A 115,343-nucleotide genomic window follows, 5' to 3' on the forward strand; every position below is an offset into this window, starting at 1 on the left:
CTTCGTCTTTTAGCCGTTAGTGCTTAGTTAGTTTAAGTTATCGGCGCTAGTCGCCGGTAATACCCTGTTATTGTATCGCAGCACCATACTACCTAAGCGTATTGCATTTAATAGATCCTGCCGAACCATATTACCGCGCCATTCACAGGCTCTTGGTTGTGTACTGCTTATGGACATTACATATTCGCTGGCGTCGTTATGATTGTTAGTACACAGTGCCCAGCTTGACCATAGAGCCTCACGTAGTGCAGTAATTTCTAGCGTACGCCACGGTTTTTCAAGCAGCTGCGCTAAAGGAAGATGCAAGCTAAGTAAAGATTGTTCAGCAGAGATCTCTTTTAATCTAGGTTTGAGTTGCTGTAGTAAACTAGTTTGTAAGGTACTAACTGATGCTTCGTCACCGCTTGCGGCTAACCATAACACGTCGTCATAAATACAGCTTGCGAGCAGTGTATTACTTGGTTGTTGGTGTAAAAAGTTTTGCCATAAATGCTGTAGCTGCTGTTCGCCATGCTGGCGCTTTAACTCTGGGCTATTGGTTAAGGCGTAAGCTAGTATGCTGACATCACTTGTTACTGAATGAAGCTGTATACGCTGACAAAAATTTGTCCAATTAGGTGTAGACAGTGTTAGCGTTTTTTTTGCTAATACCTTACGTCGCCATACCCAAATAAAAACCACTGCTAATATTAAGACTAATAATGCTATAGCAACGATATATAGCTTAATTCTTTGTTTTTGTTCAACATTTATTTGTTGTGTTTGCTTTAATTCGGCTTGTAGTGTTTTACTTGCCGTTACTTGGTATAGCCCCTGATTAATTAAGTCTAACTGCAGTTTGCTTTGTTCAGAAAGTTGTTCAAAACGTAGTGCGCTGGCTTGTATGCTATGGTTGTAAGCGTTAGCCCACTGGCGATCATGTGCTGCCATTTTGGCTGAAACATCATGGAAACGGTACCTTAAATAAGAAGCAGCTTGCGGCATTTGTGGGGCAAGCTCTTGCAGGTGGTGATTAGCTTGCTGGTATTGCTGCTGTTTTAGTAATAGCTCTATTAATGCTAGTAAGGTTTCGTGCGAGTACGATGATATTTGTTGTTGGCTAAACAACTGTAATGCATGATTAAAGTGCGTTAATGCTAAGTCTGCATTATTTTGCAATGCCGCTAACCGGCCTAAAGATAATGTAACAACGCCAATGCGCAGTACGTCGTCCATCTTACGTGCATGCTCTAGAGCTTCATTTAAATAATTCATCGCTTGGTCTGCGGTAGTTATGTCCTCTAAATAGGTATCAGCAATATAAATTAAGCTGTAAGTGTAGTTGGCAGTGCGCTTGAGTTGTTTGTACAAGGCGCTAGCTTGCTGTAAATGGTCGAGTGCTTGTGTGTGATATTGAATTTTTCGATAGGCCATGCCAAGCCGAAGATGAATAGACGCAAGTGCGTCGGTATCTTGCAAGCGGGTTGCTAATTCTAACGCTTCGTTTAAGTGCTGGTATGCTTGGCTATAGGCGTTGTTTTGCAGCATTAACCTGCCCAGCGTAATATGCGCCTTAAGCTCAGCATCAGGTTGCAATTGTTTTAATGCTAGCTCTAGGCTGCGTTGGGCGTAAGGGATTGCCAGTGGAATATTGCCTAATTGGTTATAGGCTTGGGCAAAGCTTTGCAACACATCACTGTATAACGCCATGCTGTCGTTATCGTCAGTATGTTGTAATAACTGTTCAGCGCTTTCTAATTGGGTAATGGCAATAGTAGTATCGCGGTATAAAATGCCATAAACCTGCGCTTTTAATAAGTAACCGTAGGCTTTAAGGTAGGCAGACTGTGCAGATTCTATTGCGCGATTTACCGCGTCCATCGCTGAGTCTTTATTAAGCAGTCGCATTTGAGTTTCGGTTAACACTAGCCAGTCTTCAGTGCTTCTGCTGGCTACTGGCATTGCTAATAGCTGCTCACTCACTTGCTCAGAATTGGTTTTTGCTTCGGCTAAACGAACTAATAGCGGTTCTGCAGCGTATGTTGCAGGCAATAGTATTAATAAAAACGATAAGATAATTAATCGCATAGTCAGCACTGTAATTTTTTCAGCAGTTTAGCCTGAATTGATGATAGCAACCATAGCTAGCGGCGCACTTCACTTATTAAAGTTAACTATGCTTTAGCAGGTTTAATTATGAAACGGCTTAGCGGTAACTAATATCTTTATACATTGGCGCCAACAGTGCCAATAATTGATTCTGGGCACTGATGCTAATGTTCTGGCGCTGCATTACCTTAGTTAAATTTTCAACTAACGCATCGTAGTTAGCTAGCGTAATATTAAAGCCTTTATGACTATCTTGCATGGTGCCGCCGCTATAAATACAAGGGCCACCAGTTAGCTGGCACAATTGCTCGGCTAATAAACGTCTAAAACGTTCAATGTCAGTGTCCGCAAAATGGTGCACGATACGTTCGTCATTAGCAATTTCGTTTAATAATGCGTCGGTTATTAAACTAATTCCGGCGTCACCGCCTAACTGCTGGTATAGGCTTGGTCTTGTATGTTGGCTGCATGCGCTGAGAAATAATAGCGTTGTAATTAGTATCCATTTCATTTACCACGCTCCTTCAATAGACAAATAATAACCTTGCTGATTGTTAAAACCGGCGATACTGCCAAGGTCTACGTAGCCTGCGGTTACAGAAACATGTTTATTAATAAACCAAGCAATAAACACATCGCGCCAATGTTGTTCATCGGCAAAGCTTAATTTGTTAGGCTTTTGTTTAAATTCTACGCCTATGGCAACATTATAATTTAACAGTAGAGCAGCTGAACCTTCGAGCATTAGTTGGTAGTTGTTATTGGTTTCGCTACCAAACCCCAGTAAACCCGTTTGATTTGCTTTAGTCGCCCGCGCTGTTGCATTAAGCAGTAAATTACGACCGGCAATCTGGTTAAAGAGTAGCTTGGTTGCAGATAAGTAGAAATCGACGCCGCTATCATCACGTGCGCCAACTGCTTTTGGCAGCGCGAAGTCACGATGCTTTTTGTACTGAATTCCCAGGCTTATTTGTGGCAGGGCGGTATACAATAGTTCGCCCGCAATGTGGTATTTTACGCCAAAGATATCTTGGCCCAGTTCACCACCTAAGCTATCAAGCTTTAAGGTTTGCCTGGCGATGGACCATTCCCAATTGTTATCATACGTAAGGCTAGCGCCAAAGGTGTTAAGCGTAAAATCATCAACACCAACCACACTAATAAACGACGTCACTGCCCATTCGTCACTACTGGCATAACCGTTAATAACAGCCCAAGGTACAATACCGCCGCCAGCGCTACCCTCAATTGAGCTAGTGCCGCCGGTAGCAATAATTTTACTATTAGCCATGCTTTTCGGGCTAAACACTAAGATAACTGCCGCCAGTAATATCATTATTTTCATTTAGAGCCTTCTGTCTCGGTGTTGCGCTGTTGTTGCGTGAATTGCATTAACCATGCTGAAAACTGCTCGGCAACCAACGGTTTAGCAAAGTAGTATCCTTGAACTTTGTCACAACCACACTGGATTAGATGTTCTAACCCCGCTTTATTTTCTAAGCCCTCGGCCGTTACTGTAAAGCCTAAGCTATGCGCTAGTTTGGTGGTTGCCGCCACAATAAGCGCGTCGTTTGTGTTGTGTTCAATGTCTTTAATAAAGGCGCGATCAATTTTAACTTCGTGTACGGGCAGTTGTTTTAAATAAGCTAGAGATGACTGGCCGGTGCCAAAGTCATCGATTGACAGTGTAATACCAAGCCCCCGTAAGCGCTGTAATTGTTGTATAACTGTGCTGGCATCTGCCATGACCGCGCTTTCGGTTACTTCTAGCGCTAGTGCTGCTGCGGGTAAGTTATGTGTCGTTAGCAGGGCGTAAATGTCATCAGCTAACTTTGGGTTTAGTAAATCGGATACCGATAGGTTTACAGCCAATTGCACCGGCATAGCATGCTGCCACCAGTAAGCGGCTTGTTTTATTACTTCAGCTAGCATCCAATTACTAATCAGGCCAATATTACCTGAATGCTCAGCTAGCTTAATAAACTGATCCGGTGGGATGAAACCAAATTCGGGGTGTTGCCAACGAATTAGGGCTTCGGCGCTACTGCATGTTTGCTGTGGAATATCGACTTTAGGTTGATACACAGCAAAAAACTGGCCGTTTTTTAATGCATTAGGTAAATCACGAATTAGCGTTAGTTCGCGCTGATGGCTTTCGTCTTGGCCTGGTGTATAAAACGCAATATGGTTTGCTGCGCCTCGTGCATTGCCCAGGGCAATGTCGACACGGCGTAATACGTCATTTATACCCGTCTCGCTGACACTAAAATGATAAATGCCGACTGTTAGCTTTAAGTTAATGGTTGAACGTTGCAGCATATAACCATCCAGTAATGGCTTGAGCAAAAGCTGTACTTGTTCAATTGATACATGACTATCGTAGAGCAGTAAAAACTCATCACCACCTAGTCGTGCTAATAGTTTTGGTGTTGGTGCAATTTGCTTTAAGCGTTCAGCAAGTTGCTGCAAAAGTAAGTCGCCGTTACTAAAGCCTAATATATCGTTAATATGTTTAAACCGCTGAATATTAAGCTGTAACAGGCAGCTGTTTGGCTTGGTTAACCAAGGTTGCAGCAAGCGCTCGGTTGCTAAACGGTTATAGCAGCCGGTTAAGCTGTCATGCTCCGTACTAAAAATAAGCTGCTGTTCTCGTTGGCGAATATCTTGCTGCATAGTGACCAGTGTACGGCTAAGCAAACCTACTTCGTCGTTGCCTTCTGCAGGTGGTGTAGCGTCAAAGCCTTGGCCGATCCGCTTAGCAAAAAGGCTTAGCGCATTTAGTGGCCCGGTAATACTTCGAGCAAAAATAATGGCAACCAGCAAAGCCAACGCAAGCGATGCACTAAAAATAAGTAACAGCTGTTGGCGAAACTGTTGATAGCTATCTAACCAACGCGCATTAGGTAAGTGCTGCACTGCCCATAGTTGCTGCTGTGCATCAAGCGCCGTTGCCAAAGAGGTGTAGTCTTGTTCGGTGTTATTTTGTGCCGTACCAGCTTGTGCAATAAGCACTGGCATAACGCGAGGCAAGCGTTGCTGGTTATCCAGATCTAGAGTTGAGGTAAATAACGTGAAATTATTATTCTTGGCGGCAATAAAGCTAATATCTAAACCAGTAATACCGGATATTTGTTCTGCCAGTGTACTGTCTAAAGGAAACCCCATGCCCACCCAAGCAATAAGATTGGGTGCTTTAACTGGCGCGAGTACTAATTGATATGCTTGACCTGCTAAATGAATAATATCGGTAACAGGTATGCTATTTTCAGTTTGGGTTTGGCTAAATAAAGGCGTTATATCTACTGCCGTAATGCTTGGCTCTGAACTAACCAGTAAATCGCCGCTGGTATCAATTAATAGCATTAGGCTGGCATTAACGCGGCTGCCATGGTTAGCCAGTGCTGATGCTATGGTTTCTTGCTCTTTTGTTGCCACTGCGCGACGAAAACCAAAATCGGTAGCAAGGATCTGCACACTGTTGCTCAATTGGCTGGCGCGGTTATTTAGTGCTTGTTTTAGTACTTTACTTGCAACGTTAAGTATTTGGCGAGCTTGAGTTTCGCTATCACGCTTTATCGTATTTAGCGTTGCTAAGCCGGTTGCTGTAGCTAGTAAGCTAAGTAACAGCAACATCACTAAGATAAATTTGGTGCGCAAAGATCTAAATATCATTAGCTTAGCGCTACTAATGGCCAAAGCCGCGTTTGGGCGCGGTTGGTAAGGCTTTTTGTTCTACCGGCAGTGTCAGCTGCTGTTCGGTGTTCGTTGTCAGTGTGATGCTGGTAATCTGTTGTGGTTGCTTTTGCCAAGGATGCCACAGTTTAAGTTGATAATTACCTGCTGGTAGATCAGAAAAAGCAGCGGTTCCTGCTCCATCAGTTACCGCAAGCAAAGGGCTTGCGCCAATATAAATATACGCTTGCATATAGTCATGAATATTACAGCCTAATACCACGATACCTTGTCGATCAAAGATGACAGGTTGTTCAGGCGTATCTGCATATAATTGTATTTCAAAGGTTTTGGCGTCTGAAAATGAATAAATATGATGCCGAGTTTTGTCTTTATTTGGAAATTCAATGGCGCTATTTATTGGTGCAGCAGTAACAAAGGGTACAAACATTAAACCTTGTTGCGCAATGCTGATCTGAGGTTGGTTCAGCTGCGGTATCGGCTGCTCTGCTATCAGCTCAATAACCGCATTAGCTAACGGGCTTGCAGCCTGATCTTGCACCTTAATTTGCAGCGTATTGGCAGCGGCATTGCAGCAGAAGAGTGTGGTGGCAAGAATTAGAGTTTTATATAAGTCCGAATTCATAATAATGCCGACAGCATAAAAATTTCCTTAACTTTAGTGATAGCGCAGAATAAGCTCAGATCCACTTTATGTTATATCGTACTAAGCATTAAAACCCTACAACCTTATCGGTTTTATTGCTGTTGTTACATATTTACTAACAAATTGCTATTGGTCGCAGTGTGTTCGGTAGTGGTAAGCTTACATTATTAGTACATAAATACAGGTTAGCCATGGTTAACCTGCTAATAGGGTTTTTTATGCAACTTATTGTTACGGCTATTAGTAAAGCGTACGCCTCGGTGCAGGCGGTAAAGCAAGTAAGTTTTCAGATTGACAGTGGCGAAATATTCGCACTGCTTGGGCCAAATGGCGCTGGAAAATCCTCTATTATTCGTATGTTAGTGGGCATGACTAAGCCTGATAGCGGCAGCATTATGATTAGTTATCAAGATCAGCAGTTTGATCATGTACCGCGCCGGTTATTAGGATACTTGCCTGAAGACCGCGGTTTATATCCAGATAAAAGTATTGAAAAAAATCTGCTGTATTTAGCGCAATTACACGGCTTAAGTAAAAGCGTTGCGTTACAAGAAATGGACTATTGGCTTGGCGAGTTTGAACTTCTTGAGCGGCGCCACGATGAGCTTAAGCAGCTATCAAAAGGTAATCAACAAAAGGTACAGTTAATAGCGGCAGTGTTGCACAAGCCGGCGCTGGTAATTCTTGATGAACCATTTTCAGGCTTAGACCCGATTAATCAAGAAAAGGTAGTGTTGTTTCTGCAGCAATTAAAACAACGCGGTATGACAGTGATCCTTAGTGCGCATCAAATGGCGATGGTAGAAAAGCTAGCCGATCACATGCTGTTAATGGCGCAAGGTCAGGTGGTTTTAGCCGGTACCTTGCAACAAATACAGCAACAGGGGCAAGGGCCGCGCGAGATGAAAGTAGGTTTTAATAGTGCTGTAAGTTTAGAGCAGTTACAGCAGCTGCCGGCATTGTTATTAGCACAACCGTTGCAGGCTAATCACTATATGCTTACCTTGGTTAACGATGTTGGTGTATCCGAATGCTTAAAGCAATTGTTAGCCTTGGCTGAGTTAACTCAGGTAGAAATGCAAACCGCGGACTTACACCAGCTCTATTTGGCGGCAATGACAAAACATAATTTGCAGGTGACAGTATGATTTCGCGTCAAAGTTTAATTGTTGCCCGCTGGGAGTTTTTGCGGTTTTTCAAGTGGAAGCAGCAGTTGGTATCTTATTTAATGATGTTAGCCGTGGTCGCAGCCATTTCATTGTGGGGCTTTTTTAATGATGAAACTAAAAAGCAATATAATATTGCGGTACCGGCTAACTTTAGCATTGAAAATACTAAACTATTTCAGTTTCAGCGGCCCAGTATCGACTTAAATACACAGCTTGAGCAAATGAAAAGTGATCAGTCTTGGCAGGCCGTTGTTACCGAACAAGAGGGTGAGATTAGCTTATATACGCTTACCGGTAAAAAATGGTTACAACAGTTAGAGAAGGTGTTGCAGCAACATTACCGACAGCAAGCTGCGCTGAATATAGGGTTGTCAGCAGAGCAATTAGCAACACTAGAGCAGCCCAAAGTTATAGCTATGCGTTATTTAGACCAAGCTTATAAGGGTAAAGATACACCGGAAAAAATGATTGCCATGGGCACGTTAATCTTGCTGCTGGTGGGGTTAAGTACCGCGTTTGGTCAGGTGCTAATGAGTATTACTGGCGAAAAGCAACAACGGGTTACCGAACAATTATATGCCATAGTTACACCGCAACAATGGATGGATGGTAAGGTATTAGGCCATAGCTTTAGTGCAATGAAAGCTATGCTAACGTCGGCATTGGTTATGCTAATAGGTTTGGCGGTAGTCAGTTTGTTTTCGTCAAAACCGGTAGATTTAAGCTGGCTAAATGTTGGTGTAATACTCTGGTTGATACCGTTTGCGCTGGCGGGAGTGTTGCTTTGTGCTAGCTTTATGGGCGCTATTGCCGCGTCTATTGATGACCCCAATAATAGCGGGAAAAGTGCAGTAATGTTGCTTACTTGGTTGCCAATGGTATTTACCTTTATGGTAATAGATAGCCCGTCAGGCCTTGGCATGACACTGCTTAGTTTTATACCTTTTACCTCGTTTGCAGCCATGCCAGTGAAAATGGCCATGATGACCGTGCCTTGGTGGCAGCCAGTGTTATCATTAGCGCTGCTGGTCGCAACTGTTTACTGGATGCGTCGTGTTGCCGGGCGGGTGTTTTTGCGTGGCATGCAAATGTACGGTAAAGAGCCATCTTGGGCTGATATAGTGCGCTGGGCGCTGAGCAATAAAACCGAGTAGACTGTCGCGTTTATGGCGAGCGTCTATTGAACTTATAGTCGTTCGCCCAAACTAACGCGGTAGAGCTTGGTGAATTGAGGTAAATATGTTTTCTTCGTTTAAACAACAAAGCGGCCAATGGCAGCAAATGTTTGCCCGTCGCCAAAGTGCAGGGCCGCTGCAGCGGTTGCTAGCTTGGTTTATTTTAGGTGTTATGTTACTCGCTGGCGCAGCTATTTTAATCTTTATGCTGTTATTAAGCTGGATTTTAATTCCTATTTTTCTGTTTCGTCAGCGGGCCAAGATTAATGCTTGGCAAAAACAGCAACAGGCCGCAGCTGAGCAAGCGTCAGCGCAGCAGGGCCATACTGTGATTGAAGGCGAAGTGATTAACAAGCGTGAAGATTAAATTAGGCTACTGGCTGTTGTCACAAACAGCCAGTTTGGCTTGAATGTAATCGCTATGGCGAATAAACAATAAATCGGCAATTTTACGTAACATCGCTTCTTCATTTGGGTCTAGAACCTTATCAGCGTAAGCCTGCTGCCATAGGTTATCTAACAAAGCTAAGCGCGAGTCATAACTTAATTGTTTTAATTGGCTAGTAAACTGATGCAGTGAAATTGCGTCTTTAGCTTGTTGCTTGGCTAAAGTAACTGCGGCGTTAGCATCGGTATCTGACAGAGCAAATTCTTGCTTAACATAATGCTGCGCTAAGGCAAGTTCGGTTTCGTCGCTATTAAAGTCGGCGTAGGCAACCATCAACATTAATGAAACACAGGCTAATTGCGCATCAGTTAAACCATAAGTTAGGTTGCCGCTACTGGTCGTTAGGTTGTCGTTAACTTTATCAAATAGCGTTTTAAACAGTTGAAACATCGTTAGTCCTAATTTGTAATAAATGCGCGAATTAGAGCCAAAAATTAGGCTAAAGTTCGAGTGTTAGGTCAATCTGCGCGCGCTTCATTATACACAACTTGAAAAGCCGTAAACTACCCCGCATTAAGCTTACAGCATATTGCAGTATTAATTTGAGGTGTTCTGTGGCTGTATTTATTACCCTGTTGTTAGGTGCAGCAATAGTCGCGTCAATATTATTGATACCAAGCTGGCGCCATTATCAGCGTAGCCAGCTAATGGCAAAACCTTTTCCTGCGCCGTGGCGCGAGATATTAAAACGTCACTTCCCCTATTTTCGGGCATTACCGGCAGATTTACAGTTGCAGTTAAAAAAGCATATTCAGGTGTTTGTGGCAGAAAAACAGTTTATTGGTTGTGAAGGCTTAACAGTTACTGACGACATGAAAGTGGTTATTGCCGCACAGGCTTGCTTGCTATTGCTTAATCGCCCTGATTATTACTATCCCAAGTTACGGCAAATTTTAATTTATCCTGCGGCGTTTATCGTTAACGCTAAGCAAGCGGATCATGCCGGCGTAATGCATGAGCAGCGTCGGGTATTATCGGGCGAATCCTGGGGCTTAGGTAAAGTAATTTTAAGTTGGGCTGCAACATTAGATGGCGCGGCTAACCCTACCGATGGTCGTAATGTGGTTATTCATGAGTTTGCGCATCAGTTAGATCAAGAAAAAGGTGTCGCCAATGGCGCACCGCTATTGCAGCGTAGCGGCGATTATCAGCAATGGTCAGGTGTCATGGCAACAGAGTTTAGCCAGTTACAGCAACAAGCCCAAACAGGGCAGCAAAGCTTATTTGATCACTATGGTGCAACTAACCCCGCGGAGTTTTTTGCGGTAATAAGCGAAGTGTTTTTTGAACAACCGCAGCAACTATCTGCGCTTCACCCACAGCTATATCAGCTATTAAGCCAATTTTATCGGCTTAATCCATTAAGTTGGTGTTAAAAGCCATCCCGAAAAAACACGTATTTAATGATCTGAGCACCCACCAAAATAACCATTAACGGAATAATATAACGGCTTAGCTTGGCATTTTTTTCTTCGTCGCGGCTGCCGTATTTTTCTGTCAAAGTAACCACAATAAATAACGCGGCAAAGAGTAATGCTAAAATAATAATTAAGGTGGTCATGATTTGCTCCAAAGTAAACTATGGCAAAGCTTAACTGGTTTAAACTCGAGTTTCAAAAAAACATATAGGCCATCTGTGCGGCGATCTAGGCGGCATGTTATGCTGTGCGTAATACATTAATGTTAAGGAAATGAGTGATGTTACTGGCAGTGGTGGCGTTAATTGCAGGGCTAGTTTTGTTAGTGTGGAGTGCTGATCGGTTTGTTGGTGGCGCTGCTGCAACCGCGCGTTATGCCGGTATGCCGCCATTATTAATTGGTATGTTAATTGTTGGCTTTGGCACCTCGGCACCCGAAATGGTGGTATCGGCTATGGCCTCCGCTGACGGGAACCCAGCCTTAGCGCTAGGTAACGCGTATGGTTCTAACATTACTAATATTGCGCTTATTTTGGGCTTAGTTGCACTGCTGAGTCCTATTGCGGTGAACTCACAGGTATTGCGCAAAGAATTGCCGATACTGATGCTGGTAACATTATTTGCCGGTTGGCAACTGTTCGACCATCAGCTTAGTCGTCTTGATGCTTGGTGTTTATTAGCGGTGTTTTTTGCGTTAGTTAGCTGGTCGATATGGCAGGGTATGCGAAACCCTCAAGATACCATGGCTATCGATATGCAAGGTGAGCTTGCGCAGAGCAGCAGTATGACGTTAAAACAAGCCATTATGTGGTTAGTTGTTGGCTTGGTACTGTTAATTGCTGCGTCACGCTTGTTGGTTTACGGCGCCGTATTTATTGCGCAAAGCCTAGGCGTTAGTGATTTAATTATTGGTTTAACCGTGGTCGCAGTAGGTACGTCGTTACCTGAATTAGCGTCGTCACTTATTGCGATTAAAAAGGGCGAGCACGATATTGCGCTGGGCAATATTATTGGCTCTAACTTATTTAATACCCTAGCCGTGGTGGGCATAGCTGCAGCAATTAATCCGATGGCAGTAGATGCCGTAGTATTAACCCGTGACTGGACTTTAATGGCCGTGCTAACCGCAGCCGTATTTGTGATGGGTTACGGTTATAAGAAGCAGGGCCGAATAAACCGGCTTGAGGGCGCAATTTTATTAACGATATTTGTTGGTTACACCGGTTATTTAATCAGCACAATTATTGTCTAGCACTGTCAAAATGGCGGTGTAACCACCTAAATAGCGCTATTATTTAGCGCTATTTAGGGCATGAATGGCAAAACTGCCTAGCCAATGGCCACCTTCGTAGCTGTCGCCAATTAGGTTTGGATAAGAGTACGCGACATGTTTATCGGCTAGTTTCCGTAAATGCGCATATTGTGGGTATTGTTTTGCTAAGGCGTATAAATTCCAAGCACGGCTAAAATTCAACCCATCTAGATGTACTAACTTGCCATCGGTTCTGTCACTTACTTCACCTACTGCCAGTTGATAATCTTTGTCAGCCAGCTGCGGCATAAAATTATTTAGCCAAGTTAAAAACTGCGCTGCTGGCAGTACGCGCTGCATTAAGCCCATTTCCTCTAAACAAGGTGAGATAAAATCGTAGCCACTTGGCTCCCAACTTATTGGGCAGTTTTTATCCTGCATAAAGTAGTGTTTAGCGCGCTCGGCGATAAGTTGTTGTAGTTGGATGTGTTTATTAATAACAGCATAGTCGTAAGCGAAACTTAAACCAAAAGCGGTATTTGGGTGCTCACCTACGCGAACTGGGTATAAAAGCCGCGGCAAAAAAGCTTGGTAGCGAGTGACAATAAGATCGGCCAGCGGTTGTAAGTTTTCCGCTAATTCAACGGCCAGAGGGTCTTGCCATGTCCGCAGTTCCGCCGATAGCTTTAATAACCACGCCCAACCATAAGTGCGCTCGAACGAGGCATTAATATCTTTACCGAAAAACTCAACTTCTTGCGCTACTTTTTCAACAGTTAAATTGCGTTTTAGCACGGCTTTTACTTGTTCTGCTTCTGCTAATTCTGGAAATTGCCGCAGTAAGCTAACCATAGACCAGTAACCATGAGCTGCGCTGTGCCAGTCAAAACAGCCATAAAATATCGGGTGTAGCACTGACGGTTCTTTTAAGTCGGCCGCACTAGATAATACCTGCCCTGTTTTATACGGGTAGGGCGTTTCTACACAGTGTAGTGGCAGTGCTATAAGTTTATTAGCTTCGGCTAAGGTTAGGTGGTGGCTAGTATTAGGTTCGACAGCGCTGGCTTGGCTACACCAGTTAACGCCAACAAATATAACACTGTAAATTAGGGTACGAATTTTCATAACATTACCTTATTGGGCTAAAAGTCGATTAAGTTTATACCTAATGCCTAAGCAAATAATTATTTAAGCCTAAATTTTCCCTGCTGAGCCGATCTGGGTTGCACCCTAACCTTTAACGTGGATAATTTAGCCAGCATTACAAATACAACTAAAATCTTGAGAGCATTATGAAAGCAATTTATTTATTAAGCGCTGTCGCCTTAGGCGCAAGCTTATGCGTTTCTGCTGATGAAGGGCAGTGGCAGCCACATCAATTAGCTGAGTTACAAGCAGAGTTAACCGCTAAGGGCATTGCCATTCCGGGTAAGCAGCTGGCAGATTTAAGCCAATATCCAATGAGCGCTATTGTTAGTATGGGCTATTGCTCGGCTTCTTTTGTCTCACCTAACGGCTTAGTGGTAACTAACCATCACTGCGCTTACAACGCTATTCAAAATAACTCGAGTAAAGAAAACAACCTAATTGAAAAAGGCTTTTTAGCCAAAACAATGGCTGAAGAGTTATCAGCTGGCCCACAAGAGCGTTTATATATTACTGAAGCGGTAACTGATGTTACCGCACAGGTTTCGGGTAGCTTGGCGGCAGGTTTGTCGGGGGAGGCGCGTTATAACGCCATTGAAGCAAACCGTAAAGCACTGATAAAAAGCTGTGAAGCCGATCCTAACTATCGCTGCTCGGTAGTAAGCTTTCATCATGGTTTAGAATATTTTCAAATTAAACAGTTAATGTTACAAGATGTGCGCTTAGTGTATGCACCGTCTGATGCGGTCGGTGGCTTTGGTGGTGATATCGATAACTTTGAATATCCGCGCCATAGCGGTGATTACACCTTTATTCGCGCCTATGTTGGTAAAGACGGTAAACCAGCGCCTTATTCGGTTGATAACGTACCCTATCAAAGTAAGCATTTCTTAAAAGTAAGTGCCAGTGGCGTGCGCCAAGGCGATGGTATTTTATTAGCGGGTTACCCGGGTAGCACCAGTCGCTATCGCTTAGCCGACGAAATAGCCTTTGCTGCAAACTGGCAATACCCAGCGCAGGTGAAAACCTATCAGCAAATTATTGATACCATTGACCGTTTAAGTGCGTCAGATGCCGATATTCAAGTGAAATATGCGTCCACGGTTAAAAGCTTAAACAACCGCATGAAGAAACTGCGTGGTTTACTTGATGGTTTTAAAGTTACCGATATTCATGCCATTAAACAGCAGCAAGAGCAGGCGTTAACGGGGTGGATTAATGCCGATAAAGCCCGTAGTCAATATCAGCAAAGCATTACTGCGTTACAGCAGGTTATTGATGCTGACCAAGCTTTTACTCAACAAACCTATTATTTTGAAACCGCTAAGCGCAGCGATCTACTGCAAACTGCCATACTGTTATATCGTCTGGCCCAAGAAAGCCAAAAACCTGATGCCGAACGTGAAATGGGCTTTCAGCAGCGCGATTTAAGCATGATTGAAGGGCGTTTAGCGCGGATGGAAAAAAGCTTTCACCCGACGATGGATTTAGCCATTTGGTCAGAGCAATTAGCTGAGTATTTAGCGCAGCCTGATAGCGTGCGTGTAACCGAGCTAGATACGGTATTAGGCCTAAATGCAGGTATGAGCCAAGCAGAAGTCAGTGCCAAGTTAATAACTTTATATAGCCAAAGTAAATTAGGTAGTATCGCAGGCCGCACCAGCTGGCTAGGTAAAGCGCCAGCTGACTTTGTGCAAAGCGATGACCCTTTTATTCGTATTGCAGTGGCTATTTATGACAAAAATAAAGCTTTGCAACAGCAAGAAAAAGAATTAAATGGTCAGCTATCGGCAGTTCGTCCAGCGTATATGCAAGCGCTTATTGCTTACAATAAAACTCAAGGTAAGCCAGTCTATCCTGATGCTAACAGCACCTTGCGCATTTCTTATGGCTCGGTAGATGGTTACCCAGCACAAGATGGCGTATATAAAACACCGTTTACCTCGGTACAGGGGCTAATTGCTAAACGCAAAATGGAAGCACCATTTATCGTGCCAGAAAACCTGGTTACAGCTTATCAAGCAGGTAACACCGAAGGGTATTTTTATGCTGACTTAGCTGCTAAGCAATCTCAGCCTTGGCTGTGCCGTATATTTAGTTGCCCACAGCCTGAGATAAAAGCTTTTAACTCGGTGCCCGTTAACTTTTTAACCAGTGCCGATACTACCGGCGGTAACTCAGGTTCAGCGGTAATGAACGGCAAAGGTGAACTAGTAGGCTTAAACTTTGATTCGACGTATGAGTCGATCACTAAAGACTGGTATTTCAACCCAGAAATTACCCGTGCCATTCATGTCGATATTCGCTATGTATTGTGGCTAATGCAATATGTTGATGGCGCCCAAAATCTGCTAGATGAAATGCAAATAGTGAGATAAATTGAGGCGGGTTATCCCGCCTTTTCTTTTATGAGAAACCTATGGTTAATTTGGCGTTGTTAGGGGCTTTCATTCCTACCTTTTTGTTTGTTTCAATCACCCCTGGCATGTGTATGACATTAGCCATGACGTTAGGCATGAGCCAAGGCGTGCGGCGCACATTCTGGATGATGTGGGGCGAAATGCTGGGTGTGGCATTGGTGGCAATTTTGGCCGTGTGTGGTGTTGCTGCCATGATGCTGCAATTTCCAGAAGTGTTTCAGGGTTTTAAAGTAGTGGGTGCGGCTTATCTTAGCTACATTGGCGTACAAATGTGGCGAGCAAAAGGCAAGCTTGCTTTGCCTAAGGCTGATCAGACGGCGCAATTAATGCCGCGGCGTACGTTATTTAATCAAGGTTTTATTACTGCTGTATCTAACCCAAAAGGGTGGGCTTTTCATATGGCATTGTTACCGCCGTTTATTGATAGCCAGCTTACCTTTTGGCCGCAATTATTGGTACTGGTGGCCATTATTCTACTGCTTGAGTTTTTATCCATGCTGGCTTACGCCAGTGGTGGTAAAGCGTTGGGCGCATTTTTCCAGCAACAAAACAAAGTACAGTGGTTAAACCGTATTGCTGCTAGTTTAATGTTTGCCGTCGCGCTGTGGATGTTATTAGGCTAGTTTTGCTCTGCCTACCTTGTCTTATTTAAACCCTTAGCTTATTTGTTAGTGCTAATAGCGCTGTTATATCCTGCTATACTTTAATTTAGAATCTGCTAATATAATGCTTGTATATTGCCTTTTACTAATATTCAGCTAACTTAACCGAGGTTAATTATGTCGCAATCAACAGCAACAACTAATATTGAAACATTAGTATTTCGCTTTGCCGGTACTTTTATCCTGCTAAGCGTATTATTAGCGCACTTTCATTCGGCCAATTGGCTATGGTTTACCGCTTTTGTTGGAGCAAATTTATTACAGGCGTCGTTTACTGGTTTTTGTCCGTTAGTCATTATGTTGCGTAAGTTAGGTGTTAAATCAGGTTGTGCATTCCCGCTTAAAACGGTAGAGAAATAAGACAAGGCTAATCATGAATAAACTGATTATTGCAGCAATTATCACCCTGCCACTAGTGCTTAGTGGTTGCGGTGAGGCACCGGCACCACGACAAAAGACAGCAGCTGCGGGTATTGAGAATTTGCAGCGAGTAAATGCGGAGCACGCACAAATTAATGACGAAATTGAATTGGACGGCATTATTGAGGCGGTTAATCGTGCCGTAGTATCAGCCCAAACCAGCGGTCGAGTGCTGGCATTGCCGTTTGATGTTGGTGACGTTGTGCTTGAAGGCGAAGTTATTGCCGGTATTACCGATACTGAACAGCAGGCTGCTTTAAGTAATGCCAAAGCCCAACTTGCTGAAGCGCAAGCGCGCTTTATGGAAGCTGATCAGCAGCTAAAGCGTATTAAAGATGTGTTTGAGCGCGGAGTGGTATCAAAAGCCGAGTTTGATCAGGCTAAAGCCGCGCAAAAAACTGCGGCGGCCAGAGTTGAGTCGGGTAAGGCAGCGATTAACAATGCCGAGCAAGGCTTGGTTTATACGCAAATTCGCGCGCCTTATAGCGGCATTTTAGTGCAGCGTCTAGTTGATGTTGGCGCTACGGTGGCACCGGGCACACCATTGCTTGAAGGGGTGTCGCTTAAAGATTTACGGGTGGAAGTAGATATTCCCGAGCACTACATAGTCGCGCTACGTCAGCATAATAAAGCGCGTATTATTCTGAATAACGGCGCCTCTATTACTGCGAAAAGCTTGCGGATCCCGCCATCAGCAAATGCCGCAACTCACAGTTTTCGCACCTTGCTTGAACTACCTGAAGCTGAGCATGAACAACCTGAAGCTGAGCATGAACAACCATTATTTCCGGGCACTCTAGTCAAGGTGGCATTTGCCATTGGCAACAGCGAGCAAATTCTATTACCGAATAGCGCTATCGCAAAGCGGGCTGAAATTAGTGCAGTGTACGTGTTTAACGGTGCGCAACAGCTTGAGTTTCGCTATGTACGAACAGGTAAAATCTTAGCAGACGACAAGGTTGTTATTTTGTCGGGCTTACAGCATGGCGAGCAAGTTGCTTTAGACACCGTTGCCGCGGCCAGCGTATATAAAACGCAACGTTTTGCTGCGCAAGATAAATAGGGGAAATTATGTCGACTAAACCCCTTGGTATTGCTGGGCGCATAGCTAACGTTTTTTTGCTGTCTGAAATTACCCCACTGTTAGCCTTAGTGGGCTTATTACTAGGACTATTTGCCTTAGCAATAACACCGCGCGAAGAAGAGCCACAAATTAACGTCACTTTTGCCAACGTTATTATTGCCTTTCCCGGCGCTAGCACCAAAGAGGTTGAGTCTCTGGTAACCGTGCCGGCAGAAAAAATAGTGTCTGAAATTGCCGGTGTGCAACATGTTTATTCTATGTCGTCACCCGGCATGGTGGTGCTTACCGTACGTTTTGAAGTGGGTGAGCCACGCACCGATGCCATTGTGCGTTTGTATAATGCGTTTTACTCTAATAAAAATGCTTTGCCCTATAACCTTGGCGTATCGCAACCGTTAATTCAGCCGAAGGGTATTGATGATGTGCCCATTGTTACTGCCACCTTGTGGAGCCATAACCCTGAGATCGGCAGTGCCGAATTACTTAATATTGCCCATGGTATGGAAGCGGAGTTGCAGCGAGTGCCTGGCACCCGAGAAATTAAAACTATTGGTGGCGCGCCTGCTGTTGCCCTAGTGCATTTTGAGCCTGCGCGTTTGGCATCGTATCAGTTATCACTTACCGACATACGCAACGCGTTATTCGCGGCGAATACGTCTGCCGCTGCCGGTAATCTTGTTAGTCAAAACACCGACATTCAGCTACAAGTAGGCACGTTTTTAACGTCAATAGAGGATATTGGTCAGTTAGTAGTGGGGGTATTTAATAACGCGCCAATATTTTTGCGTGATGTCGCTAGCGTATCCTTGGGTGCAGACACACCTAGTAGCTATGTGGCCTTTGGTGTTGGCGCTGCCAGTAATATTGATGCCGCAGGTAATTATTCCGCTGTTACCATAACGGTAGCAAAAAAGCCGGGTGAAAATGCAGTCGAAGTTGCTAATGGTGTACTGACACGCTTTGAGCAAATGCAGGGCATTTATTTACCAGATAGTGTTGAGGTTACTTTTACCCGCAACTACGGCGTTACTGCAGAAGAAAAAGCCCAAGCGCTAATTAAAAAACTGATTTTTGCTACCTTATCGGTCATTGTCTTAATATTTTTTGTACTGGGCCGGCGTGAAGCGGTTGTAGTGGGTGTGGCGGTAATTGTTACGCTGGCTATTACCTTATTCGCTTCTTGGGCGTGGGGCTTTACGCTAAATCGTGTGTCACTGTTTGCACTGATCTTCTCCATTGGTATTTTGGTCGATGACGCCATCGTGGTAGTAGAAAATATTCATCGCCATATGACGCTTGGCGGTATGTCGTTAAAACAGTCTATTCCACTAGCAGTAGATGAAGTGGGCGGGCCAACTATTTTGGCTACCTTTACCGTTATTGCTGCATTGTTACCAATGGCTTTTGTTACCGGTTTAATGGGCCCGTATATGCGGCCTATTCCAATTAATGCGTCTATAGGCATGCTAATAAGCCTAGCAGTGGCCTTTATTCTTACACCTTGGTTATTTTTAAAGTTATTTAACAAAGACGCTATAACGGCACACGCACCAGAGCAACAAGCTAGCCGATTACATAATTTCTTTGCACAATTACTTACGCCCTTTCTTAATGCACGAAGTGGCCGCGGTAAGCGGGTAATGCTGTTGGCTGGTATTGTGTTATTAATCGCTGTTTCTATGGCGTTAGTAGCTAGTCAGCATGTGGTGATGAAAATGCTGCCGTTTGATAATAAAAGTGAATTTGAGCTAGTAGTCGATATGCCAGAAGGCACTAGCCTAGAACAAACTTATGCCACCTTGCAGGCATTAGCTAACGATTTACAAGCCTTGCCTGAACTGGATAACTATCAGCTGTATGCAGGCACCGCGGCGCCTATTAGCTTTAATGGCTTGGTACGGCAATATTATTTGCGTAATCAGCCATTTATGGGTGAAATTCAGGTAAATCTTAGCCATAAAGATAAGCGTACTCGTAAAAGCCACGCTATTGCTTTAGAGGCACGGCAGCTTATCGCACAAACTGCCCAGCAATATAATGCTAATGTGAAAATTGTTGAATTACCGCCGGGCCCTCCTGTGCTGGCGCCATTAGTCGCAGAAATATATGGCTTAGATTATCAGCGCCAACTAGAGGTTGCGGCTAATGTAAAAGCCGTATTTATGGCCACAGAAAACGTGGTTGATGTTGACGATACGGTAGAAGCATCGCAGCAAAAGTGGATATTAGTGGTCGACCGCGCCAAAGCAGCAAAGCTAGGTGTTAATCAAGCGACTATTGTTGCCGATATTAATGCCGCGGTTGCTGGTGAAGATGCGTCGTTTTTACACGATGATTATACGGCAGTGGCTATTCCTATCCGCTTAACTTTGCCTAGTGGCGCGAAAAGTGATTTGCTAACAATACAAAATTTACGTGTACGCTCTATGTCGGGTGAATTAATAGCGTTATCTGAATTAACCCAACTGGTTAAGCAGCAGCGCGAGCAAACTATTCACCGTAAAAACTTATTACCGGTTGTGTATGTTACTGGCGATGCCGCGGGTGACACCGACAGTCCGCTATATGGTTTAGCCGCCATGTCGGCAATGCTTGAACGTACACCAGTATCCGCAGAAGACAAAATAATTGAGCAATACTTTACCAGTCAGCCAGAAAGCCCTTATCAGTGGAGCATAAAATGGGATGGCGAGTGGCAGGTTACTTATGAAACCTTCCGCGATATGGGCATCGCTTATTCTATCGGGCTAATTATGATTTACCTGCTAGTAGTCGCGCAGTTTAAATCGTATTCAATACCGCTAATTATCATGGCACCCATTCCTTTAACCATTATTGGTATTATGCCCGGCCATGCGTTATTGGGGCAGCAGTTCACTGCACCGTCGATGATCGGCATGATCGCCCTCGCGGGTATCATAGTTAGAAACTCTATCTTGCTGGTCGACTTTATTCAGCAACAGGTTGCGGCAGGTAAAAACTTACAGCAAGCTACGATAGAAGCCGCAGCAGTGCGCTCAGTGCCCATTGCGTTAACCGCAGTAGCAGCCATGATGGGCGGCTTCTTTATTCTTGACGACCCGATATTTGGTGGCTTAGCAGTTTCGCTTATTTTTGGTTTGCTCATATCAACATTGCTAACACTGCTAGTAATACCCGTGGTGTACTACGCGTACCACTACAAAACCGAAGCTAGTTAAGCAAACCTAGCCAATAAAAAAGCCCTTGTACATTGCTGTCAGGGGCTTTTTCGTTTAGCTAATTAAGCTTACTTTTTAAAGCGACGTAACATCAACAAGCCTAAGCCTAATAAGGCAATGCTAGCTGGTGCTGGCACTTTAGCTGGCTCATCAGCCACTGGCTGTGATGCTGCTGTGCCGTATACGCTTAAGTTAGCGCTGTATAAGTTGAAGTTATTTGCACCGAAAGCTTCTTCAGAAAACCAAAGACTGAATTTTTTGCTATCGACAATATCGTTAAATAACGATGATAACGTGTTCGCATCAAACACAAACGTTTGCTGAGTGATACCGCTTGCGCGAGTCAGTTTTGTTTGCTCGGCCAAGGTAGCACGTTGGCCATTGCTTGCAGGCAATATGCGCCAATCTTCGTTAAAACAAAAAATAAAACAATAGCGGTTATTAGTGCCAGAGAAAGTTAAATCAAGCTCAAAATGGCTAATCGTAGCAAAATCTAATGCTGAAAAGTCAAACACGTCAGCAAAACGTTGACAGCCACTTGAGGTGTCTTTAATCGTTATGCTATTGGCATTTTTGGTATCACAAGATTTTGTGCCCATTGAACTTGGGATATAGCTTGTGGTGCCATAGTTATGTTCAATATTACCAATTAGACCAGCAAAGCTGCTGCTGCTAAACAGTAAGACTGCAGAAAATAACAATTTATTCATGTAAAACTCCATATTTTTTAACGTAACGTATTGTTTATAAATGACTAATTTTAGTTATGCATTAATCGAGCCAATTTTACAGTCTCTGCTGTAGCCTTAGTGGCGTCTAGGGCGTTAAAAAAATGGATATTGAACGGCAATGAAATTTGCAATGAGACGTAAAAAAAACTGACAGCTGAGACGAAAGGCACTTTGTTTAGCTGCTTAGCTGAATACAGAAAATTACAATTTATGTAATTATGTTGTAAATGTAGAGTCGGTAAATATGCTAGAATGCTGTGCTATTCATTGCACATCAACGCAACAAAATACCGAGTTAACTGCAGCATTATGCCTAATATCTATATTGTTTACCGCGCCATGTTCTCTACCGATGGCATTATGCATACCATAGGTGGTATCGAAAATTACATTTTAAGCCTTTGTGATGTTTTTACACAGCAAGGTTGGCAATGTCATATCGTACAACCAGCCAAGCAGGGGTTCTCGTTACAGCAACAAAATTATACTATTCATGGCGTCAATACTGGCCTGTATCGCGGTAACTTTAAAAAGTATGCACTAGCCAATTGGGTGCGTAAACAGGCAGATAAACAGAATGATATTGTAATTTTTGCTACGGACTCTTATGCGGTAACCATGCAAGGGTTTAAAACCCTTGCCATTCAACACGGGATCTCGTGGGATAAGCCAAGAGCAAGCAAACAGTCAATAATACAGTTTTTTTCATCGCTGCTAAATCAGTATAAATATTTGTCTTATATTAAACCTAAGTGCAGCTTAGTTTGTGTAGACCATAATTTTGTTAATTGGTATCGCACTTGGTTTAATATCGATAAACAGCATATAAAGGTTATTTATAATTTTTATAATGAAAAGATTGGCGAAAAAGAGTTTGCTGAAAAGTGGTCGTCTGAAAATTCAAAACTAAATATTATTATAGCCCGCCGCTTTGTCGATTATCGCGGCATTAAACTTATCGCCCCCATTATTAAACAACTTTTGCCACAATATAATGTGCAAGTAAGCTTTGCTGGTGATGGCCCGCTAAAACCTTATTTAGAAGCGTTATTTGCTAATGAAGCAAAAGTAACGTTGATGCAATATGGGCCAAACGAAAGCTTTAACGTGCATAAAAACCAGCATATTGCGATTATTCCTACCTTAGGCTCAGAAGGCACATCTTTGTCTATGATTGAAGCTATGGCCGCTGGCTGCATGGTTATTAGTAGTGACGTTGGTGGCTTATCTAATATTATTATTAACGGTTTTAACGGTCGGCTTGTTATACCTAATACACTAGAATTTACTCAAGCGTTAACCGCCAGCTTAAGTAATTATCAGCAAAGTAAAACTATGGCGTTGAATGGTCTGAAATCGATTGAACACGCATGCTCAAAGGCAACCTGGGCCAAAGATTGGCTAGATACTGTTAATACATTACGCTTGGCCTAGGAAATTGTCTGTAGTGATTGTTTTTCAGACAGCTTGAGCACTTTGCTAGTAACTACGCCAGATACCATTGCACCTGATACATTCAATGCCGTGCGAGCCATATCAATTAACGGCTCTATAGAAATGAGTAAAGCGACTATTTCTATAGGCAACCCCATAGTAGGTAATACCACTAACGCGGCAAAAGTTGCACCACCGCCGACTCCAGCAATACCAAAAGAGCTAATAACAACAATACCCACTAATGACGCGATAAATTCGAATGTCATAGGATCAATACCGACGCTTGGTGCTACCATCATCGCCAGCATGGCAGGGTAAATACCGGCACAACCATTTTGGCCAATTGTCGCACCAAAAGAGGCAGATAAATTAGCAATAGCGGGTGGCACGTTAAGCTGGTTAACTTGAACATCAATATTCATTGGTATTGAGGCGGCTGAGCTGCGTGAGCTAAAAGCGAAGGTTAATACTGGCCAAATCTTTATAAAATATTGCTTAGGGCTAACGCCAACTAAACCGATTAAGAAACCGTGTATAACAAACATTATTAAAATGGCGATATAAGAAGCAATAATAAACGCCAACAAGTTAAGAATATCGTTACTACTTGAGTTGGCAACAACACTCGCCATAAGCCCAGCAACACCATAGGGCGTTAAGGCAATAACCATCTTAACTAAACTCATAACAATGGCTTGCAAGGCGTTAACACCGCTGCGAATAGGAACAGCAAGTTCATTTCGCTCTAGCATTACCTTACGGGCAGCAATACCTACTAATACGCCAAAAATAACCACCGCTATAATTGAGCTAGAGCGCAGGTTGCTTAAATCGGCAAACGGGTTTTGTGGAATAAAATTTAACAGCATTTGCGGTACTGTTAAATCGGCTATATTCGCTGCTTTGCTTTGCAAAGCTGTCATTTGCGTCGCCTCACGGCTACCTGCTACTAAGCCTTCGATACTAAGATCAAAGCCATAGGTAACCGCAATACCCACCAGCGCAGCAATGGCAGTCGTAAATAATAAGATAGAGATGCTAATAAAAGAAATTTTACCTAACGAGCCTTGGTTTTCAAGCTTAACTACCGCAGCAATCATAAAGATCAGCACTAAAGGCATAATGAGCATTTTTAATAGCCCAACATAACCTTGGCCCACTATGGCAACCCAACCTAATACATCTTTTATAACCTGCGGCTGCTCGGCAAATAGAAACTGCAAAACTAAACCAAATACACTACCCAGAATTAAGCCTAATAAAACGCTGCGTGATAAATTTTTATTTTTTTGCGAGAAAAGATAGATCGCGAACAATAAGCCAACAAAAATCGCTAACATAAAATATGCAGCAACTGACGCTGTAACTGGCATAGTATCCTCATCAAAATAACTAGGGAGCAGGATACTCTAGCGCTTAGCGAAAATTTAAGACAATACGCTTTAGCTATGACTTAGATGAAATAGTTATGCTAAAACAAAGTGTAGGTAGGCTTAGCTGCTTTATCTAATAATAGCGAGGTTAATCGTTTTAAACCCTTGCCTTTATTGGTTAGCTTCCAAGCGAGATATAGATCTTCCGTTGGTCTTGGCTCAGTGAGTTCTATTATCACCAGCTCGCCTGAGCTTAGCTGATTTTGAATTAAATACTTTGGTAGATAGCCAATACCAATACCGGCGCTAATAGCGGCAACTTTCTGGCTGACAGAGCTAACAAAAAAATGCTGGCTGCCTTCGATAATATTAGCCGACCAGAGAATTTCATTTTTAGCAGAGTCATGCACTATGATGCTTCTATAGCAGCTTAACTCGCTTGGTTGCATAGTTTTGTTGATGCTAGTCAGCGGGTGCGATTTATGAGCAACTAAAACATTAGCAAGCTCGGTTAATTTAACGGCCCTTATGCCTTTTTGGTTAGGCACAGGCCCTGGGGCGCCGATAACTAAATCTACCTTATCTTCTATTAACACCTCCCAAGTTCCACTAATTACTTGTTCTTGAATATCTATCTCTACGTTTTGATGCTCAGTTAAAAACTGGTTTATCTGTTGCAACACCGACTGTATATCAATTATGGCATCGCAGGCAATGCGAATTCGTGGCTCCCAACCATTAGCAATGGTTTGGGTTTGTTCAGACAGGGCGTTAATGGCATACAGAATTTCTCGGCCTTCGGCCAATAAATGTTTGCCAGCAGGGGTGAGCACGGCACGGCGACCTTGGCGTTGAAATAAGGTGACTTGCAGCTGCTCTTCTAACTTTTGCACCACATAAGATAGCGCTGACGGCACTTTGTTTAATTGCTCTGCGGCTGCAGCATAACTACCACGATACTCAATAGCGTCTAAAATCACTAAGGCTTCTATACTAATAAGGTTTTGAGTCATTACTGGTCACCTAAAACAACTGTTCAAATTATTTGAGCAAATTACGCAAATTTTAGGGGTTATTAAATAGCTAAGTAATGCTTACAATGGCTACATACTTAATTAATCACAAACTAAGGTGAACAAAATGACTATGAAGAACATTATCAATACAATCACAAAAACTGAACAATCTGTAGTGGCCTTACCATTACCATGATTGTTGCTATCTTTACGGTGCATATTAATAATGGCTTATTTATGAGCAACAACGGTTATGAGTTTGGTTTATCACTATTAGCTATTACTGTTGCTTTATTAGTGCAAGGTGGTGGTAAATTCTCTGTAGATAACCAAATTCAGCATGCTTTAAATACAAGTAAATAATTCACGTCTAACTTATTAAAGGGCCATCAATGAATGGCCATTTTTCTATGCTAAGGAGGTTGTAATGGGCTTAATAGTAAACGGTAAATGGGTTAACGAATGGTATGACACCAAAAAGAGCGACGGTAAGTTTGTACGCCAAGCTAGTGTATTTAAAAATCAAATTTCAGCAGAAGCTAATAGCAAGTTTACGCCAGAAGCGGGGCGTTACCATCTGTATATATCTTTAGCTTGTCCTTGGGCGCATCGTACTATGATATTTCGCAAGCTAAAGCAACTTGAAGACGTCATTTCTTATAGTGTAGTAAAGCCAGAGATGTTAGATAAGGGCTGGGAATTTGGCGCTGATGGCGATCCTCTCTATCATTTAGATTATGCTTATCAATTGTATTTAAAAGCCGACCCTAGCTACGAGGGGCGAGTGACAGTGCCTATTTTGTGGGATAAAAAAACACAAACTATCGTGAATAACGAATCTGTTGATATTATTCGCATGTTTAATAGCGCCTTTAATGAATTAACCGGCAATAACGACGATTATTATCCAGCTGCACTGCAAGCTGAAATTGACCAGGTGAATGCACGTATTTACGATACGGTAAATAATGGCGTATATAAAGCCGGTTTCGCCACCTTACAAAGTGCCTATAATGAAGCCTACCTAGCCTTGTTCGATAGCTTAGATTGGTTAGAGCAGCGCTTATCTAAGCAACGTTATTTAGTTGGTGAGCAAATTACAGAAGCCGATTGGCGCTTATTTACCACTCTTATTCGCTTCGATGCTGTTTATCATGGTCATTTTAAATGTAATAGACAAAAACTTAGCGAGTTTCATAACTTAAGCAACTATGTAAACGAGCTATACCAAGTGCCTGGCATTAAAGAAACCGTGGATTTGGAATACAGCAAAATTCATTACTACGCCAGCCATACCAGCATTAACCCAACCCAAATAGTGCCACTAGGCGCCGCTCAACACTTCGACGCCCCACACGATCGTGATCGGCAATATAATTAAAAGAGTTTTGTAACCAAAGCCCCTTAATGGGGCTTTTAATCGGTACCACAGAATAATAATAGCTATATAACTGCTAAAGATTGTTCTAGGTTACTTTATGTTCAAATGAGTATTACTGTGGCAAAGGATAGGTTGTAAATACAGATTTACGATCCTCTACTGATCCTCAGTGAAGAAATTCTAAGTCTGTTAGTAAGGATTAACTGATAAAGGCTTTAAAAATGGTGGCCCCAGCTGGACTCGAACCAGCGACCGATCGATTATGAGTCGAGCGCTCTAACCAACTGAGCTATGGGGCCATGTGCAACTTTTATATTGAGAGCTCAATAAGTAGCGGCAGGCAGTATAAAAACTTTTGGCTGCTTTGTCATCCAGCTTGTGACATTAAGTGTGGCAACTGCTGTTTTTTTAAGCTTATAGCGTTAAAAGTAACAAAGGCGCTAAAATAGCGCCTTTGTATTAGGAGTACATCGGCCTTATTTACTCGTCAAGAAAGCTCTTTAATACTTCTGAACGTGATGGATGACGTAGCTTACGCAGTGCTTTTGCTTCAATTTGACGAATACGCTCACGAGTTACGTCAAATTGTTTACCTACTTCTTCTAACGTGTGGTCGGTATTCATATCGATACCAAAACGCATACGAAGAACTTTTGCTTCACGCGCGGTTAAACCGGCTAACACTTCATTGGTAGCGTTTTTCAGGCTTTCTATGGTCGCAGAATCGAGCGGTGATTCACCGGTCGCATCTTCGATAAAGTCACCTAAGTGCGAATCTTCATCGTCGCCAATAGGCGTTTCCATTGAAATAGGTTCTTTAGCAATTTTTAACACTTTGCGAATTTTGTCTTCTGGCATTAGCATGCGTTCTGACAATTCTTCTGGTGTTGGTTCGCGCCCCATCTCTTGCAGCATTTGCCGTGAAATACGGTTTAGCTTGTTGATGGTTTCAATCATGTGTACTGGAATACGGATAGTACGGGCTTGGTCAGCGATTGAGCGTGTAATAGCTTGACGGATCCACCAAGTAGCGTAAGTTGAAAACTTATAACCACGACGATATTCAAACTTATCTACTGCTTTCATCAAGCCGATATTACCTTCCTGAATTAAATCAAGGAACTGTAAACCGCGGTTGGTGTATTTTTTCGCGATAGAGATAACCAGACGTAAGTTAGCTTCAACCATTTCTTTTTTCGCACGGCGGGCTTTTGCTTCACCGATTGACATGCGACGGTTGATATCTTTAATTTTAAAGATACTTAGGCCGGTTTCTTCTTCTACCTTTTTCAGTTTTTCGATACTGCGCACTAGCTCTTCTTGCATATCCTGCAATTTAGCTGAGTAAGGTTTGTTTGCTGCAATTTCTACATTAACCCATGCAGTTGATGTTTCAAAACCGGTAAAGGTTTTCACAAAGTGCTTTTTCGGCATTTTTGCGTAATCAACACAATGTTTCATGATGATGCGCTCTTGAATGCGCACGCGATCCATCATTTCACGCATGTTTTTAACTAAGCGATCGAATTGCTTTGGCACTAAACGGAAACAACGGAACACTTCACTTAGCTTTTCAATTTCAGCTTTGGTGGTGGCATGTTCACGGCCATTTTTGACAATAGAATTACGGGTAACATCGTACTGAGTACGTAGCTCACCGAATTTTTCACGTGCCATTTCTGGATCTGGGCCGGTGTCGCCGTCATCCGCATCACTGTCTGCGTCGTCGTCGTCTTCTGAGTCGTTATCGTCCATTTTGTCTTCAGGCACTTCAGAACCGATATTACTACCAATTACAGGCGCTTCTTCAACTTCGTTCGGATCGATAAATGCGGTAACAATGTCGCTTAAACGAATTTCTTCAGCTTCATACTTGTCCCACTGCTCTAGCAGGTAAGTAATGGCTTCTGGATATTCAGCTACCGAGCTTTGAACGGTATTAATACCTTCTTCGATACGTTTGGCGATAACAATTTCGCCCTCACGAGTTAGTAGCTCTACTGTGCCCATTTCGCGCATGTACATACGCACAGGGTCAGTAGTACGGCCTAGTTCTTTATCTACGCTAACTAATGCCTGAGCTGCTTCTTCAACGGCATCTTCATCCGTGGTAGCATCAGCCATGATTAGATCATCGGCATCCGGGGCACTTTCAAATACCTGGATCCCCATGTCATTGATCATGCGGACAATGTCTTCTATCTGATCAGAATCGATAATATCTTGCGGTAGGTGGTCATTCACCTCGGCGAAGGTTAGATAACCTTGCTCTTTACCTTTGATGATCAAGAGTTTTAACTGCGACTGAGGATTTTGCTCCATAGAGACTGATCTTCCACCAATGTTGATTAATGTAAAATTGCGAACTAGTGATTATAACAAAGCGCGGCTTTTCTAGCCAGCCGCATTAGTTCGCAAGCCTCGGTTTTTTGCTTTTCAGGGCCTGTAATAACAATTTGTATTCATGCCATTCGGCTTTACTTAACTGTTGTAGCTTATCTTTTCGTTCAAGCGCCTCTAAGCGTTGCTGTAAATACTGATCTTCAATTGAGTGAAAAGTATCAACAAACTCTTGGCATAGTTGCTCTGGGTCAATTTGGTGATCCCAAGCAGCGAGTGTCATTAAGATGCTGTGCTCTGGTAAATCACGCCATTGCTCCAATAGCTGTGCAGTAGTTAAACTAGGTTCTTGTTGCAGTCGTTGCTGCAGCGTTAATAGTAGGCCGATACCGGGAATATTTGCATCAGCAAGTTCTGGGGCATTAGGCATTACTTTCACTATATTGGGGTTCTGCAGCAATAAACCAATAGCGCGACGCATTGGTGTTATTTTCATTGCGCTTGACTTAACGCGATTACTGGCTCGACTAACCGTGGCTTTAGTGCGTTCACGCGGCTTACCAAGCAAGTTTGCTAGTTTGTCGGTTAAACTTTCACGGTAAAACTCACTAGGAATTTGTTTAATAAGCTCGCTAGCCTTTACCGATAATGCAGATTTCCCGCCATCAGTGCTGGGATCAAACTCTTGAATTAAATGCTCAAAAAAATACTGATTTAATGGTGTTGCAGCACTGATTCGTTGTAAAAATGCGGCTTTACCTTCTTTTTGCACTAAAGAGTCGGGATCTTCACCATCGGGTAAAAATACAAAGTTTAACTCAACGCCATCTTTTAATTGGGGCAGGGCGCTTTGTAGTGCACGCCAAGCGGCATCGCGGCCTGCTCGGTCACCGTCGTAACAGCACACCACTTTAGGGGTAAAGCGAAATAGTGCGTGCATATGGTCAGAGGTGGTGGCAGTGCCTAGGCAAGCTACGGCAAAACGAATATCTTGCTCGGCTAAGGCAACAACGTCCATATAGCCTTCAACCACTAAAACCTGCTCTAAATGGCCAGGCTGTTGGCGAGCTTCATATAAGCCATATAACTCTCTGCCTTTTTGAAACAGGCGACTTTCTGGTGAATTTAAGTACTTTGGTGTGCCATCGCCTAATACTCGACCGCCAAATGCGATAACCCGGCCGCGTTTATCGCGGATAGGGAACATTAAGCGTTCGCGGAAAAAATCGTATTCACGGCCATTATCATTACGGTTTATTAAGCGCAGCTCTACGAGCTGATCACGTAATTGCCGATTATTGGTTGGGCTTAAGCGTTTTAGTAAGTTATCCCAGCCATCGGGCGCATAACCAATACCAAAGTCGTTTAGCGTTTTTGCACTTAATCCACGCTGGCTAACGTATTGTTGCACTGAACCGGCGTTAGGGTGCTGTTGCAACTGCTGTTGATAAAACTCACTAGCTTGCTGCATTAAGTTGTAATCGTCAGCCTGCACTGCTGGTCTCGCGCGGCCAACGCCTTGCTCACGAGGTACTTCTACATGATGCTGTTGTGCAAGTTCTTCAATAGCTTCAACAAATTCAAGCTGCTCAAATTCCATCATAAAACTGATGGCATTGCCGTGCGCACCACAGCCAAAACAATGATAAAACTGCTTATCTGGGCTTACGGTAAAAGATGGCGATTTTTCACTGTGGAAAGGGCAGCAGGCAGCGTAATTTCTACCTGCCTTTTTTAGCGGTACACGTTGGTCGATAAGCTCAACGATGTCGGTGCGAGCCAACAAGTCGTCGATAAACTGTCTTGGAATTTGTCCTGACACCTTTTTCCTTTTGGCTTTTTGCAGAAAAAGACAAACCGTGCCTTGCGAGCACGGTATGCAGATGTCGACTTGCGATGTTGTATTGGTGGCTTAAAACGGACGTTAAACTATGTCAGTAACCGGCACCAATATCGCGAAGCGGGTACTCTTAGTACAGCTTGATACGACGTGCGTTTTCGCGAGACAGCTTCTTAGCATGACGCTTAACAGCTGCTGCTTTCTTACGCTTACGGATCCAAGTTGGTTTTTCGTAGAATTCTTTAGCGCGTACGTCAGCTAAAATACCAGCTTTTTCGCATGAGCGCTTGAAACGACGTAATGCTACGTCAAACGGTTCGTTTTCTTTTACTTTAACAACAGGCATTAAATTCTCACCTCAGGGCCAAATTGGTTATCTGTGAACCAATACGATTAAAAATGGTGCGGCATTTTACGCAAAAAGCTAAGACGATGTAAAGCTATTCCGCGATCTAAATCCGATCCTCTAGCTCTGACAGTGCTGAGCCGTTACAATAGCCGCCATTTTAGCTGAATTGAGACGCGGATGCGAGTTTTAGGTATCGAAACTTCTTGTGATGAAACCGGTATTGCTATTTATGATAGCGAGCAGGGTTTGTTAAGCCATGTGCTATATAGTCAAATTCCAATCCATGCTGATTACGGCGGCGTAGTGCCAGAATTGGCGTCGCGCGATCATATTCGCAAAACTATTCCACTGATCAAGCAAGCCTTAGCTGATGCTGGTATTACTGCTGCTGAAATTGATGGCGTAGCCTATACCGCAGGCCCCGGGTTAGCGGGAGCCTTGTTAGTTGGTGCATCGATTGGTCGCTCACTGGCAATGGCATGGCAAAAGCCGGCGTTGGCCGTGCACCATATGGAAGGCCATTTATTGGCACCAATGCTGGAAGAGCATTCGCCAGAGTTTCCGTTTTTAGCTTTATTAGTATCGGGCGGGCATACGCAGTTGGTAGCGGTAGAAGGTATTGGCCAGTATCAACTGTTGGGCGAGTCGATAGACGATGCTGCTGGCGAAGCCTTCGATAAAACAGCTAAATTAATGGGCTTAGACTACCCTGGTGGGCCGTTACTGGCCAAACTTGCACTGCAAGGTAATGCGAAAAAATATAAATTTCCGCGGCCAATGACCGATCGGCCCGGTTTAGATTTTAGTTTTAGTGGTTTAAAAACCTCTGCAGCAAATGTTATTGCTAAAGAAGGCAATAGCCCACAGGTGCAAGCTGATATTGCCGCGTCATTTCAGCAAGCGGTGGTTGATACGCTAGTAATTAAAAGCGAGCGCGCTTTGCTACAAACCGGTTATAAGCGTTTAGTTATTGCTGGTGGTGTTAGTGCCAATACGTCGTTACGTGAGCAACTTGCCGTATTATTAAAACGTTATGGCGGTGAGGTGTTTTATCCACGTAAAGAGTTTTGTACTGACAATGGCGCAATGATTGCGCTAGCCGGTTATTTTCGTTTAGCAGCGGGGCAACAACAAGACTTAACTATTGGCGTAACACCACGTTGGCCAATGCAAGATTTGCCGGCAGTTTAAAATTTACTATGTGTTTGAGTTAAAGGTTAAAGGTTGAAGGTTGGAATCCCGATTTGGGCGTCACAGAGTGTTTGAACGGACGCGTTAGCGGTAGTGAGTTGCTGTGGCGAGCCAAAGCGGGAGTTGCAACCGAAAACGCAGTAACCACACTCTAGTCATGATTGAACTAGTCTTCATTCTCGAATGCGTTTGGTTTTATCCCAAATTTTACTTTCTTTGCCCTGCCACAATCGTAAGATGTTTTCACGATGACGCACAATAATCAGGATGCTTAGCATCAGTACCGGCAACGTATAGAGCGGCTTAATAAACCAAGTAAATAACGGCGCTAGGCTAACGGTTAAAATAGCCGCTAGTGAAGAGTAGCCAGTAAAAATGACTATTATTAACCAGCTTACAATTAATAAACCGGCTAAATCTAGGCCAATGGGCATCATGGCGCCAAATGCGGTAGCAACCGCTTTGCCGCCTTTAAAGCCAAAAAATAATGGAAAAATATGACCAACACAGGCTGAAATTGCAATTAGGCCAAGGAAGAGCGGTTCTATTTTTAAAAAATAGGAACCCCAGACCGGAATAGTGCCCTTAAGAATGTCGAATAGCAGTACTAATACTGCGGGGAATTTTCCACCGAGACGTAAAACGTTGGTGGCACCTGGGTTGCCAGAGCCGTGTGAACGGGGATCAGGTAAGCGAAACAGCTTGCTGACCAGCACTGCTGATGAAATGGAGCCTAAAAGATAGGCTGCTAGCATCATAATTCCAATCAGCGGGGTCATTAAGGCGGTTCCTCAGCACCAGTTTTTACGGTAATATTACTGCCTAATTTAGGGGAAGCAGATTATAGGCTTTTTGCCGTTTTACCTATCCGACCAGCCTACCTGAAACCAGAAATAACGCAATGCGGATGTAACTGAATGGACATAGTTTTTATAAAACAGCTACAAGTAGACACTGTAATAGGGGTTTACGACTGGGAAAAGACCATTCAGCAACCTTTGTTTCTGGATCTGTCATTAACAAATGATCAGCGTAGCGCTGCAGCAGCCGATGATATTAAATTAACGCTTGATTATGCGGTAATAGCAGAAAAAGTGACCCAGCTTATTACTGCGCAACCGATAGAGCTAATAGAAACGGTAGCCGAGCGCGTAGCACAAATGCTGCTTGCTGAATTTGCCACTAATAAAGTTGAAGTTACGGTAACTAAACCCGGGGCCGTACCTAAAGCGCAGACGGTGGGCGTGCACATTGTGCGGAGCCGAAATTAATGGCGCGTATTTATATTAGCATTGGCACTAATACTAACCGCAGCTACCATATTCAGGCTGCAGTCAGTGCATTAGGCCAACATTTCGGCCAGTTAACGTTGTCATCGGTATATGAAAGCGAAGCGGTTGGCTTTAAAGGCAAAGCGTTTTATAACATGGTGGTAGCAGCCGATACGAGCTTATCTGTTGCGCAATGCGTGGCGTTATTTAAGCAAATAGAAGACGCTTATGGCCGCGATCGCAGTGCGGCAAAGTTTAGCGGTCGTACTCTAGATCTAGATTTGCTAACCTATGACGATGCTGTGTGTCAGCAACCTGTAGAATTACCCCGAGCTGAAATTACTGAAAATGCCTTTGTATTATGGCCTTTATCTGAGATTGCGCCCGAGGTTATACACCCAATAACAGGGCAAAGTTATGCTAGCCTATGGCTGCAGTATACAAAACAACAAAAATTATGGCCGGTGCCATTTCAATGGAGTTGATGGCTTTTGTTAAGCTGCTAAAACACAAGCTGGTTTAACTTAAGATGTTTTTTAATTTTAATTTTAATTAAATAAGTTGCTATGGATATAATTTTATTATTAAAGGCCCTACTGCTAGGCATTGTAGAAGGCATTACAGAGTTTTTACCCATTTCAAGTACTGGCCATTTAATTGTTAGTGCTGATCTGCTTAATTTTCACAGTACGGAAAAGGTTTTTGAAATAGCGATTCAATTAGGCGCTGTCTTAGCGGTGGTTTACGAATATCGCCAGCGTTTTAGTCATATCCTAACGCATGTCGGTAGGGATGCTAAGGTAAACCGTTTTGTCGTAAATATAGCAATTGCCTTTATACCAGCGGCAGTCGTTGGGCTATTGTTTTCCTCTAAAATTAAAGAGTTTTTGTTTAACCCTATCACCGTAGCCACCGCTTTGGTTGTTGGCGGATTAATTATGTTTTGGGCGGAGCATAGACAAAAAACAGTACAACCAAGAGTGTTAAATGTTGATGATATGACAGCAAAAGATGCATTAGTGGTGGGCTGTGCGCAAATATTAGCGCTAATTCCTGGCACATCGCGTTCAGGCAGCACGATTATTGGCGGTATGTTTAGTGGTTTAGAACGTAAAGTAGCAACTGAATTCTCGTTCTTTTTAGCCGTGCCTATTATGTTTGCCGCAACCGGCTATCAAATACTGAAATATCGTGATCTTTTTAGTGTTGATGATATAGCAACTATTGCCGTTGGTTTTATCGCCGCTTTTATAAGTGGTTTATTTGCGGTGCGTGCGTTATTAAAATTTTTAGCGAATCATAACTACGTACCGTTTGCCTGGTACCGCGTGATTTTTGGCGGCATTATTTTACTGACATGGGCAACCGGCATGGTTGAGTGGACTGTGCCTTAACATTGTCGTTTAATATTTATAATTACTACAGTAAGCAGCCGGTTATGGCTGCTTATTTTTTAGCTAACTTTTATCTATAGCCGCGCTCTGATGTTGCTTAGCCTTTTGAATTGCTTCTAATCTAGCTTGTTGTATCGCCTGCTTAATAGCTTCACCTTTTAGCCCTTGGCTAACAAAATCTTTCGCATTCACCTGCAATGCGGCCTTAGCCAAGGTCTGTAAATAACTCGCTTGTGTATATTCATCTTGTTCAAAGCCGGTACGACCGCGTAAATCGGCAGTGCAGCATAGCAATATTGCCTCTAGGCGCTCGGGCTTGCGCCACAGGTCTATGGCATTAAATAGTTTTAAGATGGTGCTACTTTTCAGTTCATAGGCACGATGCACCAACTGATGGTATTCACACACTAACAGTGCTAAATCGCGACAATCGTTAGGCACACGCATGCGCAAACATAACTGATTAATTAACGCTAAGCCGCTATGTTCGTGGCCGTGGTGCGCTGGCCAAAGTTCCGGCTTGGTAATGCCTTTACCTAAATCATGTACTAAGGCGGCAAAGCGCACGTCTAATCGCGATGACAACTTGGTTGCTTGCTCTAGTACCAGCAGCGTGTGCACGCCGGTATCTATTTCGGGATGCCATTTTTCTGGCTGCGGCACACCCCATAACGCGTTTAACTCCGGCATTAGCGCCTCTAACGCACCGGTAGTGCGCAATAACTGAATAAATGCTTGTGGTGTGCGCTCAGTTATGGCTTTGGCTGTTTCTTGCCATACCCGTTCGGGTGTTAAACTTTGCAATTCGCCACTGAGGCTTAGCTTACGCATTAAAGCCTGAGTTTCGGGTGCAACCGTAAAACCTAAATGGGCGTAGCGGGCATAAAAACGTGCTACGCGTAATACGCGTAATGGATCTTCAGCAAAGGCATCAGAAACATGGCGTAGCACCTTATGTTTAATGTCGTTAATGCCACCAAAAGGGTCAGTTAAACTGCCATCATCAGCCTGTGCTATGGCGTTAATTGTTAAATCACGACGCAATAAGTCTTGCTCTAGAGTGACATCAGGGGCGGCATAAACACTAAAACCGGTATAGCCGGTACCGCTTTTACGCTCGGTACGCGCCAGTGCATGTTCTTCTTTGGTCTTTGGATGTAAAAAAACGGGAAAATCTCTACCTACTTGCTGGTAACCTAGATCGAGCATTTGCTGTGGCGTAGCACCAACAACTACCCAATCACGCTCATGAAATGGGTAATTTAAAAGACTATCGCGAACTGCGCCACCTACTAGATATCGTTGCACCGGCTTTCCTGTTAGCTGTTTTTTTGCCATTATACCCGTCGTCTTTGTAAATGCACGGCCGCAACCAATTGCAGCGTCATAACCAGCAGGAAGCAGAATGTATAGCGGATTTTTCGGCCTAACCAGTGCACCTTTTTCAATTGCGCCCAATCCGGAATTTATGTATTTAAGCCCACGGCATGCCGAGGCATTAGCACACTTACGCTTTGGTTTAGGTGATGCTGGCGGTTTTGTACTGTTAACCGGCGAAGTAGGTACGGGTAAAACCACGGTGTCGCGCTGTCTATTACAAGAGCTTGATGCTAACGTCGAAGTGGCTTTTATTTTAAACCCGACTTTGTCAGAGCTAGAATTACTGGCTGCTATTTGTGACGAATTAAAGATCCGTTATAAAAAAGCCGATGCGAGCTTAAAGTTGCTCGGTGATAAAATTAAAGCCAGATTGTTAAAAAATCACGCTAGTGGCAAGCAAACGCTATTAATTATTGATGAAGCACAGCATTTGCAACCAGCGGTACTTGAACAACTGCGGTTACTAACTAATTTAGAAACCAATACTCGTAAGTTATTACAGGTTATTTTAATTGGCCAACCAGAATTGCAGCAGCTATTAAAACGCAACGACTTACGCCAGTTAGCGCAGCGCATTACCGCAAGGTATCATTTATTGCCGTTAGATTTAGCTGAGGTAAAACAATATCTGCAGTATCGTTTACAGGTAGCAGGTTGTAGCCGCCCGGTATTTAGCGATAGCGCAATAAAACGTTTATATCAGTTGAGCGGCGGCATACCGAGGTTGCTAAACCTAATGGCAGATCGCGCATTGTTGGCGGCTTATAGTCAGCAGCAAGCGATGGTAAATGAAAAGTTAGTTAAGCAAGCCGCAGCTGAAATTTTACCACTTTCTGTACAGGTAAATAGTCCTAGGTTACCGCGTTGGCTGTGGCCTGTGTTGGGGCTTTGCGCTATAGTGCTAGGCTTTAGTTTAGCGATATTATTAATGCCTTGGCTGCAAAATCGCTAGCTCAAAGGTTCTTTTTACCTTAACAGTTTCGTCGTGCGTTTTTTATTGAGCATCTTTTTTTCGAGCATTTTGTATAGAGAGTATCATGTCAATTTTAATGGCTGCACTAAAGCAACAAAATAAAACACCGATGCAAGCAGCTGATGGCACTACATATTGGCGTGGCGTTGCTGTAGTACTCGCATTGCTATTGGCTTTATTAATAGGTGCTGCAGCAGCTTACGTATTTATGCAAACAACGCAGTTTGAGCGGTCTGGAGCAACAATAGAGCCGGTTACACCCGCAGCGCCTGAAACCATAATGGCGGCATTAAATATTGAGCAAAAACCCGTAGATCCAGTATCACCAAACAATATTGATGTGGCACTGAATAAGTTGATATCACCCGCACCAGAGCCGATAACTGAACCATTTACTTCATCGCCGCCAGTAAAAACTGTTACTGCCGGTAGCTTAGCGGCAGAACCGCAAGCAGAGATACAGGTTGCGGAAAAACCGACAGCAGAACCAGAAACAGCGGTATCGTCTGAGTTGCGAGATAAGTTTGCGTCGGCATTAAAAGCGACAGAACGAGGTAATAACAATACAACAGAGCGCAATAGTATTAGTGCCCCAGCAACGGATATTAATAGCCTTGATACGCAGTTGCAGCGGCAAATTCCAGAGTTACGCTTTGAAGCCCACGTGTACGCAACCGCTGCTAATCAACGCTGGGTAAAGGTAAATGGTAAAACCTTACAAGAAGGGCAGTGGGTTACTGCTGATATTCGTATTAAAGAAATTACCCCGCAGTACGTGTTAATGACATTAGGTAATCAGCTATTTAGTATGGCAGCTTTGTCTGCTTGGCCTAATTAAGTTAAGGTTGCCCGTTATGCAGGCATAATAAACTGATTAAAAAACTTTTTAATATCAATGCCGTAATCTTCGGCATTTACGGCTGATTTAATCGCGTCATCACATTTAGCATCAGCAAGGTTTACAGTAATAGCGGGTAAATAATGACGTTGTTTCGCGTTATAAAACACTTTAACTATTGGGCAGGTTAAGCGCGTGGGATTATTTTCTAGCACCATCGCTAATTTTTCGCTTTCCATTAATACTAAGGTGCCTGGCGGGTACATACCAATAGCAGTAATAAATTGTTTTACCAATTCAAGATCAAAGTGTGCGGGGCTGTCAGCGCGTAAAATCTTTAGTGCTTTTATGCAAGTTTGGCCACTTTTATACACTCTTTGCGCGGTAATAGCGTCATAAGTATCAACAATGGCGATCATACGAGCGTGCATCGAAATTTGCGCTTGCGTTAGTCCAGCAGGGTAACCTCTACCGTCTAAGCGCTCATGGTGGTTTGCCGCTACATCTAAGCTAATTGCTGAAATGCCCTCAGTTTGCATTAGAATATCGCGACTATATTCAACGTGCTTACGCATAATCACAAATTCGTCGTCAGTTAGTCGGCCCGGCTTATTTAATATTTCGTTTGGTACCTGAATTTTGCCAATATCGTGTAGCAGCGCGCCGGTAGCTAATTCCACAATAATGTTTTCATCTAACTTCAAATATTTGGCAAATATACTCATTAGAATAGACACGTTTACCGAGTGTTCTAATAAGTACGCGTCTTTGTCACGCATACGGCTAATGCACAGTAGTGCATCTTGATTACGAAATACCGAATCAATAAAGCCTTCAGCACAACGTTTAAAATCGGCCACGCTAATGGCTTTGCCGTTAGTGATATCGGCAAAAGCACGTTTTTGTAGCGATTTTGCTTGTGAATAAAGAGACTGCGCCTGTTTAATTTCCTGCGCTACGCTATGTTTCTTAAGGCTTTGCCTAGGTGAAAGTTTCACAGAGTCAGGTGTGGCTGATGCCATATTAAATGCGCTGTCATCAGGGGCAGCTAATTCAGTTACTTGTTGCTTGCTAGAGTCGATAGTTAACTGCACTACGTTTTTGCTACGCAGTAGTTCAATTTGTGCTGTGCTAGAGATTAAGCCCTGAACCCGAAGCGATTTTGCATCAGAGGTTTTTGCACTAACCACATACATGCCACAAATTAGTTGTTCTATGGAAATTGTTTTCAAATACGGCTCATTTAATGAAGGCAATTTTAGCAATATTAGTTGTCGCACATAACTTAAACAAGTCTATCTATTCGTGTTTATGCTGGCTAAATATAGTTGCGTACATCGAGCCCATATTTTTTTAAATCGATACAGCTGTCAATCTGTTCTTCTTGTTGGCGTGATAAGTCGAGTATTTTAGGCGGCAAATGGTGCTGATGTACGCTGTGATAAAACACCTTCACTTTAGGCAGAAGCGGTTTTTTCGCGTTATTTTCTAGCACTAACGCTAGCTTACCACTTGTTAATTTTACTACCGAGCCTGGTGGGTAAATGCCAATACATTTAATAAATAATTGCAGTAGTTCGGGATCAAGTTTGTGTGGTGTGCGCTCTAGTAATAAACGCGATGCTGCTAGTGGGCCAATTTTGCTAGTTAAAGGCGAGGTGAGTTTTTCATAACTATTCACTATAGCTAACATGCGGCTGCCTTTAGCTATTTGTGGCGCACTAATTTTTGGTGAGCCACTACCATCAAGATGGGCACAGTGCTGACTGATCCATAGTGAGATTTCGCCAGCCAGATCGTTCGTTTTTTGTAGTGTATTTAAGCTGGCTGGAATAGCGACATAATCTTCAGCGCTTAAATTATCGGTATTTATTGCTTTGCCTATATCGTGCAATAATGCGGCCGTAATCAGCGCCTGTATTTTATGGGTTGGCTTATTAAGATATCGAGCAAAGGCTGCCATATAGACGGCACAGCTAATGCTATGCTGCAGTAAGTTATCGCTTTGCTCTGCAATACGGTTTAAACATAACAATACGTCTTGGTTGCGACTAATAGAATCGGCTAACCCTGCGCTAACTTCGTGCACTAAAGTAAGGTCAATATTGCTGTCGTGGCGCACGGCGTCGAGTAACTGACGTTGTACTTTTTGCGTTTGCAACAATGCGCGTTCAGCTTTTGGCCATTCGTTACTAAAGGCTACTTTTATCGTCGGTATTGCTGGGTCTTCAGGCGCATCAATTGTGGTTAGCGGAGTCTCTATTTGTGCTATTGGTAGTTTTTTATCTGGGTCGATCAGGAGTATTTGCACGCCTTTATTACGCAGCATAGCTATAGCATCGCTGGTGCGAACCCAGCCGGCATGTTTGACGATAACTTCACCAGTTTGCTTCAACACTTGGACGACATAACTTCCAGGTTGCAAATCAGTAATACTAACTTCCTGATACGCCATTTTGCGCCTTACTTTCTCCATATATAACCAAGCAACATAACATAACAGATTTTGCTTAACTATAAGTTAACAATGAGTTGATTTGTGACAACTTTGCGATAGAGAGAAGTATATACCAAAAAAAGCCCGCTATTGCGGGCTTGAGTATTGAAGCCTAGTTGTAAAGTGTTAGCTTAATTGTCAGCCATCGTCATTAGCGACGCATTGCCGCCCGCGGCAGTAGTATTAATAGTAACGGTCTTTTCCGTAACTAACCGCTGTAATAAGCGCGGGCCAGCTGGCGAGGTAATCAGCGGCAGTATTGCGCCTTCGCGTGCAGCCAGTAACTCGGCGCATAACGGTTTTACTGCACTGCTTACTTCGACCATTGCGCCCGCTAAATCTTGATGGGCCAACAGCGTTGTTAAACAGTCTAAACGCACTACGGCTAGCAAATTTTGTGGCATACCGGCAAGTTGCAAAGCTTTAATACAGGCTTCTGCTTCTACTATATCGGTTTCTTCTACTGCAGTTATTACCGCATTACCTGCCGCTAATGCGGTAATAATGGCCACTAACCAGTATTGGAACGAACTAGACTCATCACGTACCAGCGCCAAAATACCGCGCGGATCGAGTACTAAAGTATTACTCTCACCGGTAGGGCCTGGCAACGTGGTTGGTTTTTGCAGCTCTCGCTCTACCCGTTGTAATTTTTGTTGCGCTAGTGTTAGCACTTGCTCTAAGTCAGGCTCTTGCTTATTAACTACCGTGCTTGATGCAAGCGACGCAAGAAATTGCCGTAGTACTGATATACGCTGGCTTATGCTCTGTTGCGCCCACTGCTGTTGCGCTAGCAAAGCGGTTGGCATGGCATAAGCAACCGCATTGCTGGTTGTCTCGCTTAGTAAACTATTGCGCTTTTGTTCACTAAGTTCAGCGCAGCTAACGTCCAGATTATCTTTTACTAAACGGGTTAAATATAACGGGCCGCCGGCTTTAGGGCCAGTACCCGATAACCCACGACCACCAAATGGCTGCACACCAACCACGGCACCAATCATATTGCGGTTTACATAAATATTGCCGGCTTTAATTTCGCGAGCAATACGGTTAGTAAACTGCTCAATACGGCTATGCACACCCATAGTTAAGCCATAACCGGTGGCGTTAATTTGGTTAATAATGTTATCTAGCTCATCAGCTTTAAAGCGAATAATGTGTACTACTGGGCCAAATACTTCGCGCTCTAATACCGTCAGATCACTAATTTCATATAACCGTGGCGCAAAAAAGTAATGCTTGTCGCCAGCAGGTATTTTGCATTCGTAATGTAACGTGGCTTTATCACTTAAATACTGTACGTGGCTGGTTAAGCGCTCATGCGCTTTGGCGTCAATAACTGGGCCTAGATCGGTGCTTAACCACGTTGGGTCGCCAACATGCAGTTCTGCCATGGCGCCTTTTAACATAGTGATAATTTTGTCGGCAACGTCTTCTTGTAAAAACAACACACGCAGTGCAGAGCAGCGCTGACCAGCGCTTTGAAAACCGGATGAAATAACATCGTCGACCACTTGTTCAGGTAGAGCTGTCGAGTCAACAATCATACAGTTTTGACCACCAGTTTCAGCAATAAGCGGCACTGGTTCACCGCCGCGCTCAGCAAGTTTACGGGCAATCCAACAACCGGTTTCGGTAGAGCCGGTAAACATAACGCCTTGAATACGGCTGTCGGGTACTATGTGCTCGCCCACTTTGCTACCTGGGGCAATAACTAACTGCACGACGTTTTCTGGCATGCCACATTCGCGCATAATTTCTAGCGTACGCACTGCAATTAAGCTGGTTTGTTCAGCTGGTTTTGCTACTACGGTATTACCTACTACTATGGCGGCCGCAACTTGGCCTAAGAATATCGCCAGTGGGAAGTTCCATGGGCTAATACATAAAAATACGCCCCGCGCTTGCTGTGGTTGCGCATACAGTGCTTCAGCACGGGCGGCATAGTAACGACAAAAGTCTATTGCTTCACGTACTTCGGCTACGCTATCACCTAAGGTTTTACCGGCTTCTTTTACACACAGTGCAAGTAGTTCGTTACGGTGTGTTTCTAAGGCATCACCAACACGACGTAGCAGTGCAGCGCGTTCGGCAACGTCAGTAACTGACCAACTGGTAAAGGCCGTTTCTGCTTGGCTTAATATCAGTTGCATCTGTGCTTTATCAGCAAACTTTAGGTGGCCGACAACTTCATCTAAATTAGCTGGGTTGGTTACTGCTTTGCTATCAGCCGGCGCTTGCGCTTGTTGCACTAGCTGAAACCAGCTATCCATCGCCGCTTTTACGGGCTCGATTAAATCGATATCGGTTAAATCGAGGCCATTAGAGTTTTTCCGCTCGGTGCCATATAAGTTAGCCGGCAGTGGAATATGTTGATTGCGCTTTTTGCTCCAACCACGAACCATTTCAACCGGATCGGTCAGTAATGATTCTACTGGTATAGTTTCATCAACAATATTATTTACAAATGAACTATTAGCGCCATTTTCTAATAAACGACGGACTAAATACGCTAATAAATCCGAATGTTCGCCTACTGGCGCATAGATCCGACATGGAATTTTGTCTTTAATAACAATTTCATCGTATAAGGCATCGCCCATACCGTGCAGGCGCTGAAATTCAAAGCCGGTGTAGTCGTTGGTCATTTCCATAATCGTAGCGACGGTGTACGCATTGTGCGTCGCAAACTGGGGATAAATGCTGTCGCGGTAACTCAGCATTTTTTTCGCACAAGCTTGATATGACACATCGGTAGAAGGCTTGCGACTAAACACGGGAAAGTCAGTGAAGCCTTCAACTTGGCTAAGCTTAATTTCGGTATCCCAATAGGCGCCTTTTACTAAACGTACCATCATTTTACGGCCAACTTTAACCGTTAAATCGCGAAGCCATTCAATAACATGCAGGCCGCGCTTTTGGTAGGCTTGCACCGCTAAACCAAAGCCTTCCCAGCCATCTAGTTCAGGATCGCTAAATACAGCAGCAATAATATCAAGCGAAATATCCAAGCGGTCCGCTTCTTCGGCATCAATAGTAAAACCAATGTCGTGAACCTTTGCCGCTAATGCCAGTTGTTTAACTCGAGGCACTAATTCTGTTATCACCCGATCGCGATGGCTAAATTCATAGCGCGGATGAATAGCCGATAATTTCACCGAAATACCCGGGCTATTATAAGGGCCTCGGCCTTTAGCTGCCTTGCCGATGGTGTCAATTGCGCGCATATAGCTATCAAAATAGCGATCGGCATCAGCCATGGTGCGGGCACCTTCGCCCAGCATATCGTAAGAGTATCTAAAGCCTTTACTTTCCATCTCATTAGCACGGTCAAGCGCTGCGCCAATGGTCGTACCCATTACAAATTGCGCGCCCATAATTTGCATGGCATAACGCACGGCTTGGCGAATTACAGGTTCACCTAAACGACCACAGGTGCGTTTTAATAAACCGAATTGGTGTTTTTTCTGATCATCAGAATAGTTAACTAACTTGCCGGTAAGTAATAAGCCCCAGGCTGACGCGTTAACAAAAAGAGAGCTGCTATTACCAAGGTGTGAGCTCCAATCGCCTTGCGATAATTTATCGCGGATCAGGCGGTCGGCCGTCGTTTTATCTGGTACACGCAATAAAGCCTCAGCTAGGCACATCAGCACCAAGCCTTCTTCAGTAGATAAAGAGAATTCATTCAGCAGTGCATCAACACCACCTTTACCCACCTGCGCTTGGCGAATGGTCAGCACTAACTGGCGCGCACGCTCCCAAGCTCGGCTGCGGGCGTTGACACCGATATCAGCCAGTGGTAATAGGTATTCCAATACCTGATCTTCATCAGCACGATAGAAATCACGAATAGTTTGACGCAGCGGTTGGGTGGCAACCAGGGAACCGTTATACAACATGGCAGTTAGCTTCCTGACAAAGATAAGAATGCGGCATTTTAGTGAAAACTCCGCAGCATAGGGTGGTTATTTTTGTCATTTAACCCTATATAATTCTGACAAAACCATAAGAAACCGGAAAAATTACTGTTATGAATATTCCTGTGAAAAATAAAACGCTGGACCGAATTGATCTCAGTATTCTGGATACCTTGCAGCGCGATGGCCGTATAGCGAATGTCGATTTAGCTAAAAAGGTTAATTTAAGTGCAAGCCCCTGTATTGACAGAGTAAAACGCTTAGAAAAAGAAGGCTATATCGACGGTTTTGGTGCCCGTTTAAATGCCGCCAAACTGGGTTATGGCACTGCGGCCTTTATTCAGGTTACCTTAGACAGAACTACCAGCGAAGTATTTGATAAGTTTCGTGATGCGGTAGTAAATATTCCACAGGTAGCAGAATGTCATATGGTGGCCGGTGGTTTTGACTACTTGCTAAAATTAAGGCTGCCTAATATGGATGCTTATCGCAGTATTTTAGCGGTGATTGTTGATTTGCCAGGGGTAGCGCAAACACACACTTATGTGGTGATTGAGCAAGTGAAAAACGATCGAGGTTTACCACTTAAAGCAACAGATAGCCCGCAGGTAGCGGGCTAATCTATATTACATCCAACGCTCGCTATCACGGTTTTTCGGTAACAATAGTGGTAAAATAAGGCCAAAAATAAGGCCAGCTAACAAGATAAGTGAGCCAAGTACCATCGGTTTTTCCCAAATAGAACCTTGGGTATTTTCCAATTGCACTTTTAGCTGTTCATAAGCACGGTTAGCCTGCTCAAGTTGCTCTTGCGCAGTTTGACGCTCGGCAACTGCTTTATTTAATTGGCTATTTAACTCATCACGCTGTTGTTCCAATGCCAATGTTGCTTCATTATGATTGGCATATTTGGCTTTTAACTGTTCAAGCTGTGATGCCAAACCTGGTGTGTAGGTAACATGCTCTTTCGGCAGCCAGCCGGTTTTATCATCCACCTGAATTTGTACATAACCGGTATCGGCATCTTGCGCCAAGTAAGTCACACTTTGCCCGGCATTAACGGTACCAACAATACGGAATTGATTGCTTGGGCCTGAATGCAAATAAACAAACAGCGAATCGCTAATGTAGGCCGGTTTGCTTTGTGCTTGAGCGTCATTGATAAAGGAAAAAGTTAAACAGCATGCTGAAAACAATACGAGCATGGAGCTTTTAATTAATTTGAACATAGTGATCCTAAGCTTATTTTTCTAAAAACCGCCTTGCAGCCAACACCTTGGATGATAGGGAGTTGCATAGCAATTGACAAGGTTTAAAACGGTTAACACTGTTGCACACCCACTTTAATAAACAGAGTAGCAGATGAGTAATGAACTTGAACTGAAGTTTTTAATGTCACCATCACACTTAGCGCAGCTAGTGACGACATTACCACAGTTGGCGCAAATACAAAGCAGTGATACTACAACACTGCTTAATGCCTACTTTGATACCGCAGAGCATTGGTTTCGCGGCCATGATATGGGGCTGCGTAGCCGACTAAAGCGCGGCAGTTACGAGCAAACAATTAAACTATCCGGTGCGCAACATGGTGCAATGCAAATGCGCCCAGAATATAACGTAGCCTGCAGTACAGTGTTACCGCAATTGTTAAATTTTCCAGCGCATATTTGGCCGCAAAAAACCGATATTAGTGTATTACAAGCTCAGCTTATCGAGTTATTTCGCACCGATTTTAACCGACAAAGCTGGCTGCTTAAATGTACTGATGGCACCGTTATTGAATTGGCCTATGACCAAGGCCAGGTTATTGCTAACCAGCAACAACAAGCTATTGCAGAGCTGGAGTTAGAGCTAATAAGTGGTAATGCCGAGCAGCTGTTTATACTCGCTCGCCAGTTGCTACAGCTAATACCGCTGCGTACCGGCTGGCAAAGTAAAGCCGCGCGCGGTTATAGGTTAGCGGCAACACAAGATGTAGCGCTGCCGTTAGTGGGAGAAAATACATTGCTAGCACAAATATCTACTTTGCAGCAGGCAGAAGCTTGTTACATGCAGCAAGGCGGCAGAGTTGCGCTAACTATGTCGGCAAATGCACTATTTGCGTTGGCAAACTTAATGCAAAATATTCCGGTATTGCAGTCTTTTAGCGTATCAGCCATTCGGCTTGCACAGGCGTTGCCTAACAACGCTGAACTATTTGCTGGGCAAGAATATAATTTACTCTTGCTTACGCTTTCTGAATACTTATTTAAAAATGCCTAAGCGGGAGTTGCCGATGAGCAAAACTGATAATAAATGCACATCAAGTAATGCACTAGCCAACTATCTTACTCAGCAGCTAAGCAGCTTTGAGCTAACCTTATTGTCAGTTGCGCAGCAACAACAGCTGGCTAGCTTAATCAGCGCTAGTAGTTTTATCGGTCGCACTTTGCAGCAACAACCGCATTTATTGCCTGAGTTTTATGATCCGCATACTTTAATAACCGCGCTGCAATATAATACCGACTTACACGATAACCTTAATACGCAAGATGAAGCTGGCGTGTTTGCGCTGTTACGCCGTTTTCGCAATGCTCAACTATGCCGTATCTTTGCGGCTGATATTTTGCAGTTGCAAACCATTACCGATAGCCTGCAACGGGTTTCGCAACTGGCTGATCTGACCATTAACGCGGCGTATAATTGGGTATATCAGCAGCTTATAGAGCAGTGGGGCACGCCAGTAGACGACCAAGGCAATGCAATGCCATTACTTATTTTGGGAATGGGTAAGCTAGGCGGTGGCGAACTAAACTTTTCATCTGATATCGATCTTATTTTTACCTATCCAGCTAATGGCGATACACAAGGTGGGCGGCGTAGCATTGAACATCAGCAGTTTTTTACCAAACTAGGGCAAAAACTTATTGCTGCGCTGCATCAGGTAACCGCGGACGGTTTTGTTTATCGAGTAGATATGCGCTTGCGTCCGTTTGGCGACAGCGGCCCGTTGGTACTGAGCTTTGCCGCAATGGAAGATTACTATCAAGAACAAGGCCGTGAGTGGGAACGTTACGCGATGCTAAAAGCCCGCATACTTAACCCTGATGGGGTGCACAGTACTGAGTTAACCCAGCTGCTTAAACCCTTTATTTACCGGCGCTATATCGACTTTTCAGCAATTGAATCATTGCGCCGCATGAAGCAGCAAATAGAGCAAGAGAACCGCCGTTTAAACCGTAGAGATAATATTAAATTAGGTGAGGGTGGTATTCGTGAAGTTGAATTTATCGTGCAAACTTTACAACTTATTCGCGGCGGGCGTATTCCAGCAATGCAGCAGCCGTCGTTGCTTAAAGCGTTACAGGTGCTTGCAGCAGAAGATATATTAAGCGCCGAACATGCCGGCCAATTACGCGAAGACTACCTATTTTTACGCCAAGTTGAACAAGCGCTGCAGGGTATAGATGATCAGCAAACCCAAACCTTACCTCAGAACGCGCTGTTACAACAGCAATTATTAGTGGCACTAAAGTTTGAACATTGGTCGCAACTACAGCAGCAAGTAGACGCTGTTATGGCTAGTGTACATCAGCAGTTTAAATTAGTTATTGATACCGGCGACGAAGCCGAACCGCAAGAACTAACCTTAGGCAAACTGATATGGGATAGCGAACAACCGGCACAAGAGTTAGCTAGCCAGATAGATTGGCTAGGCCCAGAGCAAGCAATAGAGCTTATTGAACAATTACAACAATTTAAGCACGACTGTCAAAAGCGCAGTGTTGGCCCGCGCGGCCGAGACTTGTTAGCCAAGCTTATGCCGCTATTGCTATATATGTTACAACAGCAGCACGCGCAACCTAGTGTGCTGGCGCGGGTATTAGGCGTGTTTCGACAAGTAGTTACCCGTACCGCTTATTTAGAATTACTGTTTGAAAATAGCCCAGCACTGCAACAATTAGTGCTGTTGTGTAATCAAAGTGGTTGGCTAGCTGAACAGCTAGCGCGTTACCCAATGTTGTTAGACGAGCTAATCGATCCCGCACAGTTATATCAAGTGGCCACTGCTGCCGATTTTCGTGATCGGTTGCGCCAGTATTTACTGCGAGTGCCCTCAGATGACTTAGAGTTACTGATGGAAACGCTGCGTCAGTACAAACAAGCACAACAACTACGGATTGCGGCAGCGGATATCAGTGGCGCTTTACCATTAATGAAAGTAAGTGATCACCTTACCTGGTTGGCTGAAGTTATTATGGAACAAGTAGTAGAACTAGCTTGGCAGCAAATGGTGACGCGCTACGGCATGCCGGCTAATGCAAGTATAGAGGACAAAGGGCTGGCGGTGTTGGCTTACGGCAAACTAGGCGGGCTTGAACTGGGTTATGGTTCAGATCTCGATTTAGTTTTTGTGCATAATTGCGCGAGTGAACAACCTACTAACGGCGGCCGAGCTATTGATTCCAAACAGTTTTATTTAAAGTTGGTGCAGCGAGTGGTACATCTATGCACGACTCGTACGAACAGTGGGGTGTTATACGATATAGATACACGACTTCGGCCATCGGGTAACTCTGGCTTATTAGCTGTGCATATCGACACTTACGGTCAGTATTTACAACAAGAAGCTTGGACGTGGGAGCATCAAGCTTTAGTGCGCGCTAGAGCCATTTACGGTAGTAGAGAATTGCAGTATCGCTTTGGCCAAATTCGTCAGCAAATTTTAAGCTTACCGCGAGATTTATCTAAATTGCGCCAAGACGTGATCGATATGCGTGATAAGTTGCGTCAGCATCATGGCGCTAATTTAGACGACCCCAAACACAGTGTTGGTGGCATTATTGATTTAGAATTTATCAGCCAGTACTTAGTGCTGGGGTATGGCGCAAGCTATAGTAATCTTTATCAGTATAGCGACAATATCCGCATTTTAGACGCCGCTGCTGTGGAGGGGTTATTAAACCTAACACAGGTTGAACAGTTACAGCAGGCTTATCAATTACTGCGCGGTGCTGGGCATCGGCAAACGCTGGCGCCGGTTACCTTGCCATCATTAGATAGCTTGTTAGACGCAAGGCAGCAGGTAGAGCAAGTATGGCAGCAGTTATTTAATCCCGCATAGGTGGTGTGTTGGCTGGCATACAATATTGTTGTAAGTGTGCATTAATTTTGTCGGTAATTACTGCTGCACGTTCACGCGGGCAATAAAATGCTAGCACTGGAGACTGAAAGTCGGGTGCTATAGCAACAGCAATTTCGTGGATAGTTTCTATTAACGTGGTTTCAGTTTGAAAATATTGTTTTACCACGTAGTCTCTTGGCAAGGTCCAAAACAGTGCAATGCCTTCTGCCTGAGCAAATTCAGTAAGCTTATTTTTTACCGTTTCACCATCGCGAAAACGACGATCAACTACGGTACCTCGCCAATTCACATCGCCAGGCACCACGACTCTACTGCGTTGTTGCAATAGCTGCGTCAGTTTGTCGCTGGTATCGGGCAGGGCTATTTTAAACTTGGACAGCTCTTTTACACCAACGCTAATAGAGCTGCGAACTTTACTATAAAAATCACTAAAACCTTCAGCAGCAACGTTGGCTGAATTTTTACGGATTAAAAAGTCGGGCTTAGTGAAAATACCATAAGCCAGTGCAGCCAGTATAACGAATAAGGTTAGGTTGCGGATCCAGAACCACATAGTTACTTTCCTTTATATAAAGATGGCGCACTAACATCGGGACGAGTTTTAAACCGACGATGTAACCACATGTATTGTTCTGGGTAACGCAACACAGCTTGTTCTACCCATTGGTTTACTCTGGTCACGTCGGCTTTATCATCGCCAGTAGGAAACGGACTTAGTGGTTCAAGTATATCTATCTGGTAGCCTTTATTTCCTGCTAAACGACCCGTAATCACCGGAATAACCACACAATTAGCCGCGTTAGCAAATAATAGAGTACCCGTGGTAGTAGCGGTATCTTTTACAGCAAAAAAGGGCACAAATTCTGCGCGATTACGACCATAATCTTGATCTGGCAAGTAAAAGCAGACTTCTTGCTGGTTTAATGCGGTAATTAAGCCTTTAACATCACGCTTGCCAACCATATATTTATTAGCTTTGTTACGGCCATGGTATTGCAGGTAATCCATTAACGCATTGTTATGGGGCCGATAAAAGCCGACGCTAGGGTGAGTTAAACCAAACACGCGACACGCCGCTTCTAAATGTAAAAAATGTGCAGCGAGTAATAATACGCCTTTGCCTTGTGCTGTTGCAGCTTGAATATGCTCGTAGCCGTTAACTATGCCTAAATTTTTAAAGCGCCAATTTGGCCACCACCAACCAATTACCGTATCAAATAACGCACGGCCGGTTTCTTCGAAGTTACGTTTTACTAGTGCCTGTTGCTCTGCTTTAGGCATATCCGGAAAGCACAATTCAATATTGCGCAGCGCAACTTTACGCCGCGAGGTTAGTGTTTTAAATAGTAAACGGCCAAAACCCGTGCCTAAGGCCATTAATGCTGAATACGGTAGCCAGCTAACTAACCCAAGTAGTGCGACACCTAACCATAACAACCAATACTTGGGCAGCAAAAAACGCCAACTAAACTGCGGAGCTTTAACCACGCGATATCCTCAGCAAAAAAATATGTACTATTGTAACGAAAAATACCGGCGGGAACAGTGAAAAGAGTTAACAGGTTCACCGCTGGCGCGGTGAACCTAAACTTAGGTTAACTGGTAAGTGCCTGATTAATGCTTTGTAAGTCTTGCTCAGACAAGTTACCTGCAGCTTGCTTTAATGCCAGTATGGCAATAACGTAATTGTAACGAGCGCCTGATAAATTACGGCGTGCTTCAAACAAGTTACGCGTACTTAGCAATACGTCTACTATGGTACGTGTACCCACTTCAAAACCTGCTTCCGTAGCATTTAACGCGCTTTCTGCAGAAATAACCGCTTGCTCTAATGCGCGAATAGTCGCGATGTTCGCGTTAATGTCATTAAATGAGCTACGTACTTGGCGTACTGCGGTACGGTAACTCATCTCTAAATCTTGGCTAGCGGCAACATAATTAGCACGGGCGACTTCAGTTTGCGCCGTTGTTGCACCACCACTATATATAGGTACGCGTAAGTTAATACCTACCGATTTACTATCAAGCCTAGGCAAGTTAGAGGTGCTAGTAACACCAGCAATAGTATTTTTAGATTCATTATCATTAGTACCTAGTGCGCCGTTAAGGCTTAGTGTTGGGTAATGGCCAGCACTGGCAATATCTATAGCATTGTCGGCAATTTCTAATGCTAGTTTATTCGCTTTAAGGCTTAAGTTCTTTTCTTCGGCTAGTTTCACCCATTCATCAGCAGAGGCAGGAGAGGGTGCTTGAGTAGAAAATTTGTCGGTATTTAGTGTTGCAAGCTCGGCGTGGTATTGGCCAGTAATTTCGCGCAATGCTTCACGCGCCGTTTCTAGTGCGTTTTGTGAGGTGATTTCACGCGCGACGGCGCTATCAAACTGGGCTTGAGCTTCATGCACGTCAGTAATCGCCGTTAAGCCTACAGCAAAGCGCTGCTTAGTTTGTTCTAGCTGGCGCTCAATTGAGCGCTTTTCTGCTTCAGCAAAACCTAGGTCATCACCGGCTTTCAGTACGTTAAAATAGGCTTGTGCTACCCGAACTATTAACGCTTGTGAGGTGGCGTCTAAGTTAGTTTGACTTTGTAATGCGCGTTTCTCAGCGGTATCTAGGTTTTTCCAGTTATTCCAGTCAAACAATGATTGCTGCAGTGCTATTTCTGCTCCCCAGCCTTTAGACTCGCTATCGACAATAGCTAGATTATCATTGATAAAGGTAGTGTTATCCGCCCAGCGACGGTTGTAACTGCCAGTTAAATTTACTTGCGGCAGTAAGCTGGCTTTACTAATATCAATTGCTTCACGCGATGCATTACGAGTAGCAACCGCTTTTAGTAGTTGAGGATCTTTTTGCACTGCCAACTGATAAATATCTTGTAAATCTGCGGCAAAAGCTTGCTGGCTGAACAAGCCAAACGAAGAAATTAATAGGGTGCTTAATAAGGTTTTTTTCATTTCTACCAATCCTGGCCATATAAAAGGAAACTGCACAAATAATACTCTGTTACAGTAAACTACGTAATCTTTAAACCGTAAAGTTATGCGCAATAGTGTAACAGAATGTGAGTGCCGTTATGTCTAAATTCAACTTTGCCCAGTATCCCTCATTTGGCCAGCAAGATCTGGAAATTATCGACAAAAGCACTGTTTTTCAGGGTTTCTTTCGCTTAGAGCGCTATACCTTGCGACATAAATTATTTAATGGCGGCTGGAGCACGCCAATGCAGCGTGAGGTGTTTGAGCGAGGCCATGCGGTGGTGGTGCTGCCATATAATCCACAAACTGATGAATTAGTGTTAATTGAGCAGTTTCGCATTGGCGCCGCAGCCACTAGCGCCAGCCCATGGTTGTTAGAAGCGATTGCCGGTATGGTTGAAGCGGGTGAAAGTGCCGAGCAGGTGGCGGCACGCGAGGCAGAAGAGGAAGCCGGGCTAACAATTACTGAGCTATGGCCTATGCTTAGCTACCTATCCAGCCCCGGTGGCACTACCGAGCGTATTCAACTGTATTTAGGCCGTTTAACACAACCGGTACAGCAAGGAATTTTTGGTTTGGCTGAAGAGCATGAAGATATTAAAGTGCATTTGGTGTCACTTGCCGATGCCATACAACTATTGGCAGAGCAAAAAATAGATAATGCAGCGACAGTTATTGCCTTACAATGGTTAGCGTTAAATGTAGCTAAAGTAAAACGTAGTTGGGGAGCAGGAAGTGTGGTTTAAGCGCCAGAAGTATGTACCAAAATTACCCGATTTTTTGGCACTGTGCGAACGTAATTATGCTCAGCTAAACCGCTATTTGGCAAATGATGCTGAAGATGGCCAGTCAACGCTTATTCAGGTGTCTGAGCAGCATCAATACCGTATTAGCGTTACTGACGTAGCGCGCTTTACTACCACATTGCAAATTGAACTAGTCGATAATCAGCAGCAGTTTTTTCGCCCGCATTTTGTCGTGCGCTTGTATCATGATGCCAAGTTAGCTGAAGTGTTAGCGTGTCAGCAGATTAGTCAGTTTAAAGCCCGTTATGACTATCCTAATGTTGATATGCTATTACCCGATGAAAAACGACAAATAAACTTGTTGCTGCGCGACTGGCTAAAGCTTTGTGCGCAGCAGGGTTATATTAATCGCGAGTTGGCGTTCGGTTAATGCAGTATGTTTTCGCAACTAAAGCCCAGTATCGACTAGCGCAAATTACTGATTGCCATTTAATGGCCACGGCGCAGGATTTTTATAAACAGGTGCAGCCGGCGCAACATCTTGCCGCTATTGTAGCACAGCTTATGATTGAACAGCCCGATGCCGTATTGCTAACCGGTGATGTTACTCAAGACCATAGCCGTGCGTCGTATCAGTTACTAAGCGACATCATGGCGCCGCTGAACTGCCCAGTATTTTGCCTGCCAGGTAATCATGACGATATTGCCGAGCTAGAGTGGTTATGCCAGCACGCGCCATTTCGGCCTGAACGCAGTGTGCAACTGGCTGGTTGGCAATTATTGCTGCTTAATACCAAAGGCGACACCCCAGCCGGTGTGTTTGGCGTGACACAGCAGCACTGGTTAGCTAGTCAATGTCAGCGCAGTGCGGCTAACGCGCTGTGGTTATTTTGTCATCATCACCCAATACCGCTTAACCAATTTATAGATAAACACGGCCAACAACAGCAAGCCGAGCTTTGGCAGTTAATCAACGCCGAACCGCGTATTCGCGGTATTGCACATGGTCATGCCCATTATGCGCATCAGCAATACGTGCAAGGGGTAAATGTGGTAGGCTGTCCGGCCAGTTCGGTGCAGTTTTTACCTACTTCTGATTGGCAAACCGTTGATAACGGGCCGCAGTGGTGTGACTGGACATTTAACGCTGATGCCAGCGTAAACTGGCAATTTCGCCGCTTAGCTTTAACTGAAAAGATCGATTAATGAATAACAAAGTAGTGTATTTACATGGTTTTGGTAGCTCTTCTGGTTCAGATAAAGCCAGATTAACCGCTGAGTATTTTGCTAAACATTATCCACACATTGAATTTACTGCCTTAGATTACCCTTATGATCCGGCTGCAGCCTTGGCATTAATTCAGCAGAATATAGGTAATCGACGTGACGTAGCCTTAATTGGCAGTTCGTTAGGCGGCTTTTTAGCAACCTGTATTGCCGAGCAAATACAGTGTCGTGCTTGTTTAATTAACCCTGCCGTTATGCCGCATCAGGTGCTAAGTCAGCATCTTGGCCGCTATTATCATCCGGTGTTACAGCAGCATTTTGATGTTACGGCTGAACATATGCAGGTGTTACAACAAATAATGCCATTACAGCTGCACCAGCCAGAGAATTATTTGGTGCTGTTGCAAAGCGGTGATGAAGTGTTAAATTACCGACTTGCGCTAGATTACTATAAAGGCGCACAGATAAAACTGACTGAAGGGGGCGATCACAGCTATGTCGGCTATGCCGCAGAGCTAGACGCTATTGCCCACTTTTGCCAACTTGCGTAAAACGCGCTTAATCCTATCCGCCAGTGACCGAGACTATGACATCACAACAGTATAATGCCGATTCGATTGAAGTGCTGACCGGGCTTGAACCCGTGCAGCGACGCCCCGGAATGTATACCGATACCACAAGGCCTAACCATATGGGTCAAGAGGTTATTGATAACAGCGTGGATGAAGCCTTAGCCGGCCATGCTGATACGGTACAGGTTATTTTGCATGACGATCAGTCGCTCGAAGTTATTGATAACGGCCGTGGTATGCCGGTAGATATTCACCCAGAAGAGGGTGTAAGTGGCGTTGAGCTTATTTTTTGTCGCTTGCATGCTGGTGGTAAGTTTTCCAACAAAAGCTATCAGTTCTCTGGTGGTTTGCATGGTGTGGGCATATCGGTCGTTAACGCCTTGTCTAATCGAGTAGACGTTACCATACGTCGCGATGGCAATATTTACGAAATGGCGTTTGAACACGGACAAAAAGTGTCTGAGTTAAGTATTACCGGCGCTGTAGGTAAACGTAACACCGGCACCCGCGTGCGGTTTTGGCCTACCGCGTCTTATTTTGACTCACCAAAATTTTCTGTCAGCCGCTTATTGCATGTATTAAAAGCCAAAGCCGTATTATGCCCAGGTTTAACGGTTAGCTTTGATGACAAAATAAACCAACAGCAATACCAATGGTGCTATCAGGCAGGTATTAAAGATTATTTGGCCGAGTCGGTAAAAGACTATATTTGCTTACCTGAACAGCCGTTTGTTGGCAGCTATAGCGCGGTTACTGAAACAGTAGAATGGGCGCTGTTATGGCTACCTGAAGGCGGCGAGTTAGTAACGGAAAGCTATGTTAACCTGATACCCACCGCGCAAGGTGGTACGCATGTTAATGGTTTACGCCAAGGCTTGTTAGATGCACTACGCGAATTTTGTGAATTTAGAAATTTACTACCACGCGGCATTAAATTGTCGGCGGAAGACATTTGGGATCGCTGCGCGTATATCCTGTCGTTAAAAATGCAAGACCCGCAGTTTGCTGGGCAAACTAAAGAGCGTTTGTCGTCACGTCAGTCTGCAGCCTTTGTTTCCGGCACAGTAAAAGATGCCTTTAGCTTGTGGTTAAACGAACATACCGATATTGCCGAAACGCTGGCTGATTTTTGTATTAATAATGCAACTAAACGGCTTAAAGCAGCGAAAAAAGTTATTCGCAAAAAAATCACCTCGGGCCCAGCGTTACCCGGCAAATTAGCCGACTGTTCAATGCAAGATCTTAATCAAACAGAACTGTTTTTAGTCGAAGGTGACTCGGCAGGTGGCAGTGCTAAACAAGCACGTGACCGGCAATTTCAAGCGGTTATGCCGCTGCGCGGAAAAATACTCAATACCTGGGAGGTAGATTCAGGGCAAATTCTGGCCTCACAAGAAGTGCACGATATTTCTGTCGCCATTGGTATTGACCCAGATAGCGCCGATTTAACCACGCTGCGTTACGGTAAAGTCTGTATTTTAGCCGATGCCGACTCTGACGGTTTGCATATAGCTACCTTATTATGCGCGCTGTTTATGCGCCATTTTCGCAGCCTAGTTGAAGCCGGGCACGTTTATGTCGCCATGCCGCCATTGTACCGGATTGATATTGGTAAAGAGGTGTATTACGCACTGGATGAAAGCGAGAAAAACGGCATTATCGACCGAATTGAAGCCGAGAAAAAACGCGGTAAAGTAAACGTACAGCGCTTTAAAGGCTTGGGTGAAATGAACCCATTACAACTACGTGAAACTACGATGGATCCTAATACCCGACGTTTAGTGCAGCTAACTATAGATGATGTGGCGCAAACGATGGAAATTATGGACATGCTGCTAGCGAAAAAACGCGCTACTGATCGGCGCGAATGGCTAGAACAAAAAGGCGATAAAGCCGCAATTACGGTGTAATAATAGTGAATTTAGGGTGCTAATGCCGTGATTAAGTATTTTTCTGTGCTAGTGCTCAGCTATGCTCTGTGGTTAAGCCCCGCAGCGGCGAACTCGTCTGAATTACCTGCTTGGTTAGCGCAGGTAGCGGCGCAAAAGCGTCAGCAGCCTGAAGCTATGCTGGCGCTATTGCAACAGCATCAGGCCGATATTGCTAACTTGCCACTACAACAGCAAGCAAATTGGTATTATCAACAAGCCGAGTTATTTAATGTGTTAGCGCGGCATCAAGATCAGCAGCAAGCGGCGGAACAAGGGCTAAAGATACTTGGTGATCAGCAATCCGTGCTTAAAGTGCAGCTGTGGTATCAGCTTGGTTTCGCTTTTGAAATGCAAACTAATTATCAAGCTGCGCAGCAGTATTATCAGCAAGGTATTAGCCTAGCCACCTTATTAGATGACGAAGTTCAAGTGTTGTATGGGCAAGTGAATTTAGCGGCCACGTTTAATAATCAAAACCAAGAGCAACGCGCGCTAGCGCTGTTACAAGCCACTTATCAGCAAGCGCAGCGGTTAAATGATGTTCCGTTATTGGCTGAAGTGAATGCTGAGCTTGGGCTGCTGTATGCGTCACTCGCTTACGATAACGAAGCGATAGACTTACTAAATAAAGGCCTAGAGCTATTTGAACAGCTAGGCTGGCATGCCAAACAAATAACTGTACTATTTAATTTGGCCCGTACTTATGGTTATCAGGGCCAGCATCAACAAGCGCTAAACACATATAATAAAATGCTCCAAAAATGTTTGCAGATAAACGATAGCGTAAATTTATACCATGCGTACTTAGGCCTAGCTATTACCAGTAGCAATATGGGTAGCAGCGAGGCGGCGTTAGCTTATGTTGATAAAGCTGAGCAGTATTTAGCCTTACAGCAATCAACCGCCCATGTTTTTACACATCATTATGAGAAAGCGTTAATTTTAAACACATTAAAGCAAACCTCGTTGGCATTGCAGCAAGTTATGCTGGCAGAGCAAAATATGACCGCAGAGGGTGTGGCTGAAGATAGCCCAGCACGGCTTAACGTGTGGTATCTAAAAGCGGAGCTACTGGCACAACAAGGCGAATATCAACAGGCCTATCAGCAGCTAATACCCTATATCAGCGTAGTTAAAAGCGTACAAAACCATGAAAGTGACTTAGCATTACAGCAGCTTAAAACCGAGTTTGATATTGAACATCAGCTCGAAAAAAAACGCTTGCTACAACAAGAAAATGAACAACAAGCCAAACAATTAACACAAGTAGAGCGCAGTAGTCAGTTGCAACTAATCTGGTTAGCCATTTTAAGTTGTAGCTGCGTAATATTAATGCTGTTATTACTGTGGCAAATACGCATTAGCAAAACAAAAAATACGGCCATTAGCGACAATGCACCCGGACAGACAGGATAAGTTATGACAGAAACCGTAATCTCATATGATGGCGTAGAGCAGTTACCGCTGCGTCGTTTTACTGAAGAAGCTTACTTAAACTATTCCATGTACGTCATTATGGACCGTGCCTTGCCGCATATTGGTGATGGTTTAAAACCGGTGCAACGGCGCATTATTTATGCGATGTCTGAATTGGGCTTATCGCATCTGGCTAAATTTAAAAAATCTGCCCGTACTGTCGGTGACGTGCTCGGTAAGTTTCACCCGCATGGTGACTTCGCCTGTTACGAAGCTATGGTATTAATGGCGCAGCCGTTTTCTTATCGTTATCCGCTGGTTGACGGGCAAGGTAACTGGGGTGCGCCGGATGATCCAAAATCGTTTGCCGCTATGCGTTATACCGAGGCTAAATTATCGCGTTTTGCCGAGGTGCTATTATCTGAACTTGGCGCAGGCACTACCGATTGGCTACCTAATTTTGACGGTACCTTAGAAGAGCCCAAAGTACTGCCGGCGCGGTTACCGCATATTATGCTTAACGGCATTACTGGTATTGCTGTGGGTATGGCGACGGATATTCCGCCACATAACGCCCGCGAAGTTGCCTATGCCTGTGCGGCACTACTTGATAACCCGCAAAGCAGCGTTAGCGATTTAATGCAGTTTGTAAAAGGGCCGGATTACCCCACCGATGCCGAAATTATTAGCCCAGCACACGAGCTAGCGGCTATTTATGAAACTGGCCGTGGTAGCGTAAAAATGCGCGCTCTTTATCAGCAAGAAGACGGCGACATTGTTATTACCGCGCTACCGCATCAAACGTCTGGGGCAAAAATATTAGAACAAATTGCTGGCCAAATGCAGGCAAAAAAACTGCCAATGGTTAGCGATTTACGCGACGAGTCTGATCACGAAAACCCCACACGTATTGTTATAGTGCCGCGTTCAAACCGCATTGATATTGAGCAATTAATGCAGCACTTATTTGCCACTACTGACTTAGAACGCAGCTATCGGGTTAATATTAATATTCTCGGTTTAGACAATCGACCACGGGTTAAAAACCTATTAGAAATACTTAGCGAATGGTTAGTGTTTCGTCGCGACATAGTGCGTCGTCGTTTGCAGTTTCGTTTAGATAAAGTATTAGACCGTTTGCATGTGTTAGAAGGTTTATTAATTGCCTTTTTAAATATTGACGACGTGATCCGTATTATTCGCACCTTTGATGAACCCAAAGCCGAGTTAATTGCTTTTTTTGGTGTTACCGAGCGCCAAGCCGAATCTATTTTAGAGCTAAAGCTACGCCATTTAGCTAAGCTAGAAGAAATGAAAATTCGTGGCGAGCAAGATGCGCTAGCCAAAGAGCGAGACAAGCTTCAAGGCATTTTAGGCTCAGAGAAAAAGCTAACCAAACTTATTCGTGACGAGCTAATGGCCGACGCAGAAAAATACGGCGATGAGCGCAGAAGCCCAATTGTGGTGCGTGGTGAAGCCAAAGCCTTAAGTGAAAAAGAGCTATTACCTAGCGAGCCGGTAACAATAGTGTTATCCGAAAAAGGCTGGGTGCGCTGTGCCAAAGGCCATGATGTGGATGGTAACGCACTAAGTTATAAAGCCGGTGATGCCTATAAAGCCATGGCTAGTGGCCGTTCTAACCAACTTGCGGTATTTATTGACTCGTCAGGTCGCAGTTTTGCTACCGAAGCACACGAGTTACCCTCAGCGCGTGGCCAAGGCGAGCCGCTAAGTGGTCGTTTTGCTGTAGTTGCTGGCGAGAGTTTTGAGCACGTATTATTAGGCGATGAAAAACAGGCGCTATTGCTCGCCAGCGATGCAGGCTATGGCTTTGTCGCTGAATACAGCGATTTATTAAGCCGCAATAAAGCTGGTAAAGCACTATTAAGCTTACCGGTAGGCGCTAAAGTGCTGGCGCCGATGGTGGTTAAACAGCCTGATACTGACTTAGTTTTATGTATTTCTAACGAAGGCCGCATGCTGGTGTTTCCGGTGGCCGATTTACCTAAGTTAAGCAAAGGTAAGGGTAACAAGCTGATGTCGATACCCTCAGCGCGTGCCGCTAGCCGAGAGGAATTTGTTACGCAGTTAGCTATAGTGCCAGTAACAGGCAGCGTAACGTTGGTGGCGGGTAAACGTAAACTAGGGCTAAAAGCTGACGATTTGGCGCATTATCATGGCGAACGTGGCCGCCGAGGTAATAAACTACCGCGTGGTTTACAACGCATAGATGATGTTATTGTTAATCAGCAAGCTGAAACGAACAACGATCAACCTAGCGACACAGAATAAACTCAGTATAATAATGCACAGGTTTAAAGTAGCGCAAATGCGCTACCGCATTACTTACACCAACATGTGGTAAACCCATCCGTGGGGACTGGTTTTCGCCCATCTGGGGCTACAACGGTTGGCTTAAAGTAACGTAGTTTCTCTTAAGCCATTATTAATACTTTTTTTTAAAAAAAACCTCAGTGTCTTAGCGAGTAAAGCGGTAAATTGGAGAGTTTGGTGATAGCGGTCGTACGATTAATTTTATTAGTATTGTTTTTTATTTTTAGCACCATTGCTGGGTTATTAATTTGTTTGGTTCGGCCATTTCACCCTAATAACGTCGCCATATTTTCTAAGTGGTACGGTAAGGTATCGTGGATTTTTGGCCTTGAAATAGAAGTGCGCCGTCATAACGGCGAGTTTATTGGTCAGCCTTGTGTGTTTATTGCTAATCACCAAAATAATCTCGACCTATTTACCATTAGCGGCGCTGTTGAACCACGCACGGTAACTATTGGTAAAAAAAGCCTAAAATTTATTCCGTTTTTTGGTCAGCTATATTGGCTAAGTGGTAATATTTTGATTGACCGGCAAAATAAAAACCGTGCGCTAGGCACTATGCTAGGCGCGGCCGAGCGCATTGGCCGCGATAATATTTCAGTGTGGATGTTCCCTGAAGGCACCCGCAGTTATGGCCGTGGCTTATTACCCTTTAAAATGGGTGCCTTTCATATTGCGCTAGAAGCCAACGTGCCAGTAGTGCCAGTATGTATGAGCAGCACCCACGGTAAAATTAAATTAAACCGCTGGAATAATGGTAAAGTTATTGTGCAAATACTGCCACCACAAACCTTCTTGCGCGAACAGCAAAATATTCGTGAGTTTGCGCAAAATATTCACCAGCAAATGCAAAGCCAAATTCAACAGCTTGATGCCGAGCTTGGCAACGATTACACTGCCGATAATATTAAAGCTAAAGAGTAATTTTATGGAAAACTGGCAAGAATTTACTAACGATACTATTGCTGCTTTATTGGAAGATGGTAGCGATCCAGATGCGCTGTATACCATAGAGCACCATTTTTATGATAAAGATTTTGCTAAGCTGGAAAAGCTGGCGGTCGAATTATTTAAACTCGGTTATGAAGTTACTGACGCTGAAGAAGTTGAATTTGAAGATGGTGATAGTGCTTGGGTATTTGATGCTATACGTGAGCAACCGTTAGACGCGGCTAGCATAATTGCCGATGCCATCAAGCTAGAAGCTTTAGCGCATAAAAATAAAGTAGAGTACGACGGCTGGGGCACCTATTTTGAGGGTGATGAAGACGACGAAGAATATGAAGATGATGACGAAGACGGCGACGAAGCCTAGTTATTATTTCACTGTATTTCTAAATTAAAAAAACCGCTAATTTAGCGGTTTTTTCTGTTATGCAGCCTAATTTTAGTTATCGTCAGACTTTTTCATCAACTTATCTTTTAGTCGGTCTTTAACCTGATCTTTGGCGTCAGCTAGCTTGGCGCTGAGCATTTCTTCAATGCGGCTGCTTACCTCACTTAAATCGCTATCTTGCTGTGTTAGCAATGCAGCCCAATCTTGCTGGCCGGCTAAGCCAGTTTGTAATTGGCTATTTAACTTAGTTTGCAGCTCGCTTTGATAGGCGGCAATTTTTTGTTTGGCTTCACCCAATAAGGCGTCACCTAACAGCTGATCTAACGACGAGCGAATGCTTATCTCTGGCTGGCTAATCAGCCCAGTGGTGGCAATATTAAGTGGAATTTGTTGCTGCTGATTTAGCAAGCCTGTTAGCTGTTGCAGGTACTTATTACCGCTGCTGCTAAAGTCGGCTGCTTTTAAAATTACGCTAGCTTGTTGGGCAATTTGGTTGTTGGTTAGGTTTAATTTACCGCTTGAGTTAATTAAACCGGTAGCTAAATCTAATGCGTTGTCACCCTTGCCTAAGTGCATCGGTTGTAAATTTAAACCATCTAGTTGCCAGTTAACGTTAGTAACCATTTTTTGCAAAATGGCAAAGTCGCCATCTAATTTAAACGCGGCTAGCTGCGGTAGTTGTTTTACGTCAAGTGAAAACTTAGTTGCGGCATTAATTAGTGCATGCTGCGCGGTAATATCTTGTAGCGCAATAGTGGCTTGGCCACCGCCAATTAGCCAATTAACCTTCGCGCTTTTGATCCAAAAGTCGGGATAGGGCGCGTGGGGTAACGGTAATATCCGGTTAGGTAATACCGGCTCTGGTTCAGTCGCCTCGCCAGAGGGCAAATTAAGCTGCTCTGGTATATAAGGTTTAACCAGTAGGTATAAACTTTCTAATTGCGCAATACGTTCGCCCCAAACATCACCTAACAAAATTTGGCTAATACCAGCAAGGCCACCCTCTTTTATGTTGGCTAATTGCTGTACTTTAGCGTAGTCAGCTTTGCTGGCTGCTTTTAATTCGTCAACCGCTTGGCTTAGGGCTGTTTTACTCTGTTCAAGTTGCTGTTTGGCACTGGCTAGTTTGTCTTGCTCTGCTTTTAACTGATCTTTTAACTGTTGTAATTGCCCAGCTTTAGTTGCTAAATCGGCAGCGTTACTAATTTTGCTTTCAGTTAAGGCTTTTATCTCGGTTTGATACTGCGCTAAATGCTCTTTAGTTGGCAGGTTATCTTTTAGCGCTTTTAACTGCTGTTGCTCCGCTGTGGCCAGTTGTTTTAACGCTTCGGCTTTGGCTGGCGTTTGCAAGTTGGCACGGGCAATGAGTTCATTAGCATCGGGTAAGTCTACTTGTAGTAGCTTGGCAATATCGACCTTTTCGCCATCTTCACCCGGTATGCGGTATACCTTACCAAAGTTTTTTCGCTCAGCGCCGTATTCTAGGCCGTCAACGCTAAGATCGTTCACCACATAATAACCAAGTAGCGCTGGCCATACTTCTAGCGCTGCGTGGGCATGGCCAAAGCTTAAACTGTTATGGCTGGGGTTGGCGGCATCGGTAATTTGTAAATGGTTTATTCTAATGGCTAACGGCGCTAGCTCTAGCGCTACCTTATCAATATTGACTTCGGCACCTACGGCTTTTTCTAAGCTGTAAATCATACCAAGACGAATGGCGGGGCCAGCAAAAACATACACTAATGCTAGTAACGCGGCGATAAAAACAATAAACACTAACCAGCCGGATTTACGGATCATGCGGCGCTCCTTAATTCAGTTTTTCGTACAGTGCAAATAGCTTACTGGCTTTAAGCATCTGGGTAAGTTTCCATTTCTCAACGCTGGTCATAATATGGCTACGATATTGTTGTACCAGTGTTTTACCTAGCCACGCCACAGGCAGCAATAACACGACACCAAGCACAAAGGCACCTAAGGTTAGTGTGTGGTGTAAGTGCAGTAATTGCAGGCTTTCAGTATTGGCCAGGAAGTTGAGTAGCCCATCATTTTGCGCGTATTGCCAAGTAAGGCGCTCTAACGGCGAGGCAAATAACAACATTAAGCCGCTGCTTAAACCCCAGGTAACAATAAATGTAGTTAAGTTAATCGTTAGTAGACAAACCACTAATATTATAATTAAGGTAAGTAGGCCAAACGGCAAAATACCGGCAAATAGCCCTAATGCGATGGCAAAACCAATTTGCCACGGTGAGGCTTGTGAGTTGAGCACTTTTAAAACTTTAGCGAGTAAGGTCAGCATAAACACTCCGCTGTAGCTGCTACATAATAATGCTATATAAGGTAACAGCTTAGCGTAGTTTTGTCAGAAACAAAAAAGGCGCATAGCGCGCCTTTTTATGATGGTATAGTTTTAGGCTAATGCCAAGAAGCCGAAGAAGGCAATTACCGCTGCGGCAAACGCATAAGGAAACTGCGTTAACGCATGGCTCATTAAATTACATCCTGAACCCTGGGCCGCTAATACGGTAGAGTCACTGTAAAAACAGGCCTGACTACCGAATGAACTAGCAGACAGTAGTGCGCCTATTACCAGCGGTATATTCGCTTCTACAGCAAAGGCTAACGGCATAACAATGGGGATAGATACAGCAAAAATACCCCAAGATGAACCGGTAGCAAAAGCTAGTATCGCCATTGACAAAAACACCAAGGCTGGCAGTAATTGCGCGCTCATATAAGGTGCTAGGTTATCAATAATAAACTGCGGTAAGCCAAGTTGATCGCAAACGTCTTTAAAGATAAACGCAGCAATAACGGTACAAATGGCCGGTAGCATGGTTTTAAAGCCGTGGATCATCACATCCATCATTTCAGAAATGGTCATTAACCGCTGTACCATATACAACGGCAAGGTTAGCAATAACGTAACCAGTAAACCTTTCCACACGTCGATGTCGAACCACACGGTAAAACCCACTAGCATGATCATCGGTAATAAGAAGTTATACAGCTTGCCGCCTTTACGATCGGCTTGCTCAAACTCTTGATCAAAGGATTGCACAGCAAAATCGTCGGCAGAATGCGTATCTTGTGCTGCAGTGGACGAATTAGGCGCATCTTGTGGTGCTAGCGTGGCATTTTGTGCGGCTAATTCAGCTTTTTTCATCGGGCCGACTAAAGGCACTACACCTAGGATAACCAAAATAACCATGATCATGGCTAACCAGGCATACAGCATATAAGGTATAGCCGATATATAGGTGGCAATGCCGGTAGTGTCACCCACGGGTGCTACGCCGTTTGACACCAGCAAGCCACCAAAAAATACCGCCCAAGTAGAAATAGGAATAAGCACACAAATAGGGGCAGCGGTAGAGTCAACTACATAGGCCAGCATTTCGCGCGATACTTTGTACTTATCGGTAATACGCTTCATGGTTTCGCCCACGGTTAGCGCATTTAGGTAGTCGTCGACAAAAATAACCACACCAAGAAAACAGGTCATCATTAATGATGATTTACGGCCGGTTGCTACACGCTGAGCTACACGGCCAAAGGCAAAAGCACCACCGGTATGCACAAGTAGGGCAATAACAGCACCGAAGCCACCACAAACTAAAATTAACCAGCCGATGGTTTCGTCTTGCATTACGCGCAACGAGGTTTCAGCAAAGTTATCTAACGCGCCGCTAGGTGAAAGTAATAATAGGCCAGCAATAGCGCCTGCTACTAACGCCAATATTGGCCGTTTCAACCAAATAGCGATCGCCAGTACAACAACTGGCGGAATTAAACTGATGGCACTGGGTACAATAGCGGCCGCTTCGGCCGCAGTCACAACAGGATCGACGAGGCTCTCAACCAAGGTATCTGCTGACATCATTTTTTATTCTCATTAAGTTTCCGGAATGCCGGATAGAGGTTAGATGAAACTGCCTAAATGTGCAGTGCAAGCGTATTGTTAGCCTAGTGCTGAAATACCGCGCAATAATAGCAAAGTTTTTGTTTTCTACAACTTAGATTTGGTCTGAAGAGGTATTGCTATTGCAGTTAAAACTAACAGCGGTAATTATTAAGAAGCGGGTAGGCTTGCTACCCGCTTCTTTTAGAGGTTTAACTTAGTTATAGCGCGGCTATTTCAGCCTGTTGCGCCTGAAGTTTTGCCACCGCTTGCTCTAATTCGGCCTGCTTAGCACGCTCTTTTTCTAGCACGGCTTCTGGGGCTTTAGCAACAAAGCCTTCGTTACCTAGCTTGCCAGCAACACGAGCTAACTCCTGCTGAGTTTTCTCTAACTGTTTTGCAATACGGCTAAGTTCGGCATCTTTATCAATTAAACCGGCCATCGGGATCAGTAAATCCATGCTACCAATTAATTGTGTTGCACTGGTTGGCGCCTGTTCTGATGTCGTTAATATCGTAATGCTCTCTAGCTTGGCTAGGTTCATTAAAAAGCTTTCGTTTTCGGCTAAGCGGCGCTGCTCTTCGCTATTTAAATTGCGAAGCAAGATACTTAGCGGCTTGCTTGGTGGGATGTTCATTTCGCCACGCACGTTACGAATAGCGGTGATTACCGCTTTTAGCCATTCTAGATCGGCAGTCGCGGTAGCGTTAACCAGCGAGCTGTCAGCCTCTGGGTAACTTTGCAGCATAATGCTATCGGCGTCGATATTGGCAAGTGGTTTAACCGACTGCCAAATACTTTCGGTAATAAAGGGTATTATTGGGTGCATTAAGCGCAATAAGCTTTCCAATACCGTAACCAGCGTATGGCGCGTAGCGCGTTGCTGGGCTTCGTTGCCTTTAAATAATACCGGTTTTGTTAGTTCTAAATACCAGTCACAGAATTGGTTCCAGGTAAACTCGTACAAAGCGGTTGCAGCCAAATCAAAGCGGTAGCTGTCAATATATTGCCTTACTTGCGTCACCGTGCCTTGGTACTGGGCTAGTATCCATTTGTCGGCAAGGGATAACTGCATGGCACCACCGGCAAAACCACAATCTTGCTGTTCGGTATTCATTAATACATAGCGACTGGCATTCCATAATTTATTGCAGAAATTACGGTAACCATCTAAGCGTTTCATATCCCAGTTAATGTCGCGACCGGTAGAGGCTAATGCGGCTAAAGTAAAACGCAAAGCGTCAGTGCCACAGGCGGTAATACCGTCTGGAAATTGCTTTTCTGTTGCCTTAGCAATTTTTTCCGCTAAGTGTGGCTGCATCATATTGCTGGTACGTTTTTCCAGTAGGTCTGGCAGCGTAATACCGTCAATCATGTCTAATGGATCAACCACGTTACCCTTAGATTTTGACATTTTATCGCCATTTTCATCGCGAATAAGGCCAGTGACATACACGGTTTTAAACGGAACTTGCGGTTTACCGTTTTCGTCTTTAACAAAGTGCATGGTCATCATAATCATCCGGGCTACCCAGAAGAAAATAATGTCAAAACCGGTTACTAGTACGTTAGTCGGGTGGAAAGTGCGCAGAGCATCGGTGTTTTCTGGCCAGCCTAAGGTAGAAAAGGTCCATAGCGCCGAGCTAAACCAAGTGTCTAGTACGTCGTTGTCTTGCCGTAAGTTAACGCTATCAGCCAGTTGATGCTTGGCACGAACTTCGGCTTCGCTGCGACCAACGTAGACTTTACCTGTTTCGTCATACCAAGCGGGAATGCGATGGCCCCACCACAGCTGGCGAGAAATACACCAATCTTGAATATCGCGCATCCAACTGTAATACATGTTTTCGTATTGCTTGGGTACAAATTCAATTTGACCAGTTTCAACCGCTTCAGTGGCAGTTTTAGCCAATGGTGCAACTCGTACATACCATTGGTCGGTTAATAGCGGTTCAATCACCACTCCGCTTCTGTCGCCATACGGCAGCGTATTGTTATGATCCTCTACTTTTTCTAACAAACCGGCTGCGTCAAATGCCGCAACAATGGCTTTACGCGCAGCGTAACGGTCTAAGCCTTGGTATTCGGCAGGGATAGCTGCTGTTAATGCTGGATTAGCTTCACCATTAGGGTGAAAACACTCGCCTTCGCTGCGAATAGTGGCGTCGGGCGTTAAAATGTTAATCATTGGCAGTTGGTTACGTTTACCGACTTCATAATCGTTAAAATCATGAGCTGGGGTAATTTTTACGCAGCCAGTGCCTTTTTCCATATCGGCGTGTTCGTCAGCCACAATAGGAATACGGCGATTTACTAACGGTAGCAGTATTTCTTTGCCAATTAAGGCTTTATAGCGCTCGTCTTCTGAATTTACCGCTACGCCGGTGTCACCAAGCATGGTTTCTGGGCGCGTGGTGGCGACCACTAAATAATCTTTGCCATCTGCGGTTGTTGCGCCATCTGCCAATGGGTAGCGTAAGTGCCACATCTGGCCTTTTTGTTCTTTGTTTTCTACTTCTAAATCGGAAATAGCGGTATGCAGTTTAGGGTCCCAGTTTACTAAGCGCTTACCACGGTAAATAAGGTCGTCATCAAATAAGCGTACAAACACTTCTTGTACGGCATTAGATAAGCCGTCGTCCATGGTAAAACGTTCGCGTTCCCAGTCTACCGAGTTACCTAAACGGCGCATTTGCGAGGTAATAGTGCCGCCAGATTCGGCCTTCCAATCCCAGACTTTTTCAATAAAGGCGGCGCGGCCTAATTGGTGCCGCCCAGGTAATCCTTCAGCTGCTAGCTTACGCTCAACTACCATTTGCGTGGCAATGCCAGCGTGGTCGGTGCCTACTTGCCATAGCGTATTTTTGCCCTGCATGCGCTGGTAACGGGTTAGGGCATCCATAATGGTTTGCTGAAAAGCGTGGCCCATGTGTAAGCTGCCGGTTACGTTTGGCGGCGGGATCATAATGCAGTAGTTGCCGTGGCTTTCATCGCCGCTTGGCTTAAAGTAGCCTTTGGCTTCCCATGCGTTGTACATGGCTTGTTCTATTTCACTGGGGTTAAACGTCTTTTCCATGATTATACCTGTACTCAGCGCTGGGTAATGGTTTGCGGATTAATACCAAGCTGCCGATATTGCTTAAAACGCTCTCGCGCTTGCACTTTTAGGTGCTCAGCGGCGGGAACAAATTCGATAATGTGTGAAAAACGGTTAGCAAAGGCCGGAACAGTGTCGGCTAAATTGATTAGCACATTGCGGTTTTGCCTCGGGGCTTGCCAGCTAATTTCTACTGGTGCGCCGTACTTTGGGCCTTCACCGCTTAGGTTATGCGGCACAAAACGCTCGGCATCAAATTGCCAGAGTAATTCGTCAAATGCTTCGGCCTGTTGTTGGTCGGCAGTATAAACGAAAATGCGTTGCTTAGCGCGGTACAAGTCAGCACAAAGCTGGCAGGCTAAAGCAAAATGAGCTGGCGTTGGGCTCAGCTCATTTTGCTCGGCGCTGTTGTCTAAGACATAAAAGCTAACCTGCATTAATTATCCTGTTGCTGCGCAACCCGATTAATTAAAAACTGGGTAAGCATTGGCACCGGGCGGCCAGTAGCGCCCTTATCTTTGCCACTACGCCATGCTGTACCAGCAATGTCTAAGTGTGCCCAGTTATATTTACGGGTGAAGCGGGATAAAAAGCACGCTGCAGTGATAGTACCGGCAGCACGGCCGCCTAAGTTACTAAAGTCGGCGAATGGGCTTTCTAATTGATCTTGATAGTCATCCCACAATGGCAAGCGCCACGCGCGGTCGCCACTTTGTTCTGACGCATTTAAAATTTCATGCGCCAATGGATTATGGTTACTTAGCAAGCCAGTAGCATGTTTGCCTAAGGCCACCACGCAAGCACCAGTTAAGGTAGCAACGTCAATCACCAGTTCGGGGTCAAAGCGTTCAACATAGGTTAGTGCGTCGCACAGCACTAAGCGACCTTCTGCGTCAGTGTTTAGCACTTCTACTGTTTGGCCTGACATAGTAGTTAAAATGTCACCTGGGCGATAAGCATTAGCATCGGGCATATTTTCTGCTGCGGCTAATACGGCAACAATATTAAGCGGTAAATTTAAGTTAACCACCGCGTGCATAGTGCCAAATACTGAGGCTGCCCCGCACATATCGTATTTCATTTCGTCCATGGCTTCGCCGGGCTTTAAACTAATGCCGCCGGAGTCGAAGGTTAGGCCTTTGCCAACCAGTACTATAGGTGCGCTGTCGTTATCGGCGCCGCTATATTTGATGACTGCCATACGAGGGCCGTTGATAGAACCACGACCTACGGCCAAGTAAGAATTCATGCCATGTGCAGCTAGCTCTTCTGGGCCAAGAATTTCAACGCTAACTTTGCTTGAGTGCTCCGCCAGCAGCTGTGCTTGCTCGGCCAGATACTGCGGAGTGCAGATATTGGGTGGCATATTGCTAACGTCTTTACACTGTTTAATGCCTGCAGCAATGGCTAAACCGTGCTCTACGGCTTTTTCGCCAATGCTTAGGTCGCGCCTAGTGGGTACGTTAAATACCATTTTGCGCAGTGGGCGCCGGGCTTCGTCTTTTTTACTTTTTAAGCGGTCAAATACATACAGGCAATCTAGTGTGGTTTCTACGGCGTGACGTACTTTCCAGTAGGTATCGCGGCCTTTTACGTGTAGCTCAGATAAAAAGCATACCGCTTCCATCGAACCTGTGTCGTTTAACGTGCTGATGGTTTTACTAAGAATTTGCCGATATTGACGTTCGTCTAGTTCACGCTCTTTGCCACAGCCAACTAATAGTACGCGTTCGCTTAATACGTTAGGTACATGGTGTAACAGTAAGGTTTGCCCCGATTTTCCTTCTAAATCGCCTCGGCGCAGTAAATTACTAATATAACCTTCACTGATTTTATCCAGTTGTTCTGCCACGGCGGAAAGACGGCGCGGTTCATATACGCCCACCACAATGCATGCACTGCGTTGTTTTTCCGGACTTCCGCTTTTTACGCTGAACTCCATACCAACTCCTGATTCTAATAGACTGTGCTAGCATAGCCTGCACATTAATAGCCAAATTCTACCGCGAATTTATAAAAAAGCTCGGTTTTCTATGCTATTTGGACGATAATAATCGTTATAAATATCAAGTTTACTGCAAAATCGCCAGGGTTCCAGCAAAAAGGCCAGTTATTAGGGGGCGTTTTGATCATTTTTCGTTACTTGTTGGCCGAGGTGTTTAAGTCTCAGCTAGCGGTATTTATCATTTTAATGACCATTATCATTAGTCAGCGGTTTGTGAAAATTCTGGCCGATGCATCTGAAGGTGAAATACCTGGGCAATTGGTTGTTAGCATTGTGGCGCTTAAATTGCCGCAATTAGCGGTAATTATTCTACCCTTAAGTGCTTTTGTCGGCATTTTGGTGGCTTATGGTCGTGTGTATGCCGATAGTGAAATGACGATACTGCATGCTACGGGTGTTAGCGAGTGGTACGTTACACGGCTTACGTTATTGTTGTCAGTAGTGATTGCGCTAATGGCGGGTTATGTCACCTTATACCTTAGCCCTTGGGCAACCGAGCAAGAGTACCGCCTGTTAGAAAAGGCCGACGCTAACGCCGGTTTGTTGTCTGTAGTGCCGGGACGATTTCAGCATACCTCAAATGAAAAAGCCGTTATTTTTGTCCACGATGTTGGCCAAGGTAGCAATAGCGGTGAGTTATCTCGGGTGTTTGTGGCACAAAATAATGCTCGCGATGAGCGCGGTAGTGAGTCGATAGTTTATGCGCAAAGTGGCCGCGTAAAAGAGGATGTTCAAGGTGGCCAAACGCTGCAGCTAGAGCAAGGTCGGCGTTACGCCGGTGACGTGGCATCGCCAGCCTTTGAAATTACCGAGTTTGAAAGTTATCAAATTCAAATTCGCGAACAAGAGGTAGAGCAGCGCCGGCGCAAGCTAGGCAGCGTAGCAACCACTGAATTACTTACTATGGACAGCAACGAAGCGATAGCCGAGTGGCACTGGCGTATTGCTATACCTCTGACTATTCCTCTACTTACTTTAATTGCCGTGCCATTAAGCAGGGTTAATCCGCGTCAAGGCAAGTTTGGCCGGTTGTTGCCAGCGTTGCTATTATATCTTGGCTATTACTCGTTACTTATTATCGCCCGCTCAGCGCTTGAAGATGGCAAAATACCTGCGGCTTGGGGTATGTGGTGGTTGCATGGCTCTGCGCTAATTATGGGTAGTATATTGCTGCTGCGGAACCGGCGTAGCGCGCTGCGTTTTCAAGCTTGGCTGGTAAGAAGAAGTTAAGATGCTGAAAATTTTAGATGTTTATATTGGCCGAACTATCATTACGACCTCCGCGTTGACGCTAAGCGTGTTGCTAGCTATTTCAGCCATGTTTAAGTTTATCGACCAGATGCGTTCAGTAGGTCGTGGTTATTACGATATTGTGCATGCTGCTTTGTATACGCTGTACAGTGTGCCGGGCGATCTGGTGCTGTTCTTCCCAATGGCGGCACTAATTGGCGGCTTAATTGGTTTAGGTTTATTAGCCAGCGGTAGTGAGCTAGTGGTAATGCAAGCCGCTGGTTTATCAAGATTTAATATTATTAGTTCGGTAATGAAAACCGCAGTACTAATGATGTTAGTGGTTATGGCAGTAGCCGAGTGGGGCGCACCATTAAGTGATAGAGCGGCAATGGAGCTGCGCACTAAAGCGGTATCTGACGGCAATTTGTTTGCTGCGCAGCAAGGCGTTTGGGCTAAAGATGGCGATAGCTTTGTTAATATTCAAAAAGTAGACGACTTTGGTAACTTGCAGCAGGTGGTGGTGTATCAGTTTGATGAGCAACTGCAGCTTACGTCCATTGTTAGTGCCGACAAAGCAGTATATAAAAGCGATGCGTGGCAATTGCAGCAAGTCAATCAGCTACAATTTACTGCCGATCGGGTAATAAAACAGCAAGTGGCAACACAAAGTTGGCGCTCGTCGTTAACGCCAGATAAGTTAGGTGTTGTTACTATAAAGCCTGAAATGCTGTCACTAACGGGGCTTAATGATTACGTTGATTATTTACAACAAAACTCGCAAGACTCACGCCGTTATGAATTGGCGTTTTGGCGCAAGGCGTTGCAACCGCTGACTATAATAGCCATGCTACTCATGGCATTGTCGTTTATCTTTGGCCCACTACGCAGCGTTACTATGGCTGCTCGGGTATTAATGGGCATATTAACGGGTTTTGCTTTTCATATGGCAAACGAAGTATTTGGCCCAGTAGCCTTGGTATATCAATTGCCGCCGCTATTAGGGGCAATAATACCCAGTACCATTTTTATTATGTTGTCAGTATATTTTATGCGCAAAAAAGCCTAACCGAGTTTTAGCGTGCGGCCTTATGTAAATTGCGCAAATTACTTTGCTCTTTAGTAAGTGTCACCATCTGCGTGTTAGTTAGCTGATCTTGTAAGGCTAAGCCTTTTCCCCAACGTAACCACAGCCATAAATTACCTAAGCCGAACAATGCTGTTAGTGCACGAAATGCAGCTTGCTTTAGCGTAAGCGGCTGGCCATTTTGCTGCACCAGTATTAAACGCCAAGCGCGCATACCTAAGGTTTGGCCGCCATGACACCAAAAGTATAAATAAAACCAAATTAAACAGAGCGCAGAATAAAGCTGAAACCAGATTTTATGCTGGGTAATAAAATCGGCGTGGTCGGTATAATTCGCTAACGAAATAATATCTAGGCTGTTTAATAGCGCCACCAACAGCAAAGCTAATACCATAGCCGCCATCCATAGCGCCACTAACACTAACCAATCGTAAATCATCGCCGCTAAACGACGTATCAGGCCCGCGCGGGGTGCATTAGCAAACATAGCAATATCCGGTAATAAAAACCGCGCAAGTGTAGCATGCAGTCTAGTTTTTTCGAAGCTGCTGTAATTTTGTGCAACTGCACGTCATAGCGATAAATTCGCTTGCGCTGTCAGATTGGCACCGTATAATGCAGGCGTTTACTTCAAAATACCTCTCAATGCCTGGGTGGCGAAATCGGTAGACGCAGCGGATTCAAAATGCAATGCGTCTTCGAATGTGGTAGACATAACTTGTTGAATAGTCTACGATTCAACTGTTATTAAAAGCTCCAAAGCCTTGCAAAGTTTTGCAAAGGTCTGTAACTAGACTAGTTACAGGAAAAAAGACCTCTCAATGCCTGGGTGGCGAAATTGGTAGACGCAGTGGATTCAAAATCCACCGTTAGAAATAACGTGCCGGTTCGAGTCCGGCCCTAGGCACCAAGCTTTATCTCTTTAAGTTTTATCTGTTAGATATCCTATTTCTTTGGTAATGTTTCGAAGATTCAGACGTATTGCGAAGGAACAGCATGAAATTTAATCTCTTTAATGCACATAAGCCGTAAAGTGAATGGCCTGACTTAGTTTTTTCTTCGCAGTGTACTAAGTTCTCAAGAACATAATTTCTTACCGTATGGACAGATGTTTGTGCAGCTAGAGCCAGTTGAGAAATACTCAAAGGAAAATCCAACGCATCATCACTACTAATGAACTTATTGATGTCAGGTATCTCTGTCAAAAAACTGACTTCACCAACAGGAATGTTTTCAACCTTAGATTTAATCATGATTTAGCATGCTTCCAATTTGTGTTGTTAATGGAATGCCTTAAGATATCTTGATTACATTCAATCAATTGGCACTCCATTAACATTTCTGTAAGTACATTACCGTTAAATGATTACCCTGCGCAGCAAGATAGCTCTTTAACGTCTTTGCTAAAGGTTTGAGCGCATAACTTCAATCCTTCAACCATCGTCAAATACGGAAATAGTTGACCTGCCAATTCTTCGACTGTCATTTTATTATGAATAGCAAGAGCCGCACTTTGAATCAGTTCTCCGCCTTCATGGGCTAAAATTTGTGCGCCTATCAGTTTTCCCGTGGATTCTTCAGCTACCAACTTGATAAAACCATCCGTTTCAAAATTTGCTAAAGCTCTTGGTACGTTTTCCATATCAAGTACACGACTTATCGTATTTATTCCTACCGCTGAAGCTTGTACTTCGGTTAGACCTACCGTAGCAACTTGTGGGTCGGTGAATATAACAGCAGGCATGGTAGATAAGTCGAGTTGCGCATTTCCACCTGTCATATTAATTCCAGCCCTACTTCCGGCAGCAGCAGCAACATAAACAAATTGTGGCATATTGGAGCAATCTCCAGCGGCATAAATGTTAGCTGTTGATGTTTCCATCATACTATTAACAACAATGGCACCACTTTTATCTGTTTCAACACCAACATTTTCTAAACCAAGCTTTCCAGTATTTGCATGGCGACCCGTAGAGATAAGCAATTTTTCAGCGATTAATGTTCCTTCGTTAGTTTCCAATGAAAAACCATTGCTATCATAAGAAACATGACTTGCTTGCGTATTATTAAGTACCCTAATACCTTCTTTTTCAAAGCACTCTGCCAGTTTTTCACCTAATAACGGATCTTCAGCATATAAAAGGGTATGTCTGGCTAGAATTGTCACACGGCTACCTAAACGGGCATAAGCTTGCGCAATTTCCAGAGCAACAACGGAGGAGCCGATGACAACTAGACTACTCGGTAACTCTTCTGCAAATAAGGCTTCTGTTGATGTCCAATAAGGTGTATCAACTAAACCCTTAATTGGCGGAATGCTTGGTGTAGAGCCTGTTGCAATTAAAATGCGATCTGCAACCAGCTCTTCTTCACTACCATCAGACTTGTGAACTAGCAAGGTATTTTGATTTTTAAAACGTGCATAACCTTTAAGTAAAGATAGCGCGGGATTACTCTCTAAAATACGTTGATATTTAGCATCGCGTAGTTCTTCGACGCGAGCGTTTTGCTGATGTGCTAATAAGGAGCGGCTAAGTTGTGGCTGAATATTTTCTAAACCATCAAACGGGTTAGTACGTTGCTGATGCGCTAATTGCGCAGCACGGATCAATATTTTTGAAGGAACACAGCCGACATTTACACAGCAACCTCCGATTACATCGGCTCCTTCAATGATAGTAACTCTTGCTCCGCCTTCTGCTGCTTTAATCGCACTGGCAAAGGCCCCTGAACCACTACCAATAATGGCTACATGTAATTGTTCTGGCTGGATGTCATTTGACGAGCAACAACTATTCGTTGACATATTTTATTCCTCTTAAAAAGTTAAGCGGTACAAGTTTCATCATCACAGCGTTTATTCGCAGGAGAAACCATGTCCCAAATTGATACAGCAACCATTAGTCCTAGCCCCGTATAAGTAACGTATGAACTCCACCCGTACTGGAACCAAGGGTATAAAGAGAGTAAAACCAAAATGGGGCCAATTGAACCGATAAAACTACGGTGCCATTAACGATGGCTAAACCAGCCTAAGATATTCATTGCCAGCGCTAATACTGCAAACAGTGGTAACAACGTATTGATAAATACCCCTTCCCACTGACTAAGAAATCCCATCCCAATTGCCGCACCAAGACTAGCTATCGCGGGAAAACACATGGCGCATCCCATTGCCGAAACAAGTGCACCTATAGAGCCTGCTTTATCTCCGATACGCGTAACTAGTTCTAAGGGGCTAAACATTACTTATTTTCACTTTTTAAATTTGAAGGGTAGCCAGCGTTGTTAGTCGCTGCAATTAATGCATTGATGTTGGTTTTAGTGTCATCAAAAGAAACAACAGCTAGCTTAGGCTTGTAGGTAACTTTCGCATTTTCAACGCCATCAACATTTTCTAATGACTTTTTAACTGTGATTGGACATGTCGCACAGTTCATCGTTGGCACTTCCAGTGTAACTGTTTTTACTTCAGCAAAAGCACCAATACTAGAAAGTGAAAGCAGTGCGGTTAATAATAATTTTTTCATAATTAGCTCCAAATTTTAAAATGTTATAAATTTCTTGATCTGTATATTAAGCAAACAAAAGTATCCAATAATTACTGGTCACTAAAATTGTAGCAACTATAGCGCTCAGCCAGAAAATGACTTTTCGTTGTTGCTGTTTCTTAGGAATTGCACAGGCCGTTCCCGGCTCACACTCTTCTACAGGACGGTAAATTTTCCAACCTGAGTAACCAAACAACAACACTACAAATGCGATAAATAATGGCCTATAGGGTTCAAATGCAGTTAAATTACCAATCCATGAGCCACTTACCCCAAGTAATAACAGGAGCAAAGGACCTACACAGCATACGCCTGCGCCTAATGCTGCTATGATGCCTCCTATCATTGGAAGGTTTGATTCTTTTTGATTCATATAGATACCTCATTAAGTGATAATGCAAGTGTATTGCATGTACCTAAGTACGGAGTCAAGGGTGATTTATAAAAAATTTATCTTTGATAATCTGCTACGACAGATACGGGGAATAAGCTAACTTGAATTAAGGCGCAGAAGTAAAATTGGATATGCTGTTTTAGTGGGAAATGGTAGTTAAGTAAATCATTTACTTCGGTTGCAACGAATCAATTATTGGGCAGTGGCTATCGTCATCATTATTTTGGCATTGTCCTAAATGTTCTTCCAAAGCGTGTTCTAACAACAACAAGTCAGCCATCTTTTTTTGTACTGCGATCAGTTTTTTATTAGCTAATTCTTGTACTTTACTACATGGACTATCGTTTAACGCAAGTAACCCTTCAATCTCATTTAGCGTAAAACCTAATTCTTGAGAACGCTTGATAAAATGTATTCTATTTACCGTTTCTTTCGGGTAATGTCTATAGCCCTGCATAGGCTTTGGTGGTTGTTTAATTAAGCCTTTGCGTTCATAAAAGCGAATTGTTTCGACATTTACACTCAGTTCTTTAGCCAACATACTTATGGTTCGTTTAGACACGTTATCAATTACCTTACTGACTTTTTGTTTACTTACTTTATATCTAATTAAAGTGACCATCAATGAATACCAGTTTAAACATCGCTAATTGATTTTGTTTTTTCTTCTATTAAATAAGTAAAGTTACCGTTGTTACAACAATATTAAACCACAACATTTAGATCTACCAACCAGTCATTTAACATTTGGCAGTTTTCCAAGTGATGATTTTATGAGATCAATACTTAGTGCTATTAATAATATGCTGTTAGAAATATTAGCGGCCAGTGCATATAAAGAATATCGAGAACGTGAACGTAAGCAAAAAGAAGGTATTGTAAAAGCACAGCAAAAGGGACTTTATCACGGTCGTCAGCCTGATTTAGAGGCTCATGATAGGATTGCCTCGTTTACTGAAGCTGGATTTAGTATTAATAAAACGGCTGAAGCAGTTGGAGTTAGTCGAAGTACGGTAATTAGAGTTAGAAAAAAGCTTAAAAATTTAGACTAAGGTTAATTTCGAGGGGATGGGCGCAAAACCCCTATTAGAAAGATGGTTGAGCTGTGCCAAACCTATTGGGGCAGCACGGCAACCAGCATTCCTCCACTCGTAGAGCAAGAAGTGACACAGGAAATGCCACTATCGCGGTTAAAATCTTTGACTGTAGGGCCATTTAGAGGATTTGCGCGGCAGGAAGTGTTTGATCTTAATAGCCGACTGGTATTGATTTATGGTCCAAATGGAACGGGAAAATCAAGCTTTTGTGAAGCCCTTGAATATACGCTATTAGGGAACGTTGCGGAAGCAGATAGCAAACGATTTCGCGATCAAAACGAATACCTAAGGAATGCATTTGTAAATGAGTTGGTAGCCCCTTCATTGGTGGCGTGCGATGCACAGGGAAACGATATTGCTATCGTTCCGAATGAGTCAGCCTTTCGTTTCTGTTTTGTTGAAAAGAACCGTATTGATAGCTTTTCTCGTATTGCAGCACAAGCTCCAGCGAAGCAAACCGAGCTTATAGCAACACTATTTGGTCTTGAAGCATTTACCGAATTTGTTCGTAACTTCACGTCAGAGATTGGTTCCCAGTATATCGATTTGCAAGGTCAACAGGCATTGCGTCTTGCTCAAAAGCAACAAGGGTTGCAAGGGGCGCATCAGCAGATACAAGCAAGCGTCACCGAGCTACAAAGAATAGCCGCCGATGAGTTAGCTCTAACCAGTAGCTACAGGCAAGGCATCAGCTTTGACCAAATGATCGTTGAACTGAACGGTGATGATCAGACTCTTGGTCGTATTGCGCAGTTAGATGCCGAATTGCAGCAGCCAGCACCACTAAAAAGTAATCTCAGTTCTGCGATGTTTGAGGCGATGGGGAACGATGCATACCAGTTTGTAATTAAGTTAAGGGAAAGCCAGCAGAAGCTGGCAGGCGCGAGCCAAGAAGTGTCATTTAAGCAGCTTTATGAAGCTGTAGTGCAGGTTCAACAGAGCAGCCCTGATGCGTGTCCGGCATGTAAGACGCCGTTGCAACACGTTCAGGTAAATCCATATCTGAATGCCGGGCAAGAATTAACCAAGTTGCAGCAGTTAGATGAACTTCAGCAACAAGTGGCACAACTTGAACAAAGCGCATTGCAAGCAATCTTTAAAGTAGGGCAATCGCTAAATACCTGTTTGCAATTTTTCTCGCTGAATAACCCATTAAAACCATTTGGACTGGATAACATACAGCCTGGGCTACAGTGGTGGGATTCACTATTCGTGCCGTTGCCAGATACTTTTACGGCATGGCAGCACTTAATCAGTCAAATCCAGCAACTTGAGACAAATGATAAGCAAGCGGAAGAAGTCATACAAAATAGGGCCAATAAACAGGCCGAACTAAAGCGTCTCTGCGATATAGCACAGCAAATAACAGTACTGGCAACTCAGAAGCAAACAGCTTTAGCTAACCAGATTAACGCCCAGAAACTGATTGATAGTTTTCAAAACGAAAATTCGCAACTTATTGCAAGCGTCGAAGCTGAAAAAACTATTGTCGCGAAGAACCAAGAAATAGTTGCGGCATACAAAATCTTTGTTCAAAAGTTATCAAACTACAGTGAAAGATTGCCAGCGCAGTTAGTAGCTGATCTAGGTGAATTGGTTGTTCAGTTGTATAACTCTTTCAATCGGAATGATGCTCAATCAGAACTGTTGGCAAACGTAAAACTGCCACTGGCACCTAACCAAAGATTACGGGTAGCCTTTCAGAATCAACCTGAGCAGCTATATGACGCATTACATATTTTAAGTGAAGGGCACGTTCGTTGTTTGGGCTTAGCCATATTGCTTGCGAAGAATTTGAAAGAGCAAGCCCCCGTTTTAATCTTTGATGACCCCGTTAACGCAATTGACGAAGATCACCGTGAGTCTATTCGTCGTACATTATTTGAAGATGATTATTTTGCGGATAAGCAAATCCTTCTTACTTGTCATGGTGAAGAGTTCTTTAAGGATATTCAGAATTTACTATCAGCAGAAGATGTGCGGAATGCTAAACTGTTTAGTTTTCTACCGAGGTTAGGTGAGCAGCATATAAGTGTAGATTTCAATTGCGCACCCAGAAACTACATCTTGGCAGCAACAAACCATATTCGACGAAATGAAGTAAGAGAAGCTTTATCCAAAGCCCGCAAAGCAATGGAAGCACTTACAAAAGGGAAAATTTGGAGCTATGTCAGCAAATATGGCGATGGCAATTTAAGCATTAAGTTACGTGCTTCTTCAGCTTCGATTGAGTTGCGAAATTTGACTGAACAGCTTCGTAGTAAAATTAATAGGCCTGAGTTTAGTGACCCAAATAAAAATTTAATTTATGAACCAATTAATTCTTTGCTAGGGATTAATGGAGATTGCCGAGAATGGAGATACCTTAATAAAGGGACCCATGAGGAAACTGACCGAGCAGAGTTTGATCGATACATTGTACAAATGATTATTGGCTATCTTGAACAGCTAGACGCAGCGATTGGTTAGTTTAAAGAGGCGCTGCCTCTTGCAACGCCTAGTAATGTTATTCAGGCTTATTTAGTTTAGTCTTGCTTTGTATATCCTTCAGCGATTTTACGAGATTTAGATCCAGCCACTGACACAACTCAATGAACTCCAGTACATCCAGCCCACGTTGCGCCTGCTCAATTTTGCCAAAGTAACTATGCGGCTTGCCGCTAACGGCGCTGAGATCGCGCATGGTTAGGCCTTTTGCTTCTCGTTGTTCACGTAGCCAGTTACCCAGTGCTATCCGTTTTGGGCTGCCGTTTAAATCTGACTTACTGCGTTGAGTTATGTACTTGGCCATTAGCTTACCTCCACATCGAACACTTGCATTTCCAGCCAGTAGGTTATGAAGTTTTCTTCCCAGATAGGGTAGATTTGCAGTGCGGTTTCGATGGGGTAGTAGCCGCTGATGTCCTGAAACATGCCAGCCTGAAAATCGAAGTCTAACGATTTAGCCAGCTCGACATCTTGGCCTTGACCGACATAGCAAAAGTCGGTGATGTAGCAAATCCGCCAGTTGTGGCCGCTGCGCTCAAGCCTGATTTCAACCGGGTGGTAGCCGCCGCGTTCGGCGCTGTATTTTGGGTCCCGAAAGTTAATTACCGCTTCACGGGGTTCTTTGTTCTCACGTTGCAGCAATAACCTTGATAAGTTATCGCCCAGCCGCTGACTAACAGGCAGGGTTAAATCGCCATACAGAATTCGCATAGTTAAGTCTCCAATGTGTTTGTTTCTAAATTATTAAAAAATGTCTGGGTGGGTTTCTTGTAAACTGGTGTACTGGTTCAGGCCGATGATGATGTGGTCCAGCACTGTGATATCCAGTGTTTTGGCTGCCTCTACAATGTGCCGGGTGATGTTGATGTCTGCCCGGCTCGGCTCTGTTTTACCCGATGGATGGTTATGAATAAGCATCACCACCTTTAGGTTAAGTATCACGGCTGTTCTGAGCACTTCAGCGGGTCGCAGGCTAACGGCATCAACACTGCCGGTTGCCACTACCTCAAAACAGTTAATGTCGTGTTGTTTGGTCAGGTTAACTACGATGAACACTTCCTTGGTTTCATACTTTAAGTAGTCAAACAGCCTGGCTATGGCTGCGGGTTGGTGTACCGGCATACCGGTAATGTCACAGTCGATTTCTTTAAAGCGGTACTTCACATCTATTTCGCGTAGGATTGGCATTTGTTACCTCCTAAACCCCTCAAAAGCTTTGGCCGGTGGTGTGCCGGCCAATCTGAATTACTTCTTGTCAGCGGCTTTAGCCTGCTTAGGTGGTTTCGAGGGTTTTGCAGGTGATAGCTGCAATATCTGGGTATCCAGTTCACCCGCCTCCACGGCTTTAATCAGGGTGCTGATAACAGCCGGTAGGTCTTCCTTTTTACCGACATCGATAGCCGCTTTGCCTTTGTCCAGCTCCAGCGTTTTAAGGCCTACCTTAATTTCAAAGAAGTAGTGCTCTTTGTCATCAAAGTACCATGGCCGAACAGCTTTGCGTTTACGCACGGTTTTGCTCTCACCGGTTTCGGGGTCTTTTACTTTTTTGTCTTTGAAAGCCTCGTAGGGCTGACCATCTAACATGGCCTGAGCCATAGCCTGCTGCTCATCCAGCTTTTCAATTAAGCGCATACGCTTGCCCAGAATAGGTGGCTTGGCCTCAATTTGTGGGCGAGCGATAACCTTGAGAGAACTCAATAATGATGTCATGGGTATTTCCTTTTGTTGTTAAGCTGGCAATGCGGTTAGTCAGGGCTAACGCACAAAGCCGATGGTTGGTGTTGGTTGCTTGCGGTTGTTCTCGTCTGCCAGCACAGTAAGCGCCAGCAGTCGGTGTTCGTGTGCTGCACTAAAGCGCAGCCGACGTGTTAAAAGTGCAAAATCGCCGGGTGTAAGTCTGCTTAAGCGACTTAGCTGCTCAGTCTCGTTCTTTGTTAGCTGTTGGACGCTCACAGTGCGCTTGTACAGCGTTAAAACTTGCGGCACAGTCAAGTAGTCACATTCAAGCTTGAAATCAAAGCGGCGCAGCACAGCGCTATCCAATGCTGTTTCGAAGTTAGTTGCAGCGAACAGTGGCTGAGTAAAGCATTCCAGCTGTGCCAGTAGCTCGTTGACCACTTGCCGTTCGTGGTGCGCGTTTAGCCGCTCCCGGCTGGTTAGCAGGCTGTCTACCTCATCCAGCAGCACCATTTGATTATCTCTATGTGCCTGCTGAAATAACCGTGCTATTTGCTTTTCTGAGTCACCGACATACTTACTAAGGACATCTGAGCTCAGTACCCGCTTAATCTCCCGCTTGTGAAACTCGGCCATATGGTGTGCCAAGGCTGTCTTTCCAGTACCTGGCGGGCCGCTAATCAGCACCCTTACGGGGGCATTATTCGCGACTGCATGATTTATCTGTTTTAGCACCGAAGCCGGTTGTTTGATGTTTAGCATCGCCATATCAAAGCTAAGCTCTGGCTGGTAACGCATGGTGTCATCCCACAAGTCACAGGCGGTTAAAGCGTTTTCAATCACATCTTCAATAACACCTTGTGCCAGTGTTCGCTTAAAACCCAGTGTTTTGACCACATGGCCAGCATTAGCCAGTAGCGCCGGTGTTAGATTGGGTGTTTTACTGATACTGGTATGAAACTCACCGGCCACGCCTAAACCCTTAAACTCGGCCCGGCTCATTTTCTCAAGCACCGCATCGTTGGGGGAGTTAACGGCCATCACCAACTTAAAGCGGCGGATATAGCTGTGCTCCAACTGCTGCACATGGTTGGTTATCCAGATGGTTGGCACAGCGTTAGCTTCCAATAGCCTATGTACGGATTCTTTCGAGTAATGCGTATCGGCACTGTAGAACAGGCTTTCACATTCATCGACCAGTAATATCATGTCACTGCCAGCCATTAAGCTTTGCACCAAAGTAATGTACTGCAGGCGCTGGGTGTCCGAACTTTTAGCACCAAACTCACCCGATAGAAAACCCTCATCAATACGCAGATTCCGGGCTTCAAATAGGGTTAATGACAAACTGTGAGCCAGCACCTTTGCCAGTTCGGTCTTACCGCTACCGGCCTCACCATACAGCAGTATGTTGATACCTATATGCTTCTGCTCAATAGCCTGGCTCAGATAACCCTGTAGCAGGTCGATATCGACATAGCTGAAGTCATCGGGCTTTAGTGTGGTAGGAGTGCTGGCGCACAGGGCATGCTTTAGCAACTGCTCTTTGCTCACCACCACCTCGGTGGTTAGTACATACAGCATGCTGCTCGGCATGGTGATGTCCTGCGGTTCATTTAGCCACCGGTCTATCAGTAACACCCCGTTTTGCTGCAGTCGGATTAAGCAGTTAGCCACTTCATCTGAACTGAGGCCCGATAATTCACTTAATAACCGCTCCAGCGCATGTTCTTCTAAATGGCCACCTAAGAAATCAATCAGGTGGTTCAGACCCTGATTAATATTCATCAGCGATAGAAACCCCAGGGCGGGGGCAAACTCGCACTTAACATCAAATAGCGAACATAGCGTTAGCATGTTCTGCCGCACTCGGGCTGTTAGTACCGGCGTATCATCTTCAAAATCCAAATAACCCAGCACAGTGGCCGTAACCAGCTTATTATCTTCATCTAGGCTTCTGCCTGTTACCCGTCGTAGCATGTTGCGATTAATATTGGTGCTACAGATATCATCGTCTATCAGTGCTATCACCCGCTTGGCATACTGGGAGGCAAGATAGTGGCAAGGCATCGGTGATTTAGGTGGCACTATCATGCTCACCCCCGGCTGATGTATAGCTCAGCGTCTGCGCGGCCTGCTTCATAAACTGGTGGTCGCGCTTGTCATAAACAGTAGTAGTGCGTATATCAGCATGGCCTGCCATCTGACGCACCGTATTGATATCGACATTCTGCTCTAACAATCGGGTGATAAAGGTCCGGCGCATGTCATGCGGCGACACATTAGGCACACCTATCGCCGTCAGTTTTTGTTTTATTAACCTATATACCGACGATACCGTCATGCCAACATCAGGCACCACTTTGCCGCTAGTGTAGGTTTTACATAGCAAGAAGCCATCTTCTAACCTACGTTCATGCAGCCACACGGCTATATGCTCTTGGCACCATTTGGGCAAGAAAAGCAGCCTGCTTTTATTACCCTTGCCGTTACGCACTAGCAGGGTGTGGTCGCGCCGGTTGTAGTCACTCAGTAGCAACGCCACTAGTTCACTGCGACGAAGCCCGGTGCCAAGTAGCAGAGCAAAGATAGCAACATTACGTTTAGCCACAGCACAGCGGCCACGCTCGAGCATCGTAAACAACTGATTGACCTGCTTTGCGCTAAGAGGCGTGCCTTGGTGCTCGGGGTGTTTCAGGCGATCAATAGTAGCGATATGGGCGGCTTCTTTCTGATCTGCCTGGCCCATCATTACCGCGACTTTAATGATGCAACGAATAGCAATCATCGCCCTGTTAACAGAGCGGGGCTTCCAGCCAGCATTCGTCAGTACAGCACGAATAACTAATGCCTGTTGATAGTCAATCTTGGCGAAGTAAGAGCCGTAATCATCAGGCCAGTTCATAAGCTTAGCGACACTGTTAAGCTGTGACGCAATAGAGCTTCGACTGGTAGGCGATAGACGGCCCAAATACAGCGCGCAGGGGCAAGCTGTACTCATAGAGCACCTCTGAATTTCAAGTAATTGGGGGGATTAATGAGCGCAGAAGGGGATAGCGCTACACTATGGTAACGCTGGATCTGGTGGAATGGCGAGTGGTATTTTTGACACGGTTAATCGGGGATGGGTAGGCGCAAATTACTTGTACAGTGAGTGATGAATGTCGTGCAAAATGTTAATCACGCTTGCCTTTTTACTTTGACCCTTTGATGTATCGTAGTAAGGCAAACGATTTGGGTTGTAGAACACTTTTAGGCTGCGTTTTGCTCGCGAACAAGCCACATAAAGATTACACATTTCTTGCTTTCGTGTAGAAAGTTTGCCGTTGCCAAGTGACGTGTCAAAAATAAGCGTAATGTCGGCTTCCAACCCTTTACCTTGGTGAGTGTTTGTAAAGATAATTGCCATTCCGCTAGATATTTCATCTGCGGCCTCCTTAAGTTCAGTGATGATTTTTTTATAATTTGATAAAACAAGAACGCTTGGATTAGAGTTGAGTGCTTTAATCTTTTTTAGATCTCGAAGCAGCTCTGCTTTAGCTTGCGTAAAGTCAGCGAAAGGTTTTAATCGAGGCAGATACTGACTTTTATCTTGTGATATTGCTAACGTCAACGTACCGCTAATACCTTGACGAATAGCATTACAAAAATTAACGATGCCGTGATTGGATCGATAACACTTCCGCAGTGCGAACTTCTTCGCGTTGTGAAACATCATTGTGAAATTTTCTAACGCTGCAACCTTTGCGCCACGAAAGCCATATATCGACTGTGCTGGATCTCCGACGCAGAAGATATTGGCTTTCTGTCGGCTCAATGATTTTAGAATTTCCCACTGCACTTCACTTGAGTCTTGTGCTTCATCAACGAATATATATTTCAGTTGTTGCGCGAGAAATTTCGCGTTCCCGGTGTCGTCCAGCATCGTTTTCATGTTTAGCAAGATGTCATTGAAATCTTGCAGACGCCTATCCTCCTTATGTTTGCGATACAGCCGAAAAACCCTACAAACCGATTTCTCATAATCCACGAGTTCCGGCGCGAGTTTCTTAATTGAAGTTGGAATATGTGGTTTGACAAAGTTCGTACTGTGATTGATTACACGCACCACCTTTTTGCGTAATGAAGCACTACTACAGATCTCCTGATTACCTACGCGATTAATGAAGCGATTAATTAATGCTTCTGAATCATCAGCGCTGAGTACAGTTAGAAAATTGAACTTCGTGACTGTCTGATTACACCAACGACTGAATGTGCTTACTGATACTCGTTCTGCATCAGGGCACTTTTTTAGCAGTTGCTTTTTAAAGTGATTCGCTGCTTTTTTAGTGAAGGCAAGCACACAGATTTCTTCTGGTTCTGCTTTTTTTTGCTCTATGAGGTAACAGACACGCTTGATCATTGTCGTTGTTTTGCCAGAGCCAGGCGTACCCTCAACATAAATATTCTGCACATCAGATGTGATTATTTCATCCTGATCTGAGCAGCGTTCATGCAGTATTTCCTGAAATGGCACAAGTGAATCTCGCGCTTCATTAACTACCTGTGTGTAGTTGAAGTTCGATATAAAACCAACTTTCTGTGGCGTCAATATGCTCGACTGCAGTTGAGTTAAATGCGGTAAAAATGCAGCCAGTACTTTCTCTTCATCAAACTTCAGATATGCGTCTTCCGAGTTAAATAGCTCCCTAAGCTTTTTCATTTCGTCAACCGACTTGTTACGAACTAGTTTTTTTAGCGAACCACGAGATACAAGTTTTAACGCTAATGGTTTAACAAATACTGTATTACCAAATTCAGGCTTGAGCTGTTTCAGCTGATTAAGGCGCAGTGTTACCTTTTTTCGTTTGTCTGACTTTCCGTTACCAATTAAGTAGAATTCATTTTCATGTTTGAACTCATAACGAGCTACAGGACGTAGTTCGCTGTATGCTTTATCATACCCACCGATTTCCTCTAGTAAGTCGTTAATGTTTTCTTGAAGTCCTACCACAACTTCTTCAAATTGTTTGGTCAGTTCTTTTGCCAGTTTGTCATACACGGACGCACGTGAACCATCTTCACTTCCTAGGTTTGTTGTCATGGCCAGGCAGTTTTGATCTTCGGGATAACATAAGCCTGCGCTGACTTTTTTATTAGTGGTATCGATAAAGCAAAATAGCTGTGACACGCCAAACATGTTCATGCCTAAATCAACTCGAAGCACCCGTGAGTTGTTCATCAGCTGGGGATAACGATTGGCTTTTAACACAGACTTTAGATGTGAAAACACAAGATCTATCATCCCCGGCGCGAAACGTGAGGGAATAAACTCAATTTCTAGATTGTGAGGTAGGGGGCGGCCCAAATTTCTTGGATGCGATTTGTCTGCGAAATATATGTTCACATATTTATACGCATCACCATCAACTTTAAGTTCGAAGCACCTAGTGAAAAAAGGCTTGGTATCACCCTCTTTAAAACCCTTATTTTTATTCTTAGCGGCGAGACTGGTAACAGTCAGGTGGCTATTTCTGTTCTTAGTTTTTACTTTAAAGATCCCATCTTCTTTAGATAGGAATGAGCAGATGTCTTTCTCTGTCAGATCCACTGCGAGGGTTAGATAGTCGATATCAACCAATTCAGCACTGATATTCTGAACGTAGTTAGCTAAAAGCTGTTCCTGTTCTATTGCAATATCATGGTTGGTTATGACATCTATAACTTGTGCAGTGTTATTGACATGTTGGAACTGTGGCACGGTAGTACATGCATTAATTTTGCGCTGATGCGCTGTTTTAATAGCATTCGTTAACTTATTTTTTTTGAAAAAATCATTCAAAAATTCATTGTTAAAAAGTGAGGTCAGCGCAAAAGCGCGATTTGGCTCATCTATTGGTGGTTTAATTAGCATGGAATATCACTTCCTTAAAAACAGTAATTAATTAAATTTGCACGACGTTTAAGAGAAAATTATCAAGTAGTTAGGCTGCTTAGAGAGGTAGTCAGTGTTACCAACTACCTCTTAGCTCCTTCCCTAAGATGTGATATGTTGAGGACATTTAAATCCCAAAGATTTGGCATGATCATGAACATGTTTTGCATTAACGCGTTCGGGATTTTTCATGCCAATTTGATCTGCAATATTTAGCAAAATAATTTCTCGGGTTAGGGGAGGGTAAAACTCCAGTGCGAGAATAGTGGTAGTTTTAAACTTCCCGAATACTGCAATGTCGTCTGAAAATGATTTAAGAATTTCATAGCATTTTTGCTTTTCAGCTAGAAGTGGATACATTTCAGGGCAGTGGTTTAAACAAATTGTATCCAGCGGATTAAAGCTGGAAGCAGAGTGCACCGTGATGTATTGGTGCAGTAGCTCGAAGTTATTAGTAACTTCCGTAATTAGTTTTCTTGCACAAGCGTTGTTCATGAGTATCTCCAAAAATAAAAAAAGAGCTCCTCATAACTGGGAGCTCTTTGGGATTTACAGATTTAAATTGAGTAAGAAACGCTAGATTTTTAGCTTGCAGTCCGTACTCGTTTGAATGAGATTTTTGATTTACAGAGAGACTAATTTGGGAGGCTGTCTTCAGCGATAATGCTGTTGATCGCAGCTATGAGTTTCTTGAGTTTTTTCTCCTTTAATGTCTCTTTTAAGAACGTAGCAAGTTTTTTTGGTGTACCGTTGTTGACGAACTCTGCAATTAGTTGAGACGACATTTTGTCCAATTTTGTTTTCTCAACGGGTGCATCGATATAACCTAATTCAATTGCTTTCTTTTTTACGCTTGAAGACGTTACAGTGCAAAATTTTGTTTCATCATAATTGTCAGTCAGTTCTGAAATAATATGTCGGCGAGCCTTGATCTTTAGATCCCGCAGTAAATTTAGAGAGTGTGGAGTAAAACTCTTATAGTCGACCGGTTCAAAACGCAGCGAGTAAGTGATTTCATAATGATGGCATTTACGGAGAGTTGTTGTGTAATGACAATCATAGTGCGTCTGGATAAATGCCTTTAAATCGTTATATCCGAATTTATCCCAGAGTTTCTCTACTGTTAGCAAATGCATAGCAGCTACATCATGTTTTGTATTACTTTTGAGAACTTTTACTACTGATTCTTCAGACATTTCGTTATTTGGAATATCTAGAATCCGGCAAGCCTCCGTAAACTGTTTGTGTTTTAGTTCTTTCGGATTAGTTGCTGGATTATTTTTGATGGTTTTTTGGCTTGATTTTTCCATTAGAAACTTCCTATTTAATTAAAGCAAAAAGCCTGAAGACTAAGTCTTCAGGCTTTGTTGGGGGTTGAGTTAATTTAGAAATTTAAAGGTGTTTTTGTAGCTGCAAGTTTGCAGCTGATACAGATCAAGTAATCTGTTTTTACGGTAATTTATCTGACGATTAAGATCAGAATTTTTCCGAGAAATGCTCGAAGTGCTGATTAGTGCAAACTGAAAATATAGTGCCGCGATATGGTGCCAATGCGTTTCACCTATCTATTTCGACAAAACGATTTCAATTTGAGAATGGGCTATCGAGCTTGCTCAAGTTCTAATTCACTTGGCAATGTATTTACAGAACTTTAGGAAAGTTAAAGTGCATACAGACATGGTAAAACTTGGTATGCAAAATTGAGGTTACCAAAACGTTTGTTTGATTTCCAGCACTATTTTTGACACGGATAAATTACGAACTATGTTTTTTTGTTATTTAAATCAATGCCTTGCATGGTGGGTAATTTTTTACTATCAAATGCAATGGATCGCATCCTATTGAACACGCCTAATAATCAACAGACGAAATGAGACAAAATCGATATCGATTGATATAAACCACGGTTAATGACTTCAGATTAATTATGCGGTCTGTAGTTAGCTTGTAACAACTATTACCTAGCCACCGGAAGTTCTCGCCAGTTTGTCGTGTAAGCTGGTGAGAGTAGCTCTCGCTTCATACTCCATTCCTGCTTATTGCCTTGGCTAGCAAACCAGATGGTTTTAGTGTGCTTAGTGTTTAATTGATCTATTAGCTGCATGAGCTTTTGGTCTGACTCTTTTACAGCTAACGGATCATCAAACAGGCTTGGTTGATAAACTCCAATATCGAAAAAATCAGCTAACATAACACCGGCCTTGGCATACCTGTAACCGTTAACCCATAGTCCGTCCAATAGCTGCATTGCCTTGTTTAGAAATATACGTGTGTCGCTACTTGGTGTATCAAGTTCGACACTTCTGCTGGCGCTGTAGGGCGCATCTTTATCGCTAAACGGGCTGGTGCGTAAGAACACAGTTAAATGTTTAGCTGTCTGCTGCTCTTGGCGTAGCTTCTTGCAAGCACGGCTGATGTATTCGCTTATTGCCTCACCCATTTGCTGCTTATCGGTTATGCGTTCACCAAAGGCGCGGCTGCTGACAATCTGCTTTTTAGTCGGTACAACTTCTTCCAGTGCGATACAGCTTTCGCCGTTAAGTTCTCGTACGGTGCGTTCAACCACTACAGAAAATTGCTGACGAATATACTCAGGGTCAGCGTCGGCAAGTTGCAGTGCAGTATTAATACCAAGTTGCTGTAACCGCTTAGTCAGCTTGCCACCGATACCCCATACTTCATCTACCGGTAACAAGGCCAATAACTTACGCTGGCGCACTTTATCAGTTAAATCCACCACACCACCGGTTTTGGGCCAGGGTTTGGAAGCATGTTCCGGGAGAGATTGTAAAAAGGTGCCTGCATTCTCTGTAAAATCCAGCATTTCAGCGTATTCCGCCTCGCTGATGATGACACCATCGGCGACAGCTCCACTGTAATCGACCGCAACATAATCAAGCAGTTGCCATAACTGCTTTGCATCTCCCGAAGTAGTGGTTTGAAAATTGCTGACGAATATACTCAGGGTCAGCGTCGGCAAGTTGCAGTGCAGTATTAATACCAAGTTGCTGTAACCGCTTAGTCAGCTTGCCACCGATACCCCATACTTCATCTACCGGTAACAAGGCCAATAACTTACGCTGGCGCACTTTATCAGTTAAATCCACCACACCACCGGTTTTGGGCCAGGGTTTGGAAGCATGTTCCGGGAGAGATTGTAAAAAGGTGCCTGCATTCTCTGTAAAATCCAGCATTTCAGCGTATTCCGCCTCGCTGATGATGACACCATCGGCGACAGCTCCACTGTAATCGACCGCAACATAATCAAGCAGTTGCCATAACTGCTTTGCATCTCCCGAAGTAGTGGTTTGTGCAAACACAGAACCTGTAATCAGAAATAATACTGCGCCAATGCTGGCAATGCGTTTAAGGAAACTTTTTTGATTATTCACGTTTATTTTTTGCCTCTACGTTTAGGGGGGCGATGGCGAATTTATATCAGCTCGCCGAGATGCCACTCTTTATTTTAAAACTTCATGCGCTGAATTCGCACGGCATTCATAATCGCTAGCAGCGCTACACCGACATCAGCAAAAACCGCTTCCCACATCGTGGCCAAACCACCGGCCCCCAGTATTAATACGATGGCTTTTACACCGAAAGCGAGGGAAATATTTTGCCAAACAATGCGTTTGGTTTGTTTACCGATGGCGATGGCGGTGGGAATTTTGCTGGGTTTATCATCTTGAATAACAACGTCGGCTGTTTCGATTGTTGCATCGCTGCCAAGGCCGCCCATCGCTATACCGACATCGCTCAGGGCAACGACCGGTGCGTCATTAACACCATCACCGACGAACGCAACAGTTTCATTTCGCGCTTTGATTTCTTTTACTTTGTTAACTTTATCTTCTGGTAGTAAATCACCAAAGGCATTCGCGATACCTAATTTCTGTGCGACAAATTGCACTACTGAACTTTTGTCACCGCTAAGCATGGTAATGTTGATGCCCAATTTTTTTAGTGTATCTATCGTTAATTGCGCGTCCTCTTTAATGCTGTCGGCGATAGTAATGTAGCCTGCGAATTTTTGATCGTAAGCAATAGCGATGACGGTATACACAATGGTGGCCGGATCAAGATCGTAGGCGACGGCGAATTTATCGAGCAACCTGAAATTACCTACCAGTAACGCTTTGCCATTCACGTCGGCTTTCAATCCATGACCCGATATTTCTTCAACATTGTTCAATGTAATGCTGCTGTCGATACCACCTACAAATTGATGAATGGCGGTTGCTACCGGATGCGTACTTTGGCTTTCTAGTGCGTTGACCATTTTCAGGATTTCATCGCGATTGAACTCAGGGTTGAGGTTGACCTCCTGTACTTTAAAGACACCTTCCGTCATGGTGCCGGTTTTATCCATCACCACGTTTTGAATGGTAGAAATGGTGTCCAAAAAGTTACTGCCTTTGAATAAAATACCGTTTCGACTGGCTGCGCCTATGCCGCCGAAATAGCCCAGTGGAATACTAATGACCAATGCACAGGGACAGGAGATCACCAGGAAAATCAACGCACGGTACAACCACTCACTGAATACATAAGTCTCCACAAATACATATGGGACCACACAAATCGCAACGGCCAAAGTAACCACAATAGGTGTGTATATTTTGGCGAATTTTCGGATAAATAATTCGGTAGGCGCTTTCTGTGCAGAAGCGTTTTGCACTAATTCTAAAATTCGGGACAGTTTGCTGTCGGTATAGGCAGTGGTTACTTTGACTTGTGACACTGCATTGAGATTAATCATGCCCGCCAACACACTATCACCTTTGGTTTTTGTGTCAGGTTTGCTCTCGCCGGTCAAGGCGGCGGTATTAAATGAGGCGGTCTCGGATAGGAGTTCACCATCCAATCCTAATTTTTCACCTGCTTTGAGTTGTATAATATCGCCAATGCTAACGGTCTCTGCCTTCAGGGTTATCGCTTGATTATTGCGTAACACGGTTACTTCGTCGGGGCGTTGATCGAGCAGGGTTTTAATGTTGGTTTTTGCGCGTTTCACGGCGAGGGTCTGGAACACTTCACCGATAGAATAAAACAACATCACGGCAACACCTTCCGGATATTCACCGATAGCAAAAGCACCGATAGTAGCAATGCTCATCAATAAAAATTCAGAAAATACTTCACCTTTCGCAATGCTTTCAACGGCCTCTTTCAACACTGGCAGGCCTACAGGTAAATAGGCGGCAACGTACCAGCCAATACGCAACCAGCCAGTAAACCAGGTTTGTGGAAAATAATTATCCAGTACTATCGCAATGAGCAGTGCAACCAAACTCATTGCGGCAGGCAGAAATAGCTTTATATTGCTACCGCCATCACTGGCATGATCGTGGTCATGGCTATCATCATCGACATGCTGATCTTGATCGTCACTGGCACAACAACAGCTTTTCGAAGGGCTATTTTTTATTAGCACATCTGCTTTGTTATTTATTTTTTCTTCTTCTGTGCAACATAGTTGTTTGCCCTGTTCATCATATTCGTGTGTATGTTCCATAGCGTTTCCTTTACTTGAAAATAGTGATAGAAAATGAAGGTTCATATCACAAAAAATCAGTGAGCCTCATGCGGCATTTTTTGGTAACTCGCTTTAATAATTAATGCCTGCGGATGTATGTCATTGATCACGACTGAAAAAGATCCTGTACGACGGGTATTGGGCTTGAAGTGAAGATGGCAGGGAGAATAATCAGTGACGATGGTTTTTAATAACACGCCTTGAGTGTCGAATACCTGAAATTGTATTTGACCGCACTTCACATGCACTTGCTTGTGTTCGGGCCAAACACCACCGCTCAAGGTCAGGGTTCCCTTATCAAATTTGGCCGCCGCTTTCACAAGGCTCAAGTGATGCTGCCGAAGTTCCCCATCCTCAAACGCGACTTCAGGCAAAATCACTGACGATGATTGGCAGGCAGTCAGTAACATCCCAATCGATAGCAAAATAATTAATTTTTTAAAAGTAGTCATAGTCAATGCTCCTGTGAAAAAACCGGTTGATGACCGGGCAATCTGTAGCCCGGCCATCGGCTTCCATCTAATCGGCGCAATTAGCGCCAAACTCTGAGCCTCCGAAGAAAACTAATTCTTTGGCTTGGTCGCGCTAAATTTGCTATGAAGCCAGTGATATAAAACGGGTAACACAAACAACGTCAGCAGCGTCGAGGAAATAATCCCGCCGATAACCACTGTGGCCAAGGGGCGCTGGACTTCCGCACCGGTGCCAATATTAATCGCCATCGGCACAAAACCGAGGCTCGCGACCAAAGCGGTCATTAGCACAGGGCGCAACCGGGTAAGCGCGCCTTCCGTTATCGCTAACAGCAAGTCACCTTTCTCACGCCAGAGATCGCGAATAAAGCTCAGCATCACCAGACCGTTCAACACCGCTACGCCTGATAAGGCGATAAAGCCAATGCCAGCAGAGATTGATAAAGGCATACCCCTCAAATACAAGGCCAACACACCACCGGTGAGCGCCAACGGCACACCGCTGAAGATAATCAACGCATCTTTAAATGACGCAAAAGCCATCACCAGAATACCTAAAATCAGCAGCAACGTAACAGGCACCACTATGCTAAGGCGCTGACTGGCGGACTCCAGCTGCTCAAAAGTACCGCCATAATCCAGCCAGTAACCGGCTGGTAATGCAACGTCGCGGTTGATTTGGGCCTTTACCTCTTCTACAAAACTGCCAAGGTCTCGCCCGCGCACATTCGCGGTTACCACTACCCGGCGTTTGCCGTTTTCACGACTAATTTGCGCCGGCGCAGGCGACAAATCTAAGGTAGCCACTTCCTGTAACGGCACAAAGTCCCCATTTGGCAATGGCACCGGCAACACTGCCAGTTTGTCCAGATCGCGACGCAGGGTTTCCGGCAGGCGCACTATCAGCTCAAAGCGTCTGTCACCTTCATACAGAATACCGGCCGACGTACCACCAATTGCTGCTGATACCCAGTCCTGTAGTTCAACCACGTTTAAGCCGTAACGGGCAAGCGCGGTTCGGTTGGGGATCACCGACAAGGTTGGCAAGCCAGTGACTTGTTCGACTTTAATATCCGCAGCACCTTGCACCTTGTTGACTGCTTGCAGAATTTGATTAGCGCTTGTAACCAGCTGATCTAAATCATCACCAAATACCTTAATACCCAGATCTGCCCGTACACCGGAAATCAGTTCATTAAAACGCATCTGAATAGGTTGGGTAAATTCATAGTTATTGCCAGGCAATGTCGCCAAAGCAGCTTCCATTTCAGTGACCAATTGGGCTTTGGTTTTATCCGGATTGGGCCATTCACTGCGCGGCTTTAATATCACAAAGTTGTCAGCCACATTGGGTGGCATCGGATCGGTCGCCACTTCTGCCGTACCAATTCTGGCAAACACTTTATCAACCTCAGCAAAGGTTTTGATCTTCTGCTCCAGAATTTCCTGCATTGCAACGGCTTGTTCTAAGCCGGTGCCCGGAATACGCATGGCATGTAAAGCGATATCGCCCTCATCAAGCTGAGGCACAAACTCTGCCCCCAACGTGGTCGCCAACCACAGACACACACCAACCAGAGCACTGGCCAAACCAATCACCAGCCAGCGAAATTTCAGTGCCAGCGCTAATAGCGGTGCGTACAGGGTTTTAGCGCCTCTTATGACCGCACTTTCTTTTTCACTGATTTTACCATTTAAGAACACCGCCACAGCGGCAGGCACAATGGTCAGCGACAACACCATGGCGGATAACAGCGCAATAACGACAGTCGCTGCCATAGGATGAAACATTTTACCTTCGACACCGGTCAGTGAAAAAATAGGGATATACACTATGGTAATGATGGCCACACCGAACAAACTAGGCCGGATAACCTCTGCTGTTGCCAGATACACTGTATTTAAGCGCTCTTTTAGCGGTTGGATACTGCCGTTGTGTTGTGCCTGCGCCAAGCGTCGAACCGCATTTTCGACAATAATCACCGTACCATCAACAATTAAGCCAAAATCCAGCGCACCCAGGCTCATCAGGTTGGCAGAAACGCCAGCTTGTACCATGCCGGTAATGGTCATCAGCATTGATAGCGGGATCACCGCCGCAGTGATTAACGCTGCCCGCAGGTTACCCAGCAGGATAAACAACACTACGATCACCAGTAATGCGCCTTCCAGCAGGTTTTTACTGACGGTTGCAATGGCTTTATCCACTAAGGTGGTACGGTCATATACTGCTTCAGCAATAACACCCTCTGGCAGAGAGCTTTTGATCTGCTCCAGCTTTTGCGCCACATCCCGTGCCACTGTGCGTGAGTTTTCACCAATTAACATCATGGCTATACCCAGCACCGCTTCTTTGCCATCCTGAGTTGCCGCACCGGTTCGCAGCTCTTTGCCAATGGCAACGTCGGCAACGTCACTCAGCTTTACCGGTATAGCGTCGTATTGCGTAATAATGACATTAGCAATGTCATCCAGTGAGGTTAACTGACCGGGCGAGCGTACCAGCAGTTGCATGCCTTCACGTTCAATATAACCAGCGCCTCTGTTGTCATTGTTGGCTTGCAGGGCCAGCTCAATATCCTTAATACTCAGGCCATAATTAAGCAGTTTCAGTGGGTCGGGTAACACATGGTATTGCTTGTTATAGCCGCCAATACTGTTTACTTCCACCACACCTTTAACTTGTGCCAGCTGAGGTTTTATTATCCAGTCCTGAATTTCCCGCAGTGCCATGGCATCGTAAGGTGAACCATTTTGTTGCAGTGCACCCGGTTTGGCCTGCACGGTATACATAAAGATTTCACCAAGCCCGGTTGAAATAGGGCCCATTTCAGGCTCTATGCCCTCAGGCAACATATCCTTGATAGCGCCCAACCGGGTGTTGATTAAATTGCGGGCAAAGTAGATGTCCGTGCCTTCTTCAAATACCACCGTTACCTGTGACAAGCCATAACGAGACAAAGAACGGGTATAACTTAAATTGGGTAAGCCATACAGGGCAGTTTCTACCGGATAGGTAATACGCTGCTCGGCCTCAAGTGGCGAATAACCCGGTGCTGCGGTGTTTATTTGTACCTGAACGTTAGTAATATCCGGCACTGCATCAATCGGTAACTGTTGGTAGCTCCAGCTACCAATGGCAATAATCAACAGTGTCAGCGTTAAAAATAGATACCGCCTCGCAATAGCCAGGCGCAACATGGATTCAATCATAGTGCCCCCTTAATGCGCGTGCTCGGCTTCAGATTTCTCAATATCCGCTTTTAACAGATAGCTATTTGTCGTGACATACCACTGGCCGGGCTTTAAACCGGCAATCACTTCGACATAATCCATGTCGCTACGGCCAAGCTGCAATGGGGTAAAGACATATTCGGTATTGTTTTTCACGAAGACACCGCTTTGATTGTCCAGTATTTGAATGGCCGATTTTTTAACGGCAAGCTCAACGTTGAATTCACCGCTTATTACAGCACCCTCGATTAATTGCCCGGACGACAGTTTACCGTCACGGTTATCCAGCTTAACTCTGGCCAGTTGATAGGGCTGGGTTAATGACGGGATGATATGTGCAATTACGCCGTTAATCTCAGTGTCAGCGGCCAGAATGACCACGTTTTGTCCTGTCGCGACAGCAACTTGTTGTGACGGGTACAGGCGAAAATCTGCCCACAGGCTGCCAAAATCAGCAATGCTGAATAGCGTCTGCTGCTGTGCGACCTCACCAACATTGGCGCTGCGCTGAATAATAACGCCGTCAATTGGTGCTTTAATGGCATAGGTATTTAAGCTCTCATTTGACTCAACAACGGCCAGCACATCGCCTGCTTTTACGCTGTCACCCAGCGAGAATTTCACCGAGGTAAGAATACCGGGAAAACGGGCATTAACATGGATGATGCGGTTTGGATCAGCGCTAAGCTTGCCATAAACAACCTGATGTTGGCGTAATCGCTGGCTGTCAGCACGGTCTGTGACAATATTAACCGCCGTAGCCATATCATCACTAATGCGGCTGCTTAGGGTTTCGTTGTGTTCATGCTCGTCGTTTTCGTCGTGCCCTTCATGCTCATTGTGTTCTTCATGTTCTTCGTGCTCTTCATTTTTCTTAGTGTCAGATTGCGGCTTTACCGCTTGTTCTTTGGCATGGACGTGAGCTTGTTCTTGCTCATTGGCAGCCATTACTTGCATCGGCATCAGCCAGGCTGCAATAAACATTGCCAGTGTTACATGTGGTTTCATAATGCTATCTTCCTGTATGTTCTGTTTGCCACGTCGCACAGTTAATGAAGTGCGGCAGCGGGGCAATAATCTTGTCAGTTACTGCGTTACCGGCTCGGCGGTAAGCTGTTCAATCGTCGCCTGGCTCAATAGCACCGCAGTGGCGGTTTCCAGTATTTGTCTTTTTGCCTGCAACAATTCTTGCTGGGCATTAAGCCAATCTTGATAATTTGAGCGCCCGCGCTGGTATGCATCACGCGTAAGATCCAGCGCTTGTTCCAGGTTGGGGATCACGTACTGCGCCAACTGTTGGTGACTGGTAATAAATTGCTGTCGTTGCGAGTAGGCATCAAACAAGCGTTCATGCAGGATCAGTAAGCTATCCTGCTGCCGATACTCGACATTGTTTCGCTCTGCCAGCGCAGCTTCGATGGCTGCACTATTGCGACGTTCAGCAAATAATGGCACTGAGATACCAAAGGTAAGGCCTGTATCGTCACTGGCCTGATAGCGTCTTACCCCTACTTGCCAACTCAGATCTGCGCGGTTTTGGCTTTGCGCCAGTCGCACTTCAGCGTCTTTTAACCGACGTTCAGAGGCAAAAATGGTTAACGCCGGCGATTGTTGCAGCCGCTGATACAGCTCGGCAAAAGGGCGGCTTTGACCAAAAGCAAACAAATTACCTGCCACAACGTTAAAGTTGGCGCTGGTATCACCCCAAAAACGTGCTATGGCTATCTTTTGCCGCTCAATGCGCTGCAACAGGGCGTCCCGCCCGATCTGAACCTGAGCCAGTTGCGCCTTTGCCCTCATGATTTCAGCATCTGACAAGGCACCGCTGGCGGCACGTTTTTCAGCGCTTTGCAGCAGGGCTTCTGAGAGCTCTACTGCCTCTTCTGTCAGTGTCAATTCCTGCTGGCTGGCTAGCAGATTAATGTAGTTGCGGGTAAGTTCGGCCAGCACATCGAGGGTTTGCGCTTGTTGCTGCCAATCAAGAGTATTGAGCCTGGCGTCTACTACCGCAGCGCGCCACTGAGCTTTGTTATCCAGCTCTATCACGGAAGATAAGGCGACTGTCAGCTCAGCACCGGCCAGCCCTCTGGCCTCTCCGGTGCCCGCAACGTTCTCAAGCTCTACACCGAGTTGATAACCGGGTTTAAGGCTTTGCACATCACGCTCTGCCAGCAGTCGCTGTTGGGTAAATTTAAACTGATGCAGCTGCGGGTTGTGTTGCAGTGTTTTATCTATTGCCTGTTGTAATGTCAGTGCTTGCGGCTCTGCACGTAGCGGAAGCGCGCAAAATACCGCCGCCAGTATTGCTGGCAGCATTAGTCTCATACGCATGGGTATGCTCCTGAAAGTTAATCGTTAATAAAAAAAGATAAACAAGCAGGATCAGATATTTGGCGGCGGCACCGGTGGGCGATAGCTAATGAGGTTTAACCCTGGTTGGGTAGCGGCTATAACACTGTCACGGAAGTTAAGCAGTTCCATGCCCTGAAAAAAAGCGATATAGCAGGTCACATGAGCATGATTACTGTGTTCGTCGGTATCATGCTCAGAGTTATGTGCAACGTTATGTGCAGTGACTTGCTCACTGCTTACGTCGAAAAGGGTATCTGAGTGGCAGTGTTCATGTTGCAGGTCAGTGTAGGCATGGGCATGATCAGGCAAATGCATAACTAACGCATCACAGGCCATCACGGCATGATCCAGCATAATCAGCAACAGTAATAATAAGCCTGATGTACGACCTAACATAAATCCCTCAGTAAGTTAGCGCTATGGTAGCACTATTGCGACTTAACAACAAGCTACGCTTTTAGCTGTAAAATCCTGCGCGCACCATTGAGTACAACTAATCCAATGATGAACCCTATTACCAGATCCGGATAGCGTGACCCGGTCCAGGTGACTAATAATCCGGCCAAAATCACCCCAGCATTTGCGATAACGTCATTTGCAGAAAAAATCCAACTGGCTTTCATATGCGCGCCGCTTTCTTTTTGTTGATGAATTAACGAAAGACAGATCACATTAGCAACCAAAGCAATAGCGCCCATAATTAACATCAACGTCGACACTGGCTCGTTACCAAACAGGTAGCGCCGTATCACCTCACTGATCACCCCAAAAGCTAAAATTAATTGCAGCCAGCCGGCAAGCTGTGCGGCGTTTAATTGAACCTTGCTACTACGCCCGACTGCGTATAGCGCAACCCCGTATACCGCTGCATCGGCAAACATATCCAGAGAGTCGGCTATTAACCCGGTTGATTGAGCCAGCCAACCGGTCACAAACTCTACTGCAAACATCACCGCGTTAATGCCCAGCAACCATTTTAAAATTAACTCCTCACGCAGCGAACCTGATGCTGTGGATTGTCTGGCCTGCGTTACCTCTTCGGGTTTCACCGGCCCGGTCTTTGTCAGCGATGCGCCCAGCCCTAAGCTGTGCATTTTTGTTGTAATTTCATTGGCATTCACCGTGTGAAAAACGCGAACCTGCCTTTGTCGGATATCAAACTGTAACAGAACACCGGGCTCAACTGTTTCCAGCGCCATACGGATCAAACGCTCTTCGGCAGGGCAGTCCATTTTAGGCACCCTAAATTCACTAAGGTAGGCATATTTTGCATGCTTATCAGGTGCATCAACGGCGCTATTTTCACTGTTGCCCGTTTCGCTACACTTATCATTGGAACAGCATTTTGCATTCATAACCGATAAACCTTGGGTTGATATGAAACCTAGTTTAAACTCTGTAGTTACTATAGAGTCAATAGGCAGTATCGAGATGATCAAGATTGGAGAGCTGGCAAAAATCTCTGGCTGTTCTGTGCAAACCATCCGTCACTATGAAAAGGAGCAGCTTCTTGCGGCGAAATTACGTAGCGATGGTAATTTCCGCCTCTACGATCACGCTGATATCGAGCGGTTGCTATTTATTAAACACTGCCGGAGTTTAGATCTGAGTTTGGCAGAAATTCGTCAGTTACTGAGTTTGAATGACTCGCCAATGTCGCAGTGTGATGATGTCAATCAGATGATTGAACAGCATATCGAACAGGTAGAACGTCGCATAGCGGATTTAACGCAGCTTAATAAACAACTAAAGGCTTTACGTCTTAGCTGCAACTTGAAGCGCACGGTAGAGCACTGTGGTATTTTAAAACAACTGAATGAAGCCGTTAGTCAAACCAACTAAGTTGTTATCAGCAATAAATAGGTGAGTCTTAATGCACCAGCACAACCATTCACATATCAAAGACGACAGCGACAACCGGATCGCTATGGCTTTTTTTCTTAATGTGGGTTTCACCATAATTGAGTTTATCGGCGGTTGGTTAACCAACAGCACAGCAATTATGGCAGATGCAGTGCATGACCTGGGTGATAGCTTATCTATTGGCAGTGCATGGCTGTTGAACCGGCTTGGCCGAAAGTCTGCAAACCGACAATTTACTTACGGCTACCGCAGATTGTCATTGTTTGGCGCCTTAATTAACGGCTTGGTATTGATTGCCGGATCGGTTTGGGTACTGACTGAGGCAATACCGCGGCTGGCTAACCCGGTAATGCCAGTGACAGAGGGAATGCTGGCTTTAGCTGTGCTGGGTGTTGCAGTCAATGGCTTTGCCGCTTACCGCTTGAGCAAAGGAAATACACTGAATGAAAAAGTGCTGAATTGGCATTTGCTTGAAGACGTTCTTGGGTGGGTTGCAGTTTTGGTTGTGGCTATTGTGTTGCAATTTGTGGATTGGCCTATCCTTGACCCTTTGCTTTCTATTGGTTTCACCTTATTTATTTTGGTTAATGTTTTACGAAACCTCAGCACAACTGCGCGTTTATTTCTGCAAGCCGCGCCAGATAGCAAATTGCAAAATGAAATCCAAGATACTTTGCTGAAAATTGATGAGTTAGACAGCATTCATCACCTGCATCTCTGGTCGCTTGATGGTGAACATCATGTACTCACCGCACATGTGGTAACCAATGCCAGCAAGGCATTTACTGCAAACCATTATGCCGATATTAAGCTGCGTATTGCTAACGCATTGGAGCAGTTTGATTTAGCACATACCACGATAGAACTGGAGTTAACACAAGAACATTGTCGGGATGAAGTCCCGGATAAGGTGCAGTGAAGTGACCGTCATTACAACGTTAGGTTTATTTATCATTACTGCAATAGCAGAAATTGTCGGTTGCTATTTGCCTTACTTGTGGCTGAAAAAAGGAGCTTCAGCCTGGGTGCTGTTACCTGCTGCAATCAGTCTGGCATTATTTGCCTGGTTGTTAACGCTTCACCCAACGGCTGCTGGACGTGTTTACGCGGCTTATGGCGGAGTATACGTAACAATAGCAATAGTCTGGTTGTGGGGAGTAGATGGCATTCAACCACACCGCTGGGATCTGGCTGGCGTCGGGCTAATGCTCGCAGGCATGGCAGTGATAATGTTTGCGCCGAGATAAACAATTTGTTTTGAGCACGGTATTACGAAAAGAAAGACTTAGGTACTTTTATCATTTATAGCAATGGTTTTTCTGTTCTTGATTAAGAATTTTTCAGAATACATTGTGTATCAAATGTTAGTCGCCCACAAAAATGGTTACAGCAGTGCCTGATTTACCTATTTTTTTACAAGGTGTACGCTTTGTGTCACCGGTAATGTAAAACTGACCCACTAACGACAATTTAAAATTGACCCACCTGAGGCAAAATTACCGCCGACATTAATTGAATTAAGGCGGTGTAATTTTAATGCTGACTCAGGAGTTATTAGTGGAAATCCATGTGTTGCACCGACAAGGCCAAAGCATTCGTGCTATCGCCAAAACATTACATGTATCACGCAATACTGTTCGTAAGTATCTGCGGGATATTGCTAAAACGCCAGCCTATAGCGAACGTGCTGATCGGGCTTCAAAACTTGACCCATTCAAGACATATCTGATGGAGCGGATCGCTGCGGCTAAGCCGGATTGGATACCGGCAACGGTGCTGTTCCGTGAAATTCAGGCCAAAGGATTTACCGGCAAAGAAGGCATTCTGAAGAACTATATCCGGCCTTTTAAACCGCAGCAGCATGAACCGGTGAGGCGCTTTGAAACCGCCCCAGGCCAACAGCTGCAAATCGACTTTACGACCATTCGCCGCGGGCGTTATAAGCTAAAAGGCTTTGTTGCCACGCTGGGTTTTAGCCGCGCTACCTATGTCCGGTTCAGTGAATATGAGCGCCAGGAAGACTGGTTGCTGGGTATTGAAGCCGCGCTGGATTACTTCTCTGGCGTCCCTAAAGAGCTGCTGTTTGATAATGCCAAATGCATCATGATTGAGCGCGATGCTTATGGTGAGGGTGCTCATCGCTGGAATGCCAAACTGCTTGAGATGGCCAAAGACTATGGCTTTAAACTTAAAGCCTGCCGCCCTTACCGGGCAAAAACCAAGGGCAAGGTTGAGCGCTTCAATGGCTATTTAAAAGGCAGCTTTATCACGCCACTGGCTGCCAGCTTAAAACAGGCTGGCCTTGTGCTCGATGTCGACACAGCGAATGCGCATATCGGCCCCTGGCTTCATGATGTGGCCAATCAGCGCATCCATGGCACGACTGGCGAGAAGCCTGCGGTGTTACTAGCTAAAGAGCGCTTGAGCTTACAACCGCTACCCAGCGGTATAAAACCGCGCCAGTCTGACATCCGGCAAATCACGCGCTATACGATGCCAAGGGAAAGCTTACAACACCCCTTATCGGTGTATGACCAATTGTTGGAGGTGCGGCCATGAACCTGCAACTTCAACGAATACAGCATGCCTGTGAGGTATTGAAACTGCCGGCAATAGCAACAGAATGGTCGGCCATGGCTGACCACAGTGCCGCACAAGGTAAAAGCTTCGCCGACTTCCTCGAAAGCCTGCTGCAAGCAGAACTGGATGCCAGATTGCAGCGCACGCGGGAGATGTTGCTCAAGACTGCCGGGTTACCAGCGGTAAAACACTTTGATGACTATGACTTCCGCTTCGCCACCGGCGCACCGCGCAAACAGCTATTGGAGCTCACCAGCCTGGCCTTTATTGAGCGTCAGGAGAATATTGTACTGCTCGGCCCAAGTGGCGTAGGTAAAAGTCATCTGGCGATAGCACTGGCGTACAGCGCCATTATGCGTGGCATAAAAGTGCGCTTTATCACTGCGGCAGATTTAATGCTGCAACTGGCCACGGCAAAGAAACAGGGCCGCCTGGAGGCATACTTAAAACGCAGTGTATTATCGCCAAAACTGTTGGTAATAGATGAAATAGGTTACTTACCGTTTGGCCGGGATGAAGCCAACCTGTTCTTTAACGTGATAGCGAAACGTTATGAACAAGGCAGTGTTATTGTGACCAGCAACCTGCCATTCTCACAATGGTCAACGGCGTTTACTGATGATCAAACCTTAACTGCGGCACTCTTAGACAGGTTATTACACCATGCTCATATCGTGCAGATCAGCGGTAATAGCTACAGGTTAAAAGGTAAAAGAACAGCGGGTGTGATACCGGCAGCAGAGAGTACGTTAAGTTGATAAAAGCCTGGGGTGGGTCAAATTTAGATTACCGTTTTAAGCGGTAAGTGGGTCAAAATTGGATTGCCGTTGACATTGTTACTATTTCAGTTAAAAAGCTGCACTTTAATCACTATTAAAGTGCAAAATGCTCTAATTCATTTCAAAAATATGAGCTCAAAGAATCATCAGTATTTCGCTCGTTCACAGTTATTAAGGAATTATTTTGCAGCAAGAAATTCTAGCCGTTTTGCTAGCGGTACTGCCCGCGAGTTTAGGTTATTGGGCAAAGGTGAGAACTGAATCATTAGCTTGCCGCAGGTTAATTTTGTCTTACCTGTTAGAAATCAGACATACGTTGATGTGTACTAGTTTGACTGCCGATAAATTATCAAAAGGCTTCGATAGTGCTTTGGAGAAAATTTTTGCAAAGTATCGCCAAGTTGATGATGAACCAATTATAGATGAAGCATTGGGAAAACTAAGGCCAATTGCTTATAAAATGTTCAATGATACAGTATGCGGTATGCGACCAAGCTTTGATGATGCATTTCTAGCTGAGTTTAATTCAACGCTTAGAGAATTTCGAAAAGAAGAACCACTTCTCGCTTTTCAATTGAAAGGCTGGGAAAAGGAGCAGACCTACCTTCAGATTAAACAGAATTATGCTAATACATTCAGCAATCTAGATGAAATGCAAGGTGCAACATCTTTTAAGCAGTTTTTAGAGAAAACGTTGACTGAAGATGAGGATAAAAGTCTTATCGAAAGTGTTCGTCTACTTGACGGTTTAATTAGCAAAATCGCAAGATCGTCAGGAATACTTACTCTCGTAAAGATTTCTTTTTATCTATACAAGCGTCCTGTAGTAGCCTTCTCAGTAAATGAAGCTGATTTCCTTAATGAGATGTCACCGATTTTAGATAAGCTGGGTGAGTTAATAGAGCAACATCTGGCGAATAATCATGACCGGTAACTACTGCTATCCATGAATAATTGGCAAGCAATCGACGAAGTGATGATGCATCTCTCTGATAGGCTCCATGGCTTCCTCATATCCTGCAAGAATTGACAGCATTTGCATATTTATAGCAGCAACGGCGTTGCAGTTTCGAAGAGAATCATAGATAACCTTGGGTTCATAACCTACGCCATTGCTGACAAGAGCTGCAAGACCACTGTGTGTAAAGCTATTAAACGCAGAATTGTTAATGCCTCTAAAGTCATTCAACTGACCGAGGATATGCTTTGGTGCTTCTGAATTATCAAGCGCTTTAAGCATATCTGCTATTAGTGGCGTTTCTAGCTTCTTGATTTGGTCTGGACCAACTTTACCTGCAGTTGCAAGTTTATTAAACCAAGCCTCAGTATTAGCGTACATGAGCCAAAATCCACGTATCAGGCTTTCGTATTGAGGGCGCATCAATGCAAAGCCCGATGATGTAAAGCCGTCAGCAATTAACTTAAGAGAAGAGAGACCATGTTCAAATGATAAAATGCCAGACTGAAAGGCCATTTGCCATTTAAGGTCCGGCATCGCTCCAAGATGTTGTAACTGCTCAACATGCTCGGCCATATAATCATACATTTCAAAGCAGCGCGGCAGCAGTGCTTCTAGTTCTTTTTCGTACAAAACTGTTCCTTAGTGCCTCAAAGCCAAAATTGAGCGGGAGCGCCAGAAGGCGGCAATCTGCCATGAATTGTTAGCTGTTTTAGTGTTAGGGTCAATAAAGGTTTTATGTGGTTTACCACCATGCTCAAGCATTAGCGAATATAGTTCTCCCTCATCTAACTCTGCGGCTAACATTAACGGGGTATAACCTTTGGCCGGGCTGTTGTGCTCTGCATTGACATCTGAGCCTTGTCTTATTAGTAGTCTTGCAATGTCTCTAAGTTCTTCGATGTTGGTATGCTTGCATACTCGCTCAATCATCAAATCGGCCATCAATTCTGATATTTCTTTGTAGAACTGCGTTTTTCTATGTTCAGATAATTGTGCCTGTAACTCCGAGAGGCTAAAGCCAAAATCTCCAGCTGACAACCTCCTACCCACGTCTATGAGTTCTGGCGTTATCGGGTGTTGCAACATGATTTCCCGAAATCTCTTCGGATTTTTTTTAATGCCGACCAGTTTAACAATCTCATTTAGTGCAGTTTGGTTATCCGCTAAACCACGCCTACTAACATCCGCACCTAACTCTAAAATCTTACTTACTATTTCGAACTTGCCCGTTCTGACAGCTTGTATTAGTGCGAGGTGCTTTTGCTTTTCCGTTTTTTGATTTACTGTGCCTGGAGTCATCGGATTTTTGATTATCGCGTCGTAATAGCGCCTATCAAGAGACATATAGGGTACTTCGAGTAAATCGAGTTTATGGAGTGACAGCAGTAATGGTGTATCGCCAACCTTGGAGCAGACATTTACGTCAGTACCTTGCTGAAGAAGTTGGTTAACTGAAGATAAATCATCCATCATGATGAAATAATTAATTTGAGGCATTCTTCGCTGCCATGTACTGCCAACGTTGATTTTCTTGTCTGGATACCTTAAATCAGGCTTAAGCTCGCTATTAAGGTCTAGCATCAATGGACCATAGTTTGCTGTGAATGAATAAGAGACGCCTGGAAACAAAGTGCGAGGTAAGAACATCTGAGCAAACCCTTTTCGCCACATATCAACTTCCCACTTTTCCACAGTGTCTTTAAAGCGTAATTGTTTTTGCCCGGATTCGACCTCAGCTGAGGTAATGTCATAGCCGAACAGCACCTGAGCTGCTTTAAGCTTTTTAAGAAATACGTTATCGGGATTCTCTGCGGCACTTGTAACCAACAAGCTCTCATTTACTACTTGCTCAATGTACGCCCCGCCGCAGCATAGCAAAGCATCAAATGCTTTTTCATAGAGCTCTTTTGCAGGTTCTAAGTGACCTGACAGAACTAAAAATCTTGCTTCAAACCACTTGAGCAATCCCTCGCCGCCCTTTGGAATTAGGGATGTAGGGATGTTTTTACAGACTTGTAGTTGTTTGGCGGCAGATTCAAAGTCATCTAATGTTTTCTGCCGTTTGACCAGAATTTTCTCTAAAGCTGATAGCACTTTTCGAAAACTAACAAATGCCGAGAAATAACGATTTGGCTGTCTATTCATCTTTGCTTGCAAATCGAAGCTGCCAGAAACGTGTATGTCGATGGCGCCTTTAATAAGTCGTTTGCCCCAACTTTTTTTCTTAAGTGCGTCAATGAATTTGGCTGTAAACAATAGTGGCAATGTATAAGATTGACTGTCCGGAGGGATTATCGCTCTCAGACTTTGGTTATCAGGAAGATGCTTTCCTGTGCGCCAATTTCTGATTTTATCTTTGTCTTCTTTGGTTGCCTCTTCAAATTTTTTCCAGTCCAAAAACGTATCACTGCACCACTGCCAAACCTGGTCAAAGGCTGAATGGGAACTCAATAAATCCAGAGCCGAAGGCGCATGATAACGTCTAAACGGGTAGAACACTTTTGTTAGTAAGGGCTCTAGCTGTATAGCGAAAAAATACCGGTTGATAGTAACAAGCGCTCTTTCACGGCTAGAGCCAATGAAAAATCCACAACCCGCCATTTTTTGACAGTATGTACTGATAACTGAATTTATCGTGTGTTTAGTAAATTCAGCAAAACCATTCAGATCGCTTTGGGCTAAGCCTTCATAAAATACGCTATTTATTAGTTCACTGATTTGAACGGGGTGAAGAACTGCTTCTCTAACTTTATCATCCAAGGACTTTGTTGATTTAGTATTTCGAATGCCAAAACAGCCAGCTGTTTCTCGAATGATTTCAACGGGTGTTGGTAGAATGAATCCCTTTGTCATACAGCCTCCGTGGCGCAGTAACGTCTAATATCGCGTTTAAAGTTATCCAAGGCTCTCTTGTCACTTGGTGAGCTTGGTACTACAACTCTTTTACCTGAAGGGGCTAAAAGCTTTGAATGCTTCTTTCCGTGGATAAAAGTACAGCCCGCTTTGCAAAGTTGCTTAATATACACATTAAAGTCTTTATTTGAGGTAAATTTTTTCATAGTCTAACCCTGAAGCGGGGGAAAGTTCCCCCGCTGATATGCACTAACGCTTTGCCGGTACTGGAACTGCAATGCCACGACCTTTACCAGATGGATTGCCGGTAGTGCTTGGCCAATTGCCGCCATTGCCAGGTTGGTTTGATACTGGGCGAGATGAACCTTGTTTACTCATTGCTTTTTCCTCAGTTAAGCCCTGAATTGGGCATAACCAAAAATACAATCTTGCTTACTAGATTACGGCAGTGTAGTTGGCGGGATTTTTTTAAATTTCACAAGTCATTGAATTTTATATTAAAAGAAGTTAATGCAAATAGGCGGTAGTGTTAGTGAATTTACATTGCACCAAAAAGCTTTTTGAACAACTGAGCATTTCACGTTTTGAGGCGGGCGAAACGAGTGCCTCGACCCAGGCGAATCCTTTGCTTAATTGGCATGCCAATATAGTTACCATTCAGCGTAAACAAAACTTGGTGTTTATAAACGATGCTACCCGGTACGCGGTGTTTATACCCTGTGTGATCAAAAGTGATCTGAACCGCTTACCCATTCTGTTTCAAGACGTTTTCATAAACAGTCTGATGAAAGCTGGATTGTCGAGTGAGCTTGTGGAAAAGGCCGCGCTATATTTACACGATTCGGAAGTGAGTCTGGATACAGAGTGCAGTCGCTCAGTACAAGGAACAATGAGGTTAATGGTCAGTGATGTAGAGATAACACTCGATTACAGAGGCCAGAAGATCAGTGATTTACTGCCATATTCAACATCAGTAATGCTATCTGACCGTCCATGCACAATCAAAGGTGTAAAGGGTGCTATTTGGCCAATCAGAGAAAAGGACAATTTACTAAGAGGCCTTCCAAGCATACAGGCGGTTGAATGAGCATAATAAATAGCATTGATGATGAGTTGCTAAACTCCGACCTGAAGCTTGACGGAAAACTACTAGATTTTCTGTCATGGGCTTATTCAGATTTATGCGACGACGTTAATAAAGGTATTTTTGCTGAGTGGTTGGTAGCAAAAATTTTAGGTATAAAAAGTCCCAGACGCTATTTATGGGCAAATAGTGATTTGGAAACAAGTAGCGGTGTTCGAATCGAAGTTAAAGCCAGCGCATATTGGCAGTCCTGGAAGGCACTTAATCCCGATGGGAGCCTAAAAGACTTATCAAAAGTCATCATCCAACCTGACAATAAAATTAGGTTTGGTGGATTAGTAGCAAGAGATACGATTGATAACAGCAAACAAGAATTTGGCTCATTGAAGTCCGATTATTACTGTTTCTGTTTTCACACTGAAAAGAACTACAAAGCATGGAATGCAATGGATATTTCAAAGTGGGAGTTTTATCTCGTAGCTGCTGAAGATATCAAGACAAAGAGCGTTAGTTTGAAGTGGCTCAGAGAAAACGGATATGGTTCTTATTCACCAGCGCAATTACGCAGTCATTGGGACACCCTGCAATCTTAGTAAGATTAATACACAGCACTACCTAAAGTTGCAATCATGTAAACTTTAACTAATATAGTGACAGCCTGCACAAAATTAACTAAGTTAGATACGCGAGAAGAACTTTGTCTCTAAGTCAGTGCAAATTCTGCACTTTAATGAGTATTAAAGTGCAAAATATTAAGCTAATCATGGCTAACGTCTATTGGAACTGGAGAAGTCCACACAGCGTGAGCAGTTAGTTCAATTTGTAGATTGGATCTGGTAGTGAATAGAAAACTATACATAATCGGGAATGGTTTTGATTTATGGCATGGGTTGCCAACGAGCTATGGGCACTTTTCTGAATATGCATACAGTTTGCTCTCTGAAATTGAGAATTATTATGCTCTGGATTTTAATCAGTACAACCCTTGGCATGATTTCGAAAATGCACTTGGTGATTTCGACTCAGATACTTTTTTAGATAATTATAATGAGATAGATGCCAGTGCAGATGACTTTAGACCTAGCTTTGTCTATGGTCTGGAAGATGAATTGACTGAACAAACCAACACACATGTTGATGCTATTCGGGACACTTTTTCTGAATGGATCAATCAGATTGATGTTAGCAAAGCTGTTGTGAAATTGACATTTCCCGAACATTCATTGTTTTTATCGTTTAATTACACATCGACTTTGCAGACCGTTTACGGAGTCGATAGCAATTGTATATTGCATATTCATGGCAATTCAGAGAACAACGATGAACTTATTTTTGGCCATGGTGAAGACATTCATGAGATCCATGCGTTTGACGAAGATGGTGAGCCAACTGGTGACATGTTTTCGGATGCTAGAGAAAACGCTAGATACCCACTTTATGCTCTTAAGAAGCCTGTAGATGATGTCCTCGCCAGGCACGAGGGTTACTTTGATAAGCTCCGTGATATTGGAGACGTAATTGTTATTGGGCACTCAATGAATAAAATCGATCATCCATATTTCAGAAGGATCAACCAAGTTGCTTCTGATGCTACGTGGACAGTGGTCTATTACTCTGATGTGCAAGAAAGTGATTTTATTCAAAGTTTAATTGACTGCGGCGTAAAACCTGAGCGCATTCAATGTTATGACTACGATATTTGGGCTTCCCGAATTGCAATTGATGTCGAAAGTGCTGACAAGCCAAAAAAGTACTTTAATGCTTGGTAACGTGCAAAAAGTGATATGTAATCATGAGTTTCTTAGCTAAGTCGCGTTTGAGAAACTGGCGACGATTCAGTTTATACAAGGAAGTAAAAATGGGCATATTCAAATGATTGAAGTTTTATTCACAGTTGACAATAGTGTATGCGACACAGAGCAGTACTCTTCAAATTCTGAGAAATTCAGAGGTAATATCGTTTGTATCGAATGCAAGAGAAAAGCCTGGTTTATAAAGGGATATAACACGGAAAAGCTGTCACGCATGGCGTGCTTCGCTGCGCATCACATCGAGGGGTGTTTTGCCTCTACTATACAACTAGTTGCAGACGATGTGGAATCCGAAGATGGTGCAAATAATGAGATTCAGTCGTCTGACATCTATGTTGATTTAGATAAGTCTAAATCACAATCCTTATATGTTGCCGAAGATAACGATAAGCACGGCACAGAAGAGTCACAAAGAACATCTCCACAGAAACAGAAAGCTATAGGCAACACAGGAAATTTTCCGTTAAATAAGTCATTAAGGCAATTATTAACGAACCTATGTACGAACAAAGAATACCTTAATCAAGAAAGAGACATAAAAGTTGTAGCTGACTCTGGCAGAGTAGTTATCGAAGGGCAACTGATGGACAAGGCTATTCATTTCGACGAGATCAGCCAGAATCACTCTCAACATACTTGGTTATTTTGGGGAACGATAAACAATATATACTTGCGTAAGAATGGGGAGCTTTGGCTTAATTCTGGTTCTAGATTTGAGCCTTCAATTATCGTAAGAAAAGCTCTAATTAACGATATAAAGAGAAATTTTAAAATCGAAGATTTAACGGAACTCAGTGGTGCTGACGTTTTAGTTATTGGTCCTCTTGGATTTGACGGCAAACAAGCACTGATTAGACCATCGTTCACAAAGTATATGACTTTTCGTCGCCATAGAATAAAAACACTATAAAGTCCAAGGCACTCTATTGGATGGAAATTAGGTTTAGGTGCAGAAAAATTTGACTCAAATCTAACAGTTGCCAGTGAAAAACTGGCAACTGTTAGCTCAAGTCTGAGCTAGTAAAGATTAATAACAACCCCCCCCTCATATGGCTTTCCTTACTAAATAGGCTTTTGGCTATAGAAGAATACACAACTGTTCAGTACTTCAGTTGGTGTGTACATATTGTATCGCCCTCTACTACGGCCAGTCTCCGAAAATAGATAAAGATTTTTTCTCGCTCTTGAGCCAATGACATAAAGTAATTTCTTTGCTGAGTCGCTGCCATCTGGATCATTAAAATGAGGAACCATTCCTTCTAGTAAAGCGTAAGAAATAACAACATCAAATTCAGCACCTTTAACGCCATGAATAGTTGAGACAGTTATGCCCGTTCTATTTTGAAAAACTTTTCTAAAAAAATTTATATCTCTTATACCAGTAATACCTTCTTTCTCTAACCTTTCAATTCTCGAGGTTGAACTATCAAAAAATGCGTCAAAGTGTTCGTTTAGTTGCTTGAAAAAGATCAATTCAATTCCAAGATGATCTAATAATTCAATGAAAAATCTCTTCAGAAAATTTAGTCCATCTTGCTCTATAGGTTGAATTGAGTTGCATAGCCTCAGTAATTCTCTTGATGAAAGCTTTGGCAAATAAATCCCAATATCATTAAAATCTTTGATAATCTCTGCGGCCCACCGCAATCGACGAACATAATTCTCCGGTGATGGAAGTGTTAAAGCTAGTTTCGAAACTTTGTACCAATAATTCTCGATATCTCTCGCGAATGGCACCATTCCTGGACCGTCAAATGACTGTTCAGGCATATTCACTACTAACTGTCTTGTCATTGACGCTAGATGAACCCATTGAGGAGCAACTACACAAATTTCATCTGGCTTAATATTGAGAATATCTATATTAAATCGGATTATTTTAATTATTTCATGCACTAGAGAATCGCGATGAATTAAATCGTCGTAGCAAATTATACTAGGGTATGATCTGTCCTTGCCTGCGGCGACTATATTAGTCTTATACAAGTTATAGTTATTAAAATATTTAATTATATTTTCAGATGACCTAAAATTTTCTGTAAGTGCAAAATTCTTTATCGACAAATTTGTTATATTGATCAGTTCGGGGAGTAGAATAGGGTAACCACCTAAAGAACCGAAAATCGCCTGATTTGGATCTCCAACCATAAATAATCTGGTGTTACCGTTGCCAGCCTTTAAAATTCCAGCAAGTATTCCATATTGAATTTTTTTAGTATCTTGGTATTCATCCACCAGTATTACTGAGAAAAGTAAAGATAAAGTAAGATTAATTTCAGGATTTTCTTTACATAGCGATCTTGCGGACCAAAGAAGAAGCTCAAAATCAATTTGTTTTTGCATTGCTAATTGATTGAAGTATTCTCTAAGTATTTCATGGATGAATGCATGTTTTTTGTTGTCAGGGCAAATTAAATGATAGCCATTATCATTAACATAATAATCGCAATCATAATGTGTAATCTTGTCCTTTTGGTAAGGTTTGCAAAGTGATTCTAATAATTTTTCTTTTTCATGAGAGTCGATTATTCTGAATCCAGATGCAATGCTTTCCTCATAAATATGGTATGGCTTGACTATCCACTCAAGACAGAAAGAATGGATAGTTCCAATCCAAAGTTGCTCCGTTCTAATTCCTAATGACTCTACTCTTTCTTTTATTTCGTCAGCAGCCCTATTCGTATATGTTATTGCTATTACAAACTTCCTCCTTGATTGAATCATAGATAGTTCATAAGCAATTTTATAAGTCAAAGTGCGGGTTTTGCCGCTGCCAGGGCAGGCAACTAGGAATACGCTCTCTGGATGGAGAACTGCAGCAGTTTGCTCCGGCGTTAACTCAGTAGGCTGCCAAGTGAACATTACGTCACGTCCTGCAATAAGTTGTGGACTTGGTCATTTGGCAGTAACAGCTGAATAGATATTTTTAAGTTTTGTAAGTTGAGATTTCCGG

Annotated in this window: 105 protein-coding genes, 2 tRNA genes and 1 pseudogene (2 of these 108 only partly in view); 47 read left to right on the forward strand and 61 right to left on the reverse strand. The window is 44.0% G+C overall.

Translation table 11 applies throughout. The annotated features are described in order from the left end of the window. Positions 1-27, forward strand: partial view of an RluA family pseudouridine synthase gene (locus E0Z06_RS01715; RefSeq protein ID WP_132581330.1) — the 3' end only. It extends 816 nt beyond the left edge of the window; the window shows 27 of its 843 coding nt (coding positions 817-843); the start codon falls outside the window, past its left edge; it ends in the stop codon at positions 25-27. Here the strand turns inward: E0Z06_RS01715 and E0Z06_RS01720 are convergent, their stop codons facing one another. From E0Z06_RS01720 to E0Z06_RS01740, 5 genes are all read right to left on the reverse strand, one after another. After that, positions 28-2,067: a tetratricopeptide repeat protein gene (locus tag E0Z06_RS01720; protein WP_132581332.1), complete on the reverse strand. Its 2,040-nt coding sequence runs from the start codon at positions 2,065-2,067 to the stop codon at positions 28-30. It lies immediately after the preceding gene. 118 nt (positions 2,068-2,185) lie between these two features. Further along, the gene (locus E0Z06_RS01725; RefSeq protein WP_132581334.1) at positions 2,186-2,599 is read right to left on the reverse strand and encodes a group 1 truncated hemoglobin; all 414 of its coding nucleotides are present in this window, start codon (positions 2,597-2,599) and stop codon (positions 2,186-2,188) included. Next, positions 2,600-3,433, reverse strand: a complete 834-nt coding sequence (locus E0Z06_RS01730; protein WP_132581336.1) for a DUF3034 family protein — start codon at positions 3,431-3,433, stop codon at positions 2,600-2,602. After that, positions 3,430-5,760 carry an EAL domain-containing protein gene (locus tag E0Z06_RS01735; RefSeq protein ID WP_207903121.1) on the reverse strand — a complete coding sequence of 777 codons (2,331 nt, stop codon included), beginning with the start codon at positions 5,758-5,760 and terminating at the stop codon, positions 3,430-3,432. The genes E0Z06_RS01730 and E0Z06_RS01735 overlap by 4 nt, the downstream gene beginning before the upstream one ends. Before the next feature lie 13 nt (positions 5,761-5,773). Then, a complete protein-coding gene (locus E0Z06_RS01740) occupies positions 5,774-6,406 on the reverse strand; it encodes a carboxypeptidase regulatory-like domain-containing protein (RefSeq protein ID WP_132581338.1) in 633 nt (210 codons plus the stop codon). A 239-nt stretch (positions 6,407-6,645) separates the two neighbouring features. Between E0Z06_RS01740 and E0Z06_RS01745 the strand changes: the two genes are divergently transcribed. From E0Z06_RS01745 to E0Z06_RS01755, 3 genes are all read left to right on the forward strand, one after another. Further along, positions 6,646-7,575, forward strand: coding sequence for an ATP-binding cassette domain-containing protein (locus E0Z06_RS01745; protein ID WP_132581339.1), 930 nt, complete (start codon positions 6,646-6,648; stop codon positions 7,573-7,575). Further along, on the forward strand, positions 7,572-8,750 hold the full coding sequence (locus E0Z06_RS01750; RefSeq protein WP_132581341.1) for an ABC transporter permease: 1,179 nt from the start codon (positions 7,572-7,574) through the stop codon (positions 8,748-8,750). The genes E0Z06_RS01745 and E0Z06_RS01750 overlap by 4 nt, the downstream gene beginning before the upstream one ends. 85 nt (positions 8,751-8,835) lie before the next feature. After that, complete coding sequence (locus E0Z06_RS01755; protein WP_132581343.1) at positions 8,836-9,138, forward strand: hypothetical protein; 303 nt, start codon at positions 8,836-8,838, stop codon at positions 9,136-9,138. A gap of 6 nt (positions 9,139-9,144) precedes the next feature. Here the strand turns inward: E0Z06_RS01755 and E0Z06_RS01760 are convergent, their stop codons facing one another. Next, a complete protein-coding gene (locus E0Z06_RS01760) occupies positions 9,145-9,609 on the reverse strand; it encodes a TerB family tellurite resistance protein (RefSeq protein WP_132581345.1) in 465 nt (154 codons plus the stop codon). Between the two features lie 164 nt (positions 9,610-9,773). On the opposite strand from E0Z06_RS01760, the gene E0Z06_RS01765 reads away from it, so the two are divergent. Then, entirely contained in the window at positions 9,774-10,595 is an 822-nt protein-coding gene (locus E0Z06_RS01765; RefSeq protein WP_132581347.1) for a M90 family metallopeptidase, read from the forward strand. Here E0Z06_RS01765 and E0Z06_RS01770 read toward each other — a convergent pair. After that, the gene (locus E0Z06_RS01770) at positions 10,592-10,780 is read right to left on the reverse strand and encodes a hypothetical protein (RefSeq protein WP_132581349.1); all 189 of its coding nucleotides are present in this window, start codon (positions 10,778-10,780) and stop codon (positions 10,592-10,594) included. The genes E0Z06_RS01765 and E0Z06_RS01770 overlap by 4 nt on opposite strands. 137 nt (positions 10,781-10,917) lie before the next feature. Here E0Z06_RS01770 and E0Z06_RS01775 point away from each other — a divergent pair, with 137 nt between their 5' ends. Continuing rightward, positions 10,918-11,889, forward strand: a complete 972-nt coding sequence (locus E0Z06_RS01775; RefSeq protein ID WP_132581351.1) for a calcium/sodium antiporter — start codon at positions 10,918-10,920, stop codon at positions 11,887-11,889. A 39-nt stretch (positions 11,890-11,928) separates the two neighbouring features. Here E0Z06_RS01775 and E0Z06_RS01780 read toward each other — a convergent pair whose 3' ends face one another. After that, a complete protein-coding gene (locus tag E0Z06_RS01780) occupies positions 11,929-13,014 on the reverse strand; it encodes a DUF2891 domain-containing protein (RefSeq protein ID WP_132581353.1) in 1,086 nt (361 codons plus the stop codon). 167 nt (positions 13,015-13,181) lie between these two features. Here E0Z06_RS01780 and E0Z06_RS01785 point away from each other — a divergent pair, with 167 nt between their 5' ends. The 5 genes from E0Z06_RS01785 to E0Z06_RS01805 all read left to right on the forward strand — a co-directional run bounded on the left by E0Z06_RS01785 (position 13,182) and on the right by E0Z06_RS01805 (position 20,821). After that, positions 13,182-15,413 carry a S46 family peptidase gene (locus E0Z06_RS01785; RefSeq protein ID WP_132581355.1) on the forward strand — a complete coding sequence of 744 codons (2,232 nt, stop codon included), beginning with the start codon at positions 13,182-13,184 and terminating at the stop codon, positions 15,411-15,413. A gap of 41 nt (positions 15,414-15,454) precedes the next feature. Then, on the forward strand, positions 15,455-16,078 hold the full coding sequence (locus E0Z06_RS01790) for a LysE family translocator (protein ID WP_132581357.1): 624 nt from the start codon (positions 15,455-15,457) through the stop codon (positions 16,076-16,078). A gap of 156 nt (positions 16,079-16,234) precedes the next feature. Continuing rightward, positions 16,235-16,477, forward strand: coding sequence for a DUF2892 domain-containing protein (locus tag E0Z06_RS01795; protein ID WP_132581359.1), 243 nt, complete (start codon positions 16,235-16,237; stop codon positions 16,475-16,477). Positions 16,478-16,490: 13 nt separating this feature from the next. Further along, on the forward strand, positions 16,491-17,600 hold the full coding sequence (locus E0Z06_RS01800) for an efflux RND transporter periplasmic adaptor subunit (protein ID WP_132581361.1): 1,110 nt from the start codon (positions 16,491-16,493) through the stop codon (positions 17,598-17,600). Positions 17,601-17,608: 8 nt separating this feature from the next. Further along, the gene (locus E0Z06_RS01805; protein ID WP_132581363.1) at positions 17,609-20,821 is read left to right on the forward strand and encodes an efflux RND transporter permease subunit; all 3,213 of its coding nucleotides are present in this window, start codon (positions 17,609-17,611) and stop codon (positions 20,819-20,821) included. 68 nt (positions 20,822-20,889) lie between these two features. Here the strand turns inward: E0Z06_RS01805 and E0Z06_RS01810 are convergent, their stop codons facing one another. Continuing rightward, positions 20,890-21,531 (reverse strand): PEP-CTERM sorting domain-containing protein, encoded by a 642-nt coding sequence (locus E0Z06_RS01810; protein WP_132581365.1) that lies wholly within the window; start codon positions 21,529-21,531, stop codon positions 20,890-20,892. Positions 21,532-21,861: 330 nt separating this feature from the next. Between E0Z06_RS01810 and E0Z06_RS01815 the strand changes: the two genes are divergently transcribed. After that, on the forward strand, positions 21,862-22,986 hold the full coding sequence (locus tag E0Z06_RS01815) for a glycosyltransferase family 4 protein (RefSeq protein WP_132581367.1): 1,125 nt from the start codon (positions 21,862-21,864) through the stop codon (positions 22,984-22,986). On the opposite strand, the gene E0Z06_RS01820 is transcribed toward E0Z06_RS01815, so the two are convergent. Together E0Z06_RS01820 and E0Z06_RS01825 are read right to left on the reverse strand one after the other, a co-directional pair. Then, positions 22,983-24,362 (reverse strand): cation:dicarboxylase symporter family transporter, encoded by a 1,380-nt coding sequence (locus E0Z06_RS01820; protein WP_132581369.1) that lies wholly within the window; start codon positions 24,360-24,362, stop codon positions 22,983-22,985. The two genes, E0Z06_RS01815 and E0Z06_RS01820, sit on opposite strands and share 4 nt — an antisense overlap. Before the next feature lie 98 nt (positions 24,363-24,460). After that, positions 24,461-25,375: a LysR substrate-binding domain-containing protein gene (locus tag E0Z06_RS01825; protein WP_132581371.1), complete on the reverse strand. Its 915-nt coding sequence runs from the start codon at positions 25,373-25,375 to the stop codon at positions 24,461-24,463. A gap of 195 nt (positions 25,376-25,570) precedes the next feature. On the opposite strand from E0Z06_RS01825, the gene E0Z06_RS01830 reads away from it, so the two are divergent. Next, positions 25,571-25,741: a DoxX family protein gene (locus E0Z06_RS01830; protein ID WP_207903122.1), complete on the forward strand. Its 171-nt coding sequence runs from the start codon at positions 25,571-25,573 to the stop codon at positions 25,739-25,741. Positions 25,742-25,805: 64 nt separating this feature from the next. Further along, a complete protein-coding gene (locus tag E0Z06_RS01835; RefSeq protein WP_132581373.1) occupies positions 25,806-26,759 on the forward strand; it encodes a glutathione S-transferase family protein in 954 nt (317 codons plus the stop codon). A 222-nt stretch (positions 26,760-26,981) separates the two neighbouring features. On the opposite strand, the gene E0Z06_RS01840 is transcribed toward E0Z06_RS01835, so the two are convergent. The 4 genes from E0Z06_RS01840 to rpsU all read right to left on the reverse strand — a co-directional run bounded on the left by E0Z06_RS01840 (position 26,982) and on the right by rpsU (position 31,285). Then, positions 26,982-27,058: transfer RNA gene (locus E0Z06_RS01840), tRNA-Ile, on the reverse strand. A 181-nt stretch (positions 27,059-27,239) separates the two neighbouring features. Then, positions 27,240-29,081, reverse strand: coding sequence for an RNA polymerase sigma factor RpoD (gene rpoD, locus E0Z06_RS01845; protein WP_132581375.1), 1,842 nt, complete (start codon positions 29,079-29,081; stop codon positions 27,240-27,242). Positions 29,082-29,166: 85 nt separating this feature from the next. Further along, entirely contained in the window at positions 29,167-30,921 is a 1,755-nt protein-coding gene (dnaG, locus tag E0Z06_RS01850; protein WP_132581377.1) for a DNA primase, read from the reverse strand. Positions 30,922-31,069: 148 nt separating this feature from the next. Continuing rightward, a complete protein-coding gene (rpsU, locus tag E0Z06_RS01855; protein ID WP_132581379.1) occupies positions 31,070-31,285 on the reverse strand; it encodes a 30S ribosomal protein S21 in 216 nt (71 codons plus the stop codon). Positions 31,286-31,465: 180 nt separating this feature from the next. Between rpsU and tsaD the strand changes: the two genes are divergently transcribed. Continuing rightward, the gene (tsaD, locus tag E0Z06_RS01860) at positions 31,466-32,479 is read left to right on the forward strand and encodes a tRNA (adenosine(37)-N6)-threonylcarbamoyltransferase complex transferase subunit TsaD (RefSeq protein ID WP_132581381.1); all 1,014 of its coding nucleotides are present in this window, start codon (positions 31,466-31,468) and stop codon (positions 32,477-32,479) included. Between the two features lie 173 nt (positions 32,480-32,652). Here tsaD and plsY read toward each other — a convergent pair whose 3' ends face one another. Beyond that, positions 32,653-33,258 (reverse strand): glycerol-3-phosphate 1-O-acyltransferase PlsY, encoded by a 606-nt coding sequence (plsY, locus tag E0Z06_RS01865; protein ID WP_132581383.1) that lies wholly within the window; start codon positions 33,256-33,258, stop codon positions 32,653-32,655. Between the two features lie 138 nt (positions 33,259-33,396). Here plsY and folB point away from each other — a divergent pair, with 138 nt between their 5' ends. The 3 genes from folB to E0Z06_RS01880 all read left to right on the forward strand — a co-directional run bounded on the left by folB (position 33,397) and on the right by E0Z06_RS01880 (position 35,144). Then, complete coding sequence (folB, locus tag E0Z06_RS01870; protein WP_132581385.1) at positions 33,397-33,750, forward strand: dihydroneopterin aldolase; 354 nt, start codon at positions 33,397-33,399, stop codon at positions 33,748-33,750. After that, positions 33,750-34,235, forward strand: coding sequence for a 2-amino-4-hydroxy-6-hydroxymethyldihydropteridine diphosphokinase (folK, locus tag E0Z06_RS01875; RefSeq protein ID WP_132581387.1), 486 nt, complete (start codon positions 33,750-33,752; stop codon positions 34,233-34,235). Before folB ends, folK begins: the two co-directional genes overlap by 1 nt. Positions 34,236-34,316: 81 nt before the next feature. Next, the gene (locus E0Z06_RS01880) at positions 34,317-35,144 is read left to right on the forward strand and encodes an undecaprenyl-diphosphate phosphatase (protein WP_132581389.1); all 828 of its coding nucleotides are present in this window, start codon (positions 34,317-34,319) and stop codon (positions 35,142-35,144) included. A 63-nt stretch (positions 35,145-35,207) separates the two neighbouring features. Here the strand turns inward: E0Z06_RS01880 and E0Z06_RS01885 are convergent, their stop codons facing one another. Then, positions 35,208-36,452 carry a multifunctional CCA addition/repair protein gene (locus E0Z06_RS01885; RefSeq protein WP_207903123.1) on the reverse strand — a complete coding sequence of 415 codons (1,245 nt, stop codon included), beginning with the start codon at positions 36,450-36,452 and terminating at the stop codon, positions 35,208-35,210. Positions 36,453-36,549: 97 nt separating this feature from the next. On the opposite strand from E0Z06_RS01885, the gene E0Z06_RS01890 reads away from it, so the two are divergent. Next, entirely contained in the window at positions 36,550-37,476 is a 927-nt protein-coding gene (locus E0Z06_RS01890) for an AAA family ATPase (protein WP_132581393.1), read from the forward strand. An 85-nt stretch (positions 37,477-37,561) separates the two neighbouring features. Further along, positions 37,562-38,335, forward strand: coding sequence for a general secretion pathway protein GspB (locus E0Z06_RS01895; protein WP_132581395.1), 774 nt, complete (start codon positions 37,562-37,564; stop codon positions 38,333-38,335). 14 nt (positions 38,336-38,349) lie between these two features. Here E0Z06_RS01895 and E0Z06_RS01900 read toward each other — a convergent pair whose 3' ends face one another. The 3 genes from E0Z06_RS01900 to putA all read right to left on the reverse strand — a co-directional run bounded on the left by E0Z06_RS01900 (position 38,350) and on the right by putA (position 44,734). After that, positions 38,350-39,567 carry an HD-GYP domain-containing protein gene (locus E0Z06_RS01900; protein WP_243695540.1) on the reverse strand — a complete coding sequence of 406 codons (1,218 nt, stop codon included), beginning with the start codon at positions 39,565-39,567 and terminating at the stop codon, positions 38,350-38,352. Positions 39,568-39,653: 86 nt separating this feature from the next. Next, positions 39,654-40,790 (reverse strand): HD-GYP domain-containing protein, encoded by a 1,137-nt coding sequence (locus E0Z06_RS01905; RefSeq protein WP_132581397.1) that lies wholly within the window; start codon positions 40,788-40,790, stop codon positions 39,654-39,656. Positions 40,791-40,963: 173 nt separating this feature from the next. Continuing rightward, positions 40,964-44,734 carry a bifunctional proline dehydrogenase/L-glutamate gamma-semialdehyde dehydrogenase PutA gene (gene putA, locus E0Z06_RS01910; RefSeq protein WP_132581399.1) on the reverse strand — a complete coding sequence of 1,257 codons (3,771 nt, stop codon included), beginning with the start codon at positions 44,732-44,734 and terminating at the stop codon, positions 40,964-40,966. A 131-nt stretch (positions 44,735-44,865) separates the two neighbouring features. Between putA and E0Z06_RS01915 the strand changes: the two genes are divergently transcribed. Beyond that, positions 44,866-45,372 (forward strand): Lrp/AsnC ligand binding domain-containing protein, encoded by a 507-nt coding sequence (locus tag E0Z06_RS01915; protein WP_132581401.1) that lies wholly within the window; start codon positions 44,866-44,868, stop codon positions 45,370-45,372. A 6-nt stretch (positions 45,373-45,378) separates the two neighbouring features. Here E0Z06_RS01915 and E0Z06_RS01920 read toward each other — a convergent pair whose 3' ends face one another. Then, positions 45,379-45,981 carry a TIGR04211 family SH3 domain-containing protein gene (locus E0Z06_RS01920; RefSeq protein ID WP_132581403.1) on the reverse strand — a complete coding sequence of 201 codons (603 nt, stop codon included), beginning with the start codon at positions 45,979-45,981 and terminating at the stop codon, positions 45,379-45,381. Positions 45,982-46,114: 133 nt separating this feature from the next. On the opposite strand from E0Z06_RS01920, the gene E0Z06_RS01925 reads away from it, so the two are divergent. Continuing rightward, positions 46,115-47,017: a CYTH domain-containing protein gene (locus E0Z06_RS01925; RefSeq protein WP_132581405.1), complete on the forward strand. Its 903-nt coding sequence runs from the start codon at positions 46,115-46,117 to the stop codon at positions 47,015-47,017. Between the two features lie 13 nt (positions 47,018-47,030). Continuing rightward, complete coding sequence (glnE, locus tag E0Z06_RS01930; protein WP_132581406.1) at positions 47,031-49,859, forward strand: bifunctional [glutamate--ammonia ligase]-adenylyl-L-tyrosine phosphorylase/[glutamate--ammonia-ligase] adenylyltransferase; 2,829 nt, start codon at positions 47,031-47,033, stop codon at positions 49,857-49,859. On the opposite strand, the gene E0Z06_RS01935 is transcribed toward glnE, so the two are convergent. The 3 genes from E0Z06_RS01935 to tolC form a co-directional block, all read right to left on the reverse strand. After that, positions 49,846-50,433 (reverse strand): TcpQ domain-containing protein, encoded by a 588-nt coding sequence (locus tag E0Z06_RS01935; RefSeq protein ID WP_132581408.1) that lies wholly within the window; start codon positions 50,431-50,433, stop codon positions 49,846-49,848. The genes glnE and E0Z06_RS01935 overlap by 14 nt on opposite strands. A 2-nt stretch (positions 50,434-50,435) precedes the next feature. Next, on the reverse strand, positions 50,436-51,368 hold the full coding sequence (gene lpxL / locus E0Z06_RS01940) for an LpxL/LpxP family Kdo(2)-lipid IV(A) lauroyl/palmitoleoyl acyltransferase (RefSeq protein ID WP_132581410.1): 933 nt from the start codon (positions 51,366-51,368) through the stop codon (positions 50,436-50,438). Between the two features lie 107 nt (positions 51,369-51,475). Then, complete coding sequence (gene tolC / locus E0Z06_RS01945; protein ID WP_132581412.1) at positions 51,476-52,834, reverse strand: outer membrane channel protein TolC; 1,359 nt, start codon at positions 52,832-52,834, stop codon at positions 51,476-51,478. A 119-nt stretch (positions 52,835-52,953) separates the two neighbouring features. On the opposite strand from tolC, the gene nudF reads away from it, so the two are divergent. From nudF to rraB, 9 genes are all read left to right on the forward strand, one after another. Continuing rightward, positions 52,954-53,601: an ADP-ribose diphosphatase gene (gene nudF, locus E0Z06_RS01950; RefSeq protein WP_132581414.1), complete on the forward strand. Its 648-nt coding sequence runs from the start codon at positions 52,954-52,956 to the stop codon at positions 53,599-53,601. Beyond that, on the forward strand, positions 53,591-54,031 hold the full coding sequence (locus tag E0Z06_RS01955; protein ID WP_207903124.1) for a DUF1249 domain-containing protein: 441 nt from the start codon (positions 53,591-53,593) through the stop codon (positions 54,029-54,031). Before nudF ends, E0Z06_RS01955 begins: the two co-directional genes overlap by 11 nt. Further along, entirely contained in the window at positions 54,031-54,807 is a 777-nt protein-coding gene (locus E0Z06_RS01960) for a metallophosphoesterase (protein ID WP_132581416.1), read from the forward strand. Before E0Z06_RS01955 ends, E0Z06_RS01960 begins: the two co-directional genes overlap by 1 nt. Continuing rightward, on the forward strand, positions 54,807-55,379 hold the full coding sequence (locus E0Z06_RS01965; protein ID WP_132581418.1) for a YqiA/YcfP family alpha/beta fold hydrolase: 573 nt from the start codon (positions 54,807-54,809) through the stop codon (positions 55,377-55,379). Before E0Z06_RS01960 ends, E0Z06_RS01965 begins: the two co-directional genes overlap by 1 nt. A 35-nt stretch (positions 55,380-55,414) precedes the next feature. Next, positions 55,415-57,310 (forward strand): DNA topoisomerase IV subunit B, encoded by a 1,896-nt coding sequence (gene parE / locus E0Z06_RS01970; RefSeq protein WP_132581420.1) that lies wholly within the window; start codon positions 55,415-55,417, stop codon positions 57,308-57,310. A 27-nt stretch (positions 57,311-57,337) separates the two neighbouring features. Then, a complete protein-coding gene (locus tag E0Z06_RS01975; protein ID WP_132581422.1) occupies positions 57,338-58,747 on the forward strand; it encodes a tetratricopeptide repeat protein in 1,410 nt (469 codons plus the stop codon). A gap of 3 nt (positions 58,748-58,750) precedes the next feature. Beyond that, complete coding sequence (gene parC / locus E0Z06_RS01980; RefSeq protein WP_132581424.1) at positions 58,751-61,039, forward strand: DNA topoisomerase IV subunit A; 2,289 nt, start codon at positions 58,751-58,753, stop codon at positions 61,037-61,039. 219 nt (positions 61,040-61,258) lie between these two features. Beyond that, the gene (locus tag E0Z06_RS01985; protein WP_132581426.1) at positions 61,259-62,005 is read left to right on the forward strand and encodes a 1-acylglycerol-3-phosphate O-acyltransferase; all 747 of its coding nucleotides are present in this window, start codon (positions 61,259-61,261) and stop codon (positions 62,003-62,005) included. 4 nt (positions 62,006-62,009) lie between these two features. Then, positions 62,010-62,396 (forward strand): ribonuclease E inhibitor RraB, encoded by a 387-nt coding sequence (rraB, locus tag E0Z06_RS01990; protein ID WP_132581428.1) that lies wholly within the window; start codon positions 62,010-62,012, stop codon positions 62,394-62,396. Positions 62,397-62,468: 72 nt separating this feature from the next. Here rraB and E0Z06_RS01995 read toward each other — a convergent pair whose 3' ends face one another. The 6 genes from E0Z06_RS01995 to pepA all read right to left on the reverse strand — a co-directional run bounded on the left by E0Z06_RS01995 (position 62,469) and on the right by pepA (position 71,361). Continuing rightward, on the reverse strand, positions 62,469-64,217 hold the full coding sequence (locus E0Z06_RS01995; RefSeq protein WP_132581430.1) for a TIGR03545 family protein: 1,749 nt from the start codon (positions 64,215-64,217) through the stop codon (positions 62,469-62,471). 10 nt (positions 64,218-64,227) lie between these two features. Next, on the reverse strand, positions 64,228-64,719 hold the full coding sequence (locus tag E0Z06_RS02000; RefSeq protein ID WP_132581432.1) for a TIGR03546 family protein: 492 nt from the start codon (positions 64,717-64,719) through the stop codon (positions 64,228-64,230). A gap of 111 nt (positions 64,720-64,830) precedes the next feature. Further along, a complete protein-coding gene (locus tag E0Z06_RS02005; protein ID WP_132581434.1) occupies positions 64,831-66,303 on the reverse strand; it encodes a Na+/H+ antiporter NhaC family protein in 1,473 nt (490 codons plus the stop codon). A 239-nt stretch (positions 66,304-66,542) separates the two neighbouring features. After that, positions 66,543-69,398, reverse strand: coding sequence for a valine--tRNA ligase (locus tag E0Z06_RS02010; RefSeq protein WP_132581436.1), 2,856 nt, complete (start codon positions 69,396-69,398; stop codon positions 66,543-66,545). 14 nt (positions 69,399-69,412) lie between these two features. Next, positions 69,413-69,856: a DNA polymerase III subunit chi gene (locus E0Z06_RS02015; protein WP_132581438.1), complete on the reverse strand. Its 444-nt coding sequence runs from the start codon at positions 69,854-69,856 to the stop codon at positions 69,413-69,415. After that, the gene (gene pepA / locus E0Z06_RS02020; protein WP_132581440.1) at positions 69,856-71,361 is read right to left on the reverse strand and encodes a leucyl aminopeptidase; all 1,506 of its coding nucleotides are present in this window, start codon (positions 71,359-71,361) and stop codon (positions 69,856-69,858) included. Before pepA ends, E0Z06_RS02015 begins: the two co-directional genes overlap by 1 nt. A gap of 183 nt (positions 71,362-71,544) precedes the next feature. On the opposite strand from pepA, the gene lptF reads away from it, so the two are divergent. Beyond that, the gene (gene lptF, locus E0Z06_RS02025; RefSeq protein WP_132581442.1) at positions 71,545-72,654 is read left to right on the forward strand and encodes an LPS export ABC transporter permease LptF; all 1,110 of its coding nucleotides are present in this window, start codon (positions 71,545-71,547) and stop codon (positions 72,652-72,654) included. A 1-nt stretch (position 72,655) separates the two neighbouring features. Further along, entirely contained in the window at positions 72,656-73,723 is a 1,068-nt protein-coding gene (gene lptG, locus E0Z06_RS02030) for an LPS export ABC transporter permease LptG (protein WP_132581444.1), read from the forward strand. Between the two features lie 7 nt (positions 73,724-73,730). On the opposite strand, the gene E0Z06_RS02035 is transcribed toward lptG, so the two are convergent. Beyond that, on the reverse strand, positions 73,731-74,228 hold the full coding sequence (locus tag E0Z06_RS02035) for an RDD family protein (protein ID WP_132581446.1): 498 nt from the start codon (positions 74,226-74,228) through the stop codon (positions 73,731-73,733). A 336-nt stretch (positions 74,229-74,564) separates the two neighbouring features. On the opposite strand from E0Z06_RS02035, the gene E0Z06_RS02040 reads away from it, so the two are divergent. After that, positions 74,565-74,651 (forward strand) — tRNA-Leu (locus E0Z06_RS02040). 19 nt (positions 74,652-74,670) lie between these two features. On the opposite strand, the gene E0Z06_RS02045 is transcribed toward E0Z06_RS02040, so the two are convergent. From E0Z06_RS02045 to merR, 6 genes and pseudogenes are all read right to left on the reverse strand, one after another. Beyond that, a complete protein-coding gene (locus E0Z06_RS02045) occupies positions 74,671-74,994 on the reverse strand; it encodes a MerR family transcriptional regulator (protein WP_235605314.1) in 324 nt (107 codons plus the stop codon). 113 nt (positions 74,995-75,107) lie between these two features. Then, positions 75,108-76,547: a mercury(II) reductase gene (merA, locus tag E0Z06_RS02050; RefSeq protein ID WP_008467329.1), complete on the reverse strand. Its 1,440-nt coding sequence runs from the start codon at positions 76,545-76,547 to the stop codon at positions 75,108-75,110. Between the two features lie 20 nt (positions 76,548-76,567). Beyond that, a pseudogene (gene merC / locus E0Z06_RS02055) lies at positions 76,568-76,987 on the reverse strand (organomercurial transporter MerC). Further along, positions 76,987-77,271, reverse strand: a complete 285-nt coding sequence (gene merP, locus E0Z06_RS02060; RefSeq protein ID WP_132581448.1) for a mercury resistance system periplasmic binding protein MerP — start codon at positions 77,269-77,271, stop codon at positions 76,987-76,989. Before merP ends, merC begins: the two are co-directional and overlap by 1 nt. 46 nt (positions 77,272-77,317) lie before the next feature. After that, the gene (locus tag E0Z06_RS02065; RefSeq protein WP_016899520.1) at positions 77,318-77,665 is read right to left on the reverse strand and encodes a mercuric transporter MerT family protein; all 348 of its coding nucleotides are present in this window, start codon (positions 77,663-77,665) and stop codon (positions 77,318-77,320) included. A 190-nt stretch (positions 77,666-77,855) separates the two neighbouring features. Beyond that, positions 77,856-78,308, reverse strand: coding sequence for an Hg(II)-responsive transcriptional regulator (merR, locus tag E0Z06_RS02070; RefSeq protein WP_008110844.1), 453 nt, complete (start codon positions 78,306-78,308; stop codon positions 77,856-77,858). Positions 78,309-78,459: 151 nt separating this feature from the next. Between merR and E0Z06_RS02075 the strand changes: the two genes are divergently transcribed. Both E0Z06_RS02075 and E0Z06_RS02080 read left to right on the forward strand, forming a co-directional pair. Next, positions 78,460-78,738 (forward strand): helix-turn-helix domain-containing protein, encoded by a 279-nt coding sequence (locus tag E0Z06_RS02075; protein ID WP_010555471.1) that lies wholly within the window; start codon positions 78,460-78,462, stop codon positions 78,736-78,738. Positions 78,739-78,849: 111 nt separating this feature from the next. Next, complete coding sequence (locus tag E0Z06_RS02080) at positions 78,850-81,252, forward strand: AAA family ATPase (protein ID WP_207903125.1); 2,403 nt, start codon at positions 78,850-78,852, stop codon at positions 81,250-81,252. Positions 81,253-81,289: 37 nt separating this feature from the next. Here the strand turns inward: E0Z06_RS02080 and E0Z06_RS15695 are convergent, their stop codons facing one another. The 18 genes from E0Z06_RS15695 to E0Z06_RS02170 form a co-directional block, all read right to left on the reverse strand. Further along, positions 81,290-81,574: a helix-turn-helix transcriptional regulator gene (locus E0Z06_RS15695; protein ID WP_165907362.1), complete on the reverse strand. Its 285-nt coding sequence runs from the start codon at positions 81,572-81,574 to the stop codon at positions 81,290-81,292. After that, a complete protein-coding gene (locus tag E0Z06_RS02090; RefSeq protein ID WP_132581452.1) occupies positions 81,574-81,981 on the reverse strand; it encodes a DUF2787 family protein in 408 nt (135 codons plus the stop codon). Before E0Z06_RS02090 ends, E0Z06_RS15695 begins: the two co-directional genes overlap by 1 nt. A gap of 33 nt (positions 81,982-82,014) precedes the next feature. Then, positions 82,015-82,458 carry a JAB domain-containing protein gene (locus E0Z06_RS02095; protein ID WP_132581454.1) on the reverse strand — a complete coding sequence of 148 codons (444 nt, stop codon included), beginning with the start codon at positions 82,456-82,458 and terminating at the stop codon, positions 82,015-82,017. Positions 82,459-82,515: 57 nt separating this feature from the next. Next, positions 82,516-82,980: a DUF6641 family protein gene (locus tag E0Z06_RS02100; protein ID WP_132581456.1), complete on the reverse strand. Its 465-nt coding sequence runs from the start codon at positions 82,978-82,980 to the stop codon at positions 82,516-82,518. Positions 82,981-83,025: 45 nt separating this feature from the next. Continuing rightward, a complete protein-coding gene (locus E0Z06_RS02105; RefSeq protein ID WP_132581458.1) occupies positions 83,026-85,041 on the reverse strand; it encodes an ATP-binding protein in 2,016 nt (671 codons plus the stop codon). Next, the gene (locus tag E0Z06_RS02110; RefSeq protein ID WP_132581460.1) at positions 85,025-85,948 is read right to left on the reverse strand and encodes a site-specific integrase; all 924 of its coding nucleotides are present in this window, start codon (positions 85,946-85,948) and stop codon (positions 85,025-85,027) included. The genes E0Z06_RS02105 and E0Z06_RS02110 overlap by 17 nt, the downstream gene beginning before the upstream one ends. A 138-nt stretch (positions 85,949-86,086) precedes the next feature. Further along, complete coding sequence (locus E0Z06_RS02115; protein WP_132581461.1) at positions 86,087-88,843, reverse strand: UvrD-helicase domain-containing protein; 2,757 nt, start codon at positions 88,841-88,843, stop codon at positions 86,087-86,089. A 123-nt stretch (positions 88,844-88,966) separates the two neighbouring features. Continuing rightward, on the reverse strand, positions 88,967-89,359 hold the full coding sequence (locus tag E0Z06_RS02120) for a hypothetical protein (RefSeq protein WP_132581463.1): 393 nt from the start codon (positions 89,357-89,359) through the stop codon (positions 88,967-88,969). 140 nt (positions 89,360-89,499) lie between these two features. After that, positions 89,500-90,174 (reverse strand): hypothetical protein, encoded by a 675-nt coding sequence (locus E0Z06_RS02125; protein WP_132581465.1) that lies wholly within the window; start codon positions 90,172-90,174, stop codon positions 89,500-89,502. Positions 90,175-90,821: 647 nt separating this feature from the next. Continuing rightward, positions 90,822-91,844: a DUF4113 domain-containing protein gene (locus E0Z06_RS02130; RefSeq protein ID WP_243695541.1), complete on the reverse strand. Its 1,023-nt coding sequence runs from the start codon at positions 91,842-91,844 to the stop codon at positions 90,822-90,824. Beyond that, the gene (locus tag E0Z06_RS15700; protein WP_132581467.1) at positions 91,759-92,256 is read right to left on the reverse strand and encodes a hypothetical protein; all 498 of its coding nucleotides are present in this window, start codon (positions 92,254-92,256) and stop codon (positions 91,759-91,761) included. Before E0Z06_RS15700 ends, E0Z06_RS02130 begins: the two co-directional genes overlap by 86 nt. Positions 92,257-92,330: 74 nt before the next feature. Next, positions 92,331-94,379, reverse strand: a complete 2,049-nt coding sequence (locus tag E0Z06_RS02140) for a heavy metal translocating P-type ATPase (protein WP_132581469.1) — start codon at positions 94,377-94,379, stop codon at positions 92,331-92,333. 56 nt (positions 94,380-94,435) lie between these two features. Then, positions 94,436-94,852, reverse strand: a complete 417-nt coding sequence (locus E0Z06_RS02145) for a hypothetical protein (RefSeq protein ID WP_132581471.1) — start codon at positions 94,850-94,852, stop codon at positions 94,436-94,438. Positions 94,853-94,963: 111 nt separating this feature from the next. Further along, positions 94,964-98,086, reverse strand: coding sequence for a CusA/CzcA family heavy metal efflux RND transporter (locus E0Z06_RS02150; protein ID WP_132581473.1), 3,123 nt, complete (start codon positions 98,084-98,086; stop codon positions 94,964-94,966). Between the two features lie 9 nt (positions 98,087-98,095). Continuing rightward, the gene (locus E0Z06_RS02155; protein WP_132581475.1) at positions 98,096-99,115 is read right to left on the reverse strand and encodes an efflux RND transporter periplasmic adaptor subunit; all 1,020 of its coding nucleotides are present in this window, start codon (positions 99,113-99,115) and stop codon (positions 98,096-98,098) included. Positions 99,116-99,193: 78 nt separating this feature from the next. Further along, a complete protein-coding gene (locus E0Z06_RS02160; RefSeq protein ID WP_026349569.1) occupies positions 99,194-100,438 on the reverse strand; it encodes a TolC family protein in 1,245 nt (414 codons plus the stop codon). Between the two features lie 51 nt (positions 100,439-100,489). Next, positions 100,490-100,855 (reverse strand): cobalt transporter, encoded by a 366-nt coding sequence (locus E0Z06_RS02165; protein ID WP_132581477.1) that lies wholly within the window; start codon positions 100,853-100,855, stop codon positions 100,490-100,492. A gap of 53 nt (positions 100,856-100,908) precedes the next feature. After that, a complete protein-coding gene (locus E0Z06_RS02170; RefSeq protein WP_019677902.1) occupies positions 100,909-101,814 on the reverse strand; it encodes a cation transporter in 906 nt (301 codons plus the stop codon). Between the two features lie 22 nt (positions 101,815-101,836). Here E0Z06_RS02170 and cadR point away from each other — a divergent pair, with 22 nt between their 5' ends. From cadR to E0Z06_RS02200, 6 genes are all read left to right on the forward strand, one after another. Further along, a complete protein-coding gene (gene cadR, locus E0Z06_RS02175) occupies positions 101,837-102,301 on the forward strand; it encodes a Cd(II)/Pb(II)-responsive transcriptional regulator (protein WP_011918389.1) in 465 nt (154 codons plus the stop codon). 31 nt (positions 102,302-102,332) lie between these two features. Continuing rightward, a complete protein-coding gene (locus tag E0Z06_RS02180; RefSeq protein WP_132581479.1) occupies positions 102,333-103,241 on the forward strand; it encodes a cation diffusion facilitator family transporter in 909 nt (302 codons plus the stop codon). Position 103,242: 1 nt separating this feature from the next. Continuing rightward, positions 103,243-103,569: a YnfA family protein gene (locus E0Z06_RS02185; RefSeq protein WP_008224334.1), complete on the forward strand. Its 327-nt coding sequence runs from the start codon at positions 103,243-103,245 to the stop codon at positions 103,567-103,569. A 289-nt stretch (positions 103,570-103,858) separates the two neighbouring features. Then, positions 103,859-104,881 carry an IS21 family transposase gene (istA, locus tag E0Z06_RS02190; RefSeq protein ID WP_132581482.1) on the forward strand — a complete coding sequence of 341 codons (1,023 nt, stop codon included), beginning with the start codon at positions 103,859-103,861 and terminating at the stop codon, positions 104,879-104,881. Next, positions 104,878-105,660: an IS21-like element helper ATPase IstB gene (gene istB / locus E0Z06_RS02195; protein ID WP_132581484.1), complete on the forward strand. Its 783-nt coding sequence runs from the start codon at positions 104,878-104,880 to the stop codon at positions 105,658-105,660. The genes istA and istB overlap by 4 nt, the downstream gene beginning before the upstream one ends. 205 nt (positions 105,661-105,865) lie before the next feature. Continuing rightward, positions 105,866-106,615 carry a hypothetical protein gene (locus E0Z06_RS02200; protein ID WP_070049594.1) on the forward strand — a complete coding sequence of 250 codons (750 nt, stop codon included), beginning with the start codon at positions 105,866-105,868 and terminating at the stop codon, positions 106,613-106,615. Positions 106,616-106,621: 6 nt separating this feature from the next. On the opposite strand, the gene E0Z06_RS02205 is transcribed toward E0Z06_RS02200, so the two are convergent. The 4 genes from E0Z06_RS02205 to E0Z06_RS15845 are packed head-to-tail and all read right to left on the reverse strand — an operon-like array spanning position 106,622 to position 109,873. After that, complete coding sequence (locus E0Z06_RS02205; RefSeq protein WP_070049593.1) at positions 106,622-107,272, reverse strand: hypothetical protein; 651 nt, start codon at positions 107,270-107,272, stop codon at positions 106,622-106,624. 9 nt (positions 107,273-107,281) lie between these two features. Next, a complete protein-coding gene (locus tag E0Z06_RS02210) occupies positions 107,282-109,495 on the reverse strand; it encodes a hypothetical protein (RefSeq protein WP_132581486.1) in 2,214 nt (737 codons plus the stop codon). Further along, entirely contained in the window at positions 109,492-109,701 is a 210-nt protein-coding gene (locus E0Z06_RS02215; RefSeq protein WP_070049591.1) for a hypothetical protein, read from the reverse strand. Before E0Z06_RS02215 ends, E0Z06_RS02210 begins: the two co-directional genes overlap by 4 nt. 43 nt (positions 109,702-109,744) lie before the next feature. After that, positions 109,745-109,873 (reverse strand): hypothetical protein, encoded by a 129-nt coding sequence (locus tag E0Z06_RS15845; RefSeq protein WP_268793903.1) that lies wholly within the window; start codon positions 109,871-109,873, stop codon positions 109,745-109,747. A gap of 148 nt (positions 109,874-110,021) precedes the next feature. Here E0Z06_RS15845 and E0Z06_RS02220 point away from each other — a divergent pair, with 148 nt between their 5' ends. The 4 genes from E0Z06_RS02220 (at position 110,022) to E0Z06_RS02235 (ending at position 113,300) form a co-directional block, all read left to right on the forward strand. After that, entirely contained in the window at positions 110,022-110,582 is a 561-nt protein-coding gene (locus E0Z06_RS02220; RefSeq protein ID WP_132581488.1) for a hypothetical protein, read from the forward strand. Next, positions 110,579-111,172 (forward strand): hypothetical protein, encoded by a 594-nt coding sequence (locus E0Z06_RS02225; protein ID WP_070049589.1) that lies wholly within the window; start codon positions 110,579-110,581, stop codon positions 111,170-111,172. The genes E0Z06_RS02220 and E0Z06_RS02225 overlap by 4 nt, the downstream gene beginning before the upstream one ends. A 246-nt stretch (positions 111,173-111,418) precedes the next feature. Next, a complete protein-coding gene (locus E0Z06_RS02230; RefSeq protein WP_207903126.1) occupies positions 111,419-112,348 on the forward strand; it encodes a bacteriophage abortive infection AbiH family protein in 930 nt (309 codons plus the stop codon). Positions 112,349-112,451: 103 nt separating this feature from the next. Next, positions 112,452-113,300, forward strand: coding sequence for a hypothetical protein (locus tag E0Z06_RS02235; RefSeq protein WP_132581490.1), 849 nt, complete (start codon positions 112,452-112,454; stop codon positions 113,298-113,300). Between the two features lie 152 nt (positions 113,301-113,452). On the opposite strand, the gene E0Z06_RS02240 is transcribed toward E0Z06_RS02235, so the two are convergent. Continuing rightward, positions 113,453-115,252: an ATP-dependent helicase gene (locus tag E0Z06_RS02240; protein WP_132581492.1), complete on the reverse strand. Its 1,800-nt coding sequence runs from the start codon at positions 115,250-115,252 to the stop codon at positions 113,453-113,455. After that, positions 115,252-115,343: the final stretch of an AAA family ATPase gene (locus tag E0Z06_RS02245; RefSeq protein ID WP_132581494.1), read on the reverse strand. 2,047 nt of this gene lie beyond the right edge of the window; the window shows 92 of its 2,139 coding nt (coding positions 2,048-2,139); the start codon falls outside the window, past its right edge; the stop codon is at positions 115,252-115,254. The genes E0Z06_RS02240 and E0Z06_RS02245 overlap by 1 nt, the downstream gene beginning before the upstream one ends.

This window comes from Rheinheimera sp. D18 (genome assembly GCF_004345025.1).
GTDB classification, from domain to species: Bacteria; Pseudomonadota; Gammaproteobacteria; order Enterobacterales; family Alteromonadaceae; genus Alishewanella; species Alishewanella metallidurans.

Coding starts and splice junctions, on each gene's coding strand:
- E0Z06_RS01795 (WP_132581359.1), top strand. CDS start 16,235: ATGTCGCAATCAACAGCAACAACTAATATTGAAACATTAGTATTTCGC.
- parC (WP_132581424.1), top strand. CDS start 58,751: ATGACAGAAACCGTAATCTCATATGATGGCGTAGAGCAGTTACCGCTG.
- E0Z06_RS02005 (WP_132581434.1), bottom strand. CDS start 66,303: ATGATGTCAGCAGATACCTTGGTTGAGAGCCTCGTCGATCCTGTTGTG.
- E0Z06_RS01825 (WP_132581371.1), bottom strand. CDS start 25,375: ATGACTCAAAACCTTATTAGTATAGAAGCCTTAGTGATTTTAGACGCT.
- E0Z06_RS01915 (WP_132581401.1), top strand. CDS start 44,866: ATGAATATTCCTGTGAAAAATAAAACGCTGGACCGAATTGATCTCAGT.
- E0Z06_RS01730 (WP_132581336.1), bottom strand. CDS start 3,433: ATGAAAATAATGATATTACTGGCGGCAGTTATCTTAGTGTTTAGCCCG.
- E0Z06_RS01775 (WP_132581351.1), top strand. CDS start 10,918: ATGTTACTGGCAGTGGTGGCGTTAATTGCAGGGCTAGTTTTGTTAGTG.
- E0Z06_RS02125 (WP_132581465.1), bottom strand. CDS start 90,174: ATGGAAAAATCAAGCCAAAAAACCATCAAAAATAATCCAGCAACTAAT.
- E0Z06_RS02105 (WP_132581458.1), bottom strand. CDS start 85,041: ATGATAGTGCCACCTAAATCACCGATGCCTTGCCACTATCTTGCCTCC.
- tolC (WP_132581412.1), bottom strand. CDS start 52,834: ATGAAAAAAACCTTATTAAGCACCCTATTAATTTCTTCGTTTGGCTTG.
- E0Z06_RS02165 (WP_132581477.1), bottom strand. CDS start 100,855: ATGTTAGGTCGTACATCAGGCTTATTATTACTGTTGCTGATTATGCTG.
- E0Z06_RS02210 (WP_132581486.1), bottom strand. CDS start 109,495: ATGACAAAGGGATTCATTCTACCAACACCCGTTGAAATCATTCGAGAA.
- E0Z06_RS01755 (WP_132581343.1), top strand. CDS start 8,836: ATGTTTTCTTCGTTTAAACAACAAAGCGGCCAATGGCAGCAAATGTTT.
- E0Z06_RS01760 (WP_132581345.1), bottom strand. CDS start 9,609: ATGTTTCAACTGTTTAAAACGCTATTTGATAAAGTTAACGACAACCTA.
- E0Z06_RS01925 (WP_132581405.1), top strand. CDS start 46,115: ATGAGTAATGAACTTGAACTGAAGTTTTTAATGTCACCATCACACTTA.
- parE (WP_132581420.1), top strand. CDS start 55,415: ATGACATCACAACAGTATAATGCCGATTCGATTGAAGTGCTGACCGGG.
- E0Z06_RS02115 (WP_132581461.1), bottom strand. CDS start 88,843: ATGCTAATTAAACCACCAATAGATGAGCCAAATCGCGCTTTTGCGCTG.
- E0Z06_RS02000 (WP_132581432.1), bottom strand. CDS start 64,719: ATGCTGACCTTACTCGCTAAAGTTTTAAAAGTGCTCAACTCACAAGCC.
- E0Z06_RS01935 (WP_132581408.1), bottom strand. CDS start 50,433: ATGTGGTTCTGGATCCGCAACCTAACCTTATTCGTTATACTGGCTGCA.
- merP (WP_132581448.1), bottom strand. CDS start 77,271: ATGAAAAAATTATTATTAACCGCACTGCTTTCACTTTCTAGTATTGGT.
- E0Z06_RS02110 (WP_132581460.1), bottom strand. CDS start 85,948: ATGAGTACAGCTTGCCCCTGCGCGCTGTATTTGGGCCGTCTATCGCCT.
- E0Z06_RS01790 (WP_132581357.1), top strand. CDS start 15,455: ATGGTTAATTTGGCGTTGTTAGGGGCTTTCATTCCTACCTTTTTGTTT.
- E0Z06_RS01920 (WP_132581403.1), bottom strand. CDS start 45,981: ATGTTCAAATTAATTAAAAGCTCCATGCTCGTATTGTTTTCAGCATGC.
- E0Z06_RS02240 (WP_132581492.1), bottom strand. CDS start 115,252: ATGTTCACTTGGCAGCCTACTGAGTTAACGCCGGAGCAAACTGCTGCA.
- E0Z06_RS01905 (WP_132581397.1), bottom strand. CDS start 40,790: ATGGCGTATCAGGAAGTTAGTATTACTGATTTGCAACCTGGAAGTTAT.
- E0Z06_RS02160 (WP_026349569.1), bottom strand. CDS start 100,438: ATGCGTATGAGACTAATGCTGCCAGCAATACTGGCGGCGGTATTTTGC.
- nudF (WP_132581414.1), top strand. CDS start 52,954: ATGTCTAAATTCAACTTTGCCCAGTATCCCTCATTTGGCCAGCAAGAT.
- E0Z06_RS01960 (WP_132581416.1), top strand. CDS start 54,031: ATGCAGTATGTTTTCGCAACTAAAGCCCAGTATCGACTAGCGCAAATT.
- E0Z06_RS01780 (WP_132581353.1), bottom strand. CDS start 13,014: ATGAAAATTCGTACCCTAATTTACAGTGTTATATTTGTTGGCGTTAAC.
- E0Z06_RS02065 (WP_016899520.1), bottom strand. CDS start 77,665: ATGAATCAAAAAGAATCAAACCTTCCAATGATAGGAGGCATCATAGCA.
- E0Z06_RS01800 (WP_132581361.1), top strand. CDS start 16,491: ATGAATAAACTGATTATTGCAGCAATTATCACCCTGCCACTAGTGCTT.
- E0Z06_RS02180 (WP_132581479.1), top strand. CDS start 102,333: ATGCACCAGCACAACCATTCACATATCAAAGACGACAGCGACAACCGG.
- E0Z06_RS02095 (WP_132581454.1), bottom strand. CDS start 82,458: ATGCCAATCCTACGCGAAATAGATGTGAAGTACCGCTTTAAAGAAATC.
- E0Z06_RS01835 (WP_132581373.1), top strand. CDS start 25,806: ATGGGCTTAATAGTAAACGGTAAATGGGTTAACGAATGGTATGACACC.
- putA (WP_132581399.1), bottom strand. CDS start 44,734: ATGTTGTATAACGGTTCCCTGGTTGCCACCCAACCGCTGCGTCAAACT.
- E0Z06_RS01735 (WP_207903121.1), bottom strand. CDS start 5,760: ATGATATTTAGATCTTTGCGCACCAAATTTATCTTAGTGATGTTGCTG.
- E0Z06_RS01815 (WP_132581367.1), top strand. CDS start 21,862: ATGCCTAATATCTATATTGTTTACCGCGCCATGTTCTCTACCGATGGC.
- rpoD (WP_132581375.1), bottom strand. CDS start 29,081: ATGGAGCAAAATCCTCAGTCGCAGTTAAAACTCTTGATCATCAAAGGT.
- rpsU (WP_132581379.1), bottom strand. CDS start 31,285: ATGCCTGTTGTTAAAGTAAAAGAAAACGAACCGTTTGACGTAGCATTA.
- E0Z06_RS15695 (WP_165907362.1), bottom strand. CDS start 81,574: ATGGCCAAGTACATAACTCAACGCAGTAAGTCAGATTTAAACGGCAGC.
- E0Z06_RS01810 (WP_132581365.1), bottom strand. CDS start 21,531: ATGAATAAATTGTTATTTTCTGCAGTCTTACTGTTTAGCAGCAGCAGC.
- cadR (WP_011918389.1), top strand. CDS start 101,837: ATGAAACCTAGTTTAAACTCTGTAGTTACTATAGAGTCAATAGGCAGT.
- plsY (WP_132581383.1), bottom strand. CDS start 33,258: ATGACCCCGCTGATTGGAATTATGATGCTAGCAGCCTATCTTTTAGGC.
- E0Z06_RS02100 (WP_132581456.1), bottom strand. CDS start 82,980: ATGACATCATTATTGAGTTCTCTCAAGGTTATCGCTCGCCCACAAATT.
- merR (WP_008110844.1), bottom strand. CDS start 78,308: ATGGTCACTTTAATTAGATATAAAGTAAGTAAACAAAAAGTCAGTAAG.
- E0Z06_RS02120 (WP_132581463.1), bottom strand. CDS start 89,359: ATGAACAACGCTTGTGCAAGAAAACTAATTACGGAAGTTACTAATAAC.
- E0Z06_RS01830 (WP_207903122.1), top strand. CDS start 25,571: ATGATTGTTGCTATCTTTACGGTGCATATTAATAATGGCTTATTTATG.
- E0Z06_RS02145 (WP_132581471.1), bottom strand. CDS start 94,852: ATGACTACTTTTAAAAAATTAATTATTTTGCTATCGATTGGGATGTTA.
- E0Z06_RS02035 (WP_132581446.1), bottom strand. CDS start 74,228: ATGTTTGCTAATGCACCCCGCGCGGGCCTGATACGTCGTTTAGCGGCG.
- folB (WP_132581385.1), top strand. CDS start 33,397: ATGGACATAGTTTTTATAAAACAGCTACAAGTAGACACTGTAATAGGG.
- E0Z06_RS01750 (WP_132581341.1), top strand. CDS start 7,572: ATGATTTCGCGTCAAAGTTTAATTGTTGCCCGCTGGGAGTTTTTGCGG.
- istB (WP_132581484.1), top strand. CDS start 104,878: ATGAACCTGCAACTTCAACGAATACAGCATGCCTGTGAGGTATTGAAA.
- rraB (WP_132581428.1), top strand. CDS start 62,010: ATGGAAAACTGGCAAGAATTTACTAACGATACTATTGCTGCTTTATTG.
- E0Z06_RS01770 (WP_132581349.1), bottom strand. CDS start 10,780: ATGACCACCTTAATTATTATTTTAGCATTACTCTTTGCCGCGTTATTT.
- E0Z06_RS01805 (WP_132581363.1), top strand. CDS start 17,609: ATGTCGACTAAACCCCTTGGTATTGCTGGGCGCATAGCTAACGTTTTT.
- glnE (WP_132581406.1), top strand. CDS start 47,031: ATGAGCAAAACTGATAATAAATGCACATCAAGTAATGCACTAGCCAAC.
- lptG (WP_132581444.1), top strand. CDS start 72,656: ATGCTGAAAATTTTAGATGTTTATATTGGCCGAACTATCATTACGACC.
- E0Z06_RS01895 (WP_132581395.1), top strand. CDS start 37,562: ATGTCAATTTTAATGGCTGCACTAAAGCAACAAAATAAAACACCGATG.
- tsaD (WP_132581381.1), top strand. CDS start 31,466: ATGCGAGTTTTAGGTATCGAAACTTCTTGTGATGAAACCGGTATTGCT.
- E0Z06_RS02010 (WP_132581436.1), bottom strand. CDS start 69,398: ATGGAAAAGACGTTTAACCCCAGTGAAATAGAACAAGCCATGTACAAC.
- E0Z06_RS02170 (WP_019677902.1), bottom strand. CDS start 101,814: ATGAATGCAAAATGCTGTTCCAATGATAAGTGTAGCGAAACGGGCAAC.
- E0Z06_RS02155 (WP_132581475.1), bottom strand. CDS start 99,115: ATGAAACCACATGTAACACTGGCAATGTTTATTGCAGCCTGGCTGATG.
- E0Z06_RS01890 (WP_132581393.1), top strand. CDS start 36,550: ATGTATAGCGGATTTTTCGGCCTAACCAGTGCACCTTTTTCAATTGCG.
- E0Z06_RS02215 (WP_070049591.1), bottom strand. CDS start 109,701: ATGAAAAAATTTACCTCAAATAAAGACTTTAATGTGTATATTAAGCAA.
- E0Z06_RS02045 (WP_235605314.1), bottom strand. CDS start 74,994: ATGATTAAATCTAAGGTTGAAAACATTCCTGTTGGTGAAGTCAGTTTT.
- folK (WP_132581387.1), top strand. CDS start 33,750: ATGGCGCGTATTTATATTAGCATTGGCACTAATACTAACCGCAGCTAC.
- E0Z06_RS01720 (WP_132581332.1), bottom strand. CDS start 2,067: ATGCGATTAATTATCTTATCGTTTTTATTAATACTATTGCCTGCAACA.
- E0Z06_RS01995 (WP_132581430.1), bottom strand. CDS start 64,217: ATGATCCGTAAATCCGGCTGGTTAGTGTTTATTGTTTTTATCGCCGCG.
- pepA (WP_132581440.1), bottom strand. CDS start 71,361: ATGGAGTTCAGCGTAAAAAGCGGAAGTCCGGAAAAACAACGCAGTGCA.
- E0Z06_RS02225 (WP_070049589.1), top strand. CDS start 110,579: ATGAGCATAATAAATAGCATTGATGATGAGTTGCTAAACTCCGACCTG.
- E0Z06_RS01820 (WP_132581369.1), bottom strand. CDS start 24,362: ATGCCAGTTACAGCGTCAGTTGCTGCATATTTTATGTTAGCGATTTTT.
- E0Z06_RS02075 (WP_010555471.1), top strand. CDS start 78,460: ATGAGATCAATACTTAGTGCTATTAATAATATGCTGTTAGAAATATTA.
- E0Z06_RS02235 (WP_132581490.1), top strand. CDS start 112,452: ATGATTGAAGTTTTATTCACAGTTGACAATAGTGTATGCGACACAGAG.
- E0Z06_RS02150 (WP_132581473.1), bottom strand. CDS start 98,086: ATGATTGAATCCATGTTGCGCCTGGCTATTGCGAGGCGGTATCTATTT.
- istA (WP_132581482.1), top strand. CDS start 103,859: ATGCTGACTCAGGAGTTATTAGTGGAAATCCATGTGTTGCACCGACAA.
- E0Z06_RS01965 (WP_132581418.1), top strand. CDS start 54,807: ATGAATAACAAAGTAGTGTATTTACATGGTTTTGGTAGCTCTTCTGGT.
- E0Z06_RS02140 (WP_132581469.1), bottom strand. CDS start 94,379: ATGGAACATACACACGAATATGATGAACAGGGCAAACAACTATGTTGC.
- E0Z06_RS02090 (WP_132581452.1), bottom strand. CDS start 81,981: ATGCGAATTCTGTATGGCGATTTAACCCTGCCTGTTAGTCAGCGGCTG.
- E0Z06_RS01880 (WP_132581389.1), top strand. CDS start 34,317: ATGGATATAATTTTATTATTAAAGGCCCTACTGCTAGGCATTGTAGAA.
- E0Z06_RS01740 (WP_132581338.1), bottom strand. CDS start 6,406: ATGAATTCGGACTTATATAAAACTCTAATTCTTGCCACCACACTCTTC.
- E0Z06_RS15845 (WP_268793903.1), bottom strand. CDS start 109,873: ATGAGTAAACAAGGTTCATCTCGCCCAGTATCAAACCAACCTGGCAAT.
- E0Z06_RS01745 (WP_132581339.1), top strand. CDS start 6,646: ATGCAACTTATTGTTACGGCTATTAGTAAAGCGTACGCCTCGGTGCAG.
- E0Z06_RS02015 (WP_132581438.1), bottom strand. CDS start 69,856: ATGCAGGTTAGCTTTTATGTCTTAGACAACAGCGCCGAGCAAAATGAG.
- merA (WP_008467329.1), bottom strand. CDS start 76,547: ATGTCAACGAATAGTTGTTGCTCGTCAAATGACATCCAGCCAGAACAA.
- E0Z06_RS01785 (WP_132581355.1), top strand. CDS start 13,182: ATGAAAGCAATTTATTTATTAAGCGCTGTCGCCTTAGGCGCAAGCTTA.
- E0Z06_RS01725 (WP_132581334.1), bottom strand. CDS start 2,599: ATGAAATGGATACTAATTACAACGCTATTATTTCTCAGCGCATGCAGC.